General features: G+C 67.2%; 75 protein-coding genes and 3 tRNA genes. 53 read left to right on the forward strand and 25 right to left on the reverse strand.

The features are described 5' to 3' along the window. Window positions 1–243 precede the first annotated feature (243 nt). The 3 genes from aspT (ADE01S_RS21755) (at window position 244) to aspT (ADE01S_RS21765) (ending at window position 5602) form a co-directional block, all read left to right on the forward strand. On the forward strand, window positions 244–1935 hold the full coding sequence (gene aspT / locus ADE01S_RS21755) for an aspartate-alanine antiporter (RefSeq protein WP_062683840.1): 1692 nt from the start codon (window positions 244–246) through the stop codon (window positions 1933–1935). 112 nt (window positions 1936–2047) lie between these two features. Further along, window positions 2048–3877 carry a bifunctional aspartate transaminase/aspartate 4-decarboxylase gene (locus tag ADE01S_RS21760; protein ID WP_062683841.1) on the forward strand — a complete coding sequence of 610 codons (1830 nt, stop codon included), beginning with the start codon at window positions 2048–2050 and terminating at the stop codon, window positions 3875–3877. A 24-nt stretch (window positions 3878–3901) separates the two neighbouring features. Then, window positions 3902–5602, forward strand: a complete 1701-nt coding sequence (gene aspT, locus ADE01S_RS21765) for an aspartate-alanine antiporter (protein WP_062683842.1) — start codon at window positions 3902–3904, stop codon at window positions 5600–5602. Here the strand turns inward: aspT (ADE01S_RS21765) and ADE01S_RS21770 are convergent. Continuing rightward, the gene (locus ADE01S_RS21770; RefSeq protein ID WP_062683843.1) at window positions 5599–6534 is read right to left on the reverse strand and encodes a LysR substrate-binding domain-containing protein; all 936 of its coding nucleotides are present in this window, start codon (window positions 6532–6534) and stop codon (window positions 5599–5601) included. The genes aspT (ADE01S_RS21765) and ADE01S_RS21770 overlap by 4 nt on opposite strands. Before the next feature lie 97 nt (window positions 6535–6631). On the opposite strand from ADE01S_RS21770, the gene ADE01S_RS21775 reads away from it, so the two are divergent. From ADE01S_RS21775 to ADE01S_RS21840, 14 genes are all read left to right on the forward strand, one after another. Beyond that, window positions 6632–7837, forward strand: coding sequence for a CaiB/BaiF CoA transferase family protein (locus ADE01S_RS21775; protein WP_062683905.1), 1206 nt, complete (start codon window positions 6632–6634; stop codon window positions 7835–7837). Then, on the forward strand, window positions 7834–8601 hold the full coding sequence (locus tag ADE01S_RS21780) for an enoyl-CoA hydratase/isomerase family protein (protein ID WP_062683844.1): 768 nt from the start codon (window positions 7834–7836) through the stop codon (window positions 8599–8601). Before ADE01S_RS21775 ends, ADE01S_RS21780 begins: the two co-directional genes overlap by 4 nt. Window positions 8602–8666: 65 nt before the next feature. Next, on the forward strand, window positions 8667–9644 hold the full coding sequence (locus ADE01S_RS21785; RefSeq protein WP_062683845.1) for a tripartite tricarboxylate transporter substrate-binding protein: 978 nt from the start codon (window positions 8667–8669) through the stop codon (window positions 9642–9644). Window positions 9645–9654: 10 nt separating this feature from the next. Then, a complete protein-coding gene (locus ADE01S_RS21790; protein ID WP_062683846.1) occupies window positions 9655–11481 on the forward strand; it encodes an acyl-CoA dehydrogenase in 1827 nt (608 codons plus the stop codon). Between the two features lie 142 nt (window positions 11482–11623). After that, a complete protein-coding gene (locus tag ADE01S_RS21795; protein ID WP_062683847.1) occupies window positions 11624–12265 on the forward strand; it encodes a peroxiredoxin in 642 nt (213 codons plus the stop codon). Between the two features lie 222 nt (window positions 12266–12487). Next, window positions 12488–13516: a sulfate ABC transporter substrate-binding protein gene (locus ADE01S_RS21800; RefSeq protein ID WP_062683848.1), complete on the forward strand. Its 1029-nt coding sequence runs from the start codon at window positions 12488–12490 to the stop codon at window positions 13514–13516. A gap of 25 nt (window positions 13517–13541) precedes the next feature. Continuing rightward, on the forward strand, window positions 13542–14432 hold the full coding sequence (cysT, locus tag ADE01S_RS21805; protein ID WP_062683849.1) for a sulfate ABC transporter permease subunit CysT: 891 nt from the start codon (window positions 13542–13544) through the stop codon (window positions 14430–14432). Beyond that, window positions 14429–15328: a sulfate ABC transporter permease subunit CysW gene (gene cysW / locus ADE01S_RS21810; protein ID WP_062683850.1), complete on the forward strand. Its 900-nt coding sequence runs from the start codon at window positions 14429–14431 to the stop codon at window positions 15326–15328. Before cysT ends, cysW begins: the two co-directional genes overlap by 4 nt. 26 nt (window positions 15329–15354) lie before the next feature. Beyond that, window positions 15355–16419: a sulfate/molybdate ABC transporter ATP-binding protein gene (locus tag ADE01S_RS21815; RefSeq protein WP_062683851.1), complete on the forward strand. Its 1065-nt coding sequence runs from the start codon at window positions 15355–15357 to the stop codon at window positions 16417–16419. After that, a complete protein-coding gene (locus ADE01S_RS21820; RefSeq protein WP_062683852.1) occupies window positions 16416–17159 on the forward strand; it encodes a phosphoadenylyl-sulfate reductase in 744 nt (247 codons plus the stop codon). The genes ADE01S_RS21815 and ADE01S_RS21820 overlap by 4 nt, the downstream gene beginning before the upstream one ends. A 40-nt stretch (window positions 17160–17199) precedes the next feature. Then, window positions 17200–18108, forward strand: a complete 909-nt coding sequence (gene cysD, locus ADE01S_RS21825; protein ID WP_062683853.1) for a sulfate adenylyltransferase subunit CysD — start codon at window positions 17200–17202, stop codon at window positions 18106–18108. Between the two features lie 41 nt (window positions 18109–18149). Next, window positions 18150–19448 carry a sulfate adenylyltransferase subunit 1 gene (locus ADE01S_RS21830; protein WP_062683854.1) on the forward strand — a complete coding sequence of 433 codons (1299 nt, stop codon included), beginning with the start codon at window positions 18150–18152 and terminating at the stop codon, window positions 19446–19448. Between the two features lie 211 nt (window positions 19449–19659). Next, the gene (locus ADE01S_RS21835; RefSeq protein WP_062683855.1) at window positions 19660–20991 is read left to right on the forward strand and encodes a PA0069 family radical SAM protein; all 1332 of its coding nucleotides are present in this window, start codon (window positions 19660–19662) and stop codon (window positions 20989–20991) included. 73 nt (window positions 20992–21064) lie between these two features. Further along, window positions 21065–21535, forward strand: a complete 471-nt coding sequence (locus ADE01S_RS21840) for a hypothetical protein (protein WP_062683856.1) — start codon at window positions 21065–21067, stop codon at window positions 21533–21535. 123 nt (window positions 21536–21658) lie between these two features. On the opposite strand, the gene ADE01S_RS21845 is transcribed toward ADE01S_RS21840, so the two are convergent. Then, window positions 21659–22531 carry an EamA family transporter gene (locus tag ADE01S_RS21845; RefSeq protein WP_062683857.1) on the reverse strand — a complete coding sequence of 291 codons (873 nt, stop codon included), beginning with the start codon at window positions 22529–22531 and terminating at the stop codon, window positions 21659–21661. Between the two features lie 261 nt (window positions 22532–22792). Between ADE01S_RS21845 and rplS the strand changes: the two genes are divergently transcribed. Both rplS and ADE01S_RS21855 read left to right on the forward strand, forming a co-directional pair. Further along, on the forward strand, window positions 22793–23173 hold the full coding sequence (gene rplS, locus ADE01S_RS21850; RefSeq protein ID WP_043543023.1) for a 50S ribosomal protein L19: 381 nt from the start codon (window positions 22793–22795) through the stop codon (window positions 23171–23173). Window positions 23174–23296: 123 nt separating this feature from the next. After that, on the forward strand, window positions 23297–24028 hold the full coding sequence (locus tag ADE01S_RS21855; protein WP_062683858.1) for a CoA pyrophosphatase: 732 nt from the start codon (window positions 23297–23299) through the stop codon (window positions 24026–24028). 7 nt (window positions 24029–24035) lie between these two features. Here the strand turns inward: ADE01S_RS21855 and rsgA are convergent, their stop codons facing one another. Both rsgA and ADE01S_RS21865 read right to left on the reverse strand, forming a co-directional pair. Then, a complete protein-coding gene (gene rsgA, locus ADE01S_RS21860) occupies window positions 24036–24998 on the reverse strand; it encodes a ribosome small subunit-dependent GTPase A (protein ID WP_062683859.1) in 963 nt (320 codons plus the stop codon). Further along, window positions 24995–26245: a M48 family metallopeptidase gene (locus ADE01S_RS21865; protein WP_062683860.1), complete on the reverse strand. Its 1251-nt coding sequence runs from the start codon at window positions 26243–26245 to the stop codon at window positions 24995–24997. Before ADE01S_RS21865 ends, rsgA begins: the two co-directional genes overlap by 4 nt. Window positions 26246–26306: 61 nt before the next feature. Between ADE01S_RS21865 and orn the strand changes: the two genes are divergently transcribed. Then, on the forward strand, window positions 26307–26852 hold the full coding sequence (orn, locus tag ADE01S_RS21870) for an oligoribonuclease (RefSeq protein ID WP_062683861.1): 546 nt from the start codon (window positions 26307–26309) through the stop codon (window positions 26850–26852). An 11-nt stretch (window positions 26853–26863) separates the two neighbouring features. Further along, window positions 26864–27853, forward strand: coding sequence for a sigma-54 interaction domain-containing protein (locus ADE01S_RS21875; RefSeq protein ID WP_062683862.1), 990 nt, complete (start codon window positions 26864–26866; stop codon window positions 27851–27853). A gap of 27 nt (window positions 27854–27880) precedes the next feature. Here the strand turns inward: ADE01S_RS21875 and ADE01S_RS21880 are convergent, their stop codons facing one another. Genes ADE01S_RS21880 through ADE01S_RS21890 form a run of 3 tightly spaced genes read right to left on the reverse strand, consistent with a single transcriptional unit; the run spans window position 27881 to window position 30603 of the window. Beyond that, entirely contained in the window at window positions 27881–28846 is a 966-nt protein-coding gene (locus tag ADE01S_RS21880; RefSeq protein ID WP_062683863.1) for a tripartite tricarboxylate transporter substrate-binding protein, read from the reverse strand. A gap of 56 nt (window positions 28847–28902) precedes the next feature. Next, the gene (locus ADE01S_RS21885; RefSeq protein ID WP_062683906.1) at window positions 28903–29229 is read right to left on the reverse strand and encodes a DUF4387 domain-containing protein; all 327 of its coding nucleotides are present in this window, start codon (window positions 29227–29229) and stop codon (window positions 28903–28905) included. Between the two features lie 12 nt (window positions 29230–29241). Continuing rightward, entirely contained in the window at window positions 29242–30603 is a 1362-nt protein-coding gene (locus ADE01S_RS21890) for an acyclic terpene utilization AtuA family protein (RefSeq protein ID WP_062683864.1), read from the reverse strand. Window positions 30604–30826: 223 nt separating this feature from the next. On the opposite strand from ADE01S_RS21890, the gene ADE01S_RS21895 reads away from it, so the two are divergent. Further along, window positions 30827–31462: an NAD(P)H-hydrate epimerase gene (locus ADE01S_RS21895; RefSeq protein WP_062683865.1), complete on the forward strand. Its 636-nt coding sequence runs from the start codon at window positions 30827–30829 to the stop codon at window positions 31460–31462. Between the two features lie 61 nt (window positions 31463–31523). Here ADE01S_RS21895 and paaX read toward each other — a convergent pair whose 3' ends face one another. Continuing rightward, the gene (gene paaX, locus ADE01S_RS21900; RefSeq protein WP_062683866.1) at window positions 31524–32453 is read right to left on the reverse strand and encodes a phenylacetic acid degradation operon negative regulatory protein PaaX; all 930 of its coding nucleotides are present in this window, start codon (window positions 32451–32453) and stop codon (window positions 31524–31526) included. Between the two features lie 173 nt (window positions 32454–32626). On the opposite strand from paaX, the gene paaA reads away from it, so the two are divergent. From paaA to paaK, 9 genes are all read left to right on the forward strand, one after another. After that, the gene (gene paaA / locus ADE01S_RS21905) at window positions 32627–33616 is read left to right on the forward strand and encodes a 1,2-phenylacetyl-CoA epoxidase subunit PaaA (protein WP_062683867.1); all 990 of its coding nucleotides are present in this window, start codon (window positions 32627–32629) and stop codon (window positions 33614–33616) included. A 196-nt stretch (window positions 33617–33812) separates the two neighbouring features. Next, window positions 33813–34097 carry a 1,2-phenylacetyl-CoA epoxidase subunit PaaB gene (gene paaB / locus ADE01S_RS21910; protein WP_006388300.1) on the forward strand — a complete coding sequence of 95 codons (285 nt, stop codon included), beginning with the start codon at window positions 33813–33815 and terminating at the stop codon, window positions 34095–34097. A gap of 15 nt (window positions 34098–34112) precedes the next feature. Continuing rightward, complete coding sequence (gene paaC, locus ADE01S_RS21915) at window positions 34113–34877, forward strand: 1,2-phenylacetyl-CoA epoxidase subunit PaaC (protein ID WP_062683868.1); 765 nt, start codon at window positions 34113–34115, stop codon at window positions 34875–34877. Continuing rightward, window positions 34874–35380, forward strand: coding sequence for a 1,2-phenylacetyl-CoA epoxidase subunit PaaD (paaD, locus tag ADE01S_RS21920; RefSeq protein WP_062683869.1), 507 nt, complete (start codon window positions 34874–34876; stop codon window positions 35378–35380). Before paaC ends, paaD begins: the two co-directional genes overlap by 4 nt. Before the next feature lie 13 nt (window positions 35381–35393). After that, the gene (gene paaE, locus ADE01S_RS21925) at window positions 35394–36482 is read left to right on the forward strand and encodes a 1,2-phenylacetyl-CoA epoxidase subunit PaaE (RefSeq protein WP_062683870.1); all 1089 of its coding nucleotides are present in this window, start codon (window positions 35394–35396) and stop codon (window positions 36480–36482) included. A 47-nt stretch (window positions 36483–36529) separates the two neighbouring features. Beyond that, complete coding sequence (paaN, locus tag ADE01S_RS21930) at window positions 36530–38194, forward strand: phenylacetic acid degradation protein PaaN (RefSeq protein WP_062683871.1); 1665 nt, start codon at window positions 36530–36532, stop codon at window positions 38192–38194. A 135-nt stretch (window positions 38195–38329) separates the two neighbouring features. Beyond that, window positions 38330–39118 (forward strand): 2-(1,2-epoxy-1,2-dihydrophenyl)acetyl-CoA isomerase PaaG, encoded by a 789-nt coding sequence (paaG, locus tag ADE01S_RS21935; protein WP_062683872.1) that lies wholly within the window; start codon window positions 38330–38332, stop codon window positions 39116–39118. Continuing rightward, window positions 39118–39588: a hydroxyphenylacetyl-CoA thioesterase PaaI gene (gene paaI, locus ADE01S_RS21940; RefSeq protein ID WP_062683873.1), complete on the forward strand. Its 471-nt coding sequence runs from the start codon at window positions 39118–39120 to the stop codon at window positions 39586–39588. Before paaG ends, paaI begins: the two co-directional genes overlap by 1 nt. A 111-nt stretch (window positions 39589–39699) precedes the next feature. Then, on the forward strand, window positions 39700–41013 hold the full coding sequence (gene paaK, locus ADE01S_RS21945; RefSeq protein WP_062683874.1) for a phenylacetate--CoA ligase PaaK: 1314 nt from the start codon (window positions 39700–39702) through the stop codon (window positions 41011–41013). Between the two features lie 207 nt (window positions 41014–41220). Here paaK and ADE01S_RS21950 read toward each other — a convergent pair whose 3' ends face one another. From ADE01S_RS21950 to radC, 6 genes are all read right to left on the reverse strand, one after another. Continuing rightward, entirely contained in the window at window positions 41221–42621 is a 1401-nt protein-coding gene (locus tag ADE01S_RS21950) for an MATE family efflux transporter (protein WP_062683875.1), read from the reverse strand. Beyond that, a complete protein-coding gene (locus ADE01S_RS21955; protein WP_062683876.1) occupies window positions 42618–44348 on the reverse strand; it encodes an ArnT family glycosyltransferase in 1731 nt (576 codons plus the stop codon). Before ADE01S_RS21955 ends, ADE01S_RS21950 begins: the two co-directional genes overlap by 4 nt. A 124-nt stretch (window positions 44349–44472) precedes the next feature. Then, window positions 44473–44739 carry a type B 50S ribosomal protein L31 gene (locus ADE01S_RS21960; protein ID WP_043549053.1) on the reverse strand — a complete coding sequence of 89 codons (267 nt, stop codon included), beginning with the start codon at window positions 44737–44739 and terminating at the stop codon, window positions 44473–44475. 195 nt (window positions 44740–44934) lie between these two features. Continuing rightward, complete coding sequence (gene kynA, locus ADE01S_RS21965) at window positions 44935–45783, reverse strand: tryptophan 2,3-dioxygenase (protein ID WP_062683877.1); 849 nt, start codon at window positions 45781–45783, stop codon at window positions 44935–44937. Window positions 45784–45985: 202 nt separating this feature from the next. Further along, window positions 45986–46612, reverse strand: a complete 627-nt coding sequence (kynB, locus tag ADE01S_RS21970; RefSeq protein WP_062683878.1) for an arylformamidase — start codon at window positions 46610–46612, stop codon at window positions 45986–45988. A gap of 94 nt (window positions 46613–46706) precedes the next feature. Beyond that, window positions 46707–47384, reverse strand: a complete 678-nt coding sequence (gene radC / locus ADE01S_RS21975) for a RadC family protein (RefSeq protein ID WP_062683879.1) — start codon at window positions 47382–47384, stop codon at window positions 46707–46709. Between the two features lie 50 nt (window positions 47385–47434). Here radC and ADE01S_RS21980 point away from each other — a divergent pair, with 50 nt between their 5' ends. The 3 genes from ADE01S_RS21980 to maiA are packed head-to-tail and all read left to right on the forward strand — an operon-like array spanning window position 47435 to window position 49585. Further along, window positions 47435–47911: an FKBP-type peptidyl-prolyl cis-trans isomerase gene (locus tag ADE01S_RS21980; protein ID WP_082775872.1), complete on the forward strand. Its 477-nt coding sequence runs from the start codon at window positions 47435–47437 to the stop codon at window positions 47909–47911. Beyond that, window positions 47911–48888, forward strand: coding sequence for a 4-hydroxy-3-methylbut-2-enyl diphosphate reductase (gene ispH / locus ADE01S_RS21985; protein WP_062683881.1), 978 nt, complete (start codon window positions 47911–47913; stop codon window positions 48886–48888). The genes ADE01S_RS21980 and ispH overlap by 1 nt, the downstream gene beginning before the upstream one ends. A 52-nt stretch (window positions 48889–48940) precedes the next feature. Continuing rightward, window positions 48941–49585, forward strand: coding sequence for a maleylacetoacetate isomerase (maiA, locus tag ADE01S_RS21990; RefSeq protein ID WP_062683882.1), 645 nt, complete (start codon window positions 48941–48943; stop codon window positions 49583–49585). A 32-nt stretch (window positions 49586–49617) separates the two neighbouring features. Here the strand turns inward: maiA and ADE01S_RS21995 are convergent, their stop codons facing one another. The 3 genes from ADE01S_RS21995 to ADE01S_RS22005 form a co-directional block, all read right to left on the reverse strand. Continuing rightward, entirely contained in the window at window positions 49618–51060 is a 1443-nt protein-coding gene (locus tag ADE01S_RS21995; RefSeq protein WP_062683907.1) for a DegQ family serine endoprotease, read from the reverse strand. A gap of 64 nt (window positions 51061–51124) precedes the next feature. Further along, window positions 51125–52453: an ATP-binding protein gene (locus ADE01S_RS22000; protein WP_062683883.1), complete on the reverse strand. Its 1329-nt coding sequence runs from the start codon at window positions 52451–52453 to the stop codon at window positions 51125–51127. Beyond that, entirely contained in the window at window positions 52450–53109 is a 660-nt protein-coding gene (locus tag ADE01S_RS22005) for a response regulator (RefSeq protein ID WP_062683884.1), read from the reverse strand. The genes ADE01S_RS22000 and ADE01S_RS22005 overlap by 4 nt, the downstream gene beginning before the upstream one ends. Window positions 53110–53316: 207 nt before the next feature. Between ADE01S_RS22005 and ADE01S_RS22010 the strand changes: the two genes are divergently transcribed. Beyond that, a complete protein-coding gene (locus ADE01S_RS22010; protein ID WP_062683885.1) occupies window positions 53317–54219 on the forward strand; it encodes a 3-hydroxyacyl-CoA dehydrogenase in 903 nt (300 codons plus the stop codon). Then, window positions 54216–55001, forward strand: a complete 786-nt coding sequence (locus ADE01S_RS22015) for an FCD domain-containing protein (protein ID WP_082775873.1) — start codon at window positions 54216–54218, stop codon at window positions 54999–55001. Before ADE01S_RS22010 ends, ADE01S_RS22015 begins: the two co-directional genes overlap by 4 nt. On the opposite strand, the gene ADE01S_RS22020 is transcribed toward ADE01S_RS22015, so the two are convergent. From ADE01S_RS22020 to ADE01S_RS22035, 4 genes are all read right to left on the reverse strand, one after another. Next, window positions 54988–55974, reverse strand: a complete 987-nt coding sequence (locus ADE01S_RS22020; RefSeq protein WP_062683886.1) for a Bug family tripartite tricarboxylate transporter substrate binding protein — start codon at window positions 55972–55974, stop codon at window positions 54988–54990. The two genes, ADE01S_RS22015 and ADE01S_RS22020, sit on opposite strands and share 14 nt — an antisense overlap. Window positions 55975–56033: 59 nt before the next feature. After that, window positions 56034–56927, reverse strand: coding sequence for a TauD/TfdA dioxygenase family protein (locus tag ADE01S_RS22025; RefSeq protein WP_062683887.1), 894 nt, complete (start codon window positions 56925–56927; stop codon window positions 56034–56036). 145 nt (window positions 56928–57072) lie between these two features. Next, the gene (locus ADE01S_RS22030; protein ID WP_075873366.1) at window positions 57073–57891 is read right to left on the reverse strand and encodes an IclR family transcriptional regulator; all 819 of its coding nucleotides are present in this window, start codon (window positions 57889–57891) and stop codon (window positions 57073–57075) included. Window positions 57892–57956: 65 nt separating this feature from the next. Then, window positions 57957–58032, reverse strand: a tRNA-Thr gene (locus tag ADE01S_RS22035). Between the two features lie 210 nt (window positions 58033–58242). Between ADE01S_RS22035 and ADE01S_RS22040 the strand changes: the two genes are divergently transcribed. The 3 genes from ADE01S_RS22040 to ADE01S_RS22050 all read left to right on the forward strand — a co-directional run bounded on the left by ADE01S_RS22040 (window position 58243) and on the right by ADE01S_RS22050 (window position 60600). Continuing rightward, window positions 58243–58318: transfer RNA gene (locus tag ADE01S_RS22040), tRNA-Asn, on the forward strand. Between the two features lie 198 nt (window positions 58319–58516). Further along, window positions 58517–59602, forward strand: a complete 1086-nt coding sequence (locus ADE01S_RS22045) for a CobW family GTP-binding protein (RefSeq protein WP_082775874.1) — start codon at window positions 58517–58519, stop codon at window positions 59600–59602. A gap of 92 nt (window positions 59603–59694) precedes the next feature. Then, complete coding sequence (locus ADE01S_RS22050; RefSeq protein WP_087881423.1) at window positions 59695–60600, forward strand: LysR family transcriptional regulator; 906 nt, start codon at window positions 59695–59697, stop codon at window positions 60598–60600. 649 nt (window positions 60601–61249) lie between these two features. Here ADE01S_RS22050 and ADE01S_RS22055 read toward each other — a convergent pair. Then, window positions 61250–61326: transfer RNA gene (locus ADE01S_RS22055), tRNA-Met, on the reverse strand. Between the two features lie 61 nt (window positions 61327–61387). Between ADE01S_RS22055 and scpB the strand changes: the two genes are divergently transcribed. The 8 genes from scpB (at window position 61388) to typA (ending at window position 73222) form a co-directional block, all read left to right on the forward strand. Next, complete coding sequence (gene scpB, locus ADE01S_RS22060; RefSeq protein WP_062683889.1) at window positions 61388–62728, forward strand: SMC-Scp complex subunit ScpB; 1341 nt, start codon at window positions 61388–61390, stop codon at window positions 62726–62728. 35 nt (window positions 62729–62763) lie between these two features. After that, complete coding sequence (rluB, locus tag ADE01S_RS22065) at window positions 62764–64605, forward strand: 23S rRNA pseudouridine(2605) synthase RluB (RefSeq protein WP_062683890.1); 1842 nt, start codon at window positions 62764–62766, stop codon at window positions 64603–64605. Between the two features lie 464 nt (window positions 64606–65069). Then, entirely contained in the window at window positions 65070–65573 is a 504-nt protein-coding gene (rimP, locus tag ADE01S_RS22070) for a ribosome maturation factor RimP (RefSeq protein ID WP_062683891.1), read from the forward strand. Then, window positions 65570–67048, forward strand: coding sequence for a transcription termination factor NusA (gene nusA, locus ADE01S_RS22075; protein WP_062683892.1), 1479 nt, complete (start codon window positions 65570–65572; stop codon window positions 67046–67048). Before rimP ends, nusA begins: the two co-directional genes overlap by 4 nt. 95 nt (window positions 67049–67143) lie before the next feature. Beyond that, window positions 67144–70188 carry a translation initiation factor IF-2 gene (gene infB / locus ADE01S_RS22080; protein ID WP_062683893.1) on the forward strand — a complete coding sequence of 1015 codons (3045 nt, stop codon included), beginning with the start codon at window positions 67144–67146 and terminating at the stop codon, window positions 70186–70188. A 23-nt stretch (window positions 70189–70211) separates the two neighbouring features. After that, entirely contained in the window at window positions 70212–70613 is a 402-nt protein-coding gene (gene rbfA, locus ADE01S_RS22085; protein WP_043549028.1) for a 30S ribosome-binding factor RbfA, read from the forward strand. 37 nt (window positions 70614–70650) lie between these two features. Beyond that, complete coding sequence (truB, locus tag ADE01S_RS22090; RefSeq protein ID WP_062683894.1) at window positions 70651–71382, forward strand: tRNA pseudouridine(55) synthase TruB; 732 nt, start codon at window positions 70651–70653, stop codon at window positions 71380–71382. A gap of 16 nt (window positions 71383–71398) precedes the next feature. Beyond that, window positions 71399–73222, forward strand: a complete 1824-nt coding sequence (gene typA / locus ADE01S_RS22095; protein ID WP_062683895.1) for a translational GTPase TypA — start codon at window positions 71399–71401, stop codon at window positions 73220–73222. A 91-nt stretch (window positions 73223–73313) separates the two neighbouring features. On the opposite strand, the gene ADE01S_RS22100 is transcribed toward typA, so the two are convergent. Next, window positions 73314–73706 (reverse strand): tautomerase family protein, encoded by a 393-nt coding sequence (locus ADE01S_RS22100; RefSeq protein WP_062683896.1) that lies wholly within the window; start codon window positions 73704–73706, stop codon window positions 73314–73316. A gap of 107 nt (window positions 73707–73813) precedes the next feature. Here ADE01S_RS22100 and ADE01S_RS22105 point away from each other — a divergent pair, with 107 nt between their 5' ends. Next, window positions 73814–74677: a LysR family transcriptional regulator gene (locus ADE01S_RS22105; protein WP_062683897.1), complete on the forward strand. Its 864-nt coding sequence runs from the start codon at window positions 73814–73816 to the stop codon at window positions 74675–74677. Window positions 74678–74683: 6 nt separating this feature from the next. Here ADE01S_RS22105 and ADE01S_RS22110 read toward each other — a convergent pair whose 3' ends face one another. Further along, window positions 74684–75643, reverse strand: a complete 960-nt coding sequence (locus ADE01S_RS22110; RefSeq protein WP_062683898.1) for a LysR family transcriptional regulator — start codon at window positions 75641–75643, stop codon at window positions 74684–74686. A 127-nt stretch (window positions 75644–75770) separates the two neighbouring features. Between ADE01S_RS22110 and ADE01S_RS22115 the strand changes: the two genes are divergently transcribed. Then, entirely contained in the window at window positions 75771–76754 is a 984-nt protein-coding gene (locus ADE01S_RS22115) for a Bug family tripartite tricarboxylate transporter substrate binding protein (RefSeq protein ID WP_062683899.1), read from the forward strand. A gap of 106 nt (window positions 76755–76860) precedes the next feature. After that, window positions 76861–78285 (forward strand): M20 family metallopeptidase, encoded by a 1425-nt coding sequence (locus ADE01S_RS22120; protein WP_062683900.1) that lies wholly within the window; start codon window positions 76861–76863, stop codon window positions 78283–78285. A 277-nt stretch (window positions 78286–78562) separates the two neighbouring features. Here ADE01S_RS22120 and ADE01S_RS22125 read toward each other — a convergent pair whose 3' ends face one another. Beyond that, complete coding sequence (locus tag ADE01S_RS22125; protein WP_446649923.1) at window positions 78563–79255, reverse strand: LOG family protein; 693 nt, start codon at window positions 79253–79255, stop codon at window positions 78563–78565. On the opposite strand from ADE01S_RS22125, the gene polA reads away from it, so the two are divergent. The 3 genes from polA to ADE01S_RS22140 all read left to right on the forward strand — a co-directional run bounded on the left by polA (window position 79254) and on the right by ADE01S_RS22140 (window position 83766). After that, the gene (gene polA, locus ADE01S_RS22130) at window positions 79254–81971 is read left to right on the forward strand and encodes a DNA polymerase I (RefSeq protein WP_062683902.1); all 2718 of its coding nucleotides are present in this window, start codon (window positions 79254–79256) and stop codon (window positions 81969–81971) included. The genes ADE01S_RS22125 and polA overlap by 2 nt on opposite strands. A gap of 119 nt (window positions 81972–82090) precedes the next feature. Next, entirely contained in the window at window positions 82091–82930 is an 840-nt protein-coding gene (locus ADE01S_RS22135) for a ZIP family metal transporter (protein ID WP_062683903.1), read from the forward strand. Between the two features lie 47 nt (window positions 82931–82977). Next, on the forward strand, window positions 82978–83766 hold the full coding sequence (locus ADE01S_RS22140; RefSeq protein WP_062683904.1) for a dienelactone hydrolase family protein: 789 nt from the start codon (window positions 82978–82980) through the stop codon (window positions 83764–83766). The last annotated feature ends 252 nt before the right edge of the window (window positions 83767–84018 follow it).

The following is an 84018-nucleotide window of genomic DNA, read 5'->3' on the forward strand; positions in this document are numbered from 1 at the left end:
GGGCGATCTGTTCCAGGTCGTGCCCGAACTGACCAACGCACTGTAAGCCCTAGCGGCCTGCATTGCCGAAAGCCCGCCAGCGTCCGCGCTGGCGGGCTTTTCCGTTTTTGGAGACAAGCGCGCGCGGCTCATTGATTTCCTAGTCATAAATCTTTTGAATTATCGAAAGGTTCTGATAATGTATTCGGCGCGCAGCTCGATTCGCGCAAGTGCTTGACCTGTACAGAACGAAGGAGATTCGGGATGGATTGGTTCTTTGACACTCTGCGAAAGTATCCGGAACTTGCGATATTCCTCACTTTGGGCCTGGGATATTGGATAGGCGCCAAGAAAATATTCGGGTTCAATCTGGGCGCAGTCACCGGCACATTGCTGGTTGGTGTGCTGGTAGGGCAGCTGAATATAACGATCGCACCGATCGTCAAGCAGGTCTTCTTCCTGCTTTTTCTTTTTGGGCTCGGCTATGGCGTCGGGCCTCAATTTTTCCGCGGCATGAAAAGCGATGGCCTTCCCCAGGTCATTTTCGCGGTCATCATTTGCGTACTTTGCCTGCTGGTCACATGGGGCACCGCGGTCGCCTTCGGCTTTGACGCCGGCACCGGCGCGGGCCTGCTGTCCGGAGCGCAGACCATCTCCGCGGTGATGGGCGTGGCCACCGACACGATCAACGGCCTGAACGTCGACGCGGCAACCAAGAAGCAGTGGATCGACAGCATCCCCGTGGCCTACGCGGTCTGCTACATCTTCGGCACCGTGGGCAGCGCCTGGATCCTGGCCTCGCTCGGCCCCAAGCTGATGCGCGTGGACATCGTGAAGGAGTGCAAGGAGTACGAGGCCAAAATGTCCGGCGGCGCCGACTCCATGGAGCTCTCGGGCTATCGCAAGTTCACGGCCCGCGCCTACAAGCTCGATCGTCCGGAATTCGTGGGCAAGACGGTGAGCGAACTGGAATCGCGCTTCGTCGAGGCCCGCGTCTTCGTCGAGCGCATCCGTCGCGGCGATCAGATCCTCGACAGCGATTCGAAGACCGTGCTGCAGGCCGGCGACGTGCTCGGCGTGACCGGCAGGCATGACGCCCTGGTCCTGCAGGCGCCCGGCATCATCGGCGGCGAGGTCGAGGACCGCGACGTGATCAATCTGCCGGCCGAGATCGTCGAGGTGGTGCTGACCAACAAGAACCTGGCCGGCAAGACGGTCCAGGAAATCGCCGAGAGCGAAACCGTGCGCGAACTGGGCCGCGGGGTCTTCCTGCGCAAGGTCGTGCGTGGCGGCCACGAAATGCCGGTCAACTGGGGCCTGAAACTCGATCGCGGCGACCGGCTGTTCCTGCTGGGCGCCAAGCGCGACGTGGAGCGGGTGGTCGGCAAGGTCGGCTACGTGGACCGCGCCACCGACCAGACCGACATGGTGTTCGTGGGCTTCGGCATCCTGCTGGGCGGCCTGTTCGGTTCGCTGGTGCTGACCGTGGGCGGCATCCCCATCACGCTGTCGACTTCCGGCGGTTCGCTGATCGCCGGCCTGATCTTCGGCTACCTGCGTTCCGTGCATCCGACCTTCGGGCGCGTGCCGGAGCCGGTGCACTGGTTCCTCACCTCGGTCGGGCTGACGGCCTTCGTGGCGGTGGTCGGGATTTCGTCCGGGCCGGGCTTCGTCGAGGGCTTCCAGCAACTGGGCGCGAAGCTCTTCGTCGCGGGGGTGATCGCCACCAGCGTGCCCATGATCCTGGGCGTGTACATCGCCCGCTACGTGTTCAAGTTCCACCCCGCCATCGCGCTGGGCGTCTGCGCGGGCGCCCGGACCACGACGGCCGCCATCGGCCAGATCACCGAAACGGCGAAAAGCCAGGTGCCCGCGCTTGGCTACACAGTGCCCTATGCGATCGGCAATACCCTGCTCATCATCTGGGGGATCGTCATCGTCATGCTCATGACTTAGCGGGTCCGCCGCGGGCCGTCCGGCCCGCGGGCAGCACAAGAAGGGCGGCGGGCGGACCCGCTCGCGCGCCCCAACTAGCGCCTGTCACAACGCAAACCAGGAGTACTGAACCATGGCTTCCACCACGCCTCTCACCGTCAGCCTGGCTTCGGCCTTGAAAACGACCCGATCGCACCAGCGCGACCTCGAACAGCTGTCGCCCTTCGAGTTGAAGGACTATCTCATCACTTTGGCCAAGGACAGCCAGCAGGCGGCGGCGGCGACCATGCTGAACGCGGGCCGCGGCAATCCGAACTGGATCGCCACCGAGCCGCGCGACGCCTTCTTCCTGCTGGGCCAGTTCGCGATGAAGGAAGCGCGCCGGGTGCGCGACGAGGTCATCCTGGCGGGCATGCCTGCCAAGAAGGGATGCGCGGACCGGCTGCGCAAATTCCTCTCCAAGCACAAGGGCCAGGACGGCCACTCCTTCCTGGCGGGCGTGCTGGAATACGGCGTGAAGATCAAGGGCTTCGATCCGGACGAGTGGATCCACGAACTGACCGACAGCATCATCGGCGACCACTATCCGGTGCCGCCGCGGGCGCTGGTGCATATCGAGCAGGTGGTGCACGACTACCTGGTCAAGGAAATGTGCGACGGCCGTCCGCCCAAGGGCAAGTTCGACCTGTTCCCGGTCGAGGGCGGCACGGCCGCCATGTGCTACATCTTCGATTCGCTGCTGCAGAACGGCCTGCTGAAGCAGGGCGACACCATCGCACTGTTCCTGCCGACGTTCACGCCCTACATCGAAATCGCGCACCTTGAGCGCTTCAATTTCAAGATCGTCGCCATCAATGCCAACAGCATGCGGGCCGACGGCACGCACGACTGGCACTACCCGGCGTCGGAAATCGCCAAGCTGGAGAATCCCAAGATCAAGCTGGCGGTCACGGTCAACCCGAGCAACCCGCCGTCGGTGGCGTTCAGCCCGGTCGAGATGAAGCAGATCGTGCGCCTGATCCGCAAGAATCCGAACCTGGTGCTGGTGACCGACGACGTGTACGGCACTTTCGTGCCGAACTTCCGCTCGCTGATGGCCGAAGTGCCGCACAACACGATCTGCGTGTACTCGTTCTCGAAGAACTTCGGCTGCACGGGCTGGCGCCTGGGCGTGATCGCGACCCACGAGACGAACACGATGGATCGCCGCATCGCCGAGCTGCCCGAATCGTGGAAGAAGCGCCTGGACAAGCGCTACGGGGCCCTGACGATGGAGCCCAGGAAGATCAAGTTCATCGACCGCATGGTGGCCGACAGCCGCAACGTGGCCTTGAACCATACCGCGGGCCTGTCCCTGCCGCAGCAGGTCCAGATGGGCTTCTTCGCGCTGTCCCACCTGCTGGATCTGAAGGACGCCTACAAGCACCTGACGATGGAGATCGTGCGCCGCAGACGCGACTCCTTGTGGCAGGGCCTGGGCATCCCCATGCCGCCGGAAGATCCGATGCGCGGCTGGTACTACGTGGAACTGGACTTCATGGTCTGGGCCAAGGTGATGTACGGCGACGCCTTCGTCAAGTACATGGTCAGCAACTACGAACCGGTCGACTTCCTGTTCCGCCTGGCCGAGAAGTCCGGCGTGGTGCTGATGGACGGGGGCGGCTTCGGCGGCCCGCCGTGGTCGATCCGGATTTCGCTGGCCAACCTGGACGATGGCGATTACGCCAAGATCGGCAAGTACATGGTCGAAGCGGCGACCGAGTACGTCGACGCCTGGAAGGCTTCCGCGCTGGTGCGCTCGGGCCCGACCGCGGGCAAGGGCCAGAAGGTGAAGGTCTCGGCGGCCAAGCGCGCGACCGGCGCCAAGAAGGCCGGCGCCACCGTGGCCCGGAAGGCGGTCAAGCAGGCGGTGAAGAAGGCGGACACGGCAGCCAAGTCCGCCAAGAAAGGCGCCGCCAAGTAGCAAACCCCAGGGCGACATGACGACATGACTTGCAGCATCGGGTTTTTCAATAGCGTCCCCATCGCAGTGCTGTTCGTGACGGTGGGGTTGGGATACCTGATCGGCAAGCTCAAGGTCGGGCCGATCCAGCTGGGCGGGGTGTGCGGAACGCTCATCATCGCCCTGCTGATCGGCCAGACCGGATGCCAGATCCGCGGCGACCTGAAGGAAGTCGCGTTCGCCCTGTTCATTTTCGCGATGGGGTACTCGGGCGGGCCGCAGTTCTTCGCCAACCTGAACCGCTCAAGCCTGCGATTCATCGTGCTGCCCATCATCGAAGCCTTGCTGGTGCTGACGATCGTGCTGGCGGCGGTGCCGCTGTTCGGGCTGGACGCCGGCACGGCAGCCGGGCTGGCCGCGGGCGCGGCCACCGAGTCGGCCGTGGTGGGCACGGCCGCCGAGGCGCTCAAACACTTGGGGCTGGCCGACGCCGACGTCCAGCGCATGGAAGCCAACATCGCCACGGCTTATACGCTGACCTATCTGGTCGGCCTGATCAGCATCGTGTTCTTCACCAGCCAGATCGCGCCGGCGCTGCTGCGCATCAACCTGCGCGACGCCTCCAAGGCCCTGGAGGAAAAGCTGGGCGTGACCGCGGGCGAAAGCGAAGAGGCCAACATGCCCACGCTGCCGCGGCTGGTCGGCCGCTCGCACGTGGTGAAGGACGCCGACGGCCTGACCGTGGCCGAGGTGGAGTCCCGCCTCGGGGGGCGCACCGCCATCAGCCGCATCCTGCGCAACGGGGAGGCGGTGGACGCCTCGCCCGACGACGTGCTGGCCATGGGCGACATCGTGGTGGTGCTGGGGATGCGGCGCTTCGCGCTGCGCGCCGGTCCGCTGATCGGACCCGAGATCCAGCTGCCCGAGGCGCACGCCGACGACCTGCAACTGAGCGAGCTCGCGGTCATCGTCAACAAGAAGGCCGTCAACGGGCACACCGTTGCCGAGCTGGCCAGGCGGCCGCGCGCCCAGCGCGCGCGCGGCGTCTTCCTGCAATCCATCGTGCGCTCGGGCCATTCGCTGCCGATCACGCCATCCACCGTCGTGCAGTACGGCGACCTGGTCACGCTGGTGGGCGCCGAGCCGGAATTGTCGGAAGCCGGCGCGGCGCTCGGCAACGAGCTGCGGCGCAGCGGCGTGACGGACCTGGTGTTCCTGGCCTTCGGCATCCTGGTCGGCCTTCTGATCGGCAGCCTCAGCGCGCGGCTGTGGGGCATCCCGGTGTCGTTGGGCAGCGGAGGCGGGGCGCTCGTCAGCGGCCTGGTCTGCGGCTGGATCAACGCCAAGCGGCCCGCGCTCGGGCACATCCCCGACCATGCGGTCCAACTGCTCAAGGACCTGGGGCTGGCGATCTTCGTGGCCTGCGTGGGCCTGTCGGCGGGCCCGGAAGCCGTGTCGCTGATCCGCGAGCACGGCGCGGTGCTGCCGGTGATCGGCCTGCTGGTGTCGCTGGGGCCGGCCTGCCTGTCGCTCTGGGTGGGCCACAAGATCCTGAAGATCGAAGGCCCGCTGCTGGTGGGGGCGATCGCGGGCCAGCACGTCAGCACGCCCGCCATCAGCGCCATCCTGGCATCCAGCGGCAGCGCGGTGCCGCTGCTGGGCTACACCGTCACGTATGCCATCGCCAACGTGCTGCTGCCGGTGCTGGGGCCGATCATCGTGTCGCTGGCCCATCACCTGGGCTAGCGCCGGCTCGGCTCCAGCAGCGTGCATCCCTGCCACGCCTGATCGTTGATCAGGCGTTTTATTTCGTCCTTGCACATTGCGATGACCTGGCTCACCGCCATCGACTGCGGCAGGCTCTCGCTGGCGCACAGCACTAGCTCGCGCGACAGGGCGTCGTCGAGCGCGTGCGCCACAATCGATCCCTCCGCGATCTCGGGCTGCGCCGCGGAACACGGCAGGATCGTGGCGGCCATCGCGCTGCGCACGGCGGGGATCAGGATCGCCGAGGTGCTGGCCTCGGCAAACAGATTGCACGTCAGGCCGGCGGTCAGAAAGGCATGGTCCAGGCGCGCGCGCAAGGTATTGGGCAGGCTGGGCAGGACCAGCGGCAGCGCGGCGAAATCCGCGATGCCCAGGGTGCGGCGCGGCAGTGCGACGCTGGCGTGAGCCAGCAGGAACAGGCTTTCCCGCAGGAGCTGCGTGCGCTGCAGGCCCTGCATGGGTTGCTGGTCCGGAGAGAGGGAAAAATCGATGCGCCCTTGCAGGACCAGTTTGGTCAGGTCCGCGCTGGGCACGTCGACGATTTCCAGCACCACCGAGGGCAGCTCCGCCTTGGCGCGGCGCATGAGCGGCAACGCCAGCATGCGGGCGGTGCTCGACGCCAGCCCGATCGATACCGTGCCGGTGACCTGGTCCGCCGTCCTGGACAGCAGGCTGCGGGTGCTGTCGACCTGACGCAGAATGGTTTGCGCATGACGGTACAGCAGCAGGCCCTCCGCCGTGGGTTGCACGCCCTTGGCGCCGCGCACCAGCAGCGCCACCCCCAGGTTCTCCTCCAGCAGGGACATCTGCTGGCTGAGCGCGGGCTGGGCCACGTGCAGGCTTTCCGCGGCGCGGGTCATGTTCTGCATTTCCACCACGCGCACGAAGTATTTGAGCTGACGCAGATTCATGGAATAAGAAAATCTTATTGAAGGATCGGAAAATAGTATTTTCTACCCCTCCGAGGCGCTGCCTAGAATGGGTTTCGTATCGGAGGAGGACGACGAAATGAGTCTGCCATTGGCCGGGCTGAAGGTGCTGGATTTGACGCGCGCGCTTTCCGGGCCTTTCTGCACAATGATTCTTGGGGACCTGGGGGCCGAGGTCGTCAAGGTGGAACCCATGCCGGCCGGCGAGATGGCGCGGCAGTGGGGGCCGTTCGATGATGATATAAGCGTTTATTATCTTAGCGCCAATCGCAGCAAGCAAGGCATCGGCGTCGACTTCCGCAAGCCGGAAGGGCTGGCATTGCTGCGCAGGATGGCGCTGGCATCCGACATCGTGGTCGAGAACTTCAAGGTGGGCACGATGGAAGCGATGGGGCTGGGGTACGCCTCGCTGGCGGAGGAACACCCCGGCCTGATCCTGGCGTCGATTTCCGGCTTCGGCAGCAAGGGGCCGGCCCGCGACTGGGCGGGCTTCGACCAGGTTGCGCAGGGCTATTCCGGCTTCATGAGCCTGACGGGCACCCAGGAGTCCGGGCCGACTCGCGTGGGGGTCGCCATCGGCGACCTGACGGCGGGGATGTGGCTGGTCATCGGCATCCTGTCCGCGGTCGCGCAGCGCGCCGCCACCGGACGCGGGCAGCATGTGGAAACCTCGCTGCTGGCCGGCCTGATGGCGTTGCTCAGCGTGCAGGGCCAGCGCTATCTCAGCAAGAACGAGGTGCCCGAGCCTTGCGGCAATGTGCATCCCGTCATCGCCCCATATGGCACGTTCGAAACCGCCGACGGGCCGCTCAACCTGGCGCCGGCCACTCAGGCGATGTGGGTCAAGCTTTGCGGCATACTCGGGCTCTCCCACCTGGCGGCCGACGAGCGGTTCCTGACGAATGCGGAGCGCATGCAGCACCGCTATGAATTGAAGTTGGAGCTGGAGCAGGGCCTGAAGCGCAAGACTCGCATGGAATGGACCGCGCTGATGATCGACGGCGGCATTCCCGCGGGGCCCATCAACACCCTGGAGGACGTATTCGCCGATCCCCAGGTGCAGGCCTGCGGGCTGGTGCGGACGTTGACGCATCCGGTGCTGGGCGATCTGCGGCAGGTGGGCCTGCCGCTGGGCTTGAACGGCACGGACACGGCCAGCCATCGCGCGCCGCCGGTGTTCGGCCAGCACACGCGCGAAGTTTTCGCGCGCTACGGACTGGCGGGCGCCGAGATCGATCGCCTGCTGGCCGACGGCGTGGCGCATCAGGCGGGGGAGGCGGCATGACCGGCGCTTCCGATACGCCCAGCCTGTCCGTCGACGGACACATCGCGACCCTCCGCCTGCGCAGGCCCGGCCAGGCCAACCGGCTTGGTCCGCAGGACCTGGACGCAATCCGGGAGCATCTGGACGCGGTGAACGCGAACGACGCCGTGCGCGTGCTGCGCATCCAGTCCGAAGGCAAGTACTTTTGCAGCGGCTACGACATTTCGTCCCTGGCGTCCGAGAGCGCGCCTAGCTCGCTCTATTTCGGCCAGACCATGGACCTGATCGAGGCGGCGAGGCCGGTGACGATCGCGGCGGTCCAGGGGGGCGCCTATGGCGGAGGCACCGATCTGTGCCTGGCCTGCGATTTCCGCATCGGCACGCCGCAGGCCGACATGTTCATGCCGGCCACGCGCCTCGGGCTGCATTTCTACGCGGGCGGCATGTCGCGCTACGTGACCCGGCTGGGGCTGGCCCAGGCCAAGCGCCTGTTCCTGACCGCGGAACGCATTCAGGCCGAGGAGATGCTGCGCATCGGCTTCCTGACCGAACTGGTGGCGGAGGACCGCCTGCAGGATCGGGTGGACGCGTTGAGCGCGCAGATCGTGGCAATGGCGCCGATACCCCTGTTCGGCGTGAAAGCGCACCTCAACCGCATCGCTCGGGGAGAGGTCGACCATGCCGGCATCGAACGGGCGGTACTGCAATCCGAGCAGTCCGAGGATCTGGCCGAAGGCGCGCGGGCCTGGAAGGAGAAGCGAGCGCCGAATTTCACCGGCCGCTGACGCGGCCGGCGCATGAACGGAGAGCCGCGCCACAAGCGGCTCCGAACCCATTAAAGGAGACTTCGATGAAATCCGCTATTGCCGCATGCGGCGCGCTGTTCGCCGCCGTTGCCTCATTGTCCGCCGTGCCCGAGGGCGCGCACGCCGCCGCGCCGTATCCGTCCAAGCCCCTGACGCTGGTGATCGGATTTCCGCCGGGCGGGGGCGCGGACCAGGTGGGCCGCGTCTACGCGAATGCGCTGGCCAGGCAGCTCAAGCAGCCGGTCGTGGTCGAAAACCGGCCGGGCGCCGGTTCGACGATCGGCGCCAGCCTCGCGGCGCGCGCCGCCGCCGACGGCTATACGCTGTACCTGGGCAATTCCAGCGTCATGGGCAGCGACAGCGCGCTGTACAAGGTGGACTACACGCCCGACAATTTCGTGCCGGTGGCGCAGCTCACCACGGGTCCGATGGTCCTGATCGCGAATGCGAAGCTGGGGCTGAAAAGCGTGCAGGACCTGATCGATCGGGCGAAGCGCAAGCCCGGAACCATCAATGTGGCGTCATCCGGCAACGGCGTCATCACCCATTTGGCCGCGGTCGAATTCATGACGCTCGCCGGCGTGAAGCTGATGCACATTCCGTTCAAGGGAGGCGCCGCGGCAGCGCAATCCGTGGCGGCCGGCGATACCGATATTTCGTTTGCGACGGCGCCTTCCGCCAAGGCGGTCATCGATACCGGCAAGGTGGTGGCGCTGGCGGTCACGTCCGGCCAGCCCTCCCGCTTGTTGCCGTATCCGCCCATTTCGCAGACCGTGCCCGGCTACGACCTTTCCAACTGGTGGGGCGTCTTCGCGCCCAAGGGCACGCCGCCGGAGGTGCTGGACACGCTGTTCAAGGCCAGCAACGAGGTACTGGCGCTCAACGACGTGCAACAGGGCATGGCGGCCGGCTACGAGGAAGTGACGCCATCCGCGTCGCTGGAGGCGTTCGGCGCCTTCGCCCGCAAAGAGGGAGGCAAGGGTTTAAGATTGGCCAAAGAAAGCCTAGATACTGCCAATTGACGGAGACACCATGCCCTACGCAACCCCATTGCAGGATTTCCGCTTCGCCTTGAAGGAACTGGCCGGACTCGACGACGTCCTGAAGCTGCCCGGTTTTGAAGAGGTGACGCCCGACCTGGTGGATGCCATCCTGGAAGAAAACGGCCGCTTCGTCGAGCAGGCCGTCGCGCCGCTGAATGTGCCGGGCGACACGCATCCGCCGGTCTGGAAAGACGGCCAGGTCACGACCACGCCGGGCTATGCGCAGGGTTTCAAGGACTACGCGGCGGGCGGCTGGCAGGGCCTGCAGCATCCCGCGGCCTGGGGCGGGCAGGGGCTGCCCAAGCTGGTGGCGGCGGCGCCGGGCGAGAACATCCAGGCGGCCAGCCTGGCGTTCTCGCTGTGCCCCATGCTGACCGACGGCGTGATCGAAGCCATCCTGACCGTGGGCTCGGACGCGCAGCGCAAGCAGTACGTGCCCAACCTGATCGGCGGCAAATGGACGGGCACGATGAACCTGACCGAGCCGCAGGCGGGCTCGGACCTGGCCCAGGTGGCGACGCGGGCGGTGAAGCAGGACGACGGCAGCTACCGGCTGACCGGCCAGAAGATCTTCATCACCTACGGCGAACATGACCTGGCCGAGAACATCATCCACCTGGTGCTCGCGCGGACCCCGGACGCGCCTGCCGGGGTGAAGGGCATCTCGCTGTTCATCGTGCCCAAGTTCCTGGTGGAGGCCGACGGCAGCCCGGGCAAGCGCAACGACGTCTGGTGCGCATCCCTGGAGCACAAGCTGGGCATCCACGGCAGCCCCACCGCGGTGCTGCTCTACGGCTCGGGCAAGGGCGAGGTGGGCGAGGGCGCCATCGGCTACCTGGTCGGCGAAGCGAACCGCGGCCTGGAATACATGTTCATCATGATGAACGCCGCGCGCTACTCGGTGGGGCAGCAGGGCATCGGCGTGTCGGAGCGCGCCTACCAGCACGCCCTGGCCTACGCGCGCGACCGCGTGCAGGGCCGGGCCGTGGAAGGCTCGGCGGGCCCCGTGGCCATCGTGCGCCATCCGGACGTGCAGCGCATGCTGATGACGATGAAGGCGTTGACCGAGGCGGCCCGCGCCGTTTCCTACGTGGCCGCCGCTGCGCACGACAAGGGCACGCACCATCCGGATCCGGAACAGCGCGCGCGCAACCGGGCCTTCTACGAATACCTGGTGCCCATCGTCAAGGGCTTTTCCACCGAGAATGCGGTCGAGGTCGCGTCGCTGGGCCTGCAGGTGCACGGCGGCATGGGATTCATCGAAGAGACCGGCGCGGCCCAGTTCTACCGCGACGCGCGCATCCTGCCCATCTATGAGGGCACGACCGCGATCCAGGCCAACGATCTGGTCGGACGCAAGACGCAGCGCGACGGCGGGGCCACCGCGCATGCCGCCATCGCGGCGATGCGCGAGACGCTGCGGGCGGTCGAAGCCGAGGCCTCGGCCGCGGCGGCCGACGAGCGCGACGGGCTGCGCCTGCTGCGCGACAATCTCGACGGCGCGATCCAGGCGTACGAGGCGGGCGTCGCCTTCATCCTGGAGCAATCCGCAACCAACGTCCGGGCGGCCTATTCCAGCAGCGTTCCCTATCTGATGCTGGCCGGCGTCGTGCATGGCGGCTGGCAGATGGCCCGCGCGGTGCTGGCCTGCCGTCGCGAACTGGCCGCCGGGTCCACCGACCCCTTCCATGCCCAGAAAATCGCCACCGGCCTGTTCTATGCCGCGCACATCCTGCCGCGCGCGCTGGCCCTGTCGGCGGCGGTCCGTTCCGGGGTGGTGGCGGATGCCTGCGGCGCCAGCTTGAATATTGCATAAGGTTATATGTCTTGCGTATTTCCCCGGCTAACGGTTTGATGGAAGAATCGATTCCAGGCGGTGATTTCCGCCCTGGAACGATTTCCTGCGCCGCCCCGCCGGGCGACGCGGTCCCCACCTGAATCCGCAACTAGGAGACACCATGAGTCAACTACGCCTGGGCGACACCGCCCCCGATTTCGAACAGGAATCCTCGGTCGGGCCGATCCGCTTCCATGAGTATCTGGGTAATAGCTGGGGCGTCCTGTTTTCCCATCCGGCCGATTTCACGCCGGTCTGCACCACCGAACTCGGCTATACGGCCAAGCTGGCCGATGAATTCGCCAAGCGCAACGTGAAGGTGCTGGCCCTGTCGGTGGACGACGCCGATTCGCACACCCGCTGGATCGACGACATCAACGATACGCAGTCCACCACGGTCAATTTCCCGATCCTGGCCGACAAGGACCGCAAGGTATCCGAGCTGTACGACATGATCCACCCGAACGCCAACGCGACGCTCACCGTGCGTTCGGTGTTCATCATCGACCCCAACAAGAAAGTGCGCCTGACCATTACGTATCCGGCCAGCACCGGGCGCAATTTCAACGAGATCCTGCGCGTCATCGATTCGCTGCAATTGACCGACAGCCACAGCGTGGCCACGCCGGTCAACTGGGAAGACGGCGATGACGTGATCATCGTCCCGTCCTTGCAGGACGAGGCCGTGATCAAGCAGAAATTCCCCAAGGGCTACAAGGCCGTGCGCCCCTACCTGCGCGTGACGCCCCAGCCGAACAAGTAAATCCGGCAGCCGCGGGGCAAGGCCCCGCAGGCAACCGAAAGCGCCGCCTTTCCCCATGGGAAGGCGGCGCTTTTTCATGGGCGGCGCGGGCAGGCTCGTTCCCATTGCTGGGACAGCTGTCCTATATGCCTGAGAGCGATGAGCAATCAAAAAATGATTCGTTCCGTTCAGATCGGGCTGCCCGCAAACTTGCTTCCACATTGCCATATACAGGGAGCAGGGATGTCTTTCAGGAAAGCCGGTTGGTTGGCCGCCTTGGCCGCCGTGACGATGTCTTTGGCCGCGATCGCGCCCGCGCAGGCCCAGCAGAAGCAGACGCTGCTGAACGTTTCGTACGACCCCACGCGCGAACTGTATCGGGCCATCGACGATGCCTTCGTGAAGCAATACAAGGAAAAGGCGAACGTGGACCTGACCATCCGCCAGTCGCACGGCGGTTCGGGCCGCCAGGCGCGCTCCGTCATCGACGGGCTGGAAGCCGACGTGGTGACCCTGGCGCTGGCCTACGACATCGACGCCATCGCCGACCGCGGGCTGCTGCCCGCCGACTGGCAGGCCCGCCTGCCGCAGAACAGCTCGCCCTACACCTCGACCATCGTGTTCCTGGTGCGCAAGGGCAACCCCAAGCAGATCAAGGACTGGGACGACCTGGTCAAGGACGGGGTGCAGGTCATCACGCCGAATCCGAAGACCTCGGGCGGCGCGCGCTGGAACTACCTGGCCGCCTGGGCCTATGCGCTGGAGAAGAACGGCGGCAGCGAGGACAAGGCCCGCGCCTTCGTGGGCGACCTGCTGCGCCACGTTCCGGTGCTGGATACCGGCGCGCGCGGCGCCACCACCACGTTCGTGGAACGCGGCGTGGGCGACGTCCTGCTGGCCTGGGAAAACGAAGCCTTCCTGGCGCTTGAGGAACTGGGCCCGGACAAGTTCGACATCGTGGTGCCGTCGCTGTCCATCCTGGCCGAACCGCCGGTCGCCGTGGTCGACAAGGTCGTGGACAAGAAGGGCACCCGCGCGGCCGCGCAAGCTTATCTGGAATTCCTCTATACGCCGGCGGCCCAGGAAATCATCGCCAAGAACTACTACCGGCCTATCGACAAGACCGTGGCCGCCCGCTACGAGAGCAAGTTCCCGAAGGTCAAGCTCGTGACCATCGACGACAAGATCTTCGGCGGCTGGCGCAAGGCGCAGAAGGACCACTTCAGCGACGGCGGCACGTTCGACCAGATCTACCTGCCGCAGAAGAAGTGAACGCTTTGACGATCGGACGACGGCCATGACGACAGCCTCGAATCCCGCTGCAACGGGCGCGCAAGCGCCTTTTGCCTTTCGCCGCAACGGCCCCGGCGTGCTGCCCGGCTTCGGCATCTCCATGGGCTACGCGGTGCTGTACCTGAGCGTGCTCGTGCTCATCCCGCTGGCGGCCTTGCCCATCAAGAGCGCGGGGCTGGGCTGGCAGGGCTTCTGGGACACGGTGGCCTCGCCGCGGGTCGTGGCGTCGTACCGGCTTACCTTCGGCGCCTCGCTGGCGGCGGCGCTGGTGAACCTGGTCTTCGGCACCGTCGTCGCCTGGGTGCTGGTGCGCTATCGCTTCCCGGGCAAGAAGATCCTGGACGCGCTGGTGGACCTGCCGTTCGCGCTGCCCACCGCGGTCGCCGGCATCGCGCTGACGGCGCTGTATTCCGAGAAGGGATGGCTGGGCGCGCCCCTGGCCGAATGGTTCGGCTGGAAAGTGGCGTTCACGCCGCTGGGCATCGTGATCGCCCTGATCTTCATCGGCGTGCCCTTCGTGGTGCGCACGGTGCAGCCGGTGCTGGAAGACGTGGAGCGGGAGATCGAAGAGGCGGCCGCCAGCCTGGGCGCCAACCGCTGGCAGACCATCCGCCGCGTGCTCCTGCCCATCATTCTGCCGGCCTTGATGACGGGCTTCGCGCTGGCGTTCGCGCGCGCGGTGGGCGAGTACGGCTCGGTGGTGTTCATCGCCGGCAACATGCCCATGGTGTCGGAGATCACGCCGCTGCTGATCATCGCCAAGCTGGAAGAATTCGATTATGCCGGCGCCGCCGCCATCGCCACGGTGATGCTGCTGCTGTCGTTCGCGCTGCTGCTGGTCATCAATCTGCTGCAGGGCTGGCAGTCGCGCCGCAATCTCGGGAGGCTCGCATGAGCGCGCAGGATCGTCCCGCCCACCTGACCGAGCCGCGCTGGGTGCGCGGCGTGCTGCTTACTGTCGCGCTGGCCTTCCTGGCGCTGTTCCTGCTGGTGCCGCTGGCGGCGGTGTTCGCCGAGGCCTTCAAGAAAGGCTGGCAGCTCTACGTGGCCGCCATCGTCGAGCCCGACGCGCTGGCCGCGATCCGGCTCACGCTGCTGGTGGCGGCCATCGCGCTGCCGCTGAACCTGGTATTCGGGGTTGCCGCCGCGTGGGCCATCACCAAGTTCCAGTTCCGCGGCAAGCAGTTCCTGATCACGCTGATCGACCTGCCGTTCTCGGTGTCGCCGGTGGTGGCCGGCCTGGTGTTCGTGCTGCTGTTCGGCTCGCAGGGCTGGTTCGGCGGCTGGCTCCAGGAGCACGACATCAAGATCGTCTACGCGGTGCCCGGCATCGTGCTGGCCTCGCTGTTCGTGACCTTTCCCTTCGTCGCGCGCGAGCTGATCCCGCTGATGCAGGCGCAGGGCAGCGAAGAGGAGCAGGCCGCGCTGACGCTGGGCGCCAGCGGCTGGCAGATCTTCTGGCGCGTGACGCTGCCCAACATCAAGTGGGGGCTGCTGTACGGCGCCATCCTGTGCAATGCGCGCGCCATGGGCGAATTCGGCGCGGTGTCGGTGGTGTCCGGGCAGATCCGCGGGCTGACGAACACCATGACCCTGCATGTCGAGATTCTCTACAACGAATACCAGTATTCGGCCGCTTTCGCGGTGGCCTCGTTGCTGGCCTTGCTGGCGCTGGTAACGCTGGTGGCCAAGAACGTCGTCGAGTGGCGCAACGCGCGCCTGCAGCAAACCGCCGACCAGCCGGTCGAGCATCCCGGCCAGGCGGCCGCCATCAAGCCGGCCGTCGCCTGAGGCGCCCGCAACAGACGGAGACAAGCATGAGTATCGAAGTCCGCAACCTGTCCAAGCGCTTCGGCGATTTCCGCGCGCTCAACGACGTTTCGCTGCATATCGAGACGGGCGAACTGGTGGCGCTGCTGGGGCCCTCGGGCTGCGGCAAGACGACCTTGCTGCGCATCATCGCGGGCCTGGAATCGGCCGATACCGGCAGCGTGCTGTTCGCGGGCGAGGACGCCACCGCGGTGGACGTGCGCCAGCGCCAGGTGGGTTTCGTGTTCCAGCACTACGCGCTCTTCAAGCACATGACGGTGTTCGAGAACGTGGCCTTCGGCCTGCGCGTCAAGCATCGTTCGCAGCGTCCGTCCGAGGACCAGATCCGGCGCAAGGTGCACGACCTGCTGGGCCTGGTGCAGCTGGACTGGCTGGCGGACCGCTACCCGGCGCAGCTGTCCGGCGGCCAGCGCCAGCGCATCGCGCTGGCCCGCGCCCTGGCCGTGGAGCCCCGGGTGCTGTTGCTGGACGAGCCGTTCGGCGCGCTGGACGCGAAGGTGCGCAAGGAATTGCGGCGCTGGCTGCGCCGGCTGCACGACGAACTGCACGTGGCCAGCGTGTTCGTGACCCACGACCAGGAAGAAGCCCTGGAGGTGTCCGACCGGGTGGTGCTGATGAACGCCGGCCGCATCGAGCAGGTGGGCACGCCCCGCGAAGTCTGGGAGGGGCCGGCCACGCCGTTCGTGTACGGCTTCCTGGGCGACGTGAACCAGTTGCAGGGCGTGGCCACGCGCGGCGTCTGGAGCGGCGCGGGCCTGTCGCTGCCCGCGCCCGAGCTGGCGCAGGCCGAGAGCCAGCGCGCCACCGCCTACGTGCGGCCGCATGAATTCGACATCGAACGCTATCGCGCCGGCGCCGACGGCATTCCCGTCCGTCTGGCGCACGCCTACCTGGCCGGCCCCAGCGCCTACCTGGAACTGACCCGGGAGGACTCGGCCTCGCTCCTGGAGGCCGAGGTGCCCGAAACGCTGTACCGGGAACTGAACCTGCGCGACGGTGAAATCCTCCTGGCACGCCCGCGGCGGGCGCGCATCTTCGCGGTGCAAGCATGACGACGACCGATCTTTCCCCTGAACTCGACGCCGGCCTGGCAGTCCGCTGGCGGGACCTGAACCTGCGCCTGGCCGACATCCGGCGGCGCTATCCCGATGCCGCGCTGGCGTCCTCGCTGGCCGCGGAGGACATGGTGCTGACGCACGCGCTGTACGCCGGCGGCTCGGACCTGGAAGTCTTCACGCTGGACACGGGCCGCCTCCATGCCGAGACGCTGGGCGTGCTGGATGCCGTGCGCGAGCGCTACGGGCGCGAAGTGACCGTGTACCGGCCGGATGCCGAGGCGGTCGAACGGCACGTCGCCGAGCATGGCGCCTACGCTTTCTACGAGAGCGTGGACTTGCGCCGCGCCTGTTGCCAGATCCGCAAGGTCGAGCCGCTCAAGCGCGCGCTGGCGGGGCGCGGCGCCTGGATCACCGGCCAGCGGCGGGCGCAGTCCACGACCCGCGGCGAGCTGCCGCTGGAAGAGGCCGACGCGACCTTCGGGTTACATAAGTTCAACCCGCTGGCCGAATGGAGCGAGGAAGAAGTCTGGGCCGTCATCCGCGCGCTGGACATTCCCTACAACCCCTTGCACGACCAGGGCTATCCGTCCATCGGCTGCGAACCCTGTACGCGCGCCATCCGTCCCGGCGAGGACCTGCGGGCGGGGCGCTGGTGGTGGGAGTCCTCGGACTCCAAGGAATGCGGCCTGCACGCGGGCAACCGGGTCATTCCCGTCGTGGCGCGCGCCGAATGACGCCGCGCATGAATTCGAAAACTATTTGAGTGGAGTAGTCATGTCTGCCGTGATCCAACGCAGCCACCTGGATTGGCTGGAATCGGAAGCGATATTCATCCTGCGCGAGGTCGCCGCGGAAAGCGAGAATCCCGTCCTGCTGTTTTCGGGCGGCAAGGATTCCGTGGTGCTGCTGCGCCTGGCCGAGAAGGCGTTTCGCCCCGGCCGCTTTCCCTTCCCGCTGATGCACATCGATACCGGGCACAATTTCGAGGAAGTGATCGCCTTTCGCGACGCGCGCGCCGCCGAACTGGGCGAGACCCTGATCGTGCGCAGCGTCGAGGATTCGATCGCGCGCGGCAGCGTGGTGCTGCGCCGCGAAACCGATTCGCGCAACGCCGCGCAGGCGGTGACGCTGCTGGAGGCGATCGAGGAATTCGGCTTCGACGCCTGCATCGGCGGCGCGCGCCGCGACGAGGAAAAGGCGCGCGCCAAGGAGCGCATCTTCTCGTTCCGGGACGAATTCGGCCAATGGGATCCCAAGGCCCAGCGTCCCGAGCTGTGGAGCCTGTTCAACACCCGCGTGCATCGCGGCGAGAACATGCGCGTCTTCCCGATCTCGAACTGGACCGAGCTGGACGTCTGGCAGTACATCCAGCGCGAGCGGCTGGCGCTGCCTTCGATCTACTACAGCCACGAGCGCGAGGTAGTGCGCCGCAAGGGCCTGCTGGTGCCCGTCACCCGGCTGACGCCGCCGCGCGAGGGCGAGCAGGTGGAACGCCTGCCGGTGCGCTTCCGCACGGTGGGCGACATCTCCTGCACCTGCCCGGTGGCGTCCGACGCCGCCGACACGCTGGCCATCATCGCCGAGACCGCGGTGACCGACATTACCGAGCGCGGCGCCACGCGCATGGACGACCAGACTTCCGAGGCCTCGATGGAGCGCCGCAAGAAGGAAGGCTATTTCTGATCGCACAAGACGCCGGCGCGCGCCGGCGGCAAGGGACGCACATGAACGCACTGAACGATTCTTTTCTCTCCGGCGCCGACACCGGCGTGTTGCGCCTGATCACCGCGGGTTCCGTGGACGACGGCAAGTCCACGCTGATCGGCCGCCTGCTGTACGACAGCAAGGGCGTGTTCGCCGACCAGCTCGACGCGATCTCGCGCGCCAAGCACAAGCGGGTGGCGGGCGACGGCATCGATTTCTCGCTGCTGACCGACGGGCTCGAAGCCGAGCGCGAGCAGGGCATCACCATCGACGTGGCCTACCGCTACTTCTCCACGCCTTCGCGCAAGTTCATCATCGCCGACGCGCCGGGCCATGAGCAGTACACGCGCAACATGGTGACGGGCGCGTCGACGGCCGACGTGGCCGTCATCCTGATCGACGCCACGCGGGCCGCCGACGGCAAGCTGCTGCCGCAGACCAAGCGGCACAGCACCATCGCGCGCCTGCTGGGCATCCGCCACATCGTGGTGGCGGTCAACAAGATGGACCTGGTGGACTGGGACCGCGGCGTGTTCGAGCGCATCCGCGATGCCTATGCGGCGTTGGCGGACAAACTGGGCATCGCGCATTTCGACGCGCTGCCGCTGTCGGCGTTGAATGGCGACAACGTCGTCACCCTCTCGCCGCAGACGCCGTGGTACGACGGACAGCCGTTGCTGGCCCTGCTGGAATCCCTGGACCTCGCCAGCGACGGGCGCGCGGCGCCGCTGCGCTTCCCGGTGCAATGGGTGGCGCGCCACGACGGCGATCGCAAGGACGATTTCCGCGGCTATGCGGGGCGCGTGGCCAGCGGCGTGCTGCGCCCCGGCGACGAAGTCGCGGTGCAGCCTTCCGGCGTGACGGCGGTGGTGCGCGAAGTGCGGGCCTTCGACCGCGCGCTGGCCGAGGCGGTGGCCGGCGACTCGATCACGCTGGTGCTGGACCGCGACGTGGACGTATCGCGCGGCGACGTCATCGTGCACGCCTCGGCGCCCGCGCAGGTCGCGCGCGAGTTCGAGGCCGAGCTTTGCTGGCTCGATGCGCAGGCCCTGAACCCGGCGCGCAAGTACCTGCTGAAATCCGGCACGCGCCTGACCTCGGCCAAGATCCGCGCGGTGCTCTCGCATCGCGACATCCATGAACTGCAGGAAGTGGAGAACACCGAAGGCACGCTGCGCATGAACGATATCGGACGCGTGATGTTCACGACGCGCGACGCGCTGGCGGTCGATCGTTATGCCGACGTGCCGTCGACCGGGGCCTTCATCCTGATCGACGAGGCCACGCACCAGACCGCCGCGGCGGGCATGCTGCGGTAATTCGCAAGCGGCCGGAGAACAACAGTTCTCCGGCCGTTTTTTTGCTGTTGTTTTTACGCTAAATCCAGTATCGGCGCGGGTTTCCAGGCGATATCGCCAGGTGAAATCGATTTGTCCGGACGGCGTCCGCGTCTTGCGGTAAAGTGGGGTTGTCTTACGAAAAGGATTTTGGTGCTTGTCAAAACCACTGTGTTTTTGTACAGTAGTTTTCATGGCACGCACCGATCATTCTTTTCCCGCCGGTTCTGGGTCCCCGGCTGCCGCCCCCGCCGCCTTGCGCGGTCGGGGTGCGGTTACTAATGTTCGGCATCGCTTTCAGCGCGATGACCGCGTGCAGGTCGATGATGGCTGGTCCGCTTCCGGATTGCCGGCCGACTTCGTAGACTCTGTCCCCGATACTCTTTCCGACGACGCGCCGCGGGTCATCCCGATCCTGCCGGACACGCGCCATGCGCCTCCCGCGCCCAAGACCACGGTCACCGCGGAAGAAGCCCGCAAGATGCTGTCGCGCAACGATTCGCCCGACATCCCCTTCGACGTCGCCGTCAACCCATACCGGGGGTGCGAGCACGGCTGCGTGTATTGCTACGCCCGGCCCACGCATTCCTACCTGGGGTATTCCCCTGGGCTGGATTTCGAGACGCGGCTGGTGGCCAAGGCCAATGCGGTCCAGGCCCTGCGCGCCGAACTCAGCCGCCCGGGTTACAAGCCTTCGCCCATCAATATCGGATCGGCCACCGATCCGTACCAGCCCATCGAGCGCGAATGGCGCCTGACGCGGGGCCTGCTCGAACTCATGCTGGAAACCCGGCATCCGCTCACCATCGTGACCAAGAACGGCCTGGTCGCCCGCGATCTGGACCTGCTGGCCGCGCTGGCCGAGCAAAAGCTGGTGGTGGTGTACATGAGCATCACCACGCTGGACGCCGCCATGGCGCGCACGCTGGAGCCGCGCGCCGCCGCGCCCTGGCGCCGCCTGGAGGCCGTGCGCAGCCTGACCGACGCGGGCGTGCCCGTGGGCGTGCTGGTGGCGCCGGTCATTCCGTTCATCAACGACGAATCCATGGAGCACATCCTCCAGGAGTCCAAGGCGGCTGGCGCCCATTACGCCAGCTACACCGTCCTGCGCTTGCCGTGGGAGGTCAAGACCCTGTTCGAGGATTGGCTCAACGTTCATTTCCCCGACCGCGCCCAGCGCGTGCTGCATCGCGTCGAAGACCTGCGCAACGGCCGCCGCAACGATCCGAATTTCGGCTCGCGCATGCGCGGCACCGGCGTCTGGGCCGATCTGCTGCGCCAGCGCTTCGCCGTGGCCACGCGCAAGCTGGGCCTGAACCGGCATCGCCTGGCCCTGGATTGCAGCCGCTTCCTGCGGCCCGCCGGCGCAGCGGGCGAGGCTTCCGATTTCCTATCCCCGGTTGGCGCGCAAGCGTCTTCAGGGGTCCCATTTCATGGCGTATCGCCCGCTGCCGGCGGCGCGCAGGGGCGCGGCGCGCGCCAGCTGCGCGCCATGGCCGCAGGCCAGTTGTCATTGTTCGATTGACCGCCGGCCGTGGCCGCGGAGGGTTGCCCGGGCGTCTTGTCCTGGCGCTGGATCGTCTTTCCAAGGAGTTCCTATGAACACCGCTGATATTTCCGTCCTGTCGGATGAACTTGCCGTCTCGCTGAACCCGCTGCGTCGCGGCGCGCAACGCGCCCGCACCTTGTGCGCCAAGGTGGCGGGGCTGGCCTTGCCCTGGAATGCGTCTTCGGCCGGAACCGCGCCCCGCCATCGCGCGCGCCCCGGCTCCACGCCCGCTCGCTGGCCGTTCCCGCCGGCTCCGCCCGAAGACGGCCTGCTGGGCGAAGCCGCGGTTCCCGTGGCCATGCCGGCTCCGGCCGTCCGCCCCGACATCCCGGCAGTTCCGCTGTCGCCGAGCCTGCCCGCCACGCCCGCCGCCCGCGAATTCGGCCTGGGCAATGCCACGGTCGAACCCGTGGCGGCGCAACTCACCCGCAAGGCGATGCTGATCGACGTGGCGATGGTGCTGGCCTGGGGCGCCATCATCCCCGGCCTGATGTGGCTGGGGGCGGTTGCCGGTTTCTGAGCGGTTTTCCGCCGATCGGCGGTTATTCGGTGGCCGGACTGGTGGCCTGATTGATGGTTTGATTGGCGGCCGGATTGATGACCTGATCGGTGACCTGATTGATGGCGCGGCCGTCTCAGGCAATCAGCTGGATCCCAGCAAAATCACGCCCACCAGGATGGACAGGCAGCCGGCCAAGCGGCCCGGCCCCACTTTTTCCCGCAGCAGGAACATGCCTGCCAGGGTGCCCAGCATCATGGACATCTCGCGCGCGGGCGCGACCAGGCTGAGCGGCGCGCCATTGCGCAAGGCGTACAGCACCAGGATGTATCCCAGCGGCGATAGCAAGCCGACCGCCAGCGCCAGATGCCAGTACCCGCGCATGGCGTCCCAGGCCTGGGCCCGGCGATGCAGCATATGGGGTGTCATCATGACGGTGCGGGTGACGCAGGTGAACCAGTCGAACAGCACCGGGCTGATCAGCAGCACTTTCACGCCGTAGGCATCCACCACGGTATAGGCGGCGATGAACAGGCCGATCACCATGCCCCAGCGCACGCCGATCCAGGCCTGCGCCTGCTTGAAGATGGCCAGCCGCCCCTGGGTGGCGATGAGCAGCACGCCGATCACGACGCACAGCATGCCGGCGATGCCGGTGCCGGTGGCGGGTTCGCGCAGCAGCAGGAAGGCGCCGGTGGTGGAGAGCAGGGGGCCGGTGCCGCGGGCGATGGGGTAGACGACCGACAGGTCGGCCACCTGATAGCCGCGCTGCAGACACAGGCTGTAGCCCAAATGCAACAGGCTGGAAGTCAGGATGGCGCCAACCACGGGCCAGGTCCACGTCATGCCGTCATGCATCAGCACCCAGACGACCCACGGCGCGTACAGCACCGAGGCGCACAGCCCATAGGCGAAGACGAACGGGGCGCCCACCATGGCCGCGCGTTTGGCGAGCAGGTTCCACGTAGCGTGGGCCATCGCCGCCAGGACGACCAAAATCAGGGACGAGTACGACATGAGGGGAAACCGCGCCGTATGACGTGTTTGTTACAGAGAACGGAAGAGTACCGCAAACCGGGGCGGGATGGGCTCATGTTACCTGAGGCCCTGAACGATTTTTGGTGTAGAATCATTGGTTTGCCAAATCTCATCCTCTGCTTGCGGCACATGCATCGGAGCCTGGCCTTGGGCTTGGCGGCGGTGCACACGCGATACGCGTGAACAACATTGAACGGCAAAAGTTTCAACCCGCAATGACACGATGATCTAGGAGTTCTCATGAACCTTATCGCTATCCTGGAACAGGAAGAAATCGCCCGCCTGACCGGCGGTGTGGCCAAGCCTGAATTTGCCCCCGGTGACACCGTCATCGTGAGCGTGAACGTCGTTGAAGGCACCCGCAAGCGCGTGCAGGCCTTCGAAGGCGTCGTCATCGCCAAGCGCAACCGCGGCCTGAACTCCGCGTTCACCGTGCGCAAGATTTCGTCGGGTGAAGCCGTGGAACGTACGTTCCAGCTGTACTCGCCGCAAATCGCCGGCATCGAAGTCAAGCGCCGCGGCGACGTGCGCCGCGCCAAGCTGTACTACCTGCGCAACCGCTCGGGCAAGTCGGCGCGTATCAAGGAAAAGCTGGTCAGCAAGCAAGCCTCGGCGGCTTGAGCGCTTATCGGCACACGGCCCTGCCAGTGTCGGACGCATACGCCTTCCCGCGTTTTCGTCCGGCACGGGTTTCCGGGTTAAAAAGGCACCTGCGAGGGTGCCTTTTTCTTTTCAAAAAGCCGTATGTCTGATTCCTCGTCTTCCCCGCGGCCCCGACGGCCGCTGGCGCGTCCCGGTTTCGATCCGGCGACGCAACCGTGGGTGCTGGCCAACGAAGCGTTGCCGGCCGTGCCCCCCCGCCTGCTCACTCCCGATTCGCTGCGGGGCACGCTCAGCCAGCCGTCCACCTGGACGCTGGAACTGTCGCGCGACACCGATCTGCGCTATCCGGGCCGCGAGGGCGCGCCGGTTCCGGCCGCGGTGCTGATTCCGCTGGTCACGCGCGACAACGGCGTTTCCATCATGCTGACGCAGCGCGCCGCCCACCTGCACGACCACGCGGGCCAGATCAGCTTTCCGGGCGGCCGCATCGAGCGCTGCGATTCCACCCCCGAGGCCGCCGCCCTGCGCGAGGCCCAGGAAGAAACCGGCCTGCCGGCAAGCTACGTGGAAGTGCTGGGCAGCATGCCGCCGTACCTGACGGCGACGGGCTTCTCGATCATTCCCGTGGTGTCGCTGGTGCGCCCCGGCTTCGACCTCGCGCCCGACGCGTTCGAGGTGGCCGAGGTGTTCGAGGTGCCGCTGTCGTTCCTGATGGACCCGGCCAACCACCGGCTGTACGAAGCCAGGCTGGACGACGGGCGGGTGCGCCAGTATTACGGCATGCCCTACGGCAAGCATTTCATCTGGGGCGCCACCGCCGGCATGCTGCGCAACCTCTACCACCTGCTGCGCCACGGCTTCGAGCCGCGCTGACCCCGCCTCAATAGCGCTGCTGGCCCGCCAGGTTTTCTTCGAGTATGCGTTCGTACAGGGCGTAGCGCGCCGGATCGATGGCGCCCGCCTGCAAGGCGGCGACCACCCCGCAGCCCGGCTCGCGCCGGTGGGTGCAGTTGTAGAAGCGGCACTGCTCGATGGGCCCGGTGAATTCCGGAAAGCCGCGGATGATGTCGTCGCGGGTCAGGTGCTGCAGGCCGAAGGCCTGGAAGCCCGGTGAATCGATCAGGTCGCCGCCGGGGGCGGGCAGGTGATAGAGCCGGGTGCTGGTCGTGGTGTGCTTGCCCATGTCCAGGGCGGTGGAGTGCTCGCGGGTGGGCGCCGCGGCGTCCGGCACCAGCGCGTTGAGCAGGGTCGATTTGCCCATGCCGCTTTGACCCAGCAGCAGGCTGGTATGGCCGGCCAGGCGCGGCGCGAGCACGGCATGCACTTTCTCGGGTTCCAGCGCGCTGAGTTCGATGACGTCCACGCCCAGCGCCACGATGGGCGCCAGCCGCGCGCGCGCCGCCGGCAATTCCTCGGCCAGGTCGGTCTTGTTCAGGATGATGATGGGCGCGATGCCGGCGCTCCAGGCGCCCGCCAGGGCGCGCCCGGTGAGGTCGTCCGAGAAGGTGGGCTGCACGGCGACCACGATCAGCAGCTGGTCCACGTTGGACGCGAACTGCTTGGAGCGCATTTCGTCGGAGCGGTAGAGCAGGTTGCGCCGGGGCAGGATGGCGTCGATCGCGCCTTCGTCCTTGCCTTGCGGCGTGATGCGCACGCGATCGCCCACCGCGGCGCCGGCCTTCTTGCCTCGCGGGAAACATTTGCGCAGCGAGCCGTCGGGCAACTCCACGGTGTAGTGGCGGCCATGGGCGGCGATGATGCGGCCCTCGTTGGCCGCGGCCGCGGCCGCGCTGGCGCGCTGCCCGTTCTGGTTGGCGCCCTTGGGGCGGACCTGGCCGCTCATGCGGCAGCCGCCATCAGGTGGCGGATGCGCACGGCGGCGGGGGGATGGCTGTCGTAGAAGGCGGAATGCACGGGGTCGGGGGTAAGGGTGGCGGCGTTGTCGTCGTAGAGTTTGACCAGCGCGGAGACCAGGCGTTCCGGCGAGCTTTGCTCGGCCGCGTAGCGATCGGCCTCGAATTCGTCGCGGCGCGAGTACCAGCTGGCCAGGGGGGTGAGCATGAAGGTGAATACCGGAATGACCAGGAAGAACAGCAGCAGCGCCATCGCGTCGTTGCGTCCGCCGAGCTGCGGCAGCACGCCCAGGCCCACGTAGAACCAGGGCTGCTGGGAAACCCAGCCCAGGATGGCGAAGAAGGCCAGGGCGGCGGCGAAGCTGAACACGATGCGCTTGATGATGTGGCGCTTGGCGAAATGGCCCAGCTCGTGCGCCAGCACCGCCTCGATTTCGTCGGCGTTCAGGCGCGCCAGCAGCGTGTCGAAGAACACGATGCGGCGCGAGCGTCCGAAGCCCGTGAAATAGGCGTTGCCGTGGGCGGAGCGGCGCGAGCCGTCCATCACGAACAGCCCGTTCAGCGCGAAGCCGCAGCGTTGCGCCAGGCGCTGGATGCGGCCGGCCAGTTCCGGGTCGGACAACGGGGTGAATTTGTTGAAGAGCGGGGCGATGAACATCGGGTAGACGATCAGCAGCGCCAGGTTGAAGACCGTCCAGAGCGCCCAGGCCCAGACCCACCAGTACGCGCCGGCGCTGCCCATCAGCCAGAGCACCGCCGCGGCCAGCGGCAAGCCCAGCACCGCGGCCACCGCCAGGCCCTTCACGGCGTCGGCCACGAACAGCCGGGGCGTCATGCGGTTGAAGCCGAAGCGCGCCTCCAGCCTGAACTGCCGCCACAGGGTGAAGGGCAGGCCCAGCAGGCCCAGCAGCAGCGCCACGGACACCAGCAATAGCATCTGCCGCAGGAAGTCGTTGCTGGTAAGCTGGCCTACCATCAGGTCGATGAACTGCAGCCCGCCCATCAGGGTCAGGCACACCAGCAGGATGGCGTCATAGGTGCGCTCCAGCATGCCGAGCTTGACCCGCGCCACGGTATAGTCGGCCGCTCGTTGGTGGCTCGCCAGCCCGATCCGGTGGGAGAATTCGGACGGCACCTGGCCGCGGTTGAGCGCGACGTGCCGGATCTGCCGCGACGCCAGCCACAGGCGCACGGCAATATCGGTCAGCAGGAAGGCGACGAACAGCAAAGTGAACATGGGCGTTGCGGATTGCTTAATTAGGTATGTGCGAAAATCGCGTGTTTTATAGGTAAATTATATGGCTGTGAACGAAAACCGCCTGGTCTGGCTGGACATGGAAATGACCGGCCTGGACCCTGAAAAGGAACGCATCATCGAGGTCGCCGTGGTCGTGACCGAGGCCGACCTGACGGTCGTGGCCGAAGGCCCCGTGCTGGTGGTGCACCAGCCCGACAGCCTGCTCGACGCCATGGACAACTGGAACAAGTCCACGCACGGCAAGAGCGGCCTGATCGACAAGGTCAAGGCGTCCACCATTTCCGAGGCGCAGGCAGAGGATACGCTGTTGGCGTTTCTCGCGCAGCACGTGCCGGCCGGCAAATCGCCGCTTTGCGGCAACACCATCAGCCAGGACCGCCGTTTCATGTTTGCTTACATGCCGCGCCTGGAGCAGTTCTTCCACTACCGCAACCTCGACGTCAGCACGCTGAAGGAACTGGCGCGCCGCTGGGCGCCCGCCGTCTACAAGGGGTTCGAGAAGAAAAGCCGCCATGAGGCGCTGGCCGACATCTACGAGTCGATCGACGAGCTGAAGTACTACCGCGAGCACTTCCTGAAAGTGTAGGCGCCGCGTCCATGCAGACCGCCCCGTTCGCCTGCGAACCGCTCACCGGGGACCATCCTTCGATGGCGGCGCTGCGGGATCTGGTGCGCCGGGTCGCGCGCAGCCGGGCCAGCATCGTCCTCATCTATGGCGAAACCGGCACCGGCAAGGGGCTGGTCGCCCGCAGTCTGCATGCGCAATCGGCGCGCGCGGCCAAGGGCTATACCGAGATCAATTGCGCCGCCATTCCCGGCAACCTGCTCGAATCGGAGCTGTTCGGCCATGAGCGGGGCGCGTTCACCGGCGCGGTGGCGCGCAAGACCGGCCTGCTGGAGGCCGCCAACGGCGGCAGCGTGTTCCTGGACGAGATCCGGGAGCTGGACCCGGTCATGCAGGCCAAGATCCTGACGCTGCTGGACAGCCGGCGCTTCCGGCGCATCGGCTCCGTCCAGGAAGTGTCGGTCGACGCCCGGTTCATCGCGGCCACCAACAAGATCCTGCTGGGCGAAGTCCAGGCGGGGCGTTTTCGCGACGATCTCTACTACCGGCTGCAGGTCGTTTCGATCAATCTGCCGCCGCTGCGGGAACGCGGCGACGACGTGCTGGTGCTGGCGCAGCGCTTCCTGGAGCGCTACAACGCCACCCACGGCAGCGCCTTCACCGTCATCGATCCCGAGGTTCGGCGCATCTTCAAGGCCTACGCCTGGCCGGGCAACGTGCGTGAATTGAGCAATCTGCTCGAACGGATCTGCATCCTGGAAGACGGCGATACCGTGCTGCCGAGGCATCTGCCGCAGCGGATCCTGCGCGACGCGGGCAAGCCCGCGCCGGCGGCCGCGTCGTCCTCCGGCGGGGGCTATGCCGAACAGACCGCGCAGTTCCAGCGCGGCTTGATCCGGTCCACCCTCCAGGCCGAAGGCGGCAATCTGGGCCGGGCCGCGCAGCGGCTGGGCCTGACGCGGCACGCCTTGCGCCACCAGATGATCAAGCTGGGCCTGGGGCCCGCGCCGGACGGCGCGTAACGTCGTCCGCGCCCTGGCGCGCCGGGGTTATTCCGAACTGATGCCGTGCTTGCGGGCGATTCCCTGCCAGAGGGCGAGTTCGTCGCGCACGCGCTCGCCAAATTCCGCGCTGCCCATGCGGGCCGGCACGGTGCCGTCGATATCGAGCAGGGCCGCCATTTCCGGGGAGGCCGAGATCTCGTTGAGCGCGGCGTTGAGCCGGTCGATGTAGGGCTGCGGCGTGCCCGCGGGCGCGAACACGCCGACCCAGATCTGCACGGCGTACCCCGGCAGCGTCTGCGCGGCCGGGGGCAGGTCGGGAAAGGCCAGCTGCGGCGCCTCGGCGGTGGTGGCCAGCAGCTTGACCTTCTTGCCCTGCACGACCGGGGCCAGCGTGCTGTAGTTGGACAGCATGACGTCGATCAGGCCGCCCGCGAGGTCGGAGGCCGCGTTGGCCGCGCCCTTGTAGGGCACGTGGGTCATGCTCGTGCCGGCGGCGTCGTCCAGCATGACCGTTGCCAGGTGCGCCAGCGAGCCGACGCCGGCCGAGCCGTAGTTCAGGGCGCCGGGGCGCTTGCGGGCCGCCGCCAGCAGCTCTTGCAGCGACCCGTAGGGCGTCTGCGCCGAGGTTGCGACGACCAGCGGGCCCTGGCCGATCATCGCGACCGGGGCGAACTGCTTCAGGGGATCGTAGGGCAGGTGGGGCTGGGTGGCGGCGGTGGTCAGGAAGGTCGACGAGGTCAGCAGCAGCACCGAGCCGTCCTTGGCCGAGCGGGCCACGTACTCGGAGCCGATCGCGCCGGCGGCGCCGCCGCGGTTTTCCACGATGACGGTGTTGCCGAAGCGGGCCGCGAGCTGGGGCGCTATCGCGCGGGCGATCGCATCGTTGCTGGCGCCGGCGGTGAACGGCACCACGATCTTGACCTGCTTGGGCACGTCGGGCTGGGCCGCCGCCGCCGCGCCGGCCAGGGCGATTCCGGCCAGGAACAACAAGGTTTCTTTTAGCGCTTTCATGATCGATTCTCGAAGGAAGCGAAAGGGGAAGGGCGCCGTTTCCGGCGCCCGAGGCATCAGTCCGGCATGGGGACCGCGATGTCAAGCAGGGGCGCGTATTGCTGCGCCCCGAAGATGTCGCCGTCGCCCGCGGATCCGCTGGGGGCCAGGCGGTAGATCGTGAACTTGATGGCCAGGCCGGGATCGTAATGCACGAAGTCGGAGATCCGGCCGTCCTCGATCCGGTAGAGCGCCGCGACGCTGGCGCGCGTGACCGCGCCGGAGCGCTTGACCGCCTCGTAGACCGCGGGCTCGCGGAAGATGATGTCGAAGGTGATCTTGTTCACGCCCGCGTTCTTGCTGCGGATGGTCTTGGCCAGGGTGCTGAGTTTCTGCGTGGTCATGGTCATGCCGGCTCAGGCGCCGGCCACGGTGAGGTGGGTCGGGAAGAGTTCGCCGGCATCGGCCACCGGCAGCGTGTGGTTCAGGGTCCAGCGGTAGGCCGCGCTCGTGCGCACCACCTCGTCCAGCGGGAACGACACCGAGCCGGCCGTGCCCTTCACGTCGGGCAGGCGGGCGTAGAACATCTGGCGCAGGCCGGTCAGCGTGAGTTCCTCGGCCATTTCACCGGTGGGGGCGACGCCCTGGACCATGACGCAGAGCTCGTGGCCGGGCTGGTCGCGCAGCGGTTCCAGGTCGCCCATCACGCCGTCGCGTCCGTACACCTTGTAGTGCAGCTCGTAGCCCGAATCGCCGAAGCGCTCGCGCACCTTCTCGCGCGCCCAGGCGATGACGCGGTCCACGTTCTCGATGGTGTAGGGATCCCGGATGCCGCAGAGGCCCATGTAGCGCTCGCCGACCTTGCCGGAACCCTCCAGCTTCACGCGCACCTGCTCGGCGGGCACGAAGCGCGAGCCGGTGATGCGGGTGGTCTTGTCGCTCAGCTGTTCATAGTTGCAGTGGGTCATGTCGAGCTTGCCGCCGGCGAAATACTCTTCGTACGGGTTGGACCGCTCGTACATCGCGTGGCCGGCGACCGACGCGATGGTGCAGCGCTGGTCGGGATGCATGGCGGTGACGCGCACGTCCTCGGCCGAGATCTCCCCCATCACGGTTTCCTTGCCGCCATAGGGCTCGGCGCAGAACGACGCGCATTCCAGCACCTTGCCCAGGTAATAGGCCTTGTCGGCGTCGTAGCCCCGGTGCAGCGCCGGCGCGGCGAACACGGCGGCATCCGAGCTGCGGCCGCCGATGACGACGTCCGCGCCGGCTTCAAGCAGCTTGATATAGGGATGCACGCCGGCGACCGCCACGATACGGTCCGTGGCGTCGAGCTCCGCCTCGGTCAGGTCGGCGTAGCCGTCCAGGCCGGCCACCTGGGCGCCGTCGCGCAGCGCCTTGCGCACGCGCTCCTTGTCCACCTCCGAATAGAAGTAGCCGATCTTGAAGGGCGCCAGCCCGTGCTCGGCGGCGATCTCCTTGACGAGCTGCACGTACAGGTCCACGCGGCTGTTGGAGCCGGTGTCGCCGGCGGATCCCACGATCATGGGCACGCCCAGCTTGCGCGCGGCCAGAAGCATCTGCTCCAGGTCGTGGCGCTGCCACGCCAGCGGGCTGGTGGACGTGTCCGATCCCAGCGGCACGGGGCCCACGTCGTCGCTGCCCGAATCGGCGGCGATGATGTCCGGCCCGGCGGCCACGCCGCGCTGGAAGCTCTCGGTACGCAGCGGGGCGAATCCTAAGTGCCCGTTCGGGCAGATGATGCTCATGGAACGCATTGGTATAGTCTCTTCGGTTGGTCGTCCGGTCTCGCTCGTACCGGCCTTGGCTATAACGCAAAATGCGTGCCAGGCGGGAACGCGCCGGCGCCCCGCGAATTTGCTGGGATCCTGGCGCCTGCTGTCGCGGCAGGCGGGTAAATTTCCACGCATTGCGTGAATTTCACGCATCCCGACGCCGACGGCCGGCCCCGGCCGGGCGTTTCCCCATGAGGTATCCGCCATGCAGCCTCGTTATTCCGTTGCCCAGATCCGCGATGCCGAACGCCAGGCCCTGGCGGGCGGTCGGCGCCTGATGCCCTTGGCGGGAGCCGCGGCCGCGCGTTTCGTCGCGGCGCGGATCCCGCCGGGGACGCCCGTGCTGGCGCTGGCCGGGCCGGGCAACAACGGCGGGGACGCGCTGGAGGCGGCGACCCTGCTGCGCGCCATGGGCCACGACGTTCGGGTGCTGCTGCCGTCGGGGCCGCAAGGGCTGCCCGCCGATGCCGCCCGGGCGCACGCCGGTTGGGTGGCGGCGGGCGGCGCCACCCTGTCCACCCTGGAGCCCGGGTACCGGCCCGGCCTGGTCATCGATGGGTTGTTCGGCATCGGCCTGAACCGGCCGCTGGGCGCCGATTGGCAAGCGCTGGTGGATACGGTCAACGCCTGGGGCCTGCCGGTGCTGGCGCTGGACGTGCCCAGCGGCCTGGATGCCGATACGGGCGCAGCCCTGGGGCGGCCGATACAGGCCCGCTGGACGCTATCCTTCATCGCCCGGGCGAGGGGGCTGGATCAGTCCGGGGCCGCGGCGGGCGCTATCGGCGAATCGCACCTGGACACGCTGGGCGTGACGATGCCGGCCGGCGCCGGGGGCGCCTGAGCGCGATCCGTTCGCTCGGACCCGGGCTTACCCAGAACTCGCTGGCCGCGGGCCCCGCGCCTCAGGCCGGCTTGCCGCCGAAGCGCGACGCGATGTCGGCCGCCAGCGGCGCATAGCGCTCGTTGTCGCGGCCGGCCAGGGCGTTCAGGTGCGCCTCCGACGCGTCGAACACCCGCCAGTAGATGCGGCCGCAGATCTCGCGGGCCGCGTGGCCGGGCCAGTTGTCCGGCAGCATGGGGCCGGGCAGCTGCGGATCGTGCAGCACGATCCGGCGCCAGCTGTGCAGCAGCATGACGCGGACGATGAAGGCCTCGGAGGGGGCGGGCGGGGTTTCCAGCAGCTTTTCCAGCGGGCCGAAGTTCTTGGTGAACTGCCGGTACTGTTCGGCCACGTCATCCAGGTTCCAGCACTGCGAGGCCAGGCTTGCGATGGGCAGTCCGCCGGCGCCGGCCAGGTCGCGGGCCGACAGCACCAGCGCCCGGTCGGGGATGCCCAGCTTTTCCAGGATGTCGTGCGCCGCGCGCGCCTCGGTGTGCGGATGGGCGAAGAGCCCGGGCGCGATCATGCCGAACCCTTCCCAGACGAGTTCCCGCCGCAACTCCGCGCGCTCGGCCAGGCCGTTGCCGGTGCGCGGCAGCGCCACCAGCGTCCACTCCCCGTTCCATTCCTGGGGCGGCCCTTCATAGATGCGCTGGGAGGCGTGCGCGGTATGGCGCAAACCCTGTTCGGAAATCAGGTAGAGGCTGCGGCGCCCGTGGCGTTCGGACTGCAGCCAGTTCTGCGCGACCAGGCGGAAGACGCTGGTGCGCAGCAGGCGTTCATTGATGCCCAGCGGCGCCAGCAGCTCGATCAGGTCGCCCAGCCAGATGGCGCCGCCATGAGGGGCGAGGGCGTCGCCCAGCAAGCTGACGCAAAGCGATTTCGCGCGCGGCGGATCGTTCTTGATCAAGCGGGACAGGAAACGGTCCAGGGGCGACTGAGGGTTTGCCATTAGAGGGGGCCACGGGCGGCCGATATCGGGATCGGCAATATGATACATAAATCTAATGTGATACAGATTTGAGTTTGACAATGAATTTTTTGTATTAAATAATCCTTGTATGACATGACGGCACTGCGCAACGTTTGCTTTGCGTTTTCGCAAACCGTCTCAAGGAGACATACATGTACGCTCAACTCGTCGAAACCGGCGTCAAGCAGGTCAAGACCGCGGACCAGCTCGAAGGCCAGGAACAGGCGTTCCAGCGCCGCATCGACGACGGCATCCGCATCGAGGCCAAGGACTGGATGCCCGAGGCCTACCGCAAGACGCTGGTGCGCCAGATTTCCCAGCACGCGCACTCCGAAATCGTGGGCATGCTGCCGGAAGGCAACTGGATCACGCGCGCGCCGTCGCTCAAGCGCAAGGCTATCCTGCTGGCCAAGGTCCAGGACGAGGCCGGTCACGGGCTCTACCTGTACAGCGCCGCGGAAACCCTGGGCGTGTCGCGCGACGACCTGATCGACGACCTGCACGCCGGCCGCGCCAAGTACTCCAGCATCTTCAATTACCCCACGCTCAGCTGGGCCGACATCGGCATGATCGGCTGGCTGGTCGACGGCTCCGCCATCATCAACCAGATCCCGCTGTGCCGCTGTTCCTACGGCCCGTATGCGCGCGCCATGGTGCGCGTCTGTAAGGAGGAGTCCTTCCACCAGCGCCAGGGCTACGACCTGCTGATGCAGATGTGCCTGCACGGCACGCCCGAGCAGAAGGCCATGGTGCAGGATTCCCTGAACCGCTGGTGGTGGCCTGCGCTGATGATGTTCGGCCCGAGCGACGCCGACTCCCCCAACAGCGCCCAGTCGATGGCCTGGAAGATCAAGCTCTTTTCCAACGACGAACTGCGCCAGAAGATGGTGGACCAGACCGTGCCGCAGGCCGAGTTCCTGGGCCTGACCGTCCCCGACCCCGAGCTGAAGTGGAACGCAGAGCGCGGCCACTACGACTTCGGCGAGATCGACTGGAGCGAGTTCTACGCGGTGCTCAAGGGCAACGGCCCGTGCAACCGCGAACGCCTGGCCGCCCGCGTGAAGGCGCACGAGGACGGCGCCTGGGTGCGCGACGCCCTGGTCGCCTACGCCGACAAGCAGGCCGAGCGCAAGGCAGCTTGAAAGGATGACGCCCACCCCCGAAGCGCTGCGCGCTTCCCCCTTGGGCGGGCCCCGCTCAAGGGGCGCCGCTGCGGCCCGGCGTAGCCGGCTCCGCGCGGCCGCGCTACCGCTCCGGTAGGTGAGCTTCCAGACCCACTCTTCTAACCATTGCAGATCAGGGCGCGCGGCGCGCGCCCGGTATTCAAGGACATCCATCATGAGCAAAGACTGGCCCCTGTGGGAAGTGTTCATCCGCAGCCAGCACGGCCTGGCGCACAAGCACGTCGGCAGCCTGCATGCGCCCGACGCCGAAATGGCGATCAATCACGCGCGCGACGTCTACACCCGCCGCAACGAAGGCCTGAGCATCTGGGTGGTGCGCGCCTCCGACATCTCGGCCAGCAGCCCGGGCGACAAGGACCCGCTGTTCGAGCCGGCCAACAGCAAGGTGTACCGGCATCCCACCTTCTTCCCGATGCCCGAAGAAATCAAGCATATGTAAGGCGGCGGGGGAGACATGGACAAGACTCTGTTTGAATACCTGCTGCGCCTGGGCGATTCCTCGCTCATCCTGTCGCAGCGGCTGGGCGCCTGGACCGGCCACGGCCCCATCCTGGAAGAAGACCTGGCGCTGACCAACACCGCGCTGGACCTGCTGGGCCAGGCCCGCATGTGGCTGACGCTGGCCGGCGAAGTCGAGAACGCCGGCCGCGACGAAGACGCGCTGGCCTACCTGCGCGACACGCACCAGTTCCACAACGTGCTGCTGGCCGAGCGGCCCAACGGCAACTACGCCGACACCATGGCGCGCCAGTTCCTGTTCGACGTCTGGCACTATTTCCTGCTGCAGCGCCTGGAGCAGTCGTCCGACGAACGCGTCGCCGCGATCGCGGCCAAGGCCATCAAGGAAGTGACCTACCACGTGCGCCGCTCGTCGGACATGGTGGTGCGCCTGGGCGACGGCACGGCGGAAAGCCATGCCAAGATGCAGGCGGCGATCGACGACGCCTGGCGCTTCACGGGCGAGCTGTTCGCCGACGACGCCATCGACCAGGACGTCGCCGCCCGCGGCATCGGCTGCGAGCTGGCCGCGCTGCGCCAGCCCTGGCTGGCCCACGTGCGCGAAGTGCTGGAGGAAGCCACCCTGACGGTGCCCGACGAGGCCGCCGCCAACCACCTGGCCCACCGCGGCGGCCGCCAGGGCAGGCACACCGAGGAACTGGGCTACGTCCTGGCCGAAATGCAGTTCCTGCCGCGCGCCTATCCCGGAGCGAAGTGGTGAACGCGCTGGCGCCCGTTTCCGCCGACCAGGTCTACGCCTGGCTGCAGGAGGTCCCCGATCCGGAGATCCCCGTGCTGTCCGTGGTGGACCTGGGCGTGGTGCGCGAGGTGTCCTGGGACGGCGACGTCTGTGTCGTGGTCATCACGCCCACGTATTCCGGCTGCCCGGCGATGCGCGAGATCACCCAGGACATCGAGCAGACGCTGGCCGGCCACGGCATCGCCGAGGTGCGCGTGGAAACCCGGCTGGCGCCGGCCTGGACCACCGACTGGATGAGCGAGAAGGGGCGCGAGGCGCTCAAGGGCTACGGCATCGCCGCGCCCGCCGAGCGCGCTGTCGATATCTCCGGCATCAGCCGCCGCGCCCCCGGCCCCGCCATCGCCTGCCCGCGCTGCGGGTCGAGCGACACGCGCCTGGTCAGCAATTTCGGATCCACGTCGTGCAAGGCGCTGTATCGCTGCGTGTCCTGCCGCGAGCCCTTCGATTATTTCAAGACTCACTGATAGCGGTTTCGAAATGAGCCAGAACCAATTCCATTCCCTGACGGTGGCGTCGGTGGCGCGCAATACGCGCGACGCCGTCGTCGTGACCTTCGACCTGCCCGAGGCGCTGGCGCAAGAGTTCGCCTTCCTGCCCGGCCAGTACCTGACCCTGCGCACCCGGCTCGACGGCGAGGAACTGCGCCGCTCCTATTCCATCTGTTCCGCGCCGCACGACAAGCTGCTGCGCGTGGCGATCAAGAAGGTGGACGAGGGCGCGTTCTCCAGCTGGGCCAACCACGAGCTGCAACCCGGCCAGACGCTGGAAGTCATGGCGCCGGCGGGCAATTTCACCGTCGATTTCTCCCCCGAGAACGAACGCCACTACGTGGCGTTCGCCGTAGGCAGCGGCATCACGCCGGTGTTTTCGCTGGTCAAGACCGCGCTGTCCACCGAGCCCCGCAGCAAGTTCACCCTGTTCTTCGGTAACCGCGCCTCGTCGGCCGTGCTGTTCCGCGAAGAGATCGAAGACCTGAAGAACCTCTACATGGAGCGTTTCTCGCTGGTCTACATCATGAGCCGCGAGACCCAGGACATCGAACTGTTCAACGGCCGCCTTGACGGGGACAAAGTCGATCAGCTCATGTCGGCCTGGATGAGTCCCGAGGATATCGATTACGCTTTTGTCTGTGGTCCGCAGACCATGACCGAAAGCGTGGTCGAGCGGCTGCAGGCCCGCGGCATCCCGAAGTCGAACATCAAGTTCGAGCTCTTCGGCGCGCCGAAGGGGCCGCGCGCGTTGCGCACCGGCCAGGACGCCCGCCAGGCGCCCGGCAAGGGGCAGTGCGAGGTGACCGTGGTGCAGGACGGCCACAGCCGTATGTTCGTCATCGACAAGAACAAAGACAGCGTGCTGGATTCGGCGCTGGCGCAAGGGATCGAACTGCCGTATTCGTGCAAGGGCGGGGTGTGCTCCACCTGTCGTTGCAAGGTGATCGAGGGCGAAGTGGACATGGATGCCAACTTCGCCCTGGAAGACTACGAAGTGGCGCGAGGCTTCATCCTGAGCTGCCAGAGCTTTCCGGTCAGCGACCGCCTGGTCATCGACTTCGACCAGGAAACCTGACCCGGCCCGCGCCAGGCAGAAAAAACCTATTCATTTGGAGAGACGCAGTGTCCGAAAAATTCTTCGAGCGCCACCAGCCCCTGCTGGAACAAGCCATGGCCGCGGCCGCCCTGCGCGGCTACTGGAGCCCCTACGCCGAATCGCCCAGCCCCCGCAACTATGGCGAGACCGCCAATGACGACGGCCGCGCCGCCTTCGAGGCCTTGCGCGGCAAGCCGTTCCCGCTGAACCTGCACGACGCCGACGGCACTGTGGGCGGCGAGCAGTCGCCCTACGGCTTCGACCTCGGCATCACCTATCCCCACGTGCCGGCCGACAAGCTGGTCGCCGCGTCCAAGCGCGCGCTGGAGAGCTGGCGCCGCGCCGGCCCGCGCGCCTGGGTGGGCGTGTCGCTCGAAATCCTGGCCCGGCTGAACAAGCGCAGCTTCGAAATCGCCTACGCCGTCCAGCACACGACCGGCCAGGGCTTCATGATGGCCTTCCAGGCCGGCGGCCCGCACGCGCAGGACCGCGGCTTCGAAGCCGTGACCTACGCCTGGCAGGAAATGTCGCGCATCCCGGGCGTGGCCATCTGGGAAAAGCCGCAGGGCAAGAACGATCCCATCCGCATGGAAAAGCAGTTCACCGTGGTGCCGCGCGGCGTCGCCCTGGTGATCGGCTGCTCCACCTTCCCCACCTGGAACGGCTACCCGGGCCTGTTCGCCAGCCTGGCCACCGGCAACACGGTCATCGTCAAGCCGCACCCCGGCGCGATCCTGCCCCTGGCCATCACCGTCAAGGTGGCGCGCGAAGTGCTGCAGGAAGCCGGCTTCGATCCCGACGTGGTGCTGCTGGCCGCCCATGAGGCGGGCGACGACACCGCGCAGAAGCTGGCGCTGGACCCCGCCGTCAAGATCATCGACTTCACCGGCAGCTCGGCCAACGGCAACTGGCTGGAAGAAAACGCCCGCCAGGCCCTGGTCTACACCGAGAAGGCCGGCGTCAACCAGGTCATCATCGATTCCACGGCCGACCTGAAGGGCGTGGCGCGCAACCTGGCGTTCTCGCTGGCCTTGTATTCGGGCCAGATGTGCACGGCGCCGCAGAACATCTACGTGCCGCGCGACGGCATCCAGACGCCGGAAGGCCGCGTGAGCTTCGACGATGTCGCCACCGCGCTGGGCACTGCGCTGGAGAAGGTCGGCGCCGATGCCGCGAAGGCCGTCGAGCTGACCGGCGCGATCCAGAACGAAGGCGTGGTCGCTCGCATCGAGAAAGCGCGCGCGCTGGGCCTGCCCGTGGTGGCCGACAGCAAGGCGCTGGCGCACCCGCAGTTCGAGAACGCCCGCGTCCGCACGCCGCTGCTGCTGCGCACGGAAGCCGGCAACGCCGCCATCAGCCAGGAATGGTTCGGTCCCATCGCCTTCGTCGTGGCCACGGACTCCACCGCCCACAGCATCCAGCTGGCGCGCGACAGCGTGATCGAGCACGGCGCGCTGTCGCTGTCGGCCTACACCACCGACGACACCGTCGCCGAACAGGTGCAGGACGCGGCCGAGGTCTCCGGCGTGTCGCTGTCGCTCAACCTGACGGGCGCGGTGTTCGTCAACCAGACCGCGGCCTTCAGCGATTTCCACGGCACCGGCGCCAATCCGGCCGCCAATGCCGCCTTGTCCGATTCGGCCTTCGTTTCGAACCGGTTCCGTGTGGTCCAGACCCGTCGTCATATTTGAAAGCCCACCCCCGAAGCGCTATGCGCTTCCCCCTAAGGGGGCGCCGCAGCGGACCGGCAGAGCCGGCTCCGCGCGGCCCGGGGACAGGAATAGATCCATACCTTTGATGAGTGGCGCGCGCCATGGATAACTGATATGAGCTACCAAGACATTCAATTCGACCTGTCGGGCGGCATCGCGCGCCTGACGCTGAACCGGCCCGACAAACTCAATAGCTTCACCGCCAACATGCACGGCGAGGTGGCCGACGCCTTGACCCGCGTGGAAACGGAAGGCGCCCGCGTGCTGGTGCTGACCGGCGCGGGCCGCGGCTTCTGCGCCGGCCAGGACCTGAGCGAGCGCACGCCCGCCGCCGACGGCACGCCGCCCGATTTGGGCGAGACCGTCGACAAGTTCTACGCGCCGCTGGTGCGCCGCCTGAATGCCCTGCCCATGCCCGTCGTGGTGGGCGTGAACGGGGTGGCGGCCGGCGCAGGCGCCAACCTGGCTTTCGCCGGCGACATCGTTGTCGCCAAGGCGTCGGCCAGTTTCATCCAGTCGTTCTGCCGCCTGGGCCTCATCCCCGACACCGGCGGCACCTTCGCGCTGCCGCGCCTGGTCGGCCGCGCTCGCGCCATGGGGCTGGCGATGCTGGGCGACAAGCTCAGCGCCCAGCAGGCGCAGGATTGGGGCCTGATCTGGAAATGCGTGCCCGACGAGGAATTCGACACGGCGCTGGAGCAGCTGGCCCAGCATTTTTCCAAGGCCCCCACCAAGGGGCTGGCGTTCACCAAGCAGGCCATCCAGGCCAGCCTGGGCAATGATCTATCCACCCAACTCGACCTGGAACGCGACATGATGCGCGAACTGGGTCGAAGCGCGGATTACGCGGAAGGCGTGGCCGCCTTCCTGGGCAAGCGCGAACCGCAATTCAAGGGGCAATAATGAACGCACACGTTCCCGCCGTCGACGTGCCGGCCGATCCCCAGGAGCTGGCGCAGGCCGTCGGCACCGTGATGTACGCGGGCGATGCCGCGTCGCAGGGCCTGGACATGAAAGTCGAGGAAATGGCGCCTGGCTATGCCCGCCTCACGATGCGCGTGCGCCCCGACATGCTGAACGGGCACAAGACCTGCCACGGCGGCTTCATCTTCGCCCTGGCCGACAGCGCCTTCGCGTTCTCCTGCAATTCGCGCAACGTCAGCACCGTTGCCTCCGGCTGCACCATCGACTACCTGGCGCCGGGCTTCGAGGGCGACCTGCTGACCGCGGTGGCCCAGGAGCGCTCGCTGGCCGGACGCACCGGCGTCTACGACGTGACCGTCACCAATCAGGAAGGCCGCAACGTGGCCCTGTTCCGCGGCCGTTCGTACCGTATCAAGGGCCAGATCGTCGGAGTCCCCGCGGACGCTTGAGCCAACCATCCAACCAAAGACAAGACCGCCAGCCCGGCCGTTTGCGCGCGGATGCCCCGCGCGTCGCGCGGCCGGACTCCGCGTAGAGAGAATTTCAGGAGAGAGATAACCATGTCCAACACCATGAGCAAGCCGGGGCTGGACCCCATCGAGCATGCCAGCCAGGATGAGTTGCGCGCCTTGCAGCTGGAGCGGCTGAAGTGGTCGCTCAAGCATGCCTACGAAAACGTCCCGCACTACAAGAAGGCGTTCGACGAGGTCGGCGTGCACCCCGACGACCTGAAGCAACTGTCCGACATTTCCAAGTTCCCCTTCACCACGAAGAAGGAACTGCGCGAGAACTACCCCTTCGGCATGTTCGCCGTGCCCCGCGAGCGCATTTCGCGCATCCACGCGTCCAGCGGCACGACGGGCAAGCCGACGGTGGTGGGCTACACCAAGGGCGACCTGGACAACTGGGCCAATCTCGTCGCGCGCTCGATCCGCGCCGCGGGCGGCAAGCCCGGCGACACGGTCCACGTCGCGTACGGCTACGGCCTGTTCACGGGCGGCCTGGGCGCGCACTACGGCGCGGAACGCCTGGGCTGCACGGTCATTCCGATGTCGGGCGGGCAGACGGAAAAGCAGGTGCAGCTGATCAATGATTTCCGCCCGGACATCATCATGGTCACGCCCTCCTATTTCTGCAATATTCTGGAGGAACAGCGCCGCCAGGGGATTGACCCGCGTCAAAGCTCGCTGCGGATCGGCATCTTCGGCGCCGAGCCCTGGACCGGCCAGATGCGCGCCGACATCGAAACCGAAGCCGGCATCGACGCCGTCGACATCTACGGCCTGTCCGAAGTGATGGGGCCCGGGGTGGCGAGCGAATGCGTCGAGACCAAGGACGGCCCGGTGGTCTGGGAAGACCACTTCTACGCGGAGATCATCAATCCGGATACGGGCGAGCCCGTGGCCGACGGCGAGCCCGGCGAGCTGGTGTTCACCTCGCTGACCAAGGAAGCGATGCCCATCATCCGCTACCGCACGCGCGACCTGACCCGCCTGTTGCCGCCGACGGCGCGCAGCATGCGCCGCATCGGCAAGATCACCGGCCGCAGCGACGACATGCTGATCGTGCGCGGCGTGAACATGTTCCCCACGCAGGTCGAAGAACTGGTGCTGAAGATCGCCCAGTTGGCGCCGCACTATCAGCTGGTGCTGTCGCGCACGGGCAATATGGACGAGCTGGAAATCCTGACCGAGCTGCGGGCCGAGTTCTCGGGCCTGTCGGACGCCGACCGCTCGAACCTGGGCAAGCAACTCCAGCACGCCGTCAAGACGCACATCGGCGTGAGCGCGCGCATCCAGGTGTCGGACGCGGGCCATGTGGAACGCACGCTGACGGGCAAGGCCCGCCGCGTCATCGACAAGCGTCCGAAATAGTAGGGGGAGGGGGAATGAGCCCCCCACGCCGCGCCCGCTGCGCGGGCTAGCTGCCCCCCCGAGGGGGGCTGCCCCGCCTTGGGGCGGCCCGGCGGCGGGGCGTTGCCCCTCACGCCGCGCCCGCTGGACGGGCTAGCGGCCCTTCGAGGGGCAGTCATTCCTTCAGTCTTTCCAGTAAAAAAGCAGCCCTTGGGCTGCTTTTTTTTCCTACCTGATCGCGCCGCGGACGATGCGGCGGTACCAGAAGTGCAGGAGGGCGGCGGAGAGGGCCAGGCCGGCCATGGCCATCAGCCACATGCTGCCCGCGCCTTCCGGCGAGCCGGGCACGAGCACGGCGCGTATGCCGTCCAGGCCGCCGCGGCCGGGGCCGAAACCGAACCACCAGCCGCCGACCAGGCCCACGCCCGCGAGGGCCACCATCTGCAGCAGCAGGGGCACCACCGCCACTTTGTAGGCGCGCAGCAGGTACGAGTTGATGCATTGCATCGAATCGAACAGGTGGAACAGGGGCAGCACGGCCAGCAGCGTGGTCGCGACCGCGGCCACGCCGGGGTTGTCGGTATAGGCCGCCAGGATGAGCGGCCGGCCGGCCAGCAGCACCGCCGCCGTCAGGAGGGCGCCGGCGACGCCGAGCGCGAGGCCGGCCATGCCGGTGCGGTGCGCATGTTCCAGGTTGCCGGCGCCGATGGCCTGCGCGGTCAGCGCGGCGGTGGCCACGCCCAGCGCCATGGGCATCATGTAGCACAGGGCGGCCAGGTTCGACATGATCTGGTGGCCGCCCGTCACGAAAGTGCCTTCGCGCGCCACCAGCAGGGCCATGAAGGTGAAGGCCGACACTTCGACCAGGTAGGAGCCGCCCATGGGGATGCCCAGGCGCAGCAGTTCCTTGAGCGTCTTCCAGTCGGGCCGGCCGACCCGCAGCTTGAAGCGCCGGTAGTAGCGGTCGTGGGTGATGACCCACAGCCCCAGTCCCAGGCTGATCCACGAGACGATCGCGGTCGCGAGGCCGGCGCCGGTGGCGCCCATGGGCGGCAGGCCCAGGTTGCCGTAGATGAGGAGCCAGTTGAAGAAGGCCTTGAAGCCGATCGCTGTGAGGTTGATCGCCATGACCAGCTTGGGCCGCGACACCGAGGTGCCCAGCGCGTAGATGGTGCGGAACACCAGCGCGGCGGGCAGGGCCAGCACCAGGGCCTGCAGGTAGGAGGCGATGCGCGCGCGCACCGCGGGATCGACCTCGCCCGAGAACGACAGCCAGACGTCGGGGAACAGCATCAGGATGGCGCCCACCACGGACAGGCCCAGCGCCAGCCAGACGCCCTGGCCCCAGCTGCGGCCGACTTCGAGGTTCTGGCCCGCGCCGAAGTGCTGGGCGAGGATGGGAATGAGGGCGTGCACCACCCCCATCAGGCCGACGAAGATGGTGATGTAGATGGACGCGGACAAGGCCATGGCGGCCAGGTCGGTGGCGCTGGAATGGCCCGTCATGGCGGTATCCAGCACGCCGAAGGAAATCCCGGCCCATTGGCTGACCAGCACCGGCCAGGCCTGCTTGGCGATGCCTCGCAGGGTGGCGCCGAAAGTCATCGGCTCAAGGGACGCCGGGGTCATCGGTTCGTACCGACCCTGAGCAGGCGGAAGACTTCCTGCCGGTCCGCGCGCCGACCGCCTTGCCACAGCACGTCCGCGCCTTCGCTATAGGCGGCGGTGTTGTCGCGCAGGCTCTGGTTGCTGGTCTGCTGGAGAATCAGCGTGCACTTGGCGTCGAAGGTGAACGTCAGGTTATTGAAGATCAGGAACGAGGCGCGCTGGCCGCTGCCCAGGCTCAGGCCGCGCACGCATTCGCCGGGGCGGACGTTCTGCTCCAATGCCTGCGCCAGCTGGCCCGACACGGTGCGGTAGCTGCGCGCGTAGTCGACCGCGGGCTGCCACAGCAGCACCAGCAGGATCCAGGTTACGGTCAACCCGCCGGCCGACAGCACGGTGCCGCGCCACAGGGCTTGCGGCTTGACTCGCAGCCGCCACACCACCAGCGCGATCCAGGCCAGGGTGAACACCAGGGCCAGCGCGAAGGCGACCCAGGAAATGACCGGCTCGTAGCCCGTGGTCTGGCGGGCGATGTTGCGGGAAATCTGCGCCGGCCAATGGAAGTGCAGGGCGACCCAGCCGAGCCATACGGTGGCCGCGGTCAGGGAAAAGCACATGACGGCGAACCAGTCCAGCGTGTTGACCACGCCGCGGCGCAGCGTCGGCAGCGAGAAGGCGGCCAGCACGGCGCAAGGCACGGCCAGCAGCACGTATTCGGAATCCGTGGCTTCTTCGAGGCCGAACAGCACCAGCGCCGAGCAGACCAGCAGGGCCAGCGGCAGCCAGATGTGCGGGGCATAGATCCACGAGCGCCAGCGCCAGATGGCCAGCAGCGCCAGCGGCCAGGTCGGCCACAGGTACCAGGGGAGGTCGCGCAGCGTGCGGCCCATGTCGTGCCAGTTCGGCGCGGCGAAGGACGACAGGTTCCAGATCTTCCAGTTGCGGATCCAGTATTCGCTGCCCTGGCTGGCGGGAATCCACCAGGCCAGGATCAGGACGAGGGTCACCAGCGCCGCCCAGGGCAGCCAGCGGCGGCAGCGCCACAGCTGGCCGCGCGGGTAGAAGGCCAGCAGCGCGCCGACCATGATGGGGATCGCGCCGACCCAGCCGCGGGTCAGGAAGCTGGCGGCCAGGGCGATGCCCAGGGTGGTGCAGCCGGTGAAGGGCCGGTCCACGCTGCGGGCCAGCGAATAGAAGGCGAGCGCCTGCCACGCCATGATGGCGGGCACGACGGTGGTTTCATGGGTGCGTTGCAGGATGCCGACCGTGGCCAGCAGCAGGAGCAGGGCGGCGTCGGCCAGCATGCGGCCGTAGTCGCGCGGCTCGGGCTCGCCGCCGAACGGCAGCGCCAGCGGTTGCGCCTCGGCCCGGCGGCCCAGCAGATAGGTGCCGTACCAGACGCTGGTGGTGGTGATGGCGAACCACAGCAGGTTGGGCAGGCGGCCGGCGGTGATGTCGCCGATGAAGGGGCCGAACAGCCAGATGCAGATCGCGCCCACCCAGGTGATCAGCGGGCCTTCCTCGGCGTGGGCCAGCAGCCCGACCTGGGGCAGCAGCCAGGTGATGCCGCCTTCGCGGATCGCCGTGATCATGGTCGCCAGTCCGACCGCATCGTCCGTTTTCCACGGGTCGCGCATGAACAGGCCGGCCACGATATAGGCCAGCAGCAGCCCCAGCAGGATCAGCCTGGGCAGTTTCGCGGTAGCCACGGACGTGAGCCGGGCCGGTGTGGAAAAGGATAGTGGGGACACGGGCGTTAATGTAACCGAGTGGTCGGGTTGCGCTAGCCCCCAGCGCGGCAACAGGCAGCTAGGGAGGAAAAAAAAGCAGCCCGAAGGCTGCCTTTTTGCTGTGGCTCCTGCGGGAGCGACAGGATCAGGAAGCGGACTTGACCGTGCCGGCCGTACGGGCGAAGCGGGCGCGGAACTTTTCCACGCGGCCGGTTTCGACGATACGCGTCTGGGCGCCCGTGTAGAACGGGTGCGATTCGGAGGTCACGTCGCACTTGAAGAGCGGGTACGTCTTGCCGTCGAGATCGATGGTTTCGCGCGTTTGCACGGTCGAACGGGTGATGAACTTGTTGCCCGTTTGCAGATCTGCGAAGACGACTTCGCGGTATTCGGGGTGAATGCCTTCTTTCATGGTGCTTTCCTAGGGCTCGGGGAGCCTTTCTTGGTTGTTAGGGTCGCCAGCTAGGACGCCAAGCATCCGGTATCGGGTCTAGCCACGTATCCAAAAAGTAACCCTGAATTCTAGCATGGGATATTTCCCCGGGCCAAGGAAAAGCGGCCGGGAAGGCCGCGATCCGCCTGGAAAACGGGGCCGTAGCCCCATGGCCTAGAGATCCGTGCGCAGCTTCCAGATCTCGGGGAACAGCACCACTTCCAGCATGCGCCGCAGGTAGGACACCCCGGAGGTGCCGCCCGTGCCGCGCTTGAAGCCGATCACCCGCTCGACGGTGGTGACGTGGCGGAATCGCCACAGCCGGAACGCGTCTTCCAGGTCGGTGAGCTTTTCGCCCAACTGATACAGGTCCCAGTAGCGGTCGGGGTGGCGGTAGACCTCCAGCCAGGCCGCCTCGACCCCTTCCGAGGACTGGTAGGGCTGGGTCCAGTCGCGCTGGAGGTGGTCGGCCGGCACGTTCAGGCCCTGGCGCGCCAAGAGCCGCAGGGCCTCGTCGTACAGCGAGGGCGCCTCGTAGGCGCTCTGCACCTGGGCCAGCAGGTCAGCGCGGTGCTCGTGCGGCTTGAGCATGGCCGCGTTCTTGTTGCCCAGCAGGAACTCGATCTGGCGGTACTGGTAGCTTTGGAATCCGCTGGAGCGCGCCAGGTAGGGGCGCAAGGCGGAGTATTCGGGCGGCGTCATGGTTGCCAGCACGTCCCAGGCGTGGACCAGCTGCTCCATGATCTTGCTGACCCGGGCCAGCATCTTGAAGGCAGGTGGCAGGCGGTCGGCCGCCACGTTGGCAATGGCGCCGCGCAGCTCGTGCAGCATCAGCTTCATCCAGAGTTCGCTGGTCTGGTGCTGGATGATGAAGAGCATTTCGTTGTGCTCGGGCGACAGCGGGTGCTGGGCGCCCAGCAGCGCGTCCAGGTGCAGGTAGTCGCCGTAGGTCATGTCGCGCGCGAAATCCAGTTGCGCTTTTTCCTCGCGGACGATGTCTTCGGGGCGTTCGTTCTGGTTCATGCGCGGCCTCCGTGGCAGGGCGGGGCGGCGCGGCGGGCCGAGGCGGGCAGCGCGCGCCAGCCGGGCGCGTGGAGGCGGGCGCAAGCGAGCGCGGCGCGCGGGGAGAGGTGGTGTCTCATGGTGGTGCTTCCTGAACGGAGCGGCGGGATGGCGTCCCGCCGCCCAAAGGCCGTCGGACCAGCCCAGGGCCTGTCAGCAGGTCCTACAGTTCGCGCAGGACCGCGCGAACCGGGCTGGCATCAGCCTGGACCAGCGCCAACGGCAGCGCGATCAACTCGTAATCGCCCTCCGGCACGGCATCGAGCACCAGGTTTTCCAATACCCGCATGTCGTGCCGCAAGATCGTATGGTGGCTGTCCAGGGTCTTGCTGGACGCGGGGTCGATGCTGGCGGTATCCAGTCCGATCAGCATGACGCCGCGCTCGGCCAGCCATTCGATGGTCTGGGGGGCGTAGGCGGAGAAATCGTCGGTCCACCAGTCCTGGGCGGCGTGCTTGGCCGTGCGGACCAGCACGCGCGGCGGCAGGTTCAGGGCGGCGTGGGCCAGATGGTCGACCGTGATGAGCGGGCCGCAGTCGATCGCGTGGATCACGCGGCAAGGGCCCAGGAAGGGTTCCAGCGACACGGCCCCGATGGCGGCGGCGCCATTCTGGTAATGCAGGGGCGCATCGGCGTGCGCGCCGATGTGCGGCGACAGCGTGATCTCGCTGACATTGACCGGACAGCCGGGCGCGAGCGACCATTTCCACTGCTGGCGGTACGGCGTATCGCCTGGAAAGACAGGCGAAGCCGCGGAGACGGGCGGGGAAATATCCCACAGGCGCTTCATGTCGGGCGGATAAGGTCGCGTGATGCCGGAATTAGGTTAAGCCTAAAGCAATAACGGGCGGTAGTCTAACGAATTCCGGCGCGCGGCGCAGCATTTACAGGCTGCCCCGCTCGGCCATGGAAACCACGGCGTCGCCGGCGACGATGAGGTGGTCCACCAGCTTGATGTCCACCAGCGCCAGCGCCTGTTTCAGGTGCTGCGTGAAGCTGTGGTCGGCGGCGCTGGGCTCGGCTACGCCCGAGGGATGGTTGTGGGCCACGATGAGGGCGGCCGCATGGTGGCGCAGGGCCTCGCGCACGACCTCCCGGGGGTAGACCGAGGCCTGCGACAGCGTGCCGCGCGCCAGCTCCCCGGTGGCGATCAGGCGCAGCTGGTTGTCCAGGTAGAGGGCGATGCAGTGCTCCACCCGGCGGTGGCCCAGCGCGAGCTTGCAGTATTGCTTCACCTGCAGGGGATGGTCCAGGTTGTTGACCCGGGGCAGCTCTTCCTCGACGGCGCGGCGGGCCAGTTCCAGCAGAGCGGCCAGCATGCAGGCCTTGGCGGCGCCCAGGCCGGGAACCGCCATCAGTTCCTCGGGCGCGGCGCCCAGCAGGCCCCGCAGCCCGCCGAATTGCCGCAGCAGCCGGTTACATAATTCCACGACGTGCAGGCCGGGTATGCCCGTGCGCAGGGCGATGGCCAGCAGCTCCGAATCCTGGAGCGCGGCGGCTCCGTGGCGCATCAACCGCTCCCGGGGACGCTCGTGTTTTGGCAGCCGGACGGACAATTTCATAAGAAGCTCTAAAATCAAGGTTTATTCAATTGCCTATACGGTGGCAGATCTTGAGCACCGCCTCTAATGAAGTGAACGTTTTGGTCCGTCCGGATTCCTACCTGACGCTGCACTACCGGATTACGCTGGCCTCCGGGCCCGGCAAGGATTCGGTGTTCGCCGACACCTTCGACGGCCGCCCCGGCACGCTGCAACTGGGCAGCGGGCAGTGGGCGCCCGGCCTGGAGGCCGCGCTGATCGGCCGCGCCGAGGGCGAGCGCTTCAGCGTCACCGTCGCGCCGGCCGACGCCTACGGCGAACGCAACCCGGAACTCATCCAGCGCGTCACGCGCGGGATGCTGGCCGAGCATGCCGGCGCCGACGCCACCTTCGAGCCGGGCGACCTGGTGGAATTCACGGCGCCCAACGGCGGCCGCTACTCGGGCGTCCTGAAGGAAATCAACGAGGAATCGGCGCTGTTCGATTTCAACCACCCGCTCGCGGGCATCAGCCTGCGGGTCGACGTGGCGCTGCTGGGAGTCCTCTGATGAGCCAGGTCGTAACCGCCTCCGACGCCGAAGTCCTGCTGGCGCAGCCGCGCGGCTTCTGTGCCGGCGTCGACCGTGCCATCGATATCGTCGAGCGCGCGCTCGAACTGCACGGCGCGCCGATCTACGTGCGCCACGAGATCGTCCACAACCGCTACGTGGTGGAAGACCTGCGCGCGAAGGGGGCGGTCTTCATCGACGAGCTGGACGACGCGCCCTCGGGTTCCATCGTGGTGTTCTCGGCCCACGGGGTGTCCAAGGCGGTGCGGGCCGAAGCGGAAGCGCGCGGCCTGCAGGTCTTCGACGCCACCTGCCCGCTGGTCACCAAAGTGCACATCGAAGTGGCGCGCATGCGGGCGGCCGGCCGCGAGATCATCATGATCGGCCACAAAGGCCATCCCGAGGTCGAAGGCACGCTGGGCCAGGCCCAGGGCGGCATGTACCTGGTCGAGACGGTGGAAGACGTCGCCAGCTTGCAGGTGACCGATCCCGAGAACCTCGCTTACGTCACGCAGACCACGCTGTCCGTGGACGACGCGGCGGCGGTATCGCGCGCGTTGAAGGCGCGCTTCCCCAGCATCGTCGAGCCCAAGAAGAGCGACATCTGCTACGCCACCCAGAACCGCCAGGACGCGGTCAAGGTCATGGCGCCGGATTGCGACCTGGTGCTGGTGGTCGGCAGCCCCAACAGCTCCAACTCGAACCGCCTGCGCGAAGTGGCGGAACGCAAGGGCGTCGCCTCGTACCTCATCGACGGCGCGCAGTCCATCGATCCGGCCTGGCTGGTCGGCCGCAAGCGCATCGGCGTGACGGCGGGCGCCTCGGCGCCGGAAATCCTGGTGCAGCAGGTGATCGATCGCGTCAAGGAACTGGGCGCGGTGTCGGTGCGCACCATGCCGGGCCTGGAAGAGAATGTGGCGTTCCCGCTGCCCAAGGGGCTGTCGCGCAAATCGGCGCAAACGGAATCGCTGGAATAGGATGGCGGGCGCCGCCGCGGGCGGCTCCGGATCAGGACATCAAGGAGACTACATGCAGTTGTACAGCTACTTTCGCAGTTCGGCCGCGTACCGGGTGCGCATCGCCCTGAATCTGAAGGGCCTGGCCTACGAGTACCTGCCGGTGCATCTGCTGAAAGACGGCGGCCAGCAGCTGTCGGCGGATTACCGCAAGATGAACCCGACGGGGCTGGTGCCGACGCTGGTCGACGGCGACGCGGTGATCGGGCAATCCCTGGCCATCATCGAATACCTGGAAGAAACGCATCCCGAGGTCCCCCTGCTGCCGGCCGACGCGATCGGCCGCGCGCGCGTGCGGGATCTCGCGCTGGGCATCGCTTGCGACACGCATCCGCTGAACAACCTGCGCGTGCTCAAGTACCTGAAGCACACCCTCGGCGTGGACGAAGACGCCAAGAACGCCTGGTACCGGCACTGGGTGCGCCAGGGCCTGGAAGCCCTGGAGGCGCAGCTGGCGCATTCCAGCGCCACCGGCCGCTACTGCCACGGCGATACGCCGACCATCGCCGACATCTGCCTGGTGCCCCAGGTCGCCAACGCGCAGCGCTTCGGCTGCGATCTGTCGGCCATGCCCAATATCGTGCGCATCGACGCGGCCTGCCGCGAACTGCCGGCCTTCGATGCGGCCGCGCCGGGCAAGCAGCCCGACGCGGAATAAAAACAGCCCCCGGGGAAGGGGGCTGTCCGGCCTCAGCCGATCTGCACGGGCACGAAGATCTTGTCTTCACCGCGCTGCACCAGCAGCGCGACCGTCTTGCCGGCCTTGGACAAGGCTTCCTTGACCTGCCCGACGTTATGCACGGGCACTCCGTTCAGCGACAGCAGCACGTCGCCGGGTTCGATCCCGGCCTTGGCGGCCGGTCCGACGGAACGCTCGATCAGCAGGCCTTCGGCGCCCGCGGCCTGCTGCTCCTGAGGGCTCAGCGGCCGCAGCGCCAGGCCCAGCTGGCCGCGCTGCACTTCCTGGTCTCCCGCCGACGCCTGCGTCTTGTCCGCGGGAATGCCGCCCAGCGTGGCGACCAGCTCCTTGTGCGCGCCATTGCGCCAGATATCCAGCTTGATCTTCTCGCCCGGGGACGCCAGCGTGATGGTGGAGGCCAGGTCGCCGGAGGACACGATGGTCTTGCCGTCGATCTGCCGCACCACGTCGCCGGGCTGCAGGCCGGCCTTGGCGGCGGCGCTGCCCTTCTCGACGCTGGATACCAGCGCGCCCGAAGGCGAGTCCAGCTTGAAGGAATCGGCCAGGTCCTGGTTCACTTCCTGCACCGTCACGCCCAGCCTGGCGTGCTGCACCTTGCCGTGTTCGAGGATCTGGTCCTTGATCTTGTAGGCCACGTCGATGGGGATCGAGAACGACAGGCCCTGGAATCCGCCGGTGCGGCTGTAGATCTGCGAATTGATGCCCACGACCTCGCCGCGGTCGTTGAACAGCGGGCCGCCGGAATTGCCCGGGTTGACCGCCACGTCGGTCTGGATGAACGGAACCGACGTGTCGTCGGGCAGCGAGCGGCCCTTGGCGCTGACGATGCCGGCGGTCGCCGTGTTCTCCAGGCCGTAGGGCGAGCCGATGGCCAGCACCCATTCGCCGACCTGCAGGCGGTTGACGTCGCCCACCTTGACCATGGGAAGGTTCTTGGCATCGATCTTGATGACGGCCACGTCGGTCTGCGGGTCCGAACCCAGCACCTTGGCCTTGAATTCGCGGCGGTCCGTCAGTTTGACGGTAACTTCCTTGGCATCCTGCACGACGTGCGCGTTGGTCAGGATGATGCCGTCGCTGCTGACGATGAAGCCGGAGCCCTCGCCGCGCATGGGGACTTCGCGCGAAGGCATCTGGCCGCGCCCGCCGGGGAACTGGCCGAAGAACTGGGCGAACGGATCGCCTTCGGCGGCGGACACCTTGCGGGTGCCGCTGACGCTGATGTTCACCACCGCGGGCCCGTAGTCGCGCGTGATCTGCGCGAAATTGGACGGGGTGGAGGGAAGGGCCGCTTGCGCGGGGGCGGAAATGGCCGGCGCGTCGGCCGCCATCGAAACGCCGCCGATGACGGCGGTTGCGCCGGCGCCGCCTATGGCGCCGGCTGCCAGCAACGCCATTACCAGGCGCGAGGGCTTCATTTGGGAGGTCTTCATGTCGGCTCCTGCGTTCATGTTGAAGGACATGGCGCTATCTTCGGACCTGACACTTAGGGGAATCTTAAGCCGGGAACACCACCTTCACGCGCAGCCCCGGGCCGGACGGGGCGTCCAGCAACGTGATCGTCGCCCCATGCCGCCCGGCGATGGCGCGCGCGATGGCCAGCCCCAGGCCGCTGCCGGGCTGGGTATTGCCTTCGACGCGGTAGAAGCGGTCGAACACGCGCTCGCGCTCTTGCCGCGCGATGCCGGGCCCTTCGTCGTCGATCAACAGGACGGCCTGGCCGGGCGCCTGCTCCAGGCGCAACTGGACGCGCTTGCCGGCAGGCGTGTACTTGACCGCGTTGTCCAGCAGGTTGCGCACCAGCAGCGCGAGCGCATCCCGGTGGCCGCGGACCCGGGCCTCGGGGGCGCCGTCCAGCTCCACGGAGATCGATTTGGCGTTGGCCTGGGGCAGGACTTCGGAGAGGGCCTGGCGCAGCACGTCGGCCAGGTCCACGTCTTCGGCGGGCGCCTGTTCGGCGGCGCTTTCGTGGCGCGCCATGGACAGCAACTGCTCCACCAGCCGCGTGGCGCGGTCGATGCCCGCGGCCAGGCGCTGCTCGGCCAATTGGCGCCCGTCCGCGTCGCCCGCGCGCTGCAGGGCCTGCAACTGCAGCCGCAGCGCCGCCAGGGGAGATCGCAGCTCGTGCGCGGCGTCTCCCACGAACTGTTTCTGCTGGGCGAAGGCGCCGCGCATGCGTTCGAGCAGCAGGTTCAGCTCCTGGACCAGCGGCCGGATTTCGTCCGGCAGCCCTTGCACGCTGACGGGGGAGAGGTCCTCGGGTTGCCGGGAGGCCACCTGCGCGCGCGCCCGCTTCACCGGCCGCAGCGACCAGCTGACCACGCACCAGACGATCAGCATCAGCAGCGGGGCCGCCGCCGCGATCGGCAGCACGGTGCGCAGCGCCAGCGCTCCCGCCATGCGCTTGCGCACGTCCATGTCCTGGGCCACCTGGATCACCTGGAAGGGCGTGGCCAGCGAGTACACGCGGTAGGTGCTGCCTTCCATCCTGGCGTCGGAGAATCCGAGGATGATCTGGTCGGGCAGCGGCCGGCGCGAGCGCGAATTGAAGACGCGCACGCCGTCGGGCGTCCAGATCTGGATGATGAGGTCGTCGGCCACGGGCGAGCCCGCTCCGAGCGCATGGCGCGGGCCCGTGCTGAGCAGCCCGTCGCCGGTGCCCAGCGACAGGGCGGTGCGTTGCAGCAGGGAATCGAAGATGTCGTCGGCTTGCGCCAGCGTGCTGCGGTAGGCGATCGCGCCCTGCACGAGCGCGCCGACCACGATGGCGGCCAGCAGGAAGAAGAGCAGCCGGGCCCGCAGCGAATAGCTAAGCGGAATACTCATGTTTTGGGGATGACATAGCCGACGCCTCTAACGTTCTGGATCAGGTTCGGACCCAGTTTCTTGCGCAGGCCATGAATATAAACCTCAACCGCGTTGCTGCTGATACTGTCTTTCCAGCTGTACAGCTTCTCTTCGAGCTGGGCGCGCGAAAAAATCATGCCCGGGCGCGCGATCAGCGGCTCCAGCACGGCCCATTCGCGGGCGGTCAGCGCCACGGGGGTGCCGTCCACCATGGCGGCATGGGACTGCGGATCGATGGTGATGCCTTCGTGTTCGTACACCGGCTCGGCGCGGCCCGCGCTGCGGCGGATCAGCGCGCGGATGCGGGCCAGCAATTCGTCCACGTCGTACGGCTTGACGATGTAGTCGTCCGCGCCGGCGTCCAGCCCGGCGATCCGGTCGCTGATTGCGTCGCGGGCCGTGGCGATCAGCACGGGCGTGCGGTCCTTGCGCGAGCGCAGGTCGCGCAGCAGCGCCAGCCCGTCGCGCTTGGGCAGGCCCAAATCCAGGAGGATCAGGTCGTAGGCGTCGGTGCGCAGCGCGAGGTCCGCGGCGTTGCCGTCCTTCACCCAATCGACGGCGTAATGTTCCGCGCGCAGGCAATCCAGCACGCTTTCGCCGATCATGATGTCGTCTTCGACAAGAAGAATGCGCATGGCGATGTCCGCTAGGGTGGTCCGGAAAGTTGGACGCGCGGCGCAGGGCAGGAGTTCCCGGGGCGCCGGGCTTGGGCCGGCGCCGGGTTTGACGGTCATGCTGTCAACCTGTTATACCAATTTCAACCCTGAAACGCAGGGCGCGGCGCCCTGCCGGGGCGGAGGTTCCCGGGCCGGTAGGCGGCGATCACAAAAGGACGGAGACAAATGAAATCAGCGATCATTGGCTGCGGCGTCGTCGGGTCGTCGTGGGCGCTCGTGTTTGCGCGAGCCGGGCACGACGTGGCTATTTACGACCGTTCTCCCGAGGCCGCGGCGGCGGCCGTGGCTTTCGTGGCGTCCGTGGATGCCTCCTGCGCGGCGCGGTGCCGGGTGGCCGCCGACTTGGCCGATGCGCTGAAGGGCGCCGATTACGTCCAGGAAAGCGCGCCGGAGCGGCTGCCGATCAAGCAGGCGCTCTACAAGGAAATGGACGACCTGCTGGAGCGCGGCGCCATCGTCGGCAGCTCCACCTCCGGCTTTCCCGCGTCCAGTTTTACCGAGGGCCTGGCGAACGCCGCGCGCTGCCTGGTCGCTCACCCGATCAATCCGCCGCACCTGATTCCGCTGGTGGAACTGGTTCCCGCGCCAGGCACGGCGCCCGAGGCCGTGCGCTTCGTGCGCGATCTGATGCGTGAGTTGGGGCAGAGCCCCATCATGCTGACGCGCGAGATCAATGGCTTCGTGGTGAACCGGCTGCAAAGTGCCGTGCTCGGCGAAGCCTTCCGCCTGGTGGAGGACGGCATCTGCACGCCCGCCGAGGTGGACGCGGCGATGGCCGACGGGCTGGGCCTGCGCTGGTGCTTCATGGGGCCGTTCGCGACCATCGACCTGAACGCGGCGCATGGCGTGGCGGAATATTGCGCGAACCTGGGGCCGATGTACCACGGGCTGGCCAGGGAGCAGGCCGATCCGCGCGAGTGGGGGGCGGATCTGGTGTCCGCCGTCGAGGCCCGGATGCGCTCGGCCGTGCCGGCGCAGGCGCTGCCGGAACGCCGCCGCTGGCGCGATCGTTTCCTGGCCCGCATCGTCGACGCCAAGCGCGCCATTCGCAAGGAACTCGGCGCATGAGCGGTTTCGGCAAGCCCGCGCACCTGCGCCGCGACCGGCTGTCCGACCAGATCGTCAAGGACATCGAGGCGCGCGTGCTGTCCGGCGAGCTGGCCGTCGGCGACCGCCTGCCGTCGGAACGGGACCTGATGGCCCATTATGGGGTGGGGCGCCCGGCCGTGCGCGAGGCCTTGCTGTGGCTGAACAGGACCGGAATGGTGGCGGTGTCCACCGGCGACCGCTCGCGCGTTACCGAGCCCGATCCGCGCACGCTGCTCCAGTTGCTGTCCGGAGCCGCCAGGATGCTGGTGGCCCGTCCGGAAGGCGTGCGCCAATTCCAGCGGACGCGCATCTTCGTCGAAACGGCGATGGCGCGCGAGGCCGCCCGGCGGGCCACCGGCGAAGACCTCCGCGACTTGGAACGGCTGTTGCGCGAGTCGGAGGCGAACGCGGCCGATCCCGCCGCGTTTTCGGCCGGCGACGACGCCTTTCACCGGCGCATCGCGAGCATCGCGCGCGATCCCCTGCTGGATGCGCTGTACCAGGTGGTGCTGGAACTGCTGGAAGCGCAGCGCCGGACTTCGCTCAGCCATCCGGAAGCGCTGGACAAGGCCATCGAGGCGCACCGGGCTGTTTTCGAGGCCATCCGCGACCGCGACGCGGACCGCGCGGAGGCGGCGATGCGCGGCCATCTTGAGACGGTCATCGAGACCTACTGGGAAATCCAGGGCGACGACGGGGCCCGGGCCGCGCTGGAACGAGCGCGGCCCGGCCTCGGGGGGCGCGGAATCAGTTCACCGTGATGTGACTGTCCTTGATCACCTTGGCCCACTTGGCGATTTCGCTGTCCACGAATCTGGCCAGGTCCTCGGACGTGCCGCCGCCCGTCTGCGCGCCTTGTTCCAGCAGGGCCTTCTTGACCTCGGGGCTGCCCAGCACCGCGTCGGCGTCCTGCTGGATCTTCTTGATGACGGCGGGAGGCGTGCCGGCCGGCGCGAACAGCCCGCTCCAGGTGTAGGCGCTGAAGCCGGGAAGCCCGCTTTCGGACACGGTGGGCGTGTTCGGCCACGACGGATCGCGTTGCTCGGTGCCGATTGCCAGCAGTTTCAGCTTGCCGTTCTTGACTTGCGGCCCGGACGATAGCGCAGCGTCGAACATCATGTTGCAGGTGCCCGAGATGGTGTCGATGATCGCCGGGCCACTGCCCTTGTAGGGCACGTGCGTGAGGTGGTCGAGGCCGGACATGGACTTGAACAGCTCGCCCGCCAGGTGCGAGGGCGAACCGGGGCCGATCGAGCAGTAGTTGGCCGTGGCCTGGTTCTGCTTGGCCCAGGCGATGTACGACTTGACGTCGTTGTAGGGCGCGTCGGCCGGCGCCACCATCAGCAGCGGGATGGTCATGCCGCGCACGATGGGCGCGAAATCCCTGGTGGGGTTGTACGGAAGCTTCTCGAACAGGCTGATGTTCACGGTGTGCGGGCCGCTGCCGTTCATCAGCAGCGTATAGCCGTCGGGGTCGGCGCGGGCCGCGGCTTCCGTGCCGATGATGCCCGAGGCGCCGCCGCGGTTTTCGACCACCACCGCCTGGCCCCAGCGCTTGGTCAGGCCCTGGCCGAGGAGCCGGGTCAGGATGTCGGTGGAGCCGCCCGCGGGGTAGGGCACGATGATGCGCACCGCGCGGTCGGGATAAGCGCCGGCTCCCTGGGCGGTGGCCGCCTGCGGGACGGCGGCCAGCATACCGAGCGCACAGCCGGCGGCGATGGACCTGAGTTCCATGATGTCTCCTCTCGTAGTTTTTTTGATGCGGGCCGTTCAGGCTCCGCCGCGCGCGGGCTTCAGGCCGCGGCGCGTTGCTCCCACAACTCGGGTAGCACGTCGTCCAGGCCGGACTGCTCGGTGGCCGAGATGGTCGTGCGCACGATGGAACGCAGTTGGTCCGGGCCCCAGGGGCGGCCGCGGTGCATGGTGGCGCGGTTGTCCCACATGACCACGTCGCCCGGCTTCCAGTGGTGCACGTAGGTGTAGGCGGACTCGGTGGCGCGCTCGATCAAGTGGGCCAGCAGGTCGGCGCCGTCCTGGTCGCCCATGCCCTCGACGGCGCCCGCGTGCGAGGCGAGGTAGAGCGAGCGGCGGCCGTTGACCGGGTTGCGCCACGTCATGCGACGGCGTACCGCCGGCAGCGCGGCGTGTTCTTCGGGCGTCATCATGCCGCGGTCGATCTTGTTGCGCGATGTGGCGTAGCTGTGGATGACCACGGCGTCGCGCAGCGTGCCCTGTTCGGATGGGGCGAGCCGCTCCCAGGCGGCGCGGGTGGAGGTGAATTCTGTCTCGCCGCCCTGCTCGGGAATCACGCGGGCCGATAGCACCGAGGCCACCGCCGGCACCTTCTTGAACGAGCTGTCGGTGTGCCAGAGCTGATTGGCTCGCGCGATGACCAGCGCCTTGTCGCTGGGCTGCACGATCTTGCCGTCGGGGCCGATGTTGTTCATGCGCGAATAGAACGTGCCGTGCCCGATCGAACCGACCTTGACCAGTTCCAGCGGGCCGAAGCCGCGCGAGAACACGGCCTGGACGTCGTCGGTGATGGGCTGGTCGCGCCAGACCAGCACGGAGTGCTCTTCGAATGCGGCGCGCACCTGGGCGAAAGCGGCGGCATCCGATGCCGCCTCGGTCAGGCTGATGCCGTGGATTTCGGCGCCGAAGTCCTGGTGCAAACGCTCGATACGCATGATGACTCTCCTGCTTGTTGGGGGGCGAGGGGGGATTGCGATGCGCTCCGGGAAGCTGGCAAAAAGTCTATCATCGGCACTCCCGGAAACGGGCCGGAGAGCCGCTTGCCGCCTGCATTTACATGTATGTGAAAATCGCGGCGCCTCAAGCCGGCGGAGCCGCCTCGCCGGCCGGTGAGGGGCCGGCGGCTTCGAGCCGGGCGATGCCCGCGCGGAGCCCCGCGATCACCTCCGCTTCCTTCTCTTCCAGCCGTTCCACGGGGCCCGAGACCGCCAGCGCGAACAGCCGTCCGAAGCGCCTTTCGGGCAGCACCATGCAGATGCCGCCGGCGCCCTGTTCCAGCGTGTGCTTGTTGAAGACGTAGCCGTCGCGCCGTCCCTGTTCGACTTGCCGCATCAGATCTTCCAGCGATGCCTTGCGGGCCGGATCTGGCTCGTGGAAATTGATGCGGCGCACCAGCTCGGCGATCTCGTCATCGCTGCGCGCGCCCAGCATGGCCCAGCCGCTGCCCGAGCGCGCGATCGGCCGGATCGTGCCGATCGGCACCGCATACCAGATGGGCAGGCGCGAGGGAATCAGGTAGACGTACTGCACGTACAGGTCGCTTTGCGCGGCCAGCGTGACGGTTTCGCCGTAGGCTTCGGACAGGCGCTGCATCAACTGCAGTACTTCTTCGTTGCGCCCGAACAGCGCGCGCTGCACCCAGTTGCCCAGCGACGCCATACGCATGGTCGGCATGTAGGTGCGCGAGAAGCGGTCGTAGTCCAGGTAGCCCAGCGTCACCAGGCTTTTCAGGAGCGCCGACGCGCTGGACGGGGGGTAGCCGAAGCTCCGCGTGAAATCCTTCAACGCCATGGGGCGCTGCTCGGTTTCGAAGGCCTCGAGTATTTCGAATACCCGCTGGGAGGTCTTGATGGGCTGTTCCGGCATGGCGTCGAGCTTAGCATTGCGCGCCGCGGGCATGGAGGGCGGGGCGCCGGGCCCGGAAAGACAAAGGCCGACGCTTGTGCGTCGGCCTTCGGGAATTCTGGTGCCGGCAATAGGAGTCGAACCTACGACCTTCGCATTACGAATGCGCTGCTCTACCAACTGAGCTATGCCGGCAAGACCATTTGCTTGGTTTCAGGCAAGCCCAAAACGGCAAAACATCTTCTTTTCTTTCCGGTTCGCACCCTTTTTATGGGGCCCGATCTGGAAAGACCGAGATCATATCAGAGTTTTTTGTCGATGTGAAATTGCGGGGCGGAAAAACGCGAAAAAAGTGTGGACTTGCACGAGCTGAAAAATTCGTTCATAATCTCGTTTCTTAGCAGTTCCCCGATAGCTCAGTCGGTAGAGCGACGGACTGTTAATCCGCAGGTCGCTGGTTCGAGCCCAGCTCGGGGAGCCAAAGAATTCAGGGCCATTCACGAAAGTGAATGGCCCTTTTGGTTTGCGCCGGCGGTGGCATGCGAGCGCGGTGCGCGCGTGGAAACATGGGCCGGAAGGCAGGCGCCGAAAAGAAAACAGTGCGACCCATGGCGGTAAGTAGTGCGGCCTACAGAGGTGCTGCGCGCGCAGCCCGGCGGGAACCTATCGGACGGTTCGTATGCGAGACAAAGGGCAAGACAAACGGCAAGACCCACGGCAAGACCCACGGCAAGACGATCAGGAAGCCGGCCGGGAGCGCGAGCCGGACGGCGACAAGCGCATCGGCGTTACGGTGATTTCCGGATTCCTGGGCAGCGGCAAGACGACGCTCCTGAACCGCATGTTGCGGGATTGCGCCTATGCCGATGCCGTCGTGATCGTCAATGAATTCGGCGACATCGGGGTCGACCATCACCTGGTCCGCGAAGCGCGGGACAACGTCGTCCTGGTGGAAGGCGGGTGCCTGTGCTGCGTGGTCAGCGGCTCGGTGGTCGATACCTTGCGCGACCTTTTCATGCAGGCCTTGAGCCGCCGCATCAAGCCGTTTCGCCGCGTGCTGATCGAAACTAGCGGGCTGGCGGACCCTGCTCCCATCCTGTTCACGCTCAAGCACGACCGCTTCCTGGCGGAACGCTATGCCTATCGCGGGGCGATCGTGCTGGTGGATGCGTGTCACGGCATTGAACAACTGGCGGACCAGCCGGAGGCGGCGCGGCAACTGGCCCTGGCGGACGCCGTGGTGTTCAGCAAGGCCGATCTGGTCGACGCCGGCCAGCTGGGCCGCGTCGAGCAGGCGGTGGTTGGCATCAATCCCGGCGCGCAGCGCAGTGTGCAGCGGCCGGATGCGCCCCTGGTCGAGATATTGCGGAACGGGCCCGGCGCCCACGCCCGGCGCGACGGCGTCGCGCTGGCGGATTGGCTGCGCCCGTTTTCCTCGCGGGCGGCGGCCGGGCATGGGCAGGTCGCCAGCTTTTCGCTGATCCTGCAATCGCCCCTCGCGCGGCCGGTCTTTCTTGCCGGCCTCTCGCGGATCCAGGAGCGTTACGGTCCGGGCCTGCTGCGCGTGAAGGGGCTGGTGTGCTTCGAGGGCGAGGCCCAGCCGTGCGAGGTGCATGGCGTGCACGGCGAGCTTTACCCGATCCGTCTCCTTGCCGGGTGGCCGGACCGCGACCATCGCTCGCGGCTGGTCTGCATCCTGCGCGGCCTCGATGGCGACGAGGTGCGGCGCGCGTTGTGCGAGGCGCTGGGCCAGCCGCCCGCCTGAGCGCCGCCGGGCCGGAATGCGCGATTTCCGGTGTCGATGTTGCACAGAAATACGGTATAACCGATCGGTCTGATGCAAAAATCGAGACAATCATGGATCGTCTGAAAGCCATGCAGGTGTTCGTGGAGGTCGCCGACCGGGGCAGCCTGTCGGCGGCAGCGCTGCATCTGGACATGTCGCGCGCCATGGTGTCGCGCTATCTGGCGGAGATGGAGCAGTGGGTCGGCGTGCGCCTGCTGCACCGCACGACGCGCCGCCTCAGCCTGACGCCCGCCGGCGCCGAAACATTGCCGCGCTGCCGGCAGATGCTGGACATGGTGGGGGACCTGCGCACTGCCGTCGCCACGCCGGACGATACGCCGCGCGGCCTGTTGCGCATCACCACCAGCATGTCTTTCGGGTCGCGTCACCTGGCCAGCGCGGTCACGGAGTACGTAAAGCGGCATCCCGGCACCTCGGTGGACCTGATGCTGGTCGACCGGGCCGTCAATCTGGTGGAAGAGCGAGTCGACCTGGCGGTGCGCATCACCAACGACCTGGATCCCAACCTGATTGCGCGCAAGCTGGCGGTCTGCCGTTCGGTGGTTTGCGCCTCGCCGGAGTACCTGGAGCGCGAGGGCGTGCCGGCGAGGATCGAAGACCTGTCGTTGCGCAACTGCCTGACCCATTCCTACTTCGGCAAGAGCCTGTGGCGTTTCGAGCGCGACGGCGAGCCGGTGGATGTGCCGGTCAGCGGCAACATCAGCGCGAACGAGGTGTCGGTCCTGACGCGGGCGGCCCTGGAGGGCGCGGGCATCGCCATGCTGCCGACCTACTATGCTTCCGAGTACGTGGAGGCCGGCAGGCTGCGGGCCATCCTGACGCAGAGCAAGCCGCAGGAGCTGGGGATCTACGGCATTTATGCCTCTCGCCGCCAAATGCCGCTGATCCTGCGTTCCATGCTGGATTTCCTGGTGGAACGGCTGGAGTCCGCGCCTTGGGACCGGCGCGGGGCATGAGCGCGCCGGCCGCGTTGCGGGGGCGGAACGCTTGAGGGCAGGGTAGTTGACGGTATAATTTGGCGACGGCCTCGGCGGGTTCGCTGCGGTTGGCCGGGACGGACCCCGGAAGGTCGTTGGGCGGCAGGCTGATGTCCGCCGTCATGTAGTCTTGGAAAATATCTAAGAATCGTAGTATCGGCTCGGGGAAGAGCCGCAGCGCCGCGGAACCGGTTTCCGGGCGCGCGAGGGGAGGCGCATCGGGCTTCCGGATCGTGGCGGTCAGTCCGCCGCGCCGTGGCGTCCGATGCCTGGCGATTCAGGTCCTTGATATCGATTGCCGCGGAAGGTGGCGCCGGGTTGCCGGCGTGCTCCGCAGGCTTGTTGGCGATTTGTGCCAGCTTTTCCAGAAATTGCTTAAGGTGCGTGCCGCGCAGCGTCGCGGCAGGCATTCCGCCCAGATTCGATTGGCGCGGCCGTTGCGGCGCATGGCCGGCAACGGGCGGTAAACACGGGAATCCAGTGAGAACTTCGCAAACCAATGCTGTCTGTAGCGGGCCCGCCATCGAGGCCGGGCGCCGGCTGGCGGGCGCCTGCGAAGCGCTGCGCGGCACGAATGGCGCGACGCAAATGAAAAAGGCCCGGCGTATTCGCCAGGCCTCGATCAATTTGGTTGCGGGGGCAGGATTTGAACCTACGACCTTCGGGTTATGAGCCCGACGAGCTGCCAGACTGCTCCACCCCGCGTCTGAGAAATGAATAGTAGCCTTATTTTTAACCTAGCGCAAGTTAGCCCTTTTGAATTTGAATGTCGATGAACGATAGCGAGGCAATAGTCGTGCTCGAAACCGCGCTCTTGTGCGCGGCGCAGCCGATGCAACTGTCCGAAATGCGCAAGCTATTCGGGGACGATGAACAATTCGACAATAGCGCGCTGCGCGCGCTGCTGGAGACGATCCAGAACAACTGGGCAGATGGCGGCCTGGAACTGGTGCAGCTGGCGACGGGATGGCGCTTCCAGAGCCGCCCGCGCATGCAGCGCTACCTGGAAAGGCTCAATCCCGAGAAGCCTCCCAAGTATTCCCGCGCCGTGATGGAAACGCTGGCCATCGTGGCCTGGCGCCAGCCGGTGACCCGCGGCGACATCGAAGACATCCGCGGGGTGACGGTGTCCTCGCAGATCGTGAAGGCCCTGGAAGACCGCGGCTGGATCGAAGTCATCGGCCATCGCGACGCGCCGGGACGCCCCGCGCTGTTCGGCACGACGCGCCAGTTCCTCGATGACCTGGGCCTGCGCGCGCTGGACGAGTTGCCCGCGCTGGAGTCGGCGCAGGCCGCCGCGGCCCTGGCCGGGCTGGATCTGGGCGAAGTGCAGCAGATCATGGGCGAGGCCCCGGCCGAAGGCGATGCCGCTGCCGGCGATGATGCCGCGGTCGCGGCCGAAGGCGCGGAAGAGGGCGCGGCCGAGGGTGAGGGGGCGGCCACGGACGAAGAGGCTGTCGTCGGCGAAAGCGCAGTCGTGGGCGAAGCCGGCGCTGATGCCGAAGCTGGTGTCGGCGCTGCTGCAGATCCCGATATCGCTGATACCGGCGCCGGTACCGATGCCCCCCGCCAGGACGCCCAGTCGGCAGAAACCGACGCCGGCGAGGCCCGGGCCGCCGCCGGGGAGCTTATTCCGGTTGCGGAATTGTCTGTTTCGGAACAGGATATACCCATAGACCCGGTCGATAGCGTAGAATTCTCGCTTTCGCGCACAGAAGAAGGCGCGGATCCCGCCGACGAACCTACCGTCCGGGAGCAAGCCGAAGGCTTGTCCAATACGCCAGCCATGCCCGGTTTTCCCGACGGCGAGGCTGGCAGCGACATTTCCGATATGGCCGCCGATGCCCCAGAAGCCGGCGCCGCAAAGGAAAGCGTCGAGAACGCAAAACACGCGGAACCGACCGACCCGATTGACGAGACCGACACCGCGGCGCCTGCCGCTGCCGGGCATGAGCCCGCTTCCGGTCTTGCCGATCCTGTTCGGCCTGGCCCGGATGCCGTCTCCCCGGAATCGGACGAGGCAGGCCTTGAGCGGCCCGAGGTCGACCGAGAGTCGGCGTCCCCCGATGATGACGAGCCTGCCCCTGGCAGGCCCACCCAAGTTTGAAATTCGGAGCTGTCCCAGTGACAACGAATACAACAATGCAGGACGACAATCCCAGTTCGGATGACACCGTATCCAGCGGTCAGCCGGAATCTTCCGCCGCGCGCGAGCCGGCGGCCGAAGGCGAGGCCAGCGCGCGCGGCCGCGGCCGCAAGCTGAGGACGCCTTTCCGCCGCCGTCGCGGCGATGCGGCGGCCGAGCAGGCGCCCGCCGCCGAAGCGCAGCCCCAGGTCGACGAGGCTGCCGCCCCGGTGGAGTCCACGGATTCCCGCGGCACGGAGCAGGAAGCCGAGCAGGCCTTGTCGTACCTGGACACGGCCGACCGCATGGAACAGCGGCTCGGCAAGTACCTGAACAGCGAGGCGGTCATGCCCAAGCTGCACAAGGTGCTGGCGGACGCGGGCATCGGCTCGCGCCGCGAAATGGAAGAACTGATCGTCGCGGGCCGGGTGTCGGTCAACGGCGAGCCGGCGCACATCGGTCAACGCGTGGCGCCCAACGACCAGGTCCGCGTCAATGGCAAGCCCATCATGCGGACGAACACCAAGAAGCCGCCGCGCGTGATCCTCTATCACAAGCCTGCCGGCGAGATCGTCAGCCATGACGACCCGGGCGGCCGCGCAAGCGTCTTCGCGCGCCTGCCCAAGCTGCGCACCGGCAAGTGGCTGTCGGTCGGCCGCCTGGACCTGAATACCGAAGGCCTGCTGATCTTCACCACCTCGGGCGACATGGCCAACCGCATCATGCATCCGCGCTACGGCACGGAGCGCGAGTACGCGGTGCGCGTGCTGGGCGAGATGGACGAGGCGCAGCGCCAGTCCCTGGTCGATGGCATCCAGCTGGACGACGGCCTGGCCGCGTTCGGCTCCCTGGACTACCTGGGCGGCGACGGCAGCAACCGCTGGTACCGCGTCACCCTGCAGGAAGGCCGCAACCGCGAAGTCCGCCGCATGTTCGAAGCGGTGGGCGTCACGGTCAGCCGCCTGATCCGCACGCGCTTCGGCGATATCGTCCTGCCGCGCACCCTGCGCCGCGGCCGTTGGGACGAGCTGGACCCCTCGCTGGTCACCGCGCTGATGGTCCAGCTGGGCCTGTTGCGCGAAGACGACGACTCCGGCGGCAATCGCCGCCGTTCCAAGCAACCCCAATCCCATGACAGCGCCTTGCCCCCGGGCTTCGGCACGATGGACCGCAACGGCATGAACGGCGCGCGCATCGGCCGCCGCGGCAAGCTGCAAGGCGGCCGCCTGGGCAGCGCGGGCCAGGCGCAGGCTTGTCCGTCCGATCCCTTCGGAACCGGCCTGATGTTTGCCGGCGGCTATGCCAACGGCCATCCGCTGGCAGGCGAGGGCGGCGGCAATCGCGCCAAGGGCGGCAAGGCTGGCGGCGGGCGTTCCGCGGCCGCGGGCGGCAAGGCCGGTGGGAAAACCGGCGGCAAGCCGGGCGGCAAGGGTCGCGGCCCGCGCGCCGCGGCGGCCGGCGGCCCCGCGGGCAATACCGCGACGGGCAACGTGGCGGGCAATGTGGCTGAAGCGCCGGCCGGCGCCGGCCGCAAGGCCGCTGGCGGAAAGTCGGGCGGCAAGGCGGCGGGCGCGCGTGGCGGCAATGCCGGCCGCAGCGGCAAGCCGGCAGCGGGCGGCCGCGGTGGAAACAAGGCTGAAGGCGCGCGCGCCGGCGGCAACAAGGCCGAGGGTGCGCGTTCTGGTGGCAACAAGGCCGAAGGCGGGCGTTCCGGCGGCAATAAGGGGCCGGGCGCTGGCGGTAAGCCGCGGGCGCCGCGCAGCGCCTCCCCGCGCGGCGACGATTGGCAACCTCGCGGCGCTTCGGCGCACGAGTCGCGCCTGGGCGTGATGGGCGGACGCAGCCACCGGGGCCGTTGATGGTCCGCGGCGGCGCGCTGGCCGCGCCGCCGGGTCCGATGTGTCCCATATAAACGTAAGCCCGTGACGAATCAGGCGTTTTTCCGGTTTATCTGGTAAAATCAATGGTTTTCATGGCTTCGCGTCTTTGCTTTGCCCGTTGCCTGCTGGGTGGGCACGCCGGCATGTGTGCTGAAAAGCATGCCGGAAAGCGCGCCGAGTAGGTGCGCCAAGGGTTGCATGGAAAGGGTCCGATTGACGGGCCGCGGCGTTGCGCTTTCCAGGAAGGCGCCGGTGCTTGCGGTTGTCAGCCGAAAAGCAGCGGGCGCAGGCCGGCAGTGCGGGCGGCGGACCAGGCGGCGAAAGCCAAAATTTAGGTCGCAATATAGGGCACTGCCCAGCATTGCTCCTTACGTGCAGTAGGGTGGCGGCTGGGCGCTGTGCAATACGGTGGGCTGGGCGTGCAGCCCATTTTTTTTGAGTATATGGCTGATTTATTCGCATTGACCAAAGAGGCTCTGGCCGGCATGGACGTCGAACTCGTGGACGTCGAGCGTGCCGCCCTGGGCCTTTTGCGCGTCACGATCGATCGGGTCGGCGGTGTGCGCATCGAAGACTGCGAGCAGGTATCCCGCCAGCTGTCGCGGGTGTTTGAAGTCGAGAACATCGATTACAAGCGGCTGGAAGTCGGTTCGCCGGGCGTGGATCGCCCGCTGCGCAACGAGGCCGACTTCCGCCGGTTCGCAGGCGAGCGCATCGAAATCAAGCTGCGCGAGGCATTGGACGGACGCAAGGTCTTTGCTGGCACGTTGACCGTGCCCGAAGACGACGCCGCAGCCTCCGACGCGGCTGCTGGGGTGCACAAGACCGTGTTCGGTCTCGAATTTGAGGCAAAAAAGAACGAAGTCCAGGTGTTGAATTTCACGGTCGAGGATATCGAACGTGCAAAACTGGATCCCGTTCTGGATTTCAAGGGCAAAAAGCGATGAGTCGCGAAATTCTTCTGTTGGTCGATGCCTTGGCGCGTGAAAAGAACGTCACGCGCGACGTCGTGTTCGGCGCGCTGGAAAGCGCGTTGGCCTCGGCGATGAAAAAACGCTTCAAAGATGATGCGGACATCCGTGTCGCCATCGATAGGGATACCGGCGATCACGAAGGCTTCCGCCGCTGGCTGGTCGTGCCCGACGAGGCGGGCCTTCAGGAACCCGACAAGCAGGAAATGCTGTCGGACGCGCAGGAAATCGTCCCCGGCATCAAGGAAGGCGAATACATCGAAGAGCCGCTCGAACCCATCGAGTTCGGCCGCATCGGCGCGCAGGCGGCCAAGCAGGCCATCCTGCAGAAGATCCGCGACGCCGAGCGCGAACAGGTGCTGAACGACTTCCTGGAGCGCGGCGAAACCATCGTGTCCGGCACGATCAAGCGCATGGACAAGGGCGACGCCATCGTCGAAACCGGCAAGATCGAAGCCCGCCTGCCGCGCTCCGAGATGATCCCGAAGGAAAACCTCCGGGTGGCCGACCGCGTCCGCGCCTTTGTGTTGCGCGTCGACCACGCCGCCCGCGGCCAGCAGGTGATCCTCTCGCGCACGTCGCCCGAGTTCATCCGCCAGCTGTTCGAGAATGAAGTCCCCGAGATCGAGCAGGGCCTGCTGGAGATCAAGGCGGCCGCCCGCGACGCTGGCGTGCGTGCGAAGATCGCCGTGGTGGCATACGATAAGCGTATCGATCCGATCGGCACGTGCGTCGGCATGCGCGGTTCGCGCGTGACCGCGGTGCGCAACGAGCTGGGCGGAGAGCAGGTCGACATCGTGCTGTGGTCGGAAGATCCCGCGCAGTTCGTGATCGGCGCCCTGGCGCCCGCGAACGTCGAGTCCATCGTCGTCGACGAGGACAAGCACGCGATGGACGTCGTGGTGGACGAGGAAAACCTGCCCAAGGCCATCGGCGCCAAGGGTCAGAACGTCCGCCTGGCTTCCGAGCTGACCGGCTGGCAGATCAACATCATGACGCCGGAAGAAAGCCTGAACCGCCAGGAAGTCGAGCGGTCGGGCCTGCGCACCACGTTCATGAGCAAGCTGGACGTCGACGAGGAAGTCGCCGACATCCTGATCGACGAAGGTTTCACCGGTATCGAGGAAATCGCCTACGTTCCCATGCAGGAACTGCTGGAAATTGAGGCGTTCGACGAAGACACCATCAATGAATTGCGTGCCCGTGCCCGCAATGCGCTGCTGACCGAGGCGATCGCCCAGGAAGAGCGCCTTGAGACCGCACAGGATTTGCTTGAACTCGAAGGCATGACGCCCGAACTGGCCGCCAAGCTGGCCGAGCGTCAAGTGCATACGCGTGACGATCTGGCCGAATTGGCAACGGACGAACTGGCGGAAATCGCCGGTTTGACCGAGCAGGAAGCCAGCGACCTCATCATGCGTGCCCGCGCCCATTGGTTCGACGAAGAATAACCAAAAGGACACGGGTCTGCGGTGGATGGATGCGTTCCATCCTTCCGCAAGTTCACGTTGTTTGTAATAGCTGCATATAGGGAAGAGAGAGCCTAATGTCGAGTAACACCGTCGCCCAGTTCGCTACCGAGCTGAAAATGCCTGCCAATGTGCTGCTGGATCAGCTGCGCTCGGCCGGCGTTGACCTCAAATCGGTGGACGATGCCGTCACCGACAGCGACAAGGCGAAATTGCTCGAATCGCTGCGTCGCGCCCATGGCGCGACCGAAGGCAAGAAGATCACCCTGACGCGTCGCCAGACGTCCGAGATCCGGCAGGCCGACGCCACCGGCCGCTCGCGCACGATCCAGGTCGAAGTGCGCAAGAAGCGCGTGTTCGTCAAGCGTGATCCCTCCGAAATCGCCCTGGAACAGGCCGCGTCCGCGCGCGCCGAAGAAGAAGCCTCCGTCGAAGAGGCGCAGCAGGTCTCCGCGCCGGCTGCTCCCGAGGTTCCCGCCGCGGTCGAGCCTCGCGAGGCCGCGCCCGTCCAGGCCGAGGCGGCTGCCCCGGCCAAGGCGGAAGAACCCGCTGCTGTAGAAGCGCCCGCGCCGGAAGAAGCGCCCGCGCCCGTTGAATCCGTCGCGGCCGAAGTGCCCGCCCCCGTCGAGGCGAAACCCGCCGAGGTCCAGGTCCAGCCTGAACCCGAACCGACGCCGGCGCCTGCTCCTGCCGAGCCCGTGGCCCAAGAGGCCAAGCCCGAAGTCAAGACTGAAACCACCGAGCCCAAGGCTGAAGAAGCCAAGCCGGAACCCGTTGTGCTAGCCAATAAGTCCGAACCATCATCCTCCCAGGCCGCCGCGCCTGTCGCCCAGGCTCAGCCTGCCGCGAAGTCCGAACCCGTCAAGACCGCTGCGCCGCAGCCGGCCGCGCCCGCCGCCAAGGTCGGCAACCGCGCCGACAATCGCCGCGCGGCGCCGCCGCTTGCCGCCTCCGCCACGTCGACGGGCCGCGATGAGGCCCGCCGTGCCGCCGAGGCCGAAGCCGCCGCCCTGCGCGAGATGCTGAATCGTCCGCGCAAGGTGCTGCGCGCCCCCGAGCCGGAGGCCCCCGCCGCCGCCGCGCCGATTTCGGGCACGCTGCACAAGCCGGCCGGCAAGCCCGGTGCAGCGCCTGGCGCCAAGAAGGACGCCAAGCCCGCCGCGCCCGGCAACAAGAAGACCATCAAGACGGCCGAAGTCGCCTCGACCTGGTCCGACGACGCCTCGCGCAAGAAGCCTGCCGACAAGCCCGCCGCTCCGGCGAGCCGCGACGGCTGGCGCGCCGGCGGCAAGGGCGGCAAGGGTGGCGGCCGTGGCGGTCGCAACCAGCAGAACGACCGTCGCCACGAGCCGGCGCCGCAGGAATTCATCGCGCGTGAAGTGCACGTGCCGGAAACCATCAGCGTGGCCGACCTGGCCCACAAGATGTCCGTCAAGGCCGCCGAAGTCATCAAGCAGTTGATGAAGCTGGGCCAGATGGTCACCATCAACCAGGTCCTGGACCAGGAAACGGCCATGATCGTGGTCGAAGAACTGGGCCACGTCGCCATCGCCGCCAAGCTCGACGATCCGGAAGCCTTCCTGGACGAATCGGCCGCCACCACGGAAGCCGAAATGCTGCCGCGCGCTCCGGTCGTGACCGTCATGGGCCACGTCGACCACGGCAAGACCTCGCTGCTGGACTACATCCGCCGCGCCAAGGTTGCCGCGGGCGAAGCCGGCGGCATTACGCAGCACATTGGCGCCTATCACGTCCAGACCGAACGCGGCATGGTCACGTTCCTGGACACCCCGGGCCACGAGGCGTTCACCGCCATGCGTGCCCGCGGCGCCAAGGCCACCGACATCGTCATCCTGGTCTGCGCGGCCGACGACGGCGTGATGCCGCAGACGCGCGAAGCCATCCACCACGCGAAGGCCGCCGGCGTTCCGATGGTCGTGGCGATGACCAAGATCGACAAGCCCACCGCCAACCCCGACCGCGTCAAGCAGGAGCTGGTCGCCGAGGAAGTGGTGCCGGAAGAATACGGCGGCGACGTGCCGTTCGTGGCCGTGTCGGCCAAGACCGGCGCGGGCATCGACGACCTGCTCGAAAACGTGCTGCTGCAAGCCGAAGTGCTGGAACTGAAGGCGCCGGTCGACGCGCCCGCCAAGGGCCTGGTGATCGAAGCCCGCCTCGACAAGGGCCGCGGCCCGGTCGCTACCATCCTGGTGCAAAGCGGCACCCTGCATCGCGGCGACGTGGTGCTGGCCGGCGCGAGCTTCGGCCGCGTGCGCGCCATGCTGGACGAGAACGGCAAGCCCATCCAGGAAGCCGGCCCGTCGATCCCCGTGGAAATCCAGGGCCTGACCGAAGTCCCGGCCGCCGGCGACGAACTGATGGTGCTGTCCGACGAGCGCAAGGCGCGCGAAATCGCGCTGTTCCGCCAAGGCAAGTTCCGCGACGTCAAGCTGGCCCGCCAGCAGGCCGCGAAGCTGGAATCCATGTTCGACAACCTGGGCGAAGGCACGCAGACCCTGGCGCTGATCGTGAAGACGGACGTCCAGGGCTCGCAGGAAGCGCTGGTGCAGTCGCTGACCAAGCTGTCGACCGACGAAGTGCGCGTGCAGGTCGTGCACGCGGCCGTGGGCGGCATCTCGGAAAGCGACATCAACCTCGCCATCGCCTCGAACGCCGTCGTGATCGGCTTCAACGTCCGGGCCGAAGCCAGCGCCAAGAAGCTGGCCGAGACCAACGGCATCGACGTGCGCTACTACAACATCATCTACGACGCCGTGGATGAGGTGAAGGCGGCCATGTCGGGCATGCTGGCGCCCGAGAAGAAGGAAGAGGTCATCGGCCTGGTCGAGATCCGCGAGGTCTACAGCATCTCCCGCATCGGCAACATCGCCGGCTGCATGGTGCTCGACGGCATCGTGCGTCGCGACTCGCAGGTCCGCCTGCTGCGCAACAACGTGGTCCAGTGGACGGGGCATCTCGAATCGCTGCGCCGCTTCAAGGACGACGTCAAGGAAGTCAAGTCGGGCTTCGACTGCGGCCTTACGCTGCGCGGCAACAACGACATCCAGGTGGGCGACCAGCTGGAAGTCTTTGAAATCAAGGAAATCGCGCGTACGCTGTAAGGCGTCGCGAGGCATTGTTTCTAATGAGCCGTCACAAGTCCAAAGCCATCCCCGGTCGCAATCTGCGGCTGGCCGACCAGATCCAGAAGGATCTGGCCGGGATCATCCAGCGCGAGATCGATACGACCCGCGCTGGCTTGATCACGCTCTCTGGTGTGGAACTGTCGACCGACTACGCGCATGCCAAGGTGTATTTCACGGTTTTGGGCGCCGAGCCCGAAGCCGCGACCACCTTGCTGAACGAGAAGGCCGGCTGGCTGCACTCGCAGCTCTACAAGCTGTTGCACATTCACACTGTCCCCACGTTGCGTTTCATCCACGACGAGCAGATTGCCCGTGGCATCGAAATGTCGATCCTGATCGACCGCGCAAACCGGCCCGGCCCGCACTCGGGCGTGCCCGACGAACCTGAAGACCAGTCCTGATCGGGCTGTCGTCACCCTTTACTACCGGATTCCGACGATGGCTAAACGACGCGGGCTTACGCTCGACGGTGTGCTGTTGCTCGACAAACCTGTGGGTCTGTCGAGCAACCACGCTCTACAACGCGCCAAGCGCGCCATGGACGCGGCGAAAGCCGGCCATACCGGCACGCTGGATCCCTTCGCCACCGGGCTGCTGGTGTGCTGTATGGGCAAGGCGACGAAAATTTCCGGTGCGATGCTCAACGCCGACAAGGCATATCGCGCTACGCTGCAATTTGGGTCGGAAACCGACTCCGGCGACCTGACCGGCAACGTGGTGTCCACGGCCGAGCCGGGTTTCGTCGTGGAAGAGCAGGCGCTGCGCGAAGCGCTGTCACGTTTCTCGGGCACGATCGAACAGATTCCGCCGATGTATTCGGCGCTCAAGCGCGACGGCAAGCCCTTGTACGAATATGCGCGCGCGGGCATCGAGCTGGAACGGCCGCCGCGCCAGATCACGATTTACCGCATCGAGCTGCTGTCCCTCAACGGGACCGAGGCAGAGATCGATGTGGCATGCAGTAAAGGCACATACATCCGGACACTGGCCCAGGACATCGGGCGCGTGCTGGGCTGTTACGCCCACCTGACGGCGCTGCGGCGCACGCACGTCGGGCCCTTTTCCCTGGAACGCGCCGTTGCGCTGGAAGCCTTGCAGGCCATGCCAGACCCCAAGCAGGCATTGCTTGCACTGAACGAATTGCCGGCGGGCTTGCTGCCTGCCACCTGACCTTAAAGGACTCGCTATGACTCGCGCCTTGCGCAACGTCGCCATCATCGCCCACGTCGACCACGGTAAAACCACCCTGGTCGACCAGCTGCTGCGCCAATCCGGCACCTTCCGCGAAAACCAGGCGCTGACCGAACGGGTCATGGACTCGAACGACCTGGAAAAAGAACGCGGCATCACGATTCTGGCCAAGAACTGTGCCGTTGAATACCAGGGCACCCACATCAACATCATCGACACCCCGGGACACGCGGACTTCGGCGGCGAGGTCGAGCGCGTGCTGTCCATGGTCGACGGCGTGCTGCTGCTGGTGGACGCGGTCGAAGGCCCGATGCCCCAGACCATTTTCGTGACCCGCAAGGCGCTGGCCCTCGGCCTGAAGCCCATCGTCGTGGTCAACAAGGTGGACCGTCCGGGCGCCCGCACCGATTTCGTCATCAACGCCACTTTCGACCTGTTCGACAAGCTCGGCGCCACCGACGAGCAGCTGGACTTCCCCGTGGTGTACGCCTCGGGCCTGTCGGGCTACGCGGGCCTGAACCCCGACGTGCGCGAAGGCGATATGCGTCCCCTGTTCGAGGCCATCCTCGAACACGTGCCGCAGCGCGACGACGATCCCAACGGTCCGCTGCAGATGCAGATCATCTCGCTGGACTACAACAGCTACGTCGGCAAGATCGGCGTGGGCCGCGTCAACCGTGGCCGCATGCGCCCCGGCATGGAAGTGGCCTACAAGTTCGGCCCCGACGGCCAGGGCGGCCGCGGCCGCATCAACCAGGTGCTGAAGTTCCACGGCCTGGAGCGCATCGTCGTCGACGAAGCCGAAGCCGGCGACATCGTGCTGATCAACGGCATCGAGGAACTGGGCATCGGCTGCACGGTCACCGATCCGGTCACGCAGGAAGCGCTGCCGATGCTGCGCATCGACGAGCCCACGCTCACCATGAACTTCATGGTGAACACCTCGCCGCTGGCCGGCCGCGAAGGCAAGTTCGTGACCAGCCGCCAGCTGCGCGACCGCCTGGACCGCGAGCTGAAGTCCAACGTGGCGCTGCGCGTGCGCGACACGGGCGACGATACGGTGTTCGAAGTGTCGGGCCGCGGTGAACTGCACCTGACCATCCTGCTGGAAACGATGCGCCGCGAAGGTTACGAGCTGGCCGTGTCGCGTCCGCGCGTGGTGTTCAAGGAGATCGACGGCGTGAAGTGCGAGCCGTTCGAATCGCTGACCGTCGACGTCGAAGACGCCCACCAGGGCGGCGTGATGGAAGAGCTGGGCCGCCGCAAGGGCGACCTGCAGGACATGCAGCCGGACGGCCGTGGCCGCACCCGCCTGGAATACCTGATTCCGGCCCGCGGCCTGATCGGCTTCCAGAACGAGTTCCTGACGCTGACGCGCGGAACCGGCCTGATGAGCCACATCTTCCATGAATACGCGCCCATCAAGGAAGGCTCGATCGGCGAGCGCCGCAACGGCGTGCTGATCAGCCAGGACCATGGCGACGCCGTGGCCTATGCCCTGTGGAAGCTGCAGGATCGCGGCCGCATGTTCGTGAGCCCGGGCGACGCGCTGTACGAAGGCATGATCATCGGCATCCACAGCCGCGACAACGACCTGGTCGTGAACCCGATCAAGGGCAAGCAGCTGACCAACGTGCGCGCCTCGGGCACCGACGAAGCCGTGCGCCTGGTTCCGCCGATCCAGATGTCGCTGGAATACGCCGTGGAATTCATCGACGACGACGAACTGGTGGAAATCACCCCGAAGTCGATCCGCCTGCGCAAGCGCTACCTGCTTGAAAACGAGCGCAAGCGCGCCGCGCGCGACGCCGCCGTTTGAGGCCGGAGGGGGGCATGTCCCCCGCCCGCGCAAAAGCCGCATCCCCCGGGATGCGGCTTTTTTTCGCCCGCGCTCTCGGCCGGGCCGGCGGCTAGGCGTGCTGGTGCCGGTATTCCTGCGTCGCGCCGCCATAGCCGTAGGCGGCCGCGCGCGCGTCGATTACGTGCACGTACGAACACTCGTGCAGTTGGCCCAGGATGTCGCGGAGCGCGGCATGGATATCCTTGATGTAGCGGGCCTTCTCCGCCTTGGTGTTGGTTTCGTCGGTGACGCTGATGTCCAGGTGGAAGGCGTTATTGCCCAGTTCGGACAGCGGCCGGCCGCCGATGAACCAGAGCTCGTGGGGAATGTGCTGCAGGGTGATCGCGATCACGGGCAGTTGCTTGCCCAGCACGGACTGGGTCAGGCCGGCGACGGCGTCCACCACGCGGCGGTCGCGGGCGGCATCGGGGCGGCCGGAAAGATGGATGACGATGTGGGGCATGGCGGAACTCCTGTGCGTTGGGGGGTGAAGGCAGTCTAGGCGCCGCGTTGACATCGGAAAAGCGGGAAATTACGATCTCATCAATCGATTAAACCGTTGGATAAACCATGTCCGGATTCGACCTCGACCAATTGCGCACGCTGGTCGCCGTGCTCGACGCAGGCAGCTTGACGGCGGCCGCGCCGAAAGTGTTCCTGTCGCAGTCGTCCGTCAGCGAGCAGATGCGCAAGCTGGAGGAACGCGCCGGGCAGCCGCTGCTTATCCGCGGCAAGAGCGGCGTGGCGCCGACGCCGGCGGGCGAGCGCCTGCTGGCCCATGCGCGCGCCATCCTGGCGCTGAGCGACGAGGCCTACCGAGATCTGCGCGGCGTGGCGCTGCGCGGCGAATTGCGCCTGTGCATCACGGACTACTTCCGGCCCGGAGACGTGGCGCGCCTGTTGCGCAGGCTCAACGAGCAATATCCGCAGGTGCGCCTGCACGTGACCATCATGAAGAGCGGCGCGATCGAGGCGGCCTATGAGCGCGGCGAGATCGACGTCGGCATCTCCATGTCGATCCCGGAGCGCGGCGTCGCCAGGGGCCGGGCGCAAGGCGCGTTATTGCGGCGCGAACCGCTGTTATGGATGGCGGCCGAGGGGCTCGGGGCGCGGCAGGGCGGCAGCCTGCCTTTGCTGGTGCTGCCGGAGACCTGCGCCTTGCGCCAATACGTGGAGCGCCTGTTGTCGCGCCGCGGGGTCGCCTATTCGGTGGCCCACGTGGCGTCGGGGGTGGCGGGGCTGCAGCTCGCGGTGGCGGCGGGGCTGGGCGTGGCCTGCCTGAACGAGTCCTCCCTGGCGCCGGGCATCGCCCGCTTGCACGAGCCGGGCTTGCCGGCCCTGCCCGCGGTGGAGTTCCGCCTGCTGGCTGCGCGGCCGGGCGAAAGCGAATTCGTCGGCCTCGCGCGCGAGGCGATCGTGAAGGCGATGGGCTAGGGCCCGTCAGGGTTCGCAGGCCTGGAGCGCAGCCGGCCGCCCTCGGCGGCGCAGCCACTCCAGGAAGTCGCGGCCCGGGCCGCGTTCCCCGACGATGGCGCCTATCGGCTGGAAGGAGCCGGGGGAGGCGACGCGCAGGCGTTGGAAATGGCCGTGCTGCACATACCAGTCGGCGAGTGTCAGCGGCACCATGGCCAGGGCCTGCTGCGCTTGCATGACCGCGATGAGCAGCGGCATGGGAGGGGCGGCGCTGGCCAGACGGCACAGCCGGGGAACGACGCCGGCGCGTTCGAAATAGGCTTTGAAGACCGCATGGATCGCCAGCTCCGGCCGCGGTTCGATCCAGAGCTGGCTGGCGACCTGGGCGGCCGTGGGCGCGCGGTCCGCGGCCAGCAGCGGATGGCCCGCGGCTGCGACGATCACGGCTTCGTCCTGTTGCAGCGGCACGAATTCCAGGCCCGTGGGCACCGCGTCGGGCTGGCGGCACAGCAGCATGTCCAGGCTGCCGTTGGCGGCCTGCGGCAGCAGTTGCTCGCGGCTGCCCTCGATGATTTCCACTTGCATACCCGGATGCCCCGTCATGTAGGCGGGCAGGCGCTCGGCCAGCAGGCCGCCGCTGGCGGCCGGGATGGCGCCCAGCCTGAGGTAGCCGGTGGCGCCCTGGCGCAGGGCGGTGACGGAGTCGGTGGAGGCGCGCAAGGTCGTCAGCATGCCCTGGGCGCATTCCGCCATGAGCCGGCCGCTGCGCGTGGCCCGCATGCCGCGCGCATGGCGCTCGAACAGGCGCACACCCAGCAGCGCTTCGATATCCGCCAAGGCATGCGTGGCCGCGGGCTGGCTCATGCCGATGTGGCTGGCCGCCTGCTGGATGCTGCCCAGGTCGGCGATGCCCGCCAGCAGCTGCAGGTGGCGCAGGCGGCCCTTGGCGAGCAGGCGGGCAAGCAGGGTGGCGGGAGCGACGTCCATGTGGCGCGGTTCTAGCTATTCAAAATATGAATATATGAGTGGATAAATGTATTTGAAATAGGGATATGCCCTGGCCACAATGCTGCGATTCCTACCCTAGCTTTCCGGCCCGAGGAGTGGCCCGTCCATGAAGTCCCGCTTGCTGCATACCCTTGTTTGCGCCGTGACCCTCGGCGCGTGTTCCCTGGCGGTGGCCGGGGGCGACTACCCCTCCCAGCCCTTGCGGCTGATCGTGCCGTTCGCGCCGGGCGGATCCACGGACGTGCTGGCGCGCGCGGTGGCCGACGGCCTGCGCAAAGAGCTGGGCCAGAGCGTGGTGGTGGAAAACCGCGCCGGCGCGGGCGGCCTGATCGGGACGGAGGCCGTCGCCCGGGCCGACGCCGACGGCTATACGCTGGGCATGGCGACGGTCAGCACCATGGCGGTCAATCCGTTGCTCTACGGTACCAAGCGGGTCGATCCCGAGACGCAATTGAAGCCGGTGGCCCCGGTGGCGACGGTGCCGGTGGTGTGGATGGTGAACCCGGCGTTCCCGGCGCAGGATTTTCCGCAGTTCCTGGCCGAGCTGCGCGCCCATCCCGGCAAGTATTCCTACGGTTCGCCCGGCGTGGGATCGCTGGGGCACCTGAACCTGGCGGCCATGAACGCCGACCTGAAGGTGGACGTGCTGCACGTGCCGTACCGGGGCATGGGGCCGGCGCTGACCGCCGCGGTGGGCGGCGAAGTGCAGGTGCAACAGGACCAGTACGCATCGGCACAATCGCTGATCAAGGCCGGCAAGCTGCGCGCGATTGCCGTGTCGGCGCCCGCCAGGCTGGCGGACATGCCGGCGCTGCCGACGATGGCGGAGCTGGGCTATCCGCAGCTGAACGCCCTGGGCCAGACCTGGTTCGGGCTGGTCGCGCCGGCTGGAACGCCGGACGCGGTGGTGCAGCGCCTGAACCAGGCCGCGGCGCGCGCGCTGGCCGATCCCGCGCTGGTGCAGCGCCTGGCATCCCTGGGCGCGCAGCCCGACATCGGCTCGCCGCAGGCGTTCGCCGACCGCATCCGGCAGACGCTGGCCGCCAACCGGAAAATCATTGAAACTGCCGGGATCAAGCTCGACGAGTAAGCGGCGTTTTTCCGCCGGGCCGCCAGCGCGGTCCGGTTCCTTGCGGCGCGGCGCGGGTCCTGGTCCGCGGCAGCCGGCTCACACGACCCCAGCCATTGGAGAAACCATGGGTGCCATCGACAAACTCGCGCCGTTCATCGACGCGCGCAGCGAGCGTTACGCGGAACTGAGCGACCGCATCTGGAGCCTGGCGGAATTGCGCTACGACGAGCACAAGTCCGCCGAACTGCACATCGAGATGCTGGAGGCCGCGGGGTTCCGCGTGACCCGCGACGCCGCCGGCATCCCCACGGCATTCGTGGCCGAAGCGGGCAGCGGCGGTCCGGTGATCGGCATCCTGGGCGAGTACGACGCGCTGTCCGGCTTGAGCCAGGAAAGCGGCGCCTACGCCTGCCAGCCCTCGCCGGAGACGCCGAACGGCAACGGCCACGGCTGCGGCCATCACCTGCTGGGCACGGCCGCCCATTTCGCGGCGGTGGCGGTGAAGGAATTCCTGGAAGCCAACGGGCTGCCCGGCACCATCCGGTTCTACGGCTGTCCGGCGGAAGAGGGCGGCTCGGGCAAGACCTTCATGGCGCGGGCGGGGCTGTTCGACGACGTGGACGCGGCCCTGACCTGGCATCCCGCTTCGCACACGGGGATCTTCCATCAATCGTCGCTGGCCAATATCCAGGCTTATTTCCGCTTTCGCGGCATCGCGGCGCATGCGGCGAATTCGCCGCACCTGGGCCGCAGCGCGCTGGACGCGGTCGAACTCATGAACGTGGGCGTGAACTACCTGCGCGAGCACATGGTGCCGGACGCCCGCGTGCACTACGCGGTGACCAACAGCGGCGGCATTTCCCCGAACGTGGTGCAGGCCCGCGCCGAGGTGCTCTACCTGGTGCGCGCGCCCATCAATTCCCAGGCGGCCGAACTCTACGAGCGCGTGAAGAACGTGGCGCGTGGCGCCGCCCTGATGACGGGTTGCGAACTGGAGATTGTTTTCGACAAGGCCTGCTCGAACTACATCCCGAACGCCGTGCTCAACCAGGTGATGTACGCCAATATGCAGGCGCTGCAGGGGCCGGCCTATACGGAAGGCGAACAGCAGGCCGCGCGCCGCATGTGGGACGCGATCTCCGGCGACGACATCGACAATGCCGGCAAGAACCTGGGCGCGGTGCTGCGCAACCCCACGCCGTTGTTCCAGGGCGTGGCGCCTTACGATCCGGGCAAGGCCGAGATCACCTACGGCTCCACCGACGTCGGCGACGTAAGCTGGGTGACGCCCACCGCGCAGTGCTGGGGCGCCTGCTACGCCTACGGCACGCCGTTCCACTCCTGGCAGATGGTCGCGCAGGGCAAGATGTCCATGGCCCACAAGGGCATGGTGCACGCGGCCAAGATCATCGCCGCCACCGCGGCCGACCTCTACACCCGTCCGCAGGAACTCGAACGCGCCAAGGTCGAGCTGGACGAGGCGCGGCGCGGGCAGCCTTATGTCTGCCCGATCCCGCCCGAGGTGTTGCCGTCTTTCATGCGAAAGTAGGGGTGTGCCCCCACGCTGCGCGCGCTTGCGCGCGCTTGCTGCCCCCCGAGGGGGCTGCGCCGCCTTAGGGCGGCCTGGCGGCGGCGCGGTGCCCCCACGCTGCGCGCGCTAACGCGCGCTTGCTGCGCTCCGAGGGAGCTGCGCCGCCTTAGGGCGGCCTGGCGGCGGCGCGGTGCCCCCACGCTGCGCGCGCTTGCGCGCGCTTGCTGCGCTCCGAGGGGGCGGCGTGCCTTAGAGCGGCCTGATAGCTGCGCGAGTCCTCGCGCCTCGCGCAATTTCAGGCCGGCAGGGACGGGGCGTATTGCGCGTCCGAGCGGACCTTGGCGTGGAATTCCACCACCTTGCGCACTACCTTGACCGGATCGTCCTCGATGATGAAAAGGTCCAGGTCGTGGGCGCCGATCATGCCGTTGGCCAGCACCTGGTTGCCCAGCCATTCCACCAGGCCGTTCCAGTACTCGCTGCCCACCAGTACGATGGGAGCGGGCGGGACCTTGCCCGTCTGGATGAGCGTCAGCGCTTCGAAGAGCTCGTCCAGGGTGCCGAAGCCGCCGGGCATCGCCACGTAGGCGAAGCTGTGCATGAAGAACGTGGCCTTGCGCGAGAAAAAGTACTCGAACGACAGGCTGATGGTCTGGTACTCGTTGTTGTGCGCTTCGTGCGGCAGGCTGATGTTCAAGCCGATGCTGGTGCCGCCTGCCTCGAACGCGCCTTTGTTTGCTGCCTCCATGATGCCGGGACCACCGCCGGCGATCACCGCGAAACCCGCGGCGGCCAGGGCGGCCGAGATCGCGATGGTGGTTTCATAGTGGGGGGAATTGCGGCTGACCCGCGCACTGCCGAAGACACTGACCGCAGGCCCGATATTCGCGAGCTTGTCTGCCGCCGTCCGTATCTCTGACATAATCAGCGGAATTTGTTTGTTGGCGGGTGTTTCCGCGGCTATTGCCATATCTGCCTTTGTAACCATGAAAAAAACCTTATTACTGGTCGACGGTTCAAGTTACTTGTACCGCGCTTTCCACGCTATGCCTGATTTGCGCAACGCGCAAGGCGAACCCACGGGTGCGCTCTACGGCGTGGTGAATATGCTGCGCAAGCTTGTATCTGATCATAAGGCAGAGTATGCCGCATGTATTTTCGATGCTCGCGGCAAGACCTTCCGGGACGATCTCTACCCCGAATACAAGTCGCATCGCCCGCCCATGCCGGAAGACTTGGCGGCGCAGATCGAACCCATCCACCGCGCGGTGCGCGCGCTGGGCTGGCCGGTGCTGGCCATCGAGGGGGTCGAAGCCGACGACGTGATCGGCACCCTGGCCAAGCGGGCCGCCGAGCACGACGTGCACACCATCGTGTCCACCGGCGACAAGGACCTGGCGCAGCTGGTCAACAGCCACGTCACCCTGGTCAACACCATGAGCGGGGAAGTGCTGGACGAGGCCGGCGTGGTGAACAAGTTCGGCGTGCCGGCCGACCGCATCGTCGACTACCTGATGCTGGTGGGCGATACCGTGGACAACGTTCCCGGCGTGACCAAGGTAGGGCCGAAGACGGCCGCCAAATGGATCACGGAGTTCGGCTCCATCGACAAGCTGATCGAAGGGGCGGACGGGATCAAGGGCGTGGCCGGCAACAACCTGCGCGATGCCATCCCGAAGTTCCCGCTCACGCGCCAGTTGCTGACCGTGAAGTACGACTGCGACCTTTCCGGTCACGTCGACAGCGTCGACGACCTGACGCCGCGCCCGCGCGACAACGCGGTCCTGACCGAAATCTACGAGCGCTACGGCTTTCGCACCTGGCTGCGCGAGTTGACCGGCGATGCCGAGCGCGTGCCCGCGGGCGACGCCCGCATCGCGCATGACGCGCCCGCCGCGCCCGCCGAGCTGGACTACCGGATCATTTCGGATTGGGCCGAGTTCGACGCCTGGATGGAGAAACTGGACGCGGCCTCGCTGGTGGCCCTGGACACCGAGACCACCTCGCTGGACGAAATGCAGGCCCGGCTGGTGGGCCTGTCGCTGGCGGTGGCGCCGGGCGTGGCGTGCTACATCCCGGTCGCGCACCGCGGCCCGGACGGCGCGACCCAGCTGCCCAAGGAGGAAGTGCTGGCGCGCCTGAAGCCGTGGCTGGAGAACGCGCAGCGCGCCAAGCTGCTGCATCACGCCAAGTACGATACGCATGTGTTCGCCAACGAGGGCATCCGGCTGGCCGGCGTGACCGAGGACACCATGCTGCAGGCCTACGTGCTGGAGTCGCATCGCGGCGTCGGCCTGAACGACCTGGCCCAGCGCTACCTGGGCCGCAGCGGCGTGTCCTACGAGGACCTGTGCGGCAAGGGCGCCAAGCAGATCGGATTCGACGAGGTGGCGGTCGACAAGGCCGGCCACTACGCGGCCGAGGATGCGGATTTCACCTTGCAGCTGCACCAGGTGCTGCGCCCCATGGTGGCCGCCGACGAAGGGCTGAACCGCATCTATCTGCTGGAAATGCAGGTGTCGGCGGTGCTGACCACGATCGAGCGCAATGGCGTGAAGGTGGATGCCGCCGAACTGGGTCGGCAGAGCCACAAGCTGGGCCAGGAAATGCTGCAGCTTGAGCAGAAGGCCTACGAGCTGGCGGGCCAGCCGTTCAACCTGAATTCCCCCAAGCAGCTGGGCGAGATCCTGTTCGGCCGCATGGAGCTGCCGGTGCTGCGCAAGACCGCGAGCGGCGCGCCGTCCACCGACGAGGAAGTGCTGAGCAAGCTGGCGCAGGATTACCCGCTGCCGCAGGTGCTGCTGGAGTATCGCGGCCTGTCGAAGCTGAAGTCCACCTACACGGACAAGCTGCCGCGCATGATCAATCCGGACACGGGGCGGGTGCACACGCATTATTCGCAGGCCGCGGTGATTACGGGCCGCCTGGCTTCGTCCGATCCCAACTTGCAGAACATCCCGGTGCGCACGGAGGCCGGCCGCCGCGTGCGCGAGGCGTTCGTGGCCGAGCAGGGCATGCTGCTGTCGGCCGACTATTCGCAGATCGAGCTGCGCATCATGGCGCACGTGTCCGACGACGCCAATCTGCAGCGCGCCTTCGCGGCGGGCGAGGACATCCACCGCGCCACGGCGTCGGAGGTGTTCGGCGTGCCGCTGGCGGACGTGTCCACGGAGCAGCGCCGCGCGGCCAAGGCCATCAACTTCGGCCTGATCTACGGCATGGGCGTGTTCGGCCTGGCATCCAACCTGGGTATCACGCGCGATGCGGCGCAAGCCTATATCGACCGCTACTTCGCCCGCTATCCCGGCGTGGCGATGTACATGGACGATACCCGGCGCCGCGCGCGCGAGCAGGGCTATGTGGAAACCGTGTTCGGGCGCCGGCTGCAGCTGCCGGAGATCCGGGGCGCTTCCGGCCCGCGCCGCCAGGCGGCCGAGCGGGCGGCGATCAACGCGCCCATGCAGGGCACCGCGGCCGACCTGATCAAGATGGCCATGGTGGCCGTGCAGGACTGGCTGGAGGCCGAGAAGCTGCGGACCCGCATGATCATGCAGGTGCACGACGAATTGGTGCTGGAAGCGCCGGACGCCGAGCTCGAACTGGTCAAGCTTACGTTGCCGCGCCTGATGTGCGACGTGGCGACGCTGCGGGTGCCGCTGGTCGCTGAAGTGGGCATGGGCAAGAACTGGGAGCAGGCCCACTAGGGCTGGCTGGCGCGACCCCGGCGAATTCGATGGGCCGCCCCGCGGGGCGGCCCATTTCCGGTTTTGGGATTGCAACAATATAATGTTGCGCTTTCCCGCCTCCAAATACGTCCCCCAACATGTTGCTGCTCTGGGTCCTGCTCGCCACCGTCACCGGCGGGCTTATCGCGGTACTTGTCGCCAGCTGGCTGGCCTACAAGGTTTTCGCGCAATACCTGCACCACATGGTGAGCCTGTCGGTGGGGGTGCTGCTGTCGGTGGCCCTGCTGCACCTGCTGCCGGAGGCGTTCGAGACCGGCGTGGCCGACGCCCATGTGCTGTTCGGGCTGATGCTGGCGTCCTTGATCGGCTTTTTCGTGCTGGAGAAGATCGCGCTGCTGCGGCACAGCCACCATCACGAAGGCGACGGCCACCATCATCACAAGGGGCACGACCGCCACGAGGCGGGACGGGGCGGCGTGCTGATCCTGATCGGCAGCTCGCTGCACAATCTGTGCGATGGCGTTCTGGTGGCGGCGGCGTTCCTGACCGATCCGCTGCTGGGCGTGCTGACCGCGGCGTCCATCATCATCCACGAGGTGCCGCACAAGCTGGGCGATTTCGTGGTGCTGCTCAATGCGGGCCTGGCGCGCAAGCGGGCGTTCGGGCTGATCCTGTTCACCAGCCTGTGTTCAGCCTTGGGCGGCATAATAGGGTACTTCGTGCTGCAGCAGGCGCAGGGTTGGGTGCCGTATATTCTGGTGGTTGCGGCCAGCAGTTTCCTCTATATCTCGGTGGCCGACCTGATGCCGCAGATGCACGAGCGGGTATCCCTTGCCGACGCCGTCCCGCAGCTGCTGCTGGTCGGGGTGGGCGTGGTGCTGATCTACAGCGTGACTTCGCTGATGCACCACGGGCATGACCATGGCGCCGAAGCCGGCCATGGCGCGCCGCAGGTGGAGCACGTCCACCGGCACTAGGGCGATCCGGGATCCCTGGCTTTGTCGACCCAACACAGGAGTTCTCCATGAGTTTTTCCGCCGCAGCCGGCAATGTCGCGTCCACCGTGATCCATACGGACACCCAGGGACTTTCCCACGGGGATTTCAAGCTGCCCGTGGCCGACGGCACGATCGAGGCCTACTATGCCGCGCCCGAGGGCAAGCGCGATCTGCCCATCGTGCTGGTGGTGCAGGAGATCTTCGGGGTGCACGAGCACATCAAGGATCTGTGCCGCCGGGTCGCCAAGGCCGGTTACCTGGCGGTGGCCGCGAATCTCTACGAACGCCAGGGCGACGCGTCGACCTATACCGATATTCCCAAGCTGATCGCGGAACTGGTCAGCAAGGTGCCCGACGAGCAGGTGTACGCCGATCTGGACGCGAGCGTGGCGTGGGCCGCGGCGCATGGCGGCGACGCCAAGCGCGTGGCGGTGACGGGGTTCTGCTGGGGCGGGCGGCTGACCTGGATGTACGCGGCGCACAACCCGGACGTGAAGGCCGCCGTGGCCTGGTACGGGAAGCTGAGCGTGGGCCATGGTCCGCTGATCAAGCGCGTGGCGTTCGATGTGGTGAACGAGCTGCATGCGCCGGTCCTGGGCCTGTACGGCGCCAAGGACGCGAGCATTCCGCTGGCTGACGTCGAGACCATGAAGGCCAAGCTGGCGGCGGGCAACGACAATGCGAAGCGGTCGGAGTTCGTGGTGTACCCGCAAGCGGATCACGCCTTCCTGGCGGATTACCGGGCCAGCTACCAGGCCGAAGCGGCGAAGGACGGCTGGCAGCGGATGTTGGACTGGTTCAAGCGCTATCTGTAGGCCGCGCATGGGCCTTTTCGTTCAGGGCAGGAACACCCTCAGAAAGGCATGATGGGCGCGCAAGCGCGAAGCGTGCGCGGCGTGGGGGCCGCCCGCCGCCGAGCCGCCTCAAGGCGGGCAGCCCCCTTGTATGCTTATTTCTGTGTTCACGGAGTGGATACAGGCAAGGCCGGCATAGCCCGATCCCCCTTAGAGTCAGGAACTCGTCCCCGAGCATGGGGCGTGCCGGCCCTTGCGTTTGTCGCCAAGCCC

It is taken from the genome of Achromobacter denitrificans NBRC 15125 (genome assembly GCF_001571365.1).
Taxonomy (GTDB): Bacteria; Pseudomonadota; Gammaproteobacteria; order Burkholderiales; family Burkholderiaceae_B; genus Achromobacter; species Achromobacter denitrificans.

Excerpts from the sequence above, each read along its gene's own strand:
- aspT (WP_062683840.1), top strand. The coding sequence starts at position 244 with ATGGATTGGTTCTTTGACACTCTGCGAAAGTATCCGGAACTTGCGATA.
- ADE01S_RS21760 (WP_062683841.1), top strand. The coding sequence starts at position 2,048 with ATGGCTTCCACCACGCCTCTCACCGTCAGCCTGGCTTCGGCCTTGAAA.
- aspT (WP_062683842.1), top strand. The coding sequence starts at position 3,902 with ATGACTTGCAGCATCGGGTTTTTCAATAGCGTCCCCATCGCAGTGCTG.
- ADE01S_RS21770 (WP_062683843.1), bottom strand. The coding sequence starts at position 6,534 with ATGAATCTGCGTCAGCTCAAATACTTCGTGCGCGTGGTGGAAATGCAG.
- ADE01S_RS21775 (WP_062683905.1), top strand. The coding sequence starts at position 6,632 with ATGAGTCTGCCATTGGCCGGGCTGAAGGTGCTGGATTTGACGCGCGCG.
- ADE01S_RS21780 (WP_062683844.1), top strand. The coding sequence starts at position 7,834 with ATGACCGGCGCTTCCGATACGCCCAGCCTGTCCGTCGACGGACACATC.
- ADE01S_RS21785 (WP_062683845.1), top strand. The coding sequence starts at position 8,667 with ATGAAATCCGCTATTGCCGCATGCGGCGCGCTGTTCGCCGCCGTTGCC.
- ADE01S_RS21790 (WP_062683846.1), top strand. The coding sequence starts at position 9,655 with ATGCCCTACGCAACCCCATTGCAGGATTTCCGCTTCGCCTTGAAGGAA.
- ADE01S_RS21795 (WP_062683847.1), top strand. The coding sequence starts at position 11,624 with ATGAGTCAACTACGCCTGGGCGACACCGCCCCCGATTTCGAACAGGAA.
- ADE01S_RS21800 (WP_062683848.1), top strand. The coding sequence starts at position 12,488 with ATGTCTTTCAGGAAAGCCGGTTGGTTGGCCGCCTTGGCCGCCGTGACG.
- cysT (WP_062683849.1), top strand. The coding sequence starts at position 13,542 with ATGACGACAGCCTCGAATCCCGCTGCAACGGGCGCGCAAGCGCCTTTT.
- cysW (WP_062683850.1), top strand. The coding sequence starts at position 14,429 with ATGAGCGCGCAGGATCGTCCCGCCCACCTGACCGAGCCGCGCTGGGTG.
- ADE01S_RS21815 (WP_062683851.1), top strand. The coding sequence starts at position 15,355 with ATGAGTATCGAAGTCCGCAACCTGTCCAAGCGCTTCGGCGATTTCCGC.
- ADE01S_RS21820 (WP_062683852.1), top strand. The coding sequence starts at position 16,416 with ATGACGACGACCGATCTTTCCCCTGAACTCGACGCCGGCCTGGCAGTC.
- cysD (WP_062683853.1), top strand. The coding sequence starts at position 17,200 with ATGTCTGCCGTGATCCAACGCAGCCACCTGGATTGGCTGGAATCGGAA.
- ADE01S_RS21830 (WP_062683854.1), top strand. The coding sequence starts at position 18,150 with ATGAACGCACTGAACGATTCTTTTCTCTCCGGCGCCGACACCGGCGTG.
- ADE01S_RS21835 (WP_062683855.1), top strand. The coding sequence starts at position 19,660 with ATGGCACGCACCGATCATTCTTTTCCCGCCGGTTCTGGGTCCCCGGCT.
- ADE01S_RS21840 (WP_062683856.1), top strand. The coding sequence starts at position 21,065 with ATGAACACCGCTGATATTTCCGTCCTGTCGGATGAACTTGCCGTCTCG.
- ADE01S_RS21845 (WP_062683857.1), bottom strand. The coding sequence starts at position 22,531 with ATGTCGTACTCGTCCCTGATTTTGGTCGTCCTGGCGGCGATGGCCCAC.
- rplS (WP_043543023.1), top strand. The coding sequence starts at position 22,793 with ATGAACCTTATCGCTATCCTGGAACAGGAAGAAATCGCCCGCCTGACC.
- ADE01S_RS21855 (WP_062683858.1), top strand. The coding sequence starts at position 23,297 with ATGTCTGATTCCTCGTCTTCCCCGCGGCCCCGACGGCCGCTGGCGCGT.
- rsgA (WP_062683859.1), bottom strand. The coding sequence starts at position 24,998 with ATGAGCGGCCAGGTCCGCCCCAAGGGCGCCAACCAGAACGGGCAGCGC.
- ADE01S_RS21865 (WP_062683860.1), bottom strand. The coding sequence starts at position 26,245 with ATGTTCACTTTGCTGTTCGTCGCCTTCCTGCTGACCGATATTGCCGTG.
- orn (WP_062683861.1), top strand. The coding sequence starts at position 26,307 with ATGGCTGTGAACGAAAACCGCCTGGTCTGGCTGGACATGGAAATGACC.
- ADE01S_RS21875 (WP_062683862.1), top strand. The coding sequence starts at position 26,864 with ATGCAGACCGCCCCGTTCGCCTGCGAACCGCTCACCGGGGACCATCCT.
- ADE01S_RS21880 (WP_062683863.1), bottom strand. The coding sequence starts at position 28,846 with ATGAAAGCGCTAAAAGAAACCTTGTTGTTCCTGGCCGGAATCGCCCTG.
- ADE01S_RS21885 (WP_062683906.1), bottom strand. The coding sequence starts at position 29,229 with ATGACCACGCAGAAACTCAGCACCCTGGCCAAGACCATCCGCAGCAAG.
- ADE01S_RS21890 (WP_062683864.1), bottom strand. The coding sequence starts at position 30,603 with ATGCGTTCCATGAGCATCATCTGCCCGAACGGGCACTTAGGATTCGCC.
- ADE01S_RS21895 (WP_062683865.1), top strand. The coding sequence starts at position 30,827 with ATGCAGCCTCGTTATTCCGTTGCCCAGATCCGCGATGCCGAACGCCAG.
- paaX (WP_062683866.1), bottom strand. The coding sequence starts at position 32,453 with ATGGCAAACCCTCAGTCGCCCCTGGACCGTTTCCTGTCCCGCTTGATC.
- paaA (WP_062683867.1), top strand. The coding sequence starts at position 32,627 with ATGTACGCTCAACTCGTCGAAACCGGCGTCAAGCAGGTCAAGACCGCG.
- paaB (WP_006388300.1), top strand. The coding sequence starts at position 33,813 with ATGAGCAAAGACTGGCCCCTGTGGGAAGTGTTCATCCGCAGCCAGCAC.
- paaC (WP_062683868.1), top strand. The coding sequence starts at position 34,113 with ATGGACAAGACTCTGTTTGAATACCTGCTGCGCCTGGGCGATTCCTCG.
- paaE (WP_062683870.1), top strand. The coding sequence starts at position 35,394 with ATGAGCCAGAACCAATTCCATTCCCTGACGGTGGCGTCGGTGGCGCGC.
- paaG (WP_062683872.1), top strand. The coding sequence starts at position 38,330 with ATGAGCTACCAAGACATTCAATTCGACCTGTCGGGCGGCATCGCGCGC.
- paaI (WP_062683873.1), top strand. The coding sequence starts at position 39,118 with ATGAACGCACACGTTCCCGCCGTCGACGTGCCGGCCGATCCCCAGGAG.
- paaK (WP_062683874.1), top strand. The coding sequence starts at position 39,700 with ATGTCCAACACCATGAGCAAGCCGGGGCTGGACCCCATCGAGCATGCC.
- ADE01S_RS21950 (WP_062683875.1), bottom strand. The coding sequence starts at position 42,621 with ATGACCCCGGCGTCCCTTGAGCCGATGACTTTCGGCGCCACCCTGCGA.
- ADE01S_RS21960 (WP_043549053.1), bottom strand. The coding sequence starts at position 44,739 with ATGAAAGAAGGCATTCACCCCGAATACCGCGAAGTCGTCTTCGCAGAT.
- kynA (WP_062683877.1), bottom strand. The coding sequence starts at position 45,783 with ATGAACCAGAACGAACGCCCCGAAGACATCGTCCGCGAGGAAAAAGCG.
- kynB (WP_062683878.1), bottom strand. The coding sequence starts at position 46,612 with ATGAAGCGCCTGTGGGATATTTCCCCGCCCGTCTCCGCGGCTTCGCCT.
- radC (WP_062683879.1), bottom strand. The coding sequence starts at position 47,384 with ATGAAATTGTCCGTCCGGCTGCCAAAACACGAGCGTCCCCGGGAGCGG.
- ispH (WP_062683881.1), top strand. The coding sequence starts at position 47,911 with ATGAGCCAGGTCGTAACCGCCTCCGACGCCGAAGTCCTGCTGGCGCAG.
- maiA (WP_062683882.1), top strand. The coding sequence starts at position 48,941 with ATGCAGTTGTACAGCTACTTTCGCAGTTCGGCCGCGTACCGGGTGCGC.
- ADE01S_RS21995 (WP_062683907.1), bottom strand. The coding sequence starts at position 51,060 with ATGAAGACCTCCCAAATGAAGCCCTCGCGCCTGGTAATGGCGTTGCTG.
- ADE01S_RS22000 (WP_062683883.1), bottom strand. The coding sequence starts at position 52,453 with ATGAGTATTCCGCTTAGCTATTCGCTGCGGGCCCGGCTGCTCTTCTTC.
- ADE01S_RS22005 (WP_062683884.1), bottom strand. The coding sequence starts at position 53,109 with ATGCGCATTCTTCTTGTCGAAGACGACATCATGATCGGCGAAAGCGTG.
- ADE01S_RS22010 (WP_062683885.1), top strand. The coding sequence starts at position 53,317 with ATGAAATCAGCGATCATTGGCTGCGGCGTCGTCGGGTCGTCGTGGGCG.
- ADE01S_RS22015 (WP_082775873.1), top strand. The coding sequence starts at position 54,216 with ATGAGCGGTTTCGGCAAGCCCGCGCACCTGCGCCGCGACCGGCTGTCC.
- ADE01S_RS22020 (WP_062683886.1), bottom strand. The coding sequence starts at position 55,974 with ATGGAACTCAGGTCCATCGCCGCCGGCTGTGCGCTCGGTATGCTGGCC.
- ADE01S_RS22025 (WP_062683887.1), bottom strand. The coding sequence starts at position 56,927 with ATGCGTATCGAGCGTTTGCACCAGGACTTCGGCGCCGAAATCCACGGC.
- ADE01S_RS22030 (WP_075873366.1), bottom strand. The coding sequence starts at position 57,891 with ATGCCCGCGGCGCGCAATGCTAAGCTCGACGCCATGCCGGAACAGCCC.
- ADE01S_RS22045 (WP_082775874.1), top strand. The coding sequence starts at position 58,517 with ATGCGAGACAAAGGGCAAGACAAACGGCAAGACCCACGGCAAGACCCA.
- ADE01S_RS22050 (WP_087881423.1), top strand. The coding sequence starts at position 59,695 with ATGGATCGTCTGAAAGCCATGCAGGTGTTCGTGGAGGTCGCCGACCGG.
- scpB (WP_062683889.1), top strand. The coding sequence starts at position 61,388 with ATGTCGATGAACGATAGCGAGGCAATAGTCGTGCTCGAAACCGCGCTC.
- rluB (WP_062683890.1), top strand. The coding sequence starts at position 62,764 with ATGCAGGACGACAATCCCAGTTCGGATGACACCGTATCCAGCGGTCAG.
- rimP (WP_062683891.1), top strand. The coding sequence starts at position 65,070 with ATGGCTGATTTATTCGCATTGACCAAAGAGGCTCTGGCCGGCATGGAC.
- nusA (WP_062683892.1), top strand. The coding sequence starts at position 65,570 with ATGAGTCGCGAAATTCTTCTGTTGGTCGATGCCTTGGCGCGTGAAAAG.
- infB (WP_062683893.1), top strand. The coding sequence starts at position 67,144 with ATGTCGAGTAACACCGTCGCCCAGTTCGCTACCGAGCTGAAAATGCCT.
- rbfA (WP_043549028.1), top strand. The coding sequence starts at position 70,212 with ATGAGCCGTCACAAGTCCAAAGCCATCCCCGGTCGCAATCTGCGGCTG.
- truB (WP_062683894.1), top strand. The coding sequence starts at position 70,651 with ATGGCTAAACGACGCGGGCTTACGCTCGACGGTGTGCTGTTGCTCGAC.
- typA (WP_062683895.1), top strand. The coding sequence starts at position 71,399 with ATGACTCGCGCCTTGCGCAACGTCGCCATCATCGCCCACGTCGACCAC.
- ADE01S_RS22100 (WP_062683896.1), bottom strand. The coding sequence starts at position 73,706 with ATGCCCCACATCGTCATCCATCTTTCCGGCCGCCCCGATGCCGCCCGC.
- ADE01S_RS22105 (WP_062683897.1), top strand. The coding sequence starts at position 73,814 with ATGTCCGGATTCGACCTCGACCAATTGCGCACGCTGGTCGCCGTGCTC.
- ADE01S_RS22110 (WP_062683898.1), bottom strand. The coding sequence starts at position 75,643 with ATGGACGTCGCTCCCGCCACCCTGCTTGCCCGCCTGCTCGCCAAGGGC.
- ADE01S_RS22115 (WP_062683899.1), top strand. The coding sequence starts at position 75,771 with ATGAAGTCCCGCTTGCTGCATACCCTTGTTTGCGCCGTGACCCTCGGC.
- ADE01S_RS22120 (WP_062683900.1), top strand. The coding sequence starts at position 76,861 with ATGGGTGCCATCGACAAACTCGCGCCGTTCATCGACGCGCGCAGCGAG.
- polA (WP_062683902.1), top strand. The coding sequence starts at position 79,254 with ATGAAAAAAACCTTATTACTGGTCGACGGTTCAAGTTACTTGTACCGC.
- ADE01S_RS22125 (WP_446649923.1), bottom strand. The coding sequence starts at position 79,255 with ATGGTTACAAAGGCAGATATGGCAATAGCCGCGGAAACACCCGCCAAC.
- ADE01S_RS22135 (WP_062683903.1), top strand. The coding sequence starts at position 82,091 with ATGTTGCTGCTCTGGGTCCTGCTCGCCACCGTCACCGGCGGGCTTATC.
- ADE01S_RS22140 (WP_062683904.1), top strand. The coding sequence starts at position 82,978 with ATGAGTTTTTCCGCCGCAGCCGGCAATGTCGCGTCCACCGTGATCCAT.